The organism is Streptomyces sp. Rer75, assembly GCF_013414305.1.
In the GTDB taxonomy this organism is placed as follows: Bacteria; Actinomycetota; Actinomycetes; order Streptomycetales; family Streptomycetaceae; genus Streptomyces; species Streptomyces himastatinicus.
Map to the genome: position 1 here is coordinate 9,969,891 of NZ_CP058693.1, position 114,616 is coordinate 10,084,506.

Annotated in this window: 95 protein-coding genes and 1 pseudogene (2 of these 96 only partly in view); 32 read left to right on the top strand and 64 right to left on the bottom strand. The window is 71.8% G+C overall.

Annotated elements, in window-relative coordinates:
• The 3 genes from HYQ63_RS42045 to HYQ63_RS42055 all read left to right on the top strand — a co-directional run.
• Positions 1-334, top strand: partial view of an SDR family NAD(P)-dependent oxidoreductase gene (locus tag HYQ63_RS42045; protein WP_257232507.1) — the end only. The gene continues 434 nt to the left of window position 1, outside the view; only the last 334 of its 768 coding nucleotides appear in the window; its start codon lies off the left edge, out of view; its stop codon occupies positions 332-334.
• Between the two features lie 239 nt (positions 335-573).
• On the top strand, positions 574-822 hold the full coding sequence (locus HYQ63_RS45430; protein WP_257232508.1) for a hypothetical protein: 249 nt from the start codon (positions 574-576) through the stop codon (positions 820-822).
• A 198-nt stretch (positions 823-1,020) separates the two neighbouring features.
• Entirely contained in the window at positions 1,021-3,531 is a 2,511-nt protein-coding gene (locus HYQ63_RS42055) for a SpoIIE family protein phosphatase (protein WP_179939290.1), read from the top strand.
• On the opposite strand, the gene HYQ63_RS42060 is transcribed toward HYQ63_RS42055, so the two are convergent.
• The 9 genes from HYQ63_RS42060 to HYQ63_RS42100 form a co-directional block, all read right to left on the bottom strand.
• Positions 3,524-6,196, bottom strand: a complete 2,673-nt coding sequence (locus tag HYQ63_RS42060) for a hypothetical protein (RefSeq protein WP_179939291.1) — start codon at positions 6,194-6,196, stop codon at positions 3,524-3,526. The two genes, HYQ63_RS42055 and HYQ63_RS42060, sit on opposite strands and share 8 nt — an antisense overlap.
• A 70-nt stretch (positions 6,197-6,266) precedes the next feature.
• The gene (locus tag HYQ63_RS42065) at positions 6,267-8,027 is read right to left on the bottom strand and encodes an ATP-binding protein (protein ID WP_373689242.1); all 1,761 of its coding nucleotides are present in this window, start codon (positions 8,025-8,027) and stop codon (positions 6,267-6,269) included.
• 261 nt (positions 8,028-8,288) lie between these two features.
• The gene (locus HYQ63_RS42070; protein WP_179941090.1) at positions 8,289-9,713 is read right to left on the bottom strand and encodes a hypothetical protein; all 1,425 of its coding nucleotides are present in this window, start codon (positions 9,711-9,713) and stop codon (positions 8,289-8,291) included.
• 165 nt (positions 9,714-9,878) lie between these two features.
• Positions 9,879-10,859 (bottom strand): MBL fold metallo-hydrolase, encoded by a 981-nt coding sequence (locus HYQ63_RS42075; protein WP_179939293.1) that lies wholly within the window; start codon positions 10,857-10,859, stop codon positions 9,879-9,881.
• A gap of 58 nt (positions 10,860-10,917) precedes the next feature.
• Positions 10,918-12,432 (bottom strand): glutamate synthase subunit beta, encoded by a 1,515-nt coding sequence (locus tag HYQ63_RS42080; RefSeq protein ID WP_179939294.1) that lies wholly within the window; start codon positions 12,430-12,432, stop codon positions 10,918-10,920.
• A 37-nt stretch (positions 12,433-12,469) separates the two neighbouring features.
• Positions 12,470-13,528, bottom strand: coding sequence for a nitronate monooxygenase family protein (locus tag HYQ63_RS42085; RefSeq protein WP_179941096.1), 1,059 nt, complete (start codon positions 13,526-13,528; stop codon positions 12,470-12,472).
• A 14-nt stretch (positions 13,529-13,542) separates the two neighbouring features.
• Positions 13,543-14,277: a CoA-transferase subunit beta gene (locus HYQ63_RS42090; RefSeq protein ID WP_179939295.1), complete on the bottom strand. Its 735-nt coding sequence runs from the start codon at positions 14,275-14,277 to the stop codon at positions 13,543-13,545.
• Complete coding sequence (locus HYQ63_RS42095; RefSeq protein WP_257232510.1) at positions 14,274-15,140, bottom strand: CoA transferase subunit A; 867 nt, start codon at positions 15,138-15,140, stop codon at positions 14,274-14,276. The genes HYQ63_RS42090 and HYQ63_RS42095 overlap by 4 nt, the downstream gene beginning before the upstream one ends.
• Positions 15,137-15,907, bottom strand: a complete 771-nt coding sequence (locus HYQ63_RS42100; protein ID WP_179939296.1) for an enoyl-CoA hydratase family protein — start codon at positions 15,905-15,907, stop codon at positions 15,137-15,139. Before HYQ63_RS42100 ends, HYQ63_RS42095 begins: the two co-directional genes overlap by 4 nt.
• 86 nt (positions 15,908-15,993) lie before the next feature.
• Between HYQ63_RS42100 and HYQ63_RS42105 the strand changes: the two genes are divergently transcribed.
• Together HYQ63_RS42105 and HYQ63_RS42110 are read left to right on the top strand one after the other, a co-directional pair.
• Positions 15,994-16,830: an SDR family oxidoreductase gene (locus HYQ63_RS42105; protein ID WP_179939297.1), complete on the top strand. Its 837-nt coding sequence runs from the start codon at positions 15,994-15,996 to the stop codon at positions 16,828-16,830.
• A complete protein-coding gene (locus tag HYQ63_RS42110; protein WP_179939298.1) occupies positions 16,827-17,741 on the top strand; it encodes an SDR family oxidoreductase in 915 nt (304 codons plus the stop codon). The genes HYQ63_RS42105 and HYQ63_RS42110 overlap by 4 nt, the downstream gene beginning before the upstream one ends.
• 66 nt (positions 17,742-17,807) lie before the next feature.
• Here HYQ63_RS42110 and HYQ63_RS42115 read toward each other — a convergent pair whose 3' ends face one another.
• From HYQ63_RS42115 to egtA, 6 genes are all read right to left on the bottom strand, one after another.
• Entirely contained in the window at positions 17,808-18,872 is a 1,065-nt protein-coding gene (locus HYQ63_RS42115) for a GDSL-type esterase/lipase family protein (RefSeq protein WP_257232511.1), read from the bottom strand.
• A 40-nt stretch (positions 18,873-18,912) separates the two neighbouring features.
• Complete coding sequence (locus HYQ63_RS42120) at positions 18,913-20,169, bottom strand: transglycosylase family protein (protein WP_179939300.1); 1,257 nt, start codon at positions 20,167-20,169, stop codon at positions 18,913-18,915.
• Between the two features lie 241 nt (positions 20,170-20,410).
• The gene (egtD, locus tag HYQ63_RS42125) at positions 20,411-21,376 is read right to left on the bottom strand and encodes an L-histidine N(alpha)-methyltransferase (protein ID WP_179939301.1); all 966 of its coding nucleotides are present in this window, start codon (positions 21,374-21,376) and stop codon (positions 20,411-20,413) included.
• A complete protein-coding gene (egtC, locus tag HYQ63_RS42130) occupies positions 21,373-22,128 on the bottom strand; it encodes an ergothioneine biosynthesis protein EgtC (RefSeq protein ID WP_179939302.1) in 756 nt (251 codons plus the stop codon). The genes egtD and egtC overlap by 4 nt, the downstream gene beginning before the upstream one ends.
• A 48-nt stretch (positions 22,129-22,176) precedes the next feature.
• Positions 22,177-23,511 carry an ergothioneine biosynthesis protein EgtB gene (gene egtB, locus HYQ63_RS42135; RefSeq protein ID WP_179939303.1) on the bottom strand — a complete coding sequence of 445 codons (1,335 nt, stop codon included), beginning with the start codon at positions 23,509-23,511 and terminating at the stop codon, positions 22,177-22,179.
• Positions 23,508-24,773: an ergothioneine biosynthesis glutamate--cysteine ligase EgtA gene (gene egtA / locus HYQ63_RS42140; RefSeq protein ID WP_257232512.1), complete on the bottom strand. Its 1,266-nt coding sequence runs from the start codon at positions 24,771-24,773 to the stop codon at positions 23,508-23,510. The genes egtB and egtA overlap by 4 nt, the downstream gene beginning before the upstream one ends.
• A gap of 247 nt (positions 24,774-25,020) precedes the next feature.
• Here egtA and HYQ63_RS42145 point away from each other — a divergent pair, with 247 nt between their 5' ends.
• From HYQ63_RS42145 to HYQ63_RS42160, 4 genes are all read left to right on the top strand, one after another.
• The gene (locus HYQ63_RS42145) at positions 25,021-26,025 is read left to right on the top strand and encodes an NADPH:quinone oxidoreductase family protein (protein ID WP_179939304.1); all 1,005 of its coding nucleotides are present in this window, start codon (positions 25,021-25,023) and stop codon (positions 26,023-26,025) included.
• The gene (locus HYQ63_RS42150) at positions 26,022-27,236 is read left to right on the top strand and encodes an acyl-CoA dehydrogenase family protein (RefSeq protein WP_179939305.1); all 1,215 of its coding nucleotides are present in this window, start codon (positions 26,022-26,024) and stop codon (positions 27,234-27,236) included. The genes HYQ63_RS42145 and HYQ63_RS42150 overlap by 4 nt, the downstream gene beginning before the upstream one ends.
• Complete coding sequence (locus HYQ63_RS42155; RefSeq protein ID WP_179939306.1) at positions 27,233-28,369, top strand: acyl-CoA dehydrogenase family protein; 1,137 nt, start codon at positions 27,233-27,235, stop codon at positions 28,367-28,369. The genes HYQ63_RS42150 and HYQ63_RS42155 overlap by 4 nt, the downstream gene beginning before the upstream one ends.
• A gap of 207 nt (positions 28,370-28,576) precedes the next feature.
• Positions 28,577-28,771 (top strand): hypothetical protein, encoded by a 195-nt coding sequence (locus HYQ63_RS42160; RefSeq protein WP_009720740.1) that lies wholly within the window; start codon positions 28,577-28,579, stop codon positions 28,769-28,771.
• Between the two features lie 31 nt (positions 28,772-28,802).
• On the opposite strand, the gene HYQ63_RS42165 is transcribed toward HYQ63_RS42160, so the two are convergent.
• The 3 genes from HYQ63_RS42165 to HYQ63_RS42175 form a co-directional block, all read right to left on the bottom strand.
• Positions 28,803-30,191 (bottom strand): family 2B encapsulin nanocompartment shell protein, encoded by a 1,389-nt coding sequence (locus HYQ63_RS42165; RefSeq protein ID WP_179939307.1) that lies wholly within the window; start codon positions 30,189-30,191, stop codon positions 28,803-28,805.
• Positions 30,192-30,270: 79 nt separating this feature from the next.
• Entirely contained in the window at positions 30,271-31,683 is a 1,413-nt protein-coding gene (locus HYQ63_RS42170) for a family 2B encapsulin nanocompartment shell protein (RefSeq protein WP_179939308.1), read from the bottom strand.
• A gap of 125 nt (positions 31,684-31,808) precedes the next feature.
• A complete protein-coding gene (locus tag HYQ63_RS42175; protein ID WP_179939309.1) occupies positions 31,809-33,056 on the bottom strand; it encodes a phosphodiester glycosidase family protein in 1,248 nt (415 codons plus the stop codon).
• Positions 33,057-33,265: 209 nt separating this feature from the next.
• On the opposite strand from HYQ63_RS42175, the gene HYQ63_RS42180 reads away from it, so the two are divergent.
• Positions 33,266-34,126 (top strand): phosphatidylinositol-specific phospholipase C/glycerophosphodiester phosphodiesterase family protein, encoded by an 861-nt coding sequence (locus tag HYQ63_RS42180; protein WP_179939310.1) that lies wholly within the window; start codon positions 33,266-33,268, stop codon positions 34,124-34,126.
• A gap of 136 nt (positions 34,127-34,262) precedes the next feature.
• On the top strand, positions 34,263-34,751 hold the full coding sequence (locus tag HYQ63_RS42185) for a GNAT family N-acetyltransferase (protein WP_257232513.1): 489 nt from the start codon (positions 34,263-34,265) through the stop codon (positions 34,749-34,751).
• On the opposite strand, the gene HYQ63_RS42190 is transcribed toward HYQ63_RS42185, so the two are convergent.
• Together HYQ63_RS42190 and xylB are read right to left on the bottom strand one after the other, a co-directional pair.
• On the bottom strand, positions 34,732-35,979 hold the full coding sequence (locus HYQ63_RS42190; RefSeq protein WP_179939312.1) for an ROK family transcriptional regulator: 1,248 nt from the start codon (positions 35,977-35,979) through the stop codon (positions 34,732-34,734). The two genes, HYQ63_RS42185 and HYQ63_RS42190, sit on opposite strands and share 20 nt — an antisense overlap.
• Before the next feature lie 132 nt (positions 35,980-36,111).
• Positions 36,112-37,554: a xylulokinase gene (xylB, locus tag HYQ63_RS42195; protein WP_179941102.1), complete on the bottom strand. Its 1,443-nt coding sequence runs from the start codon at positions 37,552-37,554 to the stop codon at positions 36,112-36,114.
• Positions 37,555-37,701: 147 nt separating this feature from the next.
• On the opposite strand from xylB, the gene xylA reads away from it, so the two are divergent.
• Positions 37,702-38,874 carry a xylose isomerase gene (xylA, locus tag HYQ63_RS42200; protein ID WP_179939313.1) on the top strand — a complete coding sequence of 391 codons (1,173 nt, stop codon included), beginning with the start codon at positions 37,702-37,704 and terminating at the stop codon, positions 38,872-38,874.
• A gap of 113 nt (positions 38,875-38,987) precedes the next feature.
• Here the strand turns inward: xylA and HYQ63_RS42205 are convergent, their stop codons facing one another.
• From HYQ63_RS42205 to HYQ63_RS42215, 3 genes are all read right to left on the bottom strand, one after another.
• On the bottom strand, positions 38,988-40,085 hold the full coding sequence (locus HYQ63_RS42205) for a pectinesterase family protein (protein ID WP_179939314.1): 1,098 nt from the start codon (positions 40,083-40,085) through the stop codon (positions 38,988-38,990).
• A 137-nt stretch (positions 40,086-40,222) separates the two neighbouring features.
• Positions 40,223-41,572, bottom strand: coding sequence for an SWF or SNF family helicase (locus HYQ63_RS42210; protein ID WP_179939315.1), 1,350 nt, complete (start codon positions 41,570-41,572; stop codon positions 40,223-40,225).
• Positions 41,569-44,478, bottom strand: a complete 2,910-nt coding sequence (locus tag HYQ63_RS42215; RefSeq protein WP_179939316.1) for a DEAD/DEAH box helicase — start codon at positions 44,476-44,478, stop codon at positions 41,569-41,571. The genes HYQ63_RS42210 and HYQ63_RS42215 overlap by 4 nt, the downstream gene beginning before the upstream one ends.
• A 143-nt stretch (positions 44,479-44,621) precedes the next feature.
• Between HYQ63_RS42215 and HYQ63_RS42220 the strand changes: the two genes are divergently transcribed.
• Complete coding sequence (locus HYQ63_RS42220; RefSeq protein ID WP_123105310.1) at positions 44,622-44,804, top strand: hypothetical protein; 183 nt, start codon at positions 44,622-44,624, stop codon at positions 44,802-44,804.
• 248 nt (positions 44,805-45,052) lie between these two features.
• On the opposite strand, the gene HYQ63_RS42225 is transcribed toward HYQ63_RS42220, so the two are convergent.
• Positions 45,053-45,847 carry a hypothetical protein gene (locus tag HYQ63_RS42225; RefSeq protein WP_179939317.1) on the bottom strand — a complete coding sequence of 265 codons (795 nt, stop codon included), beginning with the start codon at positions 45,845-45,847 and terminating at the stop codon, positions 45,053-45,055.
• Between the two features lie 84 nt (positions 45,848-45,931).
• Positions 45,932-46,468, bottom strand: coding sequence for a PadR family transcriptional regulator (locus tag HYQ63_RS42230; protein WP_179939318.1), 537 nt, complete (start codon positions 46,466-46,468; stop codon positions 45,932-45,934).
• Between the two features lie 113 nt (positions 46,469-46,581).
• Between HYQ63_RS42230 and HYQ63_RS42235 the strand changes: the two genes are divergently transcribed.
• On the top strand, positions 46,582-47,403 hold the full coding sequence (locus tag HYQ63_RS42235; RefSeq protein ID WP_179939319.1) for an alpha/beta fold hydrolase: 822 nt from the start codon (positions 46,582-46,584) through the stop codon (positions 47,401-47,403).
• On the opposite strand, the gene HYQ63_RS42240 is transcribed toward HYQ63_RS42235, so the two are convergent.
• Positions 47,394-48,020 carry a class I SAM-dependent methyltransferase gene (locus tag HYQ63_RS42240; RefSeq protein WP_179939320.1) on the bottom strand — a complete coding sequence of 209 codons (627 nt, stop codon included), beginning with the start codon at positions 48,018-48,020 and terminating at the stop codon, positions 47,394-47,396. The genes HYQ63_RS42235 and HYQ63_RS42240 overlap by 10 nt on opposite strands.
• A gap of 206 nt (positions 48,021-48,226) precedes the next feature.
• Here HYQ63_RS42240 and HYQ63_RS42245 point away from each other — a divergent pair, with 206 nt between their 5' ends.
• Together HYQ63_RS42245 and HYQ63_RS42250 are read left to right on the top strand one after the other, a co-directional pair.
• Positions 48,227-48,664 carry a roadblock/LC7 domain-containing protein gene (locus HYQ63_RS42245; protein ID WP_179939321.1) on the top strand — a complete coding sequence of 146 codons (438 nt, stop codon included), beginning with the start codon at positions 48,227-48,229 and terminating at the stop codon, positions 48,662-48,664.
• 99 nt (positions 48,665-48,763) lie between these two features.
• Complete coding sequence (locus HYQ63_RS42250) at positions 48,764-49,954, top strand: alcohol dehydrogenase catalytic domain-containing protein (RefSeq protein WP_179941104.1); 1,191 nt, start codon at positions 48,764-48,766, stop codon at positions 49,952-49,954.
• A 55-nt stretch (positions 49,955-50,009) separates the two neighbouring features.
• Here the strand turns inward: HYQ63_RS42250 and HYQ63_RS42255 are convergent, their stop codons facing one another.
• The gene (locus tag HYQ63_RS42255) at positions 50,010-50,438 is read right to left on the bottom strand and encodes a PPOX class F420-dependent oxidoreductase (RefSeq protein WP_179939322.1); all 429 of its coding nucleotides are present in this window, start codon (positions 50,436-50,438) and stop codon (positions 50,010-50,012) included.
• 119 nt (positions 50,439-50,557) lie between these two features.
• Between HYQ63_RS42255 and HYQ63_RS42260 the strand changes: the two genes are divergently transcribed.
• Positions 50,558-50,962, top strand: coding sequence for a roadblock/LC7 domain-containing protein (locus tag HYQ63_RS42260; RefSeq protein WP_179939323.1), 405 nt, complete (start codon positions 50,558-50,560; stop codon positions 50,960-50,962).
• A gap of 137 nt (positions 50,963-51,099) precedes the next feature.
• A complete protein-coding gene (locus HYQ63_RS42265) occupies positions 51,100-52,047 on the top strand; it encodes a DUF6397 family protein (protein ID WP_179939324.1) in 948 nt (315 codons plus the stop codon).
• Between the two features lie 34 nt (positions 52,048-52,081).
• On the opposite strand, the gene HYQ63_RS42270 is transcribed toward HYQ63_RS42265, so the two are convergent.
• Complete coding sequence (locus HYQ63_RS42270; protein ID WP_179939325.1) at positions 52,082-52,972, bottom strand: acyl-CoA thioesterase II; 891 nt, start codon at positions 52,970-52,972, stop codon at positions 52,082-52,084.
• Between the two features lie 52 nt (positions 52,973-53,024).
• Positions 53,025-55,538 carry an RNA helicase gene (locus HYQ63_RS42275; protein WP_179939326.1) on the bottom strand — a complete coding sequence of 838 codons (2,514 nt, stop codon included), beginning with the start codon at positions 55,536-55,538 and terminating at the stop codon, positions 53,025-53,027.
• A 136-nt stretch (positions 55,539-55,674) separates the two neighbouring features.
• Here HYQ63_RS42275 and HYQ63_RS42280 point away from each other — a divergent pair, with 136 nt between their 5' ends.
• The gene (locus HYQ63_RS42280) at positions 55,675-56,466 is read left to right on the top strand and encodes a metal-dependent hydrolase (RefSeq protein ID WP_179939327.1); all 792 of its coding nucleotides are present in this window, start codon (positions 55,675-55,677) and stop codon (positions 56,464-56,466) included.
• 74 nt (positions 56,467-56,540) lie between these two features.
• Here HYQ63_RS42280 and HYQ63_RS42285 read toward each other — a convergent pair whose 3' ends face one another.
• Positions 56,541-58,322 carry an ABC transporter ATP-binding protein gene (locus tag HYQ63_RS42285; RefSeq protein ID WP_179939328.1) on the bottom strand — a complete coding sequence of 594 codons (1,782 nt, stop codon included), beginning with the start codon at positions 58,320-58,322 and terminating at the stop codon, positions 56,541-56,543.
• Positions 58,319-60,238: an ABC transporter ATP-binding protein gene (locus HYQ63_RS42290; RefSeq protein WP_179939329.1), complete on the bottom strand. Its 1,920-nt coding sequence runs from the start codon at positions 60,236-60,238 to the stop codon at positions 58,319-58,321. The genes HYQ63_RS42285 and HYQ63_RS42290 overlap by 4 nt, the downstream gene beginning before the upstream one ends.
• Before the next feature lie 155 nt (positions 60,239-60,393).
• Here HYQ63_RS42290 and HYQ63_RS42295 point away from each other — a divergent pair, with 155 nt between their 5' ends.
• Positions 60,394-61,131 carry a L,D-transpeptidase family protein gene (locus tag HYQ63_RS42295; RefSeq protein WP_257232514.1) on the top strand — a complete coding sequence of 246 codons (738 nt, stop codon included), beginning with the start codon at positions 60,394-60,396 and terminating at the stop codon, positions 61,129-61,131.
• Between the two features lie 154 nt (positions 61,132-61,285).
• A complete protein-coding gene (locus tag HYQ63_RS42300) occupies positions 61,286-62,701 on the top strand; it encodes a cation:dicarboxylate symporter family transporter (protein ID WP_373689186.1) in 1,416 nt (471 codons plus the stop codon).
• A gap of 25 nt (positions 62,702-62,726) precedes the next feature.
• On the opposite strand, the gene HYQ63_RS42305 is transcribed toward HYQ63_RS42300, so the two are convergent.
• Complete coding sequence (locus HYQ63_RS42305) at positions 62,727-63,167, bottom strand: MarR family winged helix-turn-helix transcriptional regulator (RefSeq protein WP_179939331.1); 441 nt, start codon at positions 63,165-63,167, stop codon at positions 62,727-62,729.
• Between the two features lie 92 nt (positions 63,168-63,259).
• Between HYQ63_RS42305 and HYQ63_RS42310 the strand changes: the two genes are divergently transcribed.
• Positions 63,260-65,080 (top strand): ABC transporter ATP-binding protein, encoded by a 1,821-nt coding sequence (locus tag HYQ63_RS42310; RefSeq protein ID WP_179939332.1) that lies wholly within the window; start codon positions 63,260-63,262, stop codon positions 65,078-65,080.
• A 23-nt stretch (positions 65,081-65,103) separates the two neighbouring features.
• Here the strand turns inward: HYQ63_RS42310 and HYQ63_RS42315 are convergent, their stop codons facing one another.
• The 10 genes from HYQ63_RS42315 to HYQ63_RS42360 form a co-directional block, all read right to left on the bottom strand.
• Positions 65,104-66,243 carry a CaiB/BaiF CoA-transferase family protein gene (locus HYQ63_RS42315; RefSeq protein WP_179939333.1) on the bottom strand — a complete coding sequence of 380 codons (1,140 nt, stop codon included), beginning with the start codon at positions 66,241-66,243 and terminating at the stop codon, positions 65,104-65,106.
• Between the two features lie 97 nt (positions 66,244-66,340).
• Positions 66,341-67,309 (bottom strand): alpha/beta fold hydrolase, encoded by a 969-nt coding sequence (locus HYQ63_RS42320; protein WP_179939334.1) that lies wholly within the window; start codon positions 67,307-67,309, stop codon positions 66,341-66,343.
• A gap of 111 nt (positions 67,310-67,420) precedes the next feature.
• Positions 67,421-68,464, bottom strand: a complete 1,044-nt coding sequence (locus tag HYQ63_RS42325; protein ID WP_179939335.1) for a LacI family DNA-binding transcriptional regulator — start codon at positions 68,462-68,464, stop codon at positions 67,421-67,423.
• Positions 68,465-68,592: 128 nt separating this feature from the next.
• Positions 68,593-69,450: a hypothetical protein gene (locus HYQ63_RS42330; RefSeq protein ID WP_179939336.1), complete on the bottom strand. Its 858-nt coding sequence runs from the start codon at positions 69,448-69,450 to the stop codon at positions 68,593-68,595.
• Positions 69,451-69,615: 165 nt separating this feature from the next.
• Entirely contained in the window at positions 69,616-70,395 is a 780-nt protein-coding gene (locus tag HYQ63_RS42335) for an amino acid ABC transporter ATP-binding protein (protein WP_179939337.1), read from the bottom strand.
• A gap of 7 nt (positions 70,396-70,402) precedes the next feature.
• The gene (locus HYQ63_RS42340) at positions 70,403-71,188 is read right to left on the bottom strand and encodes an amino acid ABC transporter permease (protein ID WP_179939338.1); all 786 of its coding nucleotides are present in this window, start codon (positions 71,186-71,188) and stop codon (positions 70,403-70,405) included.
• A 15-nt stretch (positions 71,189-71,203) separates the two neighbouring features.
• Positions 71,204-71,998 (bottom strand): ABC transporter substrate-binding protein, encoded by a 795-nt coding sequence (locus HYQ63_RS42345; RefSeq protein ID WP_179939339.1) that lies wholly within the window; start codon positions 71,996-71,998, stop codon positions 71,204-71,206.
• Positions 71,999-72,160: 162 nt separating this feature from the next.
• Entirely contained in the window at positions 72,161-72,391 is a 231-nt protein-coding gene (locus HYQ63_RS42350; RefSeq protein WP_179939340.1) for a hypothetical protein, read from the bottom strand.
• A 118-nt stretch (positions 72,392-72,509) separates the two neighbouring features.
• A complete protein-coding gene (locus HYQ63_RS42355; protein WP_179939341.1) occupies positions 72,510-74,447 on the bottom strand; it encodes a glycoside hydrolase family 127 protein in 1,938 nt (645 codons plus the stop codon).
• A gap of 146 nt (positions 74,448-74,593) precedes the next feature.
• Positions 74,594-75,706 (bottom strand): MerR family transcriptional regulator, encoded by a 1,113-nt coding sequence (locus HYQ63_RS42360; protein WP_179939342.1) that lies wholly within the window; start codon positions 75,704-75,706, stop codon positions 74,594-74,596.
• Positions 75,707-75,962: 256 nt separating this feature from the next.
• Here HYQ63_RS42360 and HYQ63_RS42365 point away from each other — a divergent pair, with 256 nt between their 5' ends.
• From HYQ63_RS42365 to HYQ63_RS42385, 5 genes are all read left to right on the top strand, one after another.
• The gene (locus tag HYQ63_RS42365) at positions 75,963-76,994 is read left to right on the top strand and encodes a hypothetical protein (RefSeq protein WP_179939343.1); all 1,032 of its coding nucleotides are present in this window, start codon (positions 75,963-75,965) and stop codon (positions 76,992-76,994) included.
• A gap of 260 nt (positions 76,995-77,254) precedes the next feature.
• Positions 77,255-79,138 carry a family 43 glycosylhydrolase gene (locus HYQ63_RS42370; protein WP_179939344.1) on the top strand — a complete coding sequence of 628 codons (1,884 nt, stop codon included), beginning with the start codon at positions 77,255-77,257 and terminating at the stop codon, positions 79,136-79,138.
• On the top strand, positions 79,138-80,568 hold the full coding sequence (locus tag HYQ63_RS42375) for an RICIN domain-containing protein (RefSeq protein ID WP_179939345.1): 1,431 nt from the start codon (positions 79,138-79,140) through the stop codon (positions 80,566-80,568). Before HYQ63_RS42370 ends, HYQ63_RS42375 begins: the two co-directional genes overlap by 1 nt.
• Before the next feature lie 106 nt (positions 80,569-80,674).
• Positions 80,675-83,224: a beta-L-arabinofuranosidase domain-containing protein gene (locus HYQ63_RS42380; protein ID WP_179939346.1), complete on the top strand. Its 2,550-nt coding sequence runs from the start codon at positions 80,675-80,677 to the stop codon at positions 83,222-83,224.
• Positions 83,225-83,292: 68 nt separating this feature from the next.
• Positions 83,293-84,300: an aldo/keto reductase gene (locus tag HYQ63_RS42385; protein ID WP_179939347.1), complete on the top strand. Its 1,008-nt coding sequence runs from the start codon at positions 83,293-83,295 to the stop codon at positions 84,298-84,300.
• Positions 84,301-84,360: 60 nt separating this feature from the next.
• Here HYQ63_RS42385 and HYQ63_RS42390 read toward each other — a convergent pair whose 3' ends face one another.
• Genes HYQ63_RS42390 through HYQ63_RS42400 form a run of 3 tightly spaced genes read right to left on the bottom strand, consistent with a single transcriptional unit; the run spans position 84,361 to position 88,110 of the window.
• Complete coding sequence (locus HYQ63_RS42390) at positions 84,361-85,128, bottom strand: enoyl-CoA hydratase-related protein (RefSeq protein WP_179939348.1); 768 nt, start codon at positions 85,126-85,128, stop codon at positions 84,361-84,363.
• Between the two features lie 25 nt (positions 85,129-85,153).
• Positions 85,154-86,491, bottom strand: a complete 1,338-nt coding sequence (locus HYQ63_RS42395; RefSeq protein ID WP_257232515.1) for a hypothetical protein — start codon at positions 86,489-86,491, stop codon at positions 85,154-85,156.
• Complete coding sequence (locus HYQ63_RS42400; RefSeq protein ID WP_218929631.1) at positions 86,488-88,110, bottom strand: amino acid adenylation domain-containing protein; 1,623 nt, start codon at positions 88,108-88,110, stop codon at positions 86,488-86,490. Before HYQ63_RS42400 ends, HYQ63_RS42395 begins: the two co-directional genes overlap by 4 nt.
• A gap of 461 nt (positions 88,111-88,571) precedes the next feature.
• On the opposite strand from HYQ63_RS42400, the gene HYQ63_RS42405 reads away from it, so the two are divergent.
• Positions 88,572-89,621, top strand: a complete 1,050-nt coding sequence (locus HYQ63_RS42405; RefSeq protein WP_179939349.1) for a GTP-binding protein — start codon at positions 88,572-88,574, stop codon at positions 89,619-89,621.
• Positions 89,622-89,627: 6 nt separating this feature from the next.
• Here HYQ63_RS42405 and HYQ63_RS42410 read toward each other — a convergent pair whose 3' ends face one another.
• Positions 89,628-90,062, bottom strand: coding sequence for a VOC family protein (locus tag HYQ63_RS42410; RefSeq protein ID WP_179939350.1), 435 nt, complete (start codon positions 90,060-90,062; stop codon positions 89,628-89,630).
• Between the two features lie 184 nt (positions 90,063-90,246).
• Here HYQ63_RS42410 and HYQ63_RS42415 point away from each other — a divergent pair, with 184 nt between their 5' ends.
• Positions 90,247-90,960, top strand: coding sequence for an SDR family NAD(P)-dependent oxidoreductase (locus HYQ63_RS42415; RefSeq protein WP_306664875.1), 714 nt, complete (start codon positions 90,247-90,249; stop codon positions 90,958-90,960).
• A gap of 113 nt (positions 90,961-91,073) precedes the next feature.
• Here HYQ63_RS42415 and HYQ63_RS42420 read toward each other — a convergent pair whose 3' ends face one another.
• The 5 genes and pseudogenes from HYQ63_RS42420 to HYQ63_RS42440 all read right to left on the bottom strand — a co-directional run bounded on the left by HYQ63_RS42420 (position 91,074) and on the right by HYQ63_RS42440 (position 95,522).
• Positions 91,074-91,841 carry a glucose 1-dehydrogenase gene (locus HYQ63_RS42420; RefSeq protein ID WP_179939352.1) on the bottom strand — a complete coding sequence of 256 codons (768 nt, stop codon included), beginning with the start codon at positions 91,839-91,841 and terminating at the stop codon, positions 91,074-91,076.
• A gap of 26 nt (positions 91,842-91,867) precedes the next feature.
• Positions 91,868-93,117: pseudogene (locus HYQ63_RS42425) on the bottom strand (MFS transporter).
• 94 nt (positions 93,118-93,211) lie between these two features.
• Positions 93,212-93,562 carry a cyclophilin-like fold protein gene (locus tag HYQ63_RS45440; protein WP_257232518.1) on the bottom strand — a complete coding sequence of 117 codons (351 nt, stop codon included), beginning with the start codon at positions 93,560-93,562 and terminating at the stop codon, positions 93,212-93,214.
• A gap of 207 nt (positions 93,563-93,769) precedes the next feature.
• Complete coding sequence (locus HYQ63_RS42435) at positions 93,770-94,435, bottom strand: SDR family NAD(P)-dependent oxidoreductase (protein WP_179939354.1); 666 nt, start codon at positions 94,433-94,435, stop codon at positions 93,770-93,772.
• Positions 94,436-94,505: 70 nt separating this feature from the next.
• Positions 94,506-95,522, bottom strand: a complete 1,017-nt coding sequence (locus HYQ63_RS42440) for a zinc-dependent alcohol dehydrogenase family protein (protein WP_179939355.1) — start codon at positions 95,520-95,522, stop codon at positions 94,506-94,508.
• A gap of 176 nt (positions 95,523-95,698) precedes the next feature.
• Here HYQ63_RS42440 and HYQ63_RS42445 point away from each other — a divergent pair, with 176 nt between their 5' ends.
• On the top strand, positions 95,699-96,574 hold the full coding sequence (locus tag HYQ63_RS42445; protein WP_179939356.1) for a helix-turn-helix transcriptional regulator: 876 nt from the start codon (positions 95,699-95,701) through the stop codon (positions 96,572-96,574).
• A 61-nt stretch (positions 96,575-96,635) separates the two neighbouring features.
• Here HYQ63_RS42445 and HYQ63_RS42450 read toward each other — a convergent pair whose 3' ends face one another.
• The 5 genes from HYQ63_RS42450 to HYQ63_RS42470 all read right to left on the bottom strand — a co-directional run bounded on the left by HYQ63_RS42450 (position 96,636) and on the right by HYQ63_RS42470 (position 101,440).
• Positions 96,636-98,831, bottom strand: a complete 2,196-nt coding sequence (locus HYQ63_RS42450; RefSeq protein WP_179939357.1) for a xanthine dehydrogenase family protein molybdopterin-binding subunit — start codon at positions 98,829-98,831, stop codon at positions 96,636-96,638.
• On the bottom strand, positions 98,828-99,808 hold the full coding sequence (locus HYQ63_RS42455; protein ID WP_179939358.1) for a xanthine dehydrogenase family protein subunit M: 981 nt from the start codon (positions 99,806-99,808) through the stop codon (positions 98,828-98,830). Before HYQ63_RS42455 ends, HYQ63_RS42450 begins: the two co-directional genes overlap by 4 nt.
• Before the next feature lie 12 nt (positions 99,809-99,820).
• On the bottom strand, positions 99,821-100,471 hold the full coding sequence (locus HYQ63_RS42460) for a (2Fe-2S)-binding protein (RefSeq protein WP_179939359.1): 651 nt from the start codon (positions 100,469-100,471) through the stop codon (positions 99,821-99,823).
• A gap of 175 nt (positions 100,472-100,646) precedes the next feature.
• Complete coding sequence (locus HYQ63_RS42465) at positions 100,647-101,060, bottom strand: cupin domain-containing protein (protein WP_179939360.1); 414 nt, start codon at positions 101,058-101,060, stop codon at positions 100,647-100,649.
• 59 nt (positions 101,061-101,119) lie between these two features.
• Entirely contained in the window at positions 101,120-101,440 is a 321-nt protein-coding gene (locus tag HYQ63_RS42470) for a carboxymuconolactone decarboxylase family protein (protein ID WP_179939361.1), read from the bottom strand.
• A gap of 223 nt (positions 101,441-101,663) precedes the next feature.
• Between HYQ63_RS42470 and HYQ63_RS42475 the strand changes: the two genes are divergently transcribed.
• Positions 101,664-102,560, top strand: a complete 897-nt coding sequence (locus HYQ63_RS42475) for a helix-turn-helix transcriptional regulator (RefSeq protein ID WP_179939362.1) — start codon at positions 101,664-101,666, stop codon at positions 102,558-102,560.
• Positions 102,561-102,637: 77 nt separating this feature from the next.
• Here the strand turns inward: HYQ63_RS42475 and HYQ63_RS42480 are convergent, their stop codons facing one another.
• From HYQ63_RS42480 to HYQ63_RS45445, 7 genes are all read right to left on the bottom strand, one after another.
• Positions 102,638-103,927, bottom strand: a complete 1,290-nt coding sequence (locus HYQ63_RS42480; protein WP_179939363.1) for a DUF4380 domain-containing protein — start codon at positions 103,925-103,927, stop codon at positions 102,638-102,640.
• A complete protein-coding gene (locus HYQ63_RS42485) occupies positions 103,920-105,008 on the bottom strand; it encodes a zinc-binding dehydrogenase (protein ID WP_179939364.1) in 1,089 nt (362 codons plus the stop codon). Before HYQ63_RS42485 ends, HYQ63_RS42480 begins: the two co-directional genes overlap by 8 nt.
• Before the next feature lie 55 nt (positions 105,009-105,063).
• Positions 105,064-106,077, bottom strand: coding sequence for an ABC transporter permease (locus HYQ63_RS42490; RefSeq protein ID WP_179939365.1), 1,014 nt, complete (start codon positions 106,075-106,077; stop codon positions 105,064-105,066).
• Positions 106,078-106,084: 7 nt separating this feature from the next.
• Entirely contained in the window at positions 106,085-107,620 is a 1,536-nt protein-coding gene (locus HYQ63_RS42495; protein WP_179939366.1) for a sugar ABC transporter ATP-binding protein, read from the bottom strand.
• 78 nt (positions 107,621-107,698) lie between these two features.
• Entirely contained in the window at positions 107,699-108,697 is a 999-nt protein-coding gene (locus HYQ63_RS42500; protein ID WP_179939367.1) for a substrate-binding domain-containing protein, read from the bottom strand.
• A 197-nt stretch (positions 108,698-108,894) separates the two neighbouring features.
• Positions 108,895-109,932: a LacI family DNA-binding transcriptional regulator gene (locus tag HYQ63_RS42505; RefSeq protein WP_179939368.1), complete on the bottom strand. Its 1,038-nt coding sequence runs from the start codon at positions 109,930-109,932 to the stop codon at positions 108,895-108,897.
• A gap of 195 nt (positions 109,933-110,127) precedes the next feature.
• Positions 110,128-110,346, bottom strand: coding sequence for a hypothetical protein (locus HYQ63_RS45445; RefSeq protein ID WP_257232720.1), 219 nt, complete (start codon positions 110,344-110,346; stop codon positions 110,128-110,130).
• Here HYQ63_RS45445 and HYQ63_RS42510 point away from each other — a divergent pair.
• Complete coding sequence (locus HYQ63_RS42510; RefSeq protein WP_257232710.1) at positions 110,311-113,382, top strand: alpha-L-rhamnosidase; 3,072 nt, start codon at positions 110,311-110,313, stop codon at positions 113,380-113,382. The genes HYQ63_RS45445 and HYQ63_RS42510 overlap by 36 nt on opposite strands.
• A gap of 27 nt (positions 113,383-113,409) precedes the next feature.
• Here HYQ63_RS42510 and HYQ63_RS42515 read toward each other — a convergent pair whose 3' ends face one another.
• A protein-coding gene (locus HYQ63_RS42515) for a cellulase-like family protein (RefSeq protein WP_179939370.1) crosses the window boundary here: on the bottom strand, positions 113,410-114,616 show its 3' portion. The gene runs 77 nt beyond the window's last position; only the last 1,207 of its 1,284 coding nucleotides appear in the window; its start codon lies beyond the right edge, outside the window; its stop codon occupies positions 113,410-113,412.

The window sequence follows — 114,616 nt, forward strand, 5'->3', positions numbered from 1 at the left end:
CTCGATCCTCGGCACGGTGGGCGGCATGGGGAACAGCGCGGCCTACCACGCGGCAAAGGGGGCCGTTCGCACGCTCACCAAGAACGCGGCGCTGCATTGGGCGGACTCCGGAGTTCGCGTCAACTCCCTGCACCCCGGATTCATCGGGACCCGGCAGTTGCTCGAGAGGTACGAGGGAACGGCCCGCCACGAAGCCATGCTGGACGGCACCCCGATCGGAAGGCTGGGCCGCGGGGAGGAGATCGCAGCCGTCGTCGCATTCCTGGTCAGCGACGATTCCACCTTTATGACCGGCTCGGAGGTCTACGCGGACGGTGGATACACCGCGCGGTGAGGAGGATGCCGGTGGCGCCCAGGCGACATAGCCGGTGGCACCGGGGGGAGACGATCGCGTCGAAGAGCAGGACGGAGGCGAATGCGCCGAGCGCGGCGAGCGAGGAGGCGTGCAGGGCGTGCACTGTCCGAGGAACCGGGCTTCTTGGACCGCCATCACCCGCGTGCTGCGCCACATGGACGACGTGAACGCCTTCGACGTAGTCCTGATGCTCAACTCGATCCCGCCACGCCTGACCCATGGCACGGTCCGTCGAGCCGAGGATCAGTCGGGCGTACGGACTGGATTGCGACCCTGACGCGCTGTCCCCGGCAGAGGCCGCAAGGCTCGGACACCCGCCGCAAGCGAAGGAACCAGCATGCCCTCGTTCCGTACACCCCAACCGGGCCTACGACACCGGCGACGGGATCCACGCCAACATCGCGGGCCAGCAGGCGCTCGCCGACTTCGTCTCGCTGCCGATGCTCAGCTCCTCGGCCGCACGCTGAAACACGATCCACCGGGCCGACCGCGCAGGTCCATGACGTGCAGGGAGGACGTCCCGGCGGAACAGCGGACATCGAGATGCGTAAGGCGATGAAAGCGCGCCGCCCGCCAAGGGGCACCACGTGATCCGGCGACCGTCACCCCCAAACCGCTGCTACCAGGTGTGACGTATGGGTATATGTTAGAAACACCCTGTGAAGGTGCGTTCTGCCCTGGGCTTGCGCAGCGTCGCCGGGCAGGTGTGCGCCCTGATGCTGGTGATCGTGACGTTGCTGGTGCTCGCCACAGGGACCACGCTGGTCCTTCAGGCCCGCAGCGGCCATGAGTCCCAGGCCCGGGGGCGCGCCCTCACCGTCGCGGAGACCTTCGCGGCCGCCCCCGGCGTCCGGCGGGCGCTGGAGTCCCGCGATCCCTCCGCGGTCCTCCAGCCCTACGCGACGAGGCTCCGGCGTGAGTCCGGTGTCGGCTACATCGTGGTGACCAGCCCCCGGGGCGTCCGTTACGCCCACCCCGACCCGAAGCTCATCGGCACCCGCGCCGCCCTTCCCCTCCATCCGGCCACGGCCGGCCGGGCCTTCACGGACGAGATCCCGGCCGCCGTCCTCTCCGGCCCCTCGATCCGCGCGGCCGTCCCGGTCGCCGGGGCCGGGGGCCGGGTCGTCGGCATCGTCAACGTGGGGGTCGCCCTTCCCGAGGTGTCCGCTTCGGTGAGCCGTCAACTGCCGGTGCTCTACGGATCCACTGCGCTCGCCCTCGTTCTCGGCGGCGTGGGCGCGGCGCTGGTCGGCAGACGGCTGCGGCGCCTGACCCACCGGCTGGACCCCGCCGAGCTCACCAGGATGTACGAACACCACGACGCCGTGCTGCGCGCCGTACGGGAAGGCGTGCTCATCCTCGACGCCCAGGGCCGGCTGGTGCTCGCCAACGACGAGGCCCGGCGGCTGCTCGGACTGCCGCCGGAGGTGCGCGGCGGGCGGATCACCGAGGCCGGACTGGCCCCGGAGACCGCCGGACTGCTCGCCTCGGGCCGCACCGTCACCGACGAGGTGATCCAGGTCGGGGACCGGCTGCTGGCCGTCAACCAGTGCCCCGCCTCGCGCCGCGGACAGCTCTGGGGCAGCGTCGCCACCCTGCGCGACACCACCGAACTCCAGGCGCTGACCGACAAGGCCGACGCGGCATGGGCACGCCTGGAACTGCTGTACGACGCGAGCGTCCGCGTGGGCACCAGTCTCGACATGACGCGCACCGCCGAGGAACTGGCCGGCGTCGCGGTCCCACGCTTCGCCGACATCGCCACCGTCGACCTGCTGGAGTCCGTGCTGCGCGGCGAGGAGCCGGTCGACGCGCGGTCCCGCATGCGCCGCGTCGCGGTCAGCGCCGTACGGGAGGAGCGGCCCCGGCCGCCCTCCGGCCACACCCTGCTGGCCGTGCCGCTCAGCGCCCGGGGGGTGCTGCTGGGGCAGGTCGAGTTCCGGCGCCTGGAGGGGGCCGCCCCCTTCGACGACGAGGACCGGTCCTTCGCCGACGAACTCGTCGGCCAGGCGGCCGTCGCCATCGACAACGCCCGGCGGTACGCACGCGAACACGCCACCGCGCTGGCCCTCCAGCAGAGCCTGCTGCCCCGCGGGCGGCCCGAACAGCACGCCGTCGAAGCCGCCTACCGCTATCTGCCCGCCCACGCCGGTGTGGGCGGCGACTGGTTCGACATCATCCCGCTGTCCGGCGCGCGGGTCGCCCTCGTCGTCGGCGACGTCGTCGGCCACGGGCTGCACGCCGCCGCCACCATGGGCCGGTTGCGCACCGCGGTCCACAACTTCTCCGTCGTCGACCTGCCGCCCGATGAACTCCTCACCCAGCTCGACGACGTGGTGGCCCAGCTCGACCAGGAGGAGGCCGCCAGGAACGGCGGCATCGGCGCGGTCGGGGCCAGCTGTCTGTACGCCGTCTACGACCCCGTCGCGCAGCGCTGCACCCTGGCGCGCGCCGGTCATCCGCCGCCCGCCGTGGTCGACCCGGGCGGCACCGTGACCATTCCGGACCTGCCCGCCGGGCCGCCGCTGGGGCTCGGCGGGCGGCTCTTCGAGGTGTCCGCGATCCCGCTGCCCGCGGGCAGCCGGCTGGTCCTCTACACCAACGGACTCGTCCAGGACCGCGAACGGGACATCGACACCGGGCTCGACCTGCTGCGCCAGGCCCTCGCCCCCGCCGACCCCGACCCGGGGCACACCTGCGACGCCGTGATGCGCGCCCTGCTGCCGCCGCGTCCCACCGACGACGTGGTCCTGCTCGTCGCCCGCACCAGCGCCCTGGACGAGCGGCACGTCGCCTCCTGGGACCTGCCCTCGGACCCCGCCGTGGTCGCCGGAATGCGGGCCGCCGTCGCCCGCACGCTGGCCGACTGGAACCTGGACGAGGCGGTCTTCACCACCGAACTGGTGGTCAGCGAACTCCTCGGCAACGCCATCCGGCACGCCGACGGCCCGATCCGCCTGCGGCTGCTGCGCAACCGCACGCTGATCTGTGAGGTCGCCGACGGCAGCAGCACCTCCCCGCATCTACGCCGCGCCGCCATCACCGACGAGGGCGGCCGGGGCCTGTTCCTGGTCGCCCAGATGGTCCAGCGCTGGGGCACCCGCTACACCAGCGAAGGAAAGATCATCTGGGCGGAGCAGGACCTGCCGCAGGATCTGCCGTCGGCGCTCAACTGACGATGGCGGCCGCCGTGGTCAGCAACTCGGGGAGAGTGCCGGTGAAGTCGGGCAGCAGCCGCAGCGCCAGCGCCCACGCCTCCGGATCCTCGCCCAGATGGGCGGTGGCCAGCTCCAGGGCCGCGCGGCCGACCGCGAGCGCCGCCGGGTCCGGCGGGCCCTGCCGCGTGCGGTCGTGGTGGTACATCAGGTAGGCGGCCGCATGCCCGGCCGGCCTCGCCTCGTACAGGACGTCCAGCGGGGTCAGCATGCCGAGGCGGGCCGCCCTGTCCAGCCACTCGTTCCGGCGGTGGCGCCGCGGCAGCGGATAGTGGCGAACCAGGTCCAGGGGGCTTGGCCGGGGCCCGGTGGGCTTGTGCGTATGCATGTCGTGATCGAGCCGCAGCGACGCCACACCGCAGTCGGCGCGCAACTCCTCCGGGCAGTCGTCCTCATGGGCGAGCACCACCAGCAGGGCGTCGGGGAGCGGATCCCGCTCATGCTCCCGGACCAGCTCCGCCCAGGGCAGCCCCGGCCCGGTCTCCTCGGCCATCCGCTCCAGCGCCGGTGTGGCGAGGTCGACGGTGCCGCATTGGGAGCGCAGGAACTCCACCTGACCCGCCGGCCCACGGGAGCGCGCCAGCTCCGTACGCAGCACCGACAGACCGTCAGCCGCCTCCAGCGCGCCCCGGACGATCTCATGGGTGGCCTTCGGCAGCGGATGCTTGCGGCTGCGGCGCTCGGGGAACTCGGTCTCCTCCAGCAGCCCCCGCACCTCCTCGGCACCGTGCCGCTCCCACACCTTGACCAGCAGATGCAACTGCCCGGCGAGCGTATGCAGCTTGATCTTGCCGAGCAGGATGCGGGCCAGCCGCGGATCGCCCGATTCGCAGATCGGCAGCAGCCAGTGCCGCCGCCCGCTGACTCGTATCTCCTCGATCAGCTCATCGGTGATCGGCAGCGGCTCCGGATCCTCCGCGGCTGCCGTTGCCGGGCGGGGGCCGAACCGGCGGCCCGCGAGGATGCCCCGGCGCTGCTCGTCGCTGAGCGGCGTGTAGACGTACAGCTTGGTGTTGATCTCGGGGTCGTCAAGGACCACCAGCTCCCCGATCTTCTCCGCGGGCAGCTCCCAGTCGGAGGCGACGGAGGCCAGCACCGATGTGCCGTGGAGGCTGACGAACAGGTCGCGCAGGGCGGGCGAGGGCTGGTGGAAGACCAGCAGATGCTGGACGCAACGCCGGTCCAGATGGGGCGCCAGCGCCATCCGCACCTCCTCGGTGGCCTGCTGGAACAGTTGGAGGAACACCGCGCGGGCGCCCTCCGGACGCTTCACCGGATACTCGGCTTCCAGCGGCCTCGGCCAGCTCTTGCCACGGTGCTTGGCCTGCTGCTCGACGGCGGCGGCGACCAGCTCCGCACTCGTCCCCGTGAACCGGGGGAGCAGCGAATACAGCGCGCGCCAGGCCGCGAAGTCGTCGCCCAGCGGCTCCAGCAGCCCGGCCATCGCCGGGCCGAGCGGCTCCTTGCCGTAAGGCAGCGAGGCCAGGACCCGGGAGGCGGGCCGCACTTCGGCCAGGACGCGGTCCACCGGGTACGCGCCTTCCCGGATGCCGCGCCGTAGCAGATGCGCCAGGCGGTCGTGGTGGTAGCCGTCCTTCCAGTCGGTCTCGGTGAGCAACCGCCAGGGCAGTGGGGAGGTGTCCGGGAGGCGCGAGGACCTCCGGAACGCGGCCAGCACCAGCTCGTCCGGGCAGTCCGGGCGGGATGCCAGCAGTTTGAGCGGGAGCCACGGGAAGGGCTCGCGCTTGTGCTCGGCCAGCAGCAGTTCCCAGTCCACGGCGCCCAGCGGGAACTTCCCGTACCCTTGGGTGAGTTCACGGAGACGGCGCACCAGCTCATCGCCGGTCGGCGGCGGTGCGTCCTCCTCGGCTTCCCGGGTCGCCGCCTCGTCGTGGGACGCCTTCTCACCGCTGGACGCCGTCTCTCCGACGGATGCTGCCTCGTCCTCGGAAGCCGCCTCGGCGGCCACCCGCTGGGCCCTCTCCAGCACGGCAGCCGGGTCCTGGGCCGCTGCCGCCAGGCGCACCACATCCGTCACCGCCGAGTGCAGGAAGGGCACTTCGGCCAGGGCGGCCAGCTCGGCCACTCCGCCGTGGGTGAGCGTCGCGTGGCAGGCCTTCAGCTGCTGGGGAATGTCCAGTGTGGTGCCGATCTTCTCGATCACATGCCGCACCACCTCTGGGAACGGCGCGTCCAGCGCCGGGAGCAGGTCGTCCGACGCGGTGGCGGACAACAGGAAGTCCACCAGGCCGCCCGGGGCGCGCCAGCCGGGGTCGGCCGGACGCGCGGCCGCCGCGCCGAGCACCGCGCCCCGTAGGTCCTGCCGCCAGGAGCCGGGCAGCGGCCCCTCGTAGAGCATCCGGGCGAGGCCGGGGTCGGCCAGCTCGGCGAGCCGGAGCATGACGGCCTGCCGCTCGGCGCCGACCCGCGCCCCGGCCAGGGCCTCCAGCAGCTCCCGGTCGCCGGAGGCGAACACCTCGTCCACCAGATGTGCGGGCAACCGCAGCCGGGACCGGAGCAGGGTCAGGGTCTCCTGGCGGAGCCGGGGCATCAGCGCCGGGGTGAGGGAGGGGCCGGCGAGCTGGAAGGTGGTGGACACCAGGGTGTCCCGTTCGTAGGTCACCACGCGGGGTGCGCTCCGTTCATCGTTCGGTACCGCCGTGAGAGCGGGGAGGGGCGAGGAAGGTGAGGAGACGTCATCCGGTGCCGGACAGCTCCGTCATCCGGGCCAGCGCGCCGATCCAGAACCGCTGCCGCTCCGGCGACTGGCCCACCATGTGGGCGGCGCGCAGCTTGGGCGGCAAATGGCGCAGCAGCCGGGCGACCACCTCGGCGTTCCGCTTGAGCTGGGACACCTCGGCGTTGGCGAGCACCTGGTGCACCAGATCGGTGTCATTGGTCCCCTCGTCCGACGTTTCGGACGCGGCCGCCAGCCGGGCCTCCCAGCGGTCGATGTCGCGCGCTATCTCCCGCAGCCCGATCACCCGCTGCTCGGCCCGCTCGGCGAGCCGCGCCTCCAGCTTGGACAGCGGCACCGGGGCGTACTCGCCCTCACCCAGATAGATCAGCCCCGTCTCCAGCGGCTGCCCGGCCTGGTGCAGCTTGATCAGCCGCTCCAGGGTGCGCTTGGTGATCCAGTCCCGGCCCTCGTCGTCGATGTCGTTCTTCCACCACTCCAGAACCGTCTCGGCCACCTCGCCATAGGTGGCGATCAGCCACTCGTTGGCCGGGATGTCCTGCGGGCTCACCTCGTAACTCACCGTGAAGCGGCTGGCCTGGGCCACGTTGTTGCTGCTGACCATCAGCTTGCGGCCGAGGTGGTACGGCGGGTTCTGCAACGCGACCTGGGCGCGCAGCCCCGGGATGGGCCGACCGGCCAGCGACCACTCCTGGGTGATCTCCATCAGCTTGGCGAAGGTGGCCTTGTCCTTGGGACGGTTGTACTCGTCCCAGACGATCACCTTGGGGTCCGGACCCACCAGCGCGCGGCTGAACAGGGTGTCCAGCGTGCCGTCCGGAGTGGGGATCGGCACGCACAGATCCTCCACGTTGGTCACCGGCAGCGAGAAGTACACCGGATCGCTTCCGCTCTCCTCGCGGACCACCGCCTTGGTGATCTCCGTCTTGCCGCAGCCGGGCGGCCCCTGGAGCAGCACCGCCCAGTTCTCCCGGACCGCGGTGCGCAGAATGCTCCGCACCGGGTCGGGGACGGTGGCGGGGTTGGGGAGACCCAGGGCCCCGGCGATGGCGTCGAGAAGCTCGGTGGTGCGGTCCGGTCCCGGCGTGCCGTCGGCCTTGCGGTCGTGCAGCCGCAGCCGCACCCCGCCCACCAGCGGCAGCCCCCAGGACAGCGGGAACCCGGCGCGGGCGCAGTCCAGGACGTGCTGGAGGGTGCGCGGGGAGAGCAGCGAGCGCAGGTACGGGGTGAGCCCGGCCCAGATCTGGAACACCCCGGTCAGGTCCCAGTCCTCGTACCGCTCGGCCAGCGTGGACCGCCAGGCGGTGTCATTGGCCGTGATCCGCAGGGTGACCATGCGGTCCAGGACGGCCAGATCGCTGCGCCGGGCGCTGGTCTCGGCCAGCGACTCGTTGTCCGCGAGGAAGACTCCGACGCAGCCGAGCGCACGCAGATCGTGTTCGCCCAGCGTCCAGTTGCAGGCGATCTGCATCAGCTGGGACTGGATGGTCTCCCCGGCCTGGAGCGAGTCGTCGATGAGCAGCACGAACGGCACACCCGGGGTGAGCTGGCGCATGATCAGCTGAGTGAGCACCAGCTCCCCGGTGCGGTCGTCCCGCACCGGTGCGTTCACCAGCAGGTCGTCGGGGGTGAGGTTGGCCGCCGGGACCAGGATCACTTCGGTGCCCGGATGGGCGTGCGGGATGTAGGACAGGAACGTCGACGTCTTGCCGATCCCGTGCTCGCCGAAGACCTGGCCGGTCTGCCGCATCGCGATCATGGCGCTGATGAACTGCTCCAGCCGGGCCCCGGTCCGTCCCGGCGGCTCGGGGTAGGTGGCGGTGGCCCGCCGCCCGCCGCTTCCCTCGGCCGCCCGCTCCTGCCGCCCGGCGGCCGTGTCCCTCGCGGGCGGCGCCGTCGTGTCCACACTGCTCACGGTGACTGAATCCCCCGTTGTTCCGTGTCGTTCGTCCATACGTGTCCGCACCCCTCCCGGCGGCGGGGACGGTTTCCCGGTTTCCGGGTTGCCCGGTTCCTCGGCTCAGCTGTCGCCGGTGACCACCCGGTGGCAGGCCATCGGCGGGTCGTGCCGCTCCGGCCAGTCGTCGCCGCCATCCGTGATCAGCCAGATCCACCGGTCGGGCTGGGCCGGGGTCACCTTCCGGGCATGGCCGTCGGTGACCATGATCACCGCGTCGGCGCGCTCCTCGAACCGCCGCCCGTCCACCGCCCGCCGCCCCTCCACGTAGTCCACGACCTGCTGGAAGTCGGTGCCCCCGCCGCCGCGCACCCGCTCTCCGGGGACGAACGGCATCAGCGCGCCGTCGAAGCTCAGCCAGTGGCTCTCGACTCCCTCGGTGCGGCCCACCAGCGTGGTGATCCAGTCGATCACCGGCTGGGGCATCGACCCCGAGGTGTCCAGCGCGATGACCACGACCTTGGTGCGCTCCGCGCCCCGCCGCGCCAGCATCGGGTCGTGCCCGAGCGCCAGCAGCACCGCCCCCTGCTTCTTCGGGTAGATCAGCCGCTCACCCTCGCGGAGCTTGGAGGCGAGGGTGTCGGCCAGCCACCGCCGCCACCACTCCACCCGCCGCGTCCGCTGCGTCTCTCCCCGCAGCGCGCCCAGCCCCATCCGCCCCCACATCTTCTCCAGCCGCTTGCCGCCGCCGGTGGTGCGGTCCGCGAGGGCCAGCAACTCGTCCCGGGCGAGCCCTTCGCCGCGCAGCGCGCCGCGCATCACCTCGGCAAGCGTCTCCTCGACCGCCGAGGTCACCGCCTCCGCGTCCATCGGCAGCCGCTGCTTCGCCCCGGTCCCCTCGCCGTCCCCGCCGGGGCCCATATGGATGCACAGGACCGGCGGCACGGGAGGGGTGCGCATCCGCTTCAGCTCCCCGTAGATCCTCAGGTCGGTCTCGGTGAAGTCCCGGTAGGTCAGCGGCTCGAAGCCCTGCTCGCGCAGATCGGCCACGTACTGCCGGTGCACCTCGTGCGGATCGACGCCCACCGGCTCCCGGTGGGTGCCGCCCGCGCCGTCCGGCACCTCACGCGTCGGCAGACCGCCCTGTGCCAGCCGGAGCAACGCCACGTGGTTGATGGCGACTTCGGCCGCCAGGTCGAAGACCGGGTCGGCGCGCAGCTCCTCGTCCACGTACAGATGGCGGTGGATCAGGTGCCGCGCCTCGTGGAACAGGACGAAGCGCACCCCGCTCGGCCCGATCGCGACGAAGAACTCCGGGTTGTACAGCAGCAGACAGGTGCCGTCCCCCGTGGCCACCACCGCCGCCGTGTCCACCGCCGTGGTGGGGATCTGGTAGTGGCACTTGGCATACAGCCACGAGGACACCACGCTGTCCTTGACCCCGAAGTCCAGCAGCGCCGCCTCCTTGAGCCTGCGGCCCTCCTCGGCCACCGCCGGATCGTCCGGTTGGCAGGCCAGCAACGCCCGGCGGTCGGCCAGGTCGATCACCCCCCGGCCCGGCGCGTGCCGGCTTTCCCCCGCTACCTGTGCCACTGCCTTCCCTCCGCTCCGACCTGCACGGGAGCGTAACCCCTCGCCGTGGGCGGCCTTCTGCCGCCCACACCGAAAACGTTATCCGCCGGGTACGACAACGCGGCGGGTGAGTGCGCGCGGTCAGCCCTGGCGCAGGTCCCAGGCCACCTGGGCCACATCGGCGATCATGGCGACGATGTCCGGCCGGTCCTCGCCGCCGTTCAGATGCCGGTACTCGGTGCCCACCGTGATCACCATGCGCTCGGGCAGGCCCGGCAGCGGGAACGCGTTCTCGGCGATGAGCTTGCGGGCCGCCTCCAGGGCGGGGACCCCGGCCGTGTGCAACTGCCGTGCCCGGTCCCGGATGTGCTCCAGATAGCCGATGTGGCCGCGGACCCCCTCCCGGTCCAGCACCGGCCCATGACCGGGGACGATGGTCTGCGCCCCGGTGTCCAGCACCCGCTCACATGCGGCGATCACGCTGTCCAGCGGACCGGCCCAGTGCACCGCGTGGTCGCCTGGGTCATCGGGGCTGGAGGCGAAGATGACATCGCCGGTGAACGCCACCTTCTGCTGCGGCAGATACGCGATGAGGTCGCCGGTGGTGTGCGCGGCGGGCAGCGCGGTCAGCTGCACCGGCACCTGCCCGATGCGCAGGTCCAGCTCGCCCGTGAAGGTCGTCGTGGGCTCGACGACCTCGGTGTCGGCCCAGTTGAACCGTCCGAAGTGGCTTTGGAGATACCACCCGAGCGGCGTCTCCGGGTCGCTGCCGCGCACCATGGCGTGCAGCTGCTGCGGAGCCGGTTCGTACTCGATGTGGCCGAGCGCCTCGCGAGTGGCCACGACGTCGGCACCGCGCACGACCTCCGCGCCCCACAAGTGGTCACCGTTCGCATGGGTGACGATCACTCGCCCGATCCGGCCCCCCTCGGGCAGCAGCGACCGGCTGCGGTCCAGGAAGTCCTGGGCCATGCGCCGGTCGTAGGGGGTGTCGATCCAGGCGGCGGCGCCATCGGGGGAGACGATCAGCCCACAGTTGGCGAGTCCCCATCCGGCGCTGGGCGTGGGAGTCCACAGGTGCACACCGTCGGCGAGGCGGATGAGCGGTGATGGCGAGTTCATGGTCGCACAGTACTCAGCGGCGGCCGGACGTTCACTCGAACCCGCCCGTGGCTCCGGCTCAGGCCGTCATGGGCCGGTCCGCCGGTCCGACCGGGGCCGGGAGGGCGGTGTCACCGGCCAGATAGCGGTCCACCGCGGCCGCCGCCGAGCGGCCCTCGGCGATCGCCCACACGATCAGCGACTGCCCGCGGCCCGCGTCACCGGCCACGAAGACCCCCTCGCGGCCGGTTCCGAAGTCGGCGTCACGGGCGATGTTGCCGCGCGCGTCCAGCTCCAGGCCGAGCTGGCCGAACAGTCCGCCGTCCCGCTCCGGACCGCGGAAGCCGAGCGCGAGCAGCACCAGATCGGCCCGCAGCACTCGTTCGCCGCGTCCGTCCCCGGGCTCCTCGGCCCGGCCCTCCGGACCCGTCCCGACGAGGCGCAGCGCCCGGACCCTGCCGTGCGGCCGCCCCGGGCCCGGTGCGTCCCCCTCGAAGCGCACGGTGGTGGCCGAGAACACCCGGGCGTCCACGTCCGCCTCCGGGGAGGCCGCCAGTTCCCGCGCCTCCTCGTGTGCGGCGGACATCCGGTAGATCTTGGGGTATGTGGGCCAGGGCTCGCCCTCCGCCCGCTCGTCCCCGGGCAGGGGGTGGATGTCCAGCTGGGTCACGGAGGCGGCGCCCTGCCGCAGCACCGTGCCCAGGCAGTCCGCGCCGGTGTCCCCGCCGCCGACGATGACCACGTGCTTGCCCTCGGCGGTGATCGGCGGCCGGTCGTAGTCGCCCTCCTGGACCCGGTTGGCCAGCGGCAGGTACTCCATCGCCTGGTGGATCCCCGCCAGCTCCCGGCCCGGCACCGGCAGTTCGCGCCAGGCCCGCGCGCCCACCGCTATCACCAGCGCGTCATAGCGCGCCCGCAGCTCGGCGGCGTCCACATCGGTGCCCACGCCCACGCCGGTACGGAACTTGGTGCCTTCCGCGCGCATCTGCCACAGCCGCCGGTCCAGATGGTGCTTCTCCATCTTGAACGAGGGGATGCCGTACCGCAGCAGCCCGCCCACCCGGTCGTCCTGCTCGTACACCGCCACCGTGTGCCCCGCGCGGGTGAGCTGCTGGGCGGCGGCCAGCCCCGCGGGGCCCGAGCCGATCACGGCCACGGTCCGCCCCGACAGCCGCTCCGGCGGCTTCGGGGCCGCGTACCCGCTCTCCCAGGCCCGGTCGGCGATGGCGACCTCGACGTTCTTGATGGTCACCGCGGGCTGGTTGATCGCCAGCACGCACGCACTCTCGCAGGGCGCCGGGCACAGCCGCCCGGTGAACTCCGGGAAGTTGTTGGTCGCGTGCAGCCGCTCACTCGCCCGTCGCCAGTCGTCGCGGGACACCAGGTCGTTCCAGTCCGGAATGAGATTCCCCAGCGGGCAGCCGTCATGGCAGAACGGGATCCCGCAGTCCATGCAGCGATCCGCCTGCGCGGAGATGATCGGCAGCAGTCCGCCGGGGACGTACACCTCGTCCCAGTCGCGCACCCGCTCCTCCACCGGGCGGCGCGGCGGAAGGCGGCGTGGTGTGGTGAGAAAGCCCTTGGGATCGGCCATGACCTCCTCCAGTGCGCATGTCCTGGTCTGGCCGCTTTCACCCCACTGTACGGCCGCCGGGCATCCGGTCCAGGGCCTCGGCGGCCTCGGCCATGATCCGCTCCACCAGCTCCGCGCACGACGGCAGATCGTCGATCACCCCCGCCACCTGCCCGGAGGCCATCACGCCGGTGTCGGTGCGGCCGTCCACCATCGACGCCTTCAGCAGCATCGGGGTGTTGGCGGCCAGCAGCACCTGGCTCCAGGAGAGCCCCTTGCCGCGCCGCATCGCCCGGCCGTCGCGCACCATGCGCGCCCAGCTCAGCCCGGACAGCCGCCGGAAGGCCGCGGCGTGGCGCACGGCGCGGACGAGGGCGGCGGCGCGCCCGGAGCGTTCCAGGGAGGCGACCAGCTCGCTGCGGAGCATCCTGTGGGGGAGCCCGTCCACCGCGGTGGTGACCGTGACGTCCGAGGCCGCCGCCGCCAGATAGCGGGCCTTCACCGCGGCCGGGACGGTGCTGTCGGAGGTCAGCAGGAAGCGGGTGCCCATGGCGATCCCGGCCGCCCCGTACGCGAGCGCCGCCACCAGGCCGCGCCCGTCGTGGAAGCCGCCCGCGGCCACCACCGGGATGTCCACCGCGTCCACGACCTGGGGGAGCAGCACCGTGGTCGCCACCTCGCCGGTGTGGCCGCCGCCCTCGCCGCCCTGCACCACCACCGCGTCCGCGCCCCAGCCCGCCACCTTCTCGGCGTGCCGCCGGGCGCCCACGGACGGGATGACCACCACGCCCGCGTCCTTCAGCCGGGAGATCAGCTCACGCTTCGGAGCCAGCGCGAAGGACGCCACCCGCACGCCCTCCTCGATGATGATCCGCACCCGTTCCGCGGCGTCCTCCGCGTCGGCCCGCAGATTGACGCCGAAGGGTGCCTCGGTGCGGGACGCCACCTCCCGCACCGCCGACCGCAGCCGCTCCGGGGACATGGTGGCGGAGGCGAGGATGCCCAGTGCTCCGGCGTTGGCGGTCGCCGAGACCAGCCGGGGGCCCGCCACCCACCCCATGCCCGTCTGGACGATCGGATGCCGCACGCCGACGAGCCGGGTCAGCGCCGTGTCCATCGGCGCCGTGTCCATCAGGGCCTTACCTCATGCTCGCGCAGCCCCGCCGGATCGATGGCCTCCCGGATCAGCCGCAGCTCCTCGGCGGTCGGCTCCCGGGTGGCGGGAACGCCGTCGGCGATGGTGAGCGGGAAGCCGGTCGCCTCCCGTACCCGCTCGGCGGACACCCCTGGGTGCAGGGAGCGCACCCGCAGGGTGCGGTCCGGTGTGTCGAAGTCGAGCACCGCGAGGTCGGTCACCACGCGGGGGATGCGGTGGAAGCGCGTCGCGGAGGGACCGGCGGCAGCGGCCCGGTCGTAGCCGACGCCGCACACCATGTCGACGCGTTCGACGAAGACGCGCGGGGAATGCCGGGGCACCCAGTAACTCGTCGGATTGTTGAGGGTGTTGACGGGCGCTCCGCGCACGCCCAGCAGCTGCCGCCGGGGCTGCTTCCAGTCGCCGATGCAGGAGATGTTCTGGTTGCCGTGGGCGTCGAGCTGGCTCGCGCCCATCATCACATGGCGCTTGCCGCCCATGACCAGCGCGAGGTGGCGGCGGTACGGCAGCCAGCCCTCCACGGTCGCGTCATCGGCGCCGACCAGCAGCGCCTCGCCGTCGGTGAGCAGCAGATCGGGCGCGAAGGTGAGCCGCGCCAGCCGGGCGCCGAGCCGCGGTATGAGGCCCATCGGGGCGGCCAGCACCTCCCCGTCGCCCCGCCAGGCCTCGGCACAGGCCAGCACGCAGTACTCGGCCCGGGTGACGGTCATTCCGCGCCCTCCTTCGCGTACGCCGCGACCGCGGCCTGGTACGTGTCCTCGTCCCCCGCCAGGAACCGCCGGGTGAACGCCTGCCAGGCCGCCGGGTCGGCGGCGGCCTTCGCGTACGCGCGCTGGAAATCCTCGTCCCGTCCGTAGTCGGGGGCGCAGGACGTGAAGTGCGCGCCGTGCGGAGTCTCGATCACGCCGGTCACCGCATGGCGCCCCACCAGCAGGGACTGCGGACCGGCCGTTTCCAGGAACTCCGTGGCGGGGACGACGCGTTCGCAGGAGAGATACGCCTGCTCCGCCGCCTCGCAGAACAGGTCGTCGAAGTACGGGTCGGGGCCCAGGTACTGGCCGTTGCCCTGGGCGTCGGCCCGGTTGAGGTGGACGAGCGCCACGTCCAGCCGCAGCGCGGGGACCGCCACCAGCTCCTCGCCGTCCTCGTACGGCGAGACCACCGTCCGCAATCCCGGGTTGACCGTCATCACGTCCGACCCGAGGCCCGCCCGGATCGGCAGGAAGGGAAGCCGGTGCACGGCCGCGGTCAGGCCCCACAGGAACATCGCCTCGTCCAGCTCCGCCAGTTCGAAGTCTGCGCGCTCCCGCGCCGCCCGGAAGTGCGGCTCCAGCGGGATCGAATCGAGCGTGGCGAAGGCCGTGACCAGCTTGCGGACCTTCCCGGCGGCGGCCAGCAGCCCGACGTCCGGCCCGCCGTACGAGACCACGGTCAGATCGCGGACGTCCGTACGCAGCAGCGCGCGCACCAGCGCCATCGGCTTGCGCCGGGAGCCCCAGCCGCCGATGCCCACCGTCATGCCGCTCTCGATCCGGCCGACGGCCTCCTCCGCGCTCATGCGCTTGTCGCTCACCGCCGCTCACCGCCCCCGTGGCCGGACCCGTCCGAGACGAACGCGTCCCGGTGCTTGTCGGAGATCCCCGCGAGATTCGCCTCGAAGGTGAAGCCCTGCTCGAAGCGGTAGCTGCGGTGGACGTCGACCGGGTCGATGCCGTTGATCGCCGCCTTGGCGAGCCGCAGCAGCGCACCGTCCTTGGCGGCGATCTCCCGGGCCAGCTCCAGCGCGGCGCTCCGTAACGCGGCACGGGGCACCACCCGCCACACCGAGCCGTGCCGGTGCAGCTCCCCGGCGGTCGCGGTGCGCGAGGTGTAGTACAGCGCGCGCATCAGGTGCTGGGGGACGAGCCGGGCCAGATGGGTGGCCGCGCCCAGCGCTCCCCGGTCCAGCTCCGGCAGTCCGAACGTCGCGTCCTCGGCCGCCACGATCGCGTCCGCGTTGCCCGCCAGGCCGATGCCGCCGCCGAGACAGAAGCCCTGCACCGCGGCGACGACCGGGACCGGGCAGTCGTAGACGGCCGCGAACGCCGCGTGGCAGCCGTGGTTGGCGCCGATGAGCGCCTGGTGCCCCTCGGTGCGCTGCATCTCCTTGATGTCCACCCCCGCGTTGAACCCCCGGCCCTCGGCGGCCAGGACCACGCAGCGCACCGCGGCATCGGCGCCCGCGGTGCGCAGCGCGTCGGCCAGCTCGTACCAGCCGTGCACGGGAAGGGCGTTGACGGGTGGGAAGTCCACGGTGACGACGGCGACGCCCGCTTCGGGGGCGGAGGTGGAGACACCCATGAGCAGATCCGCTACCTTTCCACCAAACGTTTGTTAGGCGTGAAGGTAGCAGTGCCCGGCGCACAACGGGAGGGTGAGAAGGGGCCATGGCCGTCTCCATCGACCTGTCCGGACGCGTCGCCGTCGTCACCGGCGGCACCCGCGGCGTCGGCGCGGGCATCGCCCGCGCCCTGCTCGCGGCGGGCGCCGACGTGGTGGTCTGCGCCCGCCGCCCGCCGGACCACCCGGTCGCGGCGGCCGGGCGCACGGCCCGCTTCCGGGCGCTCGACGTCCGGGACGCGGCCGCCGTCGCGGACTTCTTCGCCTGGGTGCGCGATACCCACGGCCGACTGGACGTCCTGGTCAACAACGCCGGAGGCAGCCCGTACGGGCTGCTCGCCGAGTCCGGCCCGCGCCGCGCCGCGCGGGTCGTCGAACTGAACCTGATCGCCCCGATGACCGTCGCCCTCGGCGCCTACGAGGTGATGCGCGATCAGGAGGGCGGCGGCTCGATCGTGATGATCGGCAGCGTCAGCGGCACCCGCCCCTCGCCGGGCACGGCCGCCTACGGAGCCGCCAAGGCGGGCCTGGACAACCTCGCCCGCACCCTCGCCGTGGAATGGGCCCCCGCGATCCGGGTCAACACCCTGGTCCTCGGCATGGTCCACACCGAACTCGCGCATCTGCACTACGGCGACGCCACCGGCGTGGCCGCCGTGTCCCGCACCGTGCCGCTGGGCCGCCTCGCCGACCCGGCGGAGGCGGGCGACGCTTGCGTCTTCCTCGCCTCCCCGATGGCCGCGTACATCACCGGCGCGAGCCTGGCCGTCCACGGCGGCGGAGAGCGCCCGGCGTTCCTGGCGGCGGCGCGGTCCCAGGCGGACGCAACGCCCTCAGCAGGCCCAGGAGCAGGACCAGGCCCAGGAACAGGAGGAGCAGGATGACAGGCATCTGCACCGGACGCGTCGCCGTCGTCACCGGCGCCGGACGCGGCCTCGGCCGGGCGCACGCGCTCGCCTTCGCCGCCGAGGGCGCGCGGGTCGTCGTGAACGACCTCGGCGTGGGCCCGGACGGCGCCGGGGAGTCGACGAGCCCCGCGCAGGAGGTGGCCGAGGAGATACGCGCCCTTGGCGGCGAGGCCGTGGCGCATGCCGGTGACATCGCCACCGCCGACGGCGCGGCCTCCCTCGTCGCCGCCGCCCTCGACACCTACGGCCGGCTCGACACCCTCGTCAACAACGCCGGATTCCTGCGCGACCGCATGCTCGTCAACCTCGGCGAGGACGACTGGGACGCCGTGATCCGCGTCCACCTCAAGGGCCACTTCCTGCCGCTCAAACACGCCGCCGCACACTGGCGCGCCGAGGCGAAGGCGGGTCGGACGCCCACCGCACGCGTGGTCAACACCGGCTCCGGTGCCGGACTGCTGGGCAGCGTCGGGCAGGGCAACTACGCGGCCGCCAAGGCCGGGATCGTCGGCCTCACCCTGGTGGCCGCGGCCGAGCTGGGCCGCTACGGGATCCAGGTCAACGCGATCGCCCCGGCGGCCCGCACCCGCATGACGGAGTCGACGTTCGCCGACACCATGGCGGCGCCCGACGAGCCCGGCGCGTTCGACGCGATGGCCCCCGGCAATGTCTCACCGCTCGTCGTCTGGCTCGGCTCCGCCGCCTGCGCCGGGGTCACCGGACGGGTCTTCGAGGCCGAAGCCGGGCGCATCACCGTCATGGACGGCTGGCGGCCCGGGCCGACCGCCGACAAGGGCGCCCGCTGGACCCCGGCCGAGGCCGGTGAGGCCGCGGCGAAGCTGCTCGCCGCCGCCGAGCCGCCGGGACCGGTGTACGGGGCGTCCTGACGACGAGCCGATTCGACGCACCCGGGCACGCATGCGGCGACCCGGACCCGGTCAGGGCACGCACCCTCACGGCACGCATCCGGCGCGCCGCAGCACCGTCATGAACCGGGAGGCGAAGACCGGGTGGCCGTCGGCCGAGGGGTGCAGCCGGTCCAGGCCCTCCGGCTCCAGCAGCAGCCGCGAACAGCCGGGCCCGAACACCTCCGGACCGTGGACGTAGTGCAGGTGTTTGTCGCCGTGGTCGCGCAGCAGCGCCACGGCCCGCCGTATGTGCGCCCGGCACTCGCGCATCGTCATCCCCGAGGGCCCGGGCACTTCCTCCCGCTCGGGCGCGGTGATGGTCGACATCACGGCGAACGGGGTGTCCGGATGCCCCTCCCGGACGGTGCGCACGAAGCCGACGAGCGCCGAGGCGAGCGCGTCGCGGTTGTGGCTCCCGAGCGCCTGGATGTTGATGCCGACGCAGACGGTGAGCAGCTCGGCCGGGAGGTCCCGCATCAGCCGCGCCGTCATCGGCTGGAGGCAGCAGGCCGCCCCGAGGGCCAGCGAGGTCAGGTCCCACCCGGCGCGGCGCGCCACCAGCGCGGCCCAGGTCCGGCTGGGCGACGCGGCCCCGCGCCCCTGCGAGATGGAGCTGCCGAAGTGGACCCAGCGCGGCCGCTGTTCGGCGCTGTCGCGCTCGACGGCGGAGCCCGCGTCCAGCGTCAGCCCCCGCAGCCGGAACTGGTGGTAGTACGGCAGCCACAGCTCGACCGTCGTCATGCGCCCCGGCAGCCCGTCGACCCGGACCTCCGCGTCCCCGCCGTGCGCCTCCAGGTCGGCGGTGGCCGTCCGCCGCCCGTCGCACACCACGTCGAGCCGGGCCCGTTCCGCGGGGCCGTTCAGCCTCGGCGGGGGATCGGCCTGGTAGCGGCAGACGAGCGAGGGGCTGTCGGTGCGCAGGGTGACCCGCACTCCGGACGGCATCGCGGCCCGCCCCAGCCCGCCCTCGGGGAGGTACAGCGCGGCGTCCCCGTACGGCAGCCGCCAGGGAGCGGTCCATCCGGGGCCGCGCTGAAGCGACACCGCGCCCCGGTAGGTCAGGCGCGGATCGTCGTCACCGATGTCGAGCGGGGCGAGCCGATCGTGCATGACAGGGAGTCTGGCACGCCCCACCGACAGTGAACGCGCCTCAGATGCTGATGCCGCGGGCGCGCAGATAGCTCAGCGGGTTGATGTCCGAGCCGTAGGCGGGCCCGGTGCGCACCTCGAAGTGCAGATGCGGACCGGTGGTGTTGCCGGTCGAGCCCGAACGGCCGATCTGCTGGCCCACGTTGACGCCCTGCCCGGCGCGCACCGACAGCTGGGACAGGTGCGCGTACTGGCTGTACTTGCCGTCCGCGTGCCGGATGACCACCTCGTAGCCGTACGCGTCCGCCCAGCCCGCCGAGACCACCTGGCCCCCGGCGACGGCCTTCACCGAGGTGCCGACCCCCACCGGGAAGTCGATGCCGGTGTGATGGCCGCTCGACCAGCTGGACCCGGACGCGCGGTAGGCGGTGGTCGGGCTGACGCCGCTCACGGGCGCGGTGAAGCCGGTGGCGGCGGCGGGCTTGGCGGCGGGCTTGCTCGCGCGCCGCTCGGTCTGCTGCGGCTTGGCCTTCGCCTCGGGCTGCGCCTTGGCCTTCGCCTTGGGCTGGGCTCTGTGCTTGGCCTGGGGCTTCGCCGCGGGCTTGGGCTTGGCCTTCGCCTTCGCCTCGGGCTCGGCTTCCGGCGTGGCCTTGCCCCCGCTCAGGGAGAGCTTCTGGCCGGGGTAGATCAGGTCGGGGTCGGAACCCACCGTCGCGCGGTTGGTCGCGTAGAGCGCGTGCCAGCCGCCGCGCACCTCCTGCGCGTCGGCGATCCGGGACAGCGTGTCGCCGCTGACGACCACGTAGGGGCCGGATTTCGTGGTCGCGTTGCCCGGCAGGCTGGTGGGCGTCGGCTTGCTCTGCCGCATTTGCTCGGCGGTGTTCGCGCGCTCCTTGGCGACGGTCTTGACGACCTTCGGCGCGGTCTGCGGCGCGGCGGTGTCCTGCGCCAGTCCGGCCTTCCCCGAGCACACCGGCCATGCCCCCGGCCCCTGCCCGTCGAGCACCTTCTCGGCGACGGCGATCTGCTGGGCCTTGGTGGCCAGATCGGCCCGCGCCGCGTAGGCGGTGCCCCCGTACGCCTCCCAGGTGCTCTGGGTGAACTGGAGTCCGCCGTAGAAGCCGTTCCCGCTGTTGATGTCCCAATTGTTGGTGGACTCGCACTGGGCGACCTTGTCCCAGGTCTCGCTGGAGGCGGCGTTCGCGCCCGCGGCGGCGACGAGGGGGAGTGCGATGCCGGCGCCGCCCGCCGTGACGCTCAGCGAGGCACGGGAGATGCGGTTGGGCTTGTAACGGCGGTGGCGTCCCCGTAAGGGCATGGACGGCTCCTTCTCCTGCTGCCTGTGAAGTGCTGCCCGTGGGCGGGCTGCCAAAGCGGGCCAAACATAAGGGGCCCGATTTCGCCACAACAAGAGGGAGTTCACACCGAAAAAGGGCCACAGCGCGCTGTGCTGCGGCCCTCTTCCGGTAATGTGATGTGCATCACATGGATTCGGTCGGTGGTTCAAGCGGGACACAGGGTGACGATCATGCGCTCCCGCATCCCACCACCCCCACACGTCACATCCGTACCGCCAGCGACAGTGCGAAGCGGCCCGCGGCGTCGGTCCACCAGTGCCGCGACTCCAGCCCCGCGGCCGCCAGTTCGGCCCGCACCTTCTCCTCCCGGAACTTCGCGGACACCTCGGTACGGACCTCCTCCCCGGCCGCGAAGGTCACCGCGAGATCCAGCGCGGGGATCTTCGCGGTGAGGTCCTTGCGTGCGCGCAGCCGCATCTCGATCCACTCCCGCTCGGCGTCCCACACCGCCACGTGGTCGAAGTCCGCGGGGTCGATGTCGGCGCCCAGTTCCCGGCCGAGGACCCGGAGCACGTTCTTGTTGAACTCCGCGGTGACGCCCTGCGCGTCGTCGTACGCGGCGACGAGCGTGGCCTCGTCCTTGACCAGGTCGGTTCCGAGCAGCAGCGCGTCACCCGGCGACAGCAGGGCGCTCACCGAGGCCAGGAACTCCGCCCGCTCCGGCGGCAGCAGATTGCCGATCGTGCCGCCGAGGAACGCCAGCAGACGCGGCCCCGGAAGGTCGTCGGGCAGCGCGAGCCCGCCGAGGAAGTCGGCGACCAGCGCGTGCACCGTCAGCCCCGGGTGGTCGGCGAGCAGCGCGTGCCCCGCCAGCTCCAGGGCGCTCTCGCTGACATCCACCGGGACGTAGGCGTGCAGATCCGGCAGGGCCTCGATCAGATGCCGGGTCTTCTCGGAGGACCCGGAGCCCAGCTCGATCAGCGTGCGGGCGCCGGTGGCGTCCGCGATCTCCGCCGCGCGTGCGATCAGGATCTCCCGCTCCGCGCGCGTCGGGTAGTACTCGGGCAGCCGGGTGATCTCCTCGAAGAGCTCGCTGCCCCGGGCGTCGTAGAACCACTTCGGCGGCAGCTGCTTGGGGGTGCGGGTCAGCCCCTCGGCGACATCGGCGCGCAGGGCCGCGGCCGTGGCGTCGGCGGGCAGGGTGCGGGTGACGGTGAAGGGGCTCACGCGGAACCCTCCTTGAGTGCGGTGAGGAGTACATCGGAGCGGGTGGCGGTGAGCAGCGTGCGGTCGGGGACCTCGGTCCACCGCGGATCGTCGTCGTACGGCTCGGAGGCGACCACGACCGCGCGGTCCGGGCCGGTCAGGTACCAGAGCGTGTCGCCCCAGGCGGTGGCGGCGATCGTCTCCCCGTCCATGAGCAGCAGGTTGAGCCGCGAACCGGGTGCGGCGGCCGCCACCTCCTCCGTGGTCCGGCCCAGCGCCTCGGCCGGGTCGTGGCCCAGCCGCAGCGCGTGCAGCGTCAGCGCCCAGACGAGCGCCGAGTCGCAGCGCGCCTCGAGACCGAGCAGATCGGCGGGCGGCAGGGACGCGGCGAGCCCCGCGAGGGTGTGCGGCCAGCCGCTGATGGCCCCGTTGTGGCTGAACAGCCAGGCGCCGGAGGCGAAGGGCGAGGCGCCCGCCTCGCCGTCGGCGCTCGCCACGGTGGCGTCCCGCACCGCGCCCATCAGCGCCCCGGTCCGTACCACCCGGGCCAGATCGGCGAACGACAGGTCGCCCCAGATGGGCCCGGCGCGCCGGTAGCGCGCGGGCACCGGGTCGCCCGGCGCGTACCAGCCGACGCCGAACCCGTCGGCGTTGACGGTGCCGTGCGCCTGCCGCCGCGGCGCCCACGACTGCGTGAACAGGCTGTGCTCCGGTGCGATGACGACCTCGCCGATGGGCCGCTCGGGCCCCAGGTACGCCAGATGCCTACACACCGGCGCCCCCGGTGAACCCCCGCGCGCCCGCTGCCCGCTGTCGCGCCCTCATGAGACCTCTGCCGGGGACGCGTCGCGGGCGGTGCGGAAGCCCGAGAAGATCTGGCGGCGGATCGGCAGGTCCCAGTTGCGGAACGTGCCGCGGCAGGCGACCGCGTCCACGGCGAAGGAGCCGCCGCGCAGCACCTTGTACGCGGGCCCGAAGAAGACCTGTGAGTACTCGGGGTACGGGAAGACGGTGAACCCCGGGTAGGGCAGGAAGTCGCTCGACGTCCACTCCCACACGTCCCCGATCAGCTGCCGTACGCCCAACCCCGAGGCGCCCTGCGGATAGCTGCCGGCCGGTGCGGGCCGCAGATGGCGCTGGCCGAGGTTGGCGTGGTCGGGGGTGGGGTCCGCGTCGCCCCACGGATAGCGCCGGGACCGGCCGCTCTCCGGGTCGTGGCGGGCGGCCTTCTCCCACTCCTCCTCGGTGGGCAGCCGCCGCCCGGCCCAGCGGGCGTAGGCATCCGCCTCGTACCAGCTCACATGGATCACCGGCTCCTCGGGCGGCACCGGCTCGGTCACCCCGAAGCGCCGGCGCAGCCACTGGCCGCCCTCGCGCCGCCAGAACAGCGGGGCGCTCAGGCCGTGCTCCTGGATGTGCGCCCAGCCCTCGGCGGACCACCAGCGCCGCTCGGTGTAACCGCCGTCGGCGATGAAGTGCGCGTACGCGCCGTTGGTCACCGGGGTGGTGTCGATGAAGAAGGGCGGCACCAGCCGGTGGTGGGCGGGCCGCTCGTTGTCCAGCGCCCAGGGCTCGGACGAGGTGCCCATGGTGAACGGGCCGCCCGGGACCAGCACCTCGTCCGGCAGGGCGCCGCCGGAGGTGTCGGGCGGCGGCGGGGCGGTGAGGGCGGCGGGGCCGCGGCGCAGCTGATGGGTGATGAGCATCGTCTCGTCGTGCTGCTGCTCATGCTGCGCGATCATGCCGAACGCGAAGGCCGCGTCGACCAGCGGGGCGCCGCGCAGCTCGGTCCGCTCCAGGACGTCGAGCACCCGGTTGCGTACGTCCGCCACATAGCCGCGGGCCTCGGCGGGCGCCAGCAGCGGCAGCGTGGGGCGCTTCGCGCGCGGATGCTCGAACGCGTCGTACACCGAGTCGATCTCGGGGCGCAGGGCGTCCTGTCCGCCCACGGCGCGCAGCAGCCACTGCTCCTCCTGGTTGCCGATGTGCGCCAGGTCCCAGACCAGCGGCGACATCAGGGGGGAGTGCTGGGCGGTGAGGTCGTGTTCGTCCACGCAGGTGGTGAGGGTGTGGGTACGGTCGCGCGCGGTGCGCAGAACCGTTTCGGCACGCTGGCGCAGCGCCTCGGGGTCGAGTGCGGGGCCGGAAGCGGTCATGACCGTTCCTCCTTCCCGGGAAGGGGGGCGAGCAGATCGTCGGCCGGACATCGGCCGCGGGCGACATAGCGGTCCGCGAAGTCGGCGACGGCGGATACGACGGCGGGGGAGGCCCCGATCCGGGGCAGCGCCTCCAGCGCCGTGGCGAAGCAGGCCACGGCGGCGTTGCGCAGCTCGGGGTCGGTCAGGGCGTCACGGGTCGCCGTCATCCACAGCGGATTGCAGGGCGCGGGCCGGGCGCCCGCCGTCTCGGCGAGCGGTTTCACCACGCGGTAGACGGTCTCCGCGGCCTCCGGGTCGTCGAAGAGCGCCACGGTCACGGCGAGGGGCACGATCCACCCGTCGTCGCCGCTCTGCGCGTCGATCATGCGCAGTTCGAGGTGGCCGCGCGGGCGGACGGGCGGGAAGAGGGTCGAGACATGGAAGTCGAGGTCGTCCTGGGTGGGCGGCCGCGGCAGCCCGGTGCGGGCCCACTGCCGGAAGGTGAGTCCGTCCGGCACCGCCCAGCGCGTGCCGTCGTCCCGGATGGCCATCACGGGCGCGTCCAGCACGTACCCGGTCCAGGCAGTGCGCGGATCCCTGTCGTCGGGCGGGGCCAGCGTGCGCCCGGGGTCCATCGCCGCCCACAGCGCCTGCCGGGTGGAGCGGAAGCCGGTCGGGCGGCCCTCGCGCAGCGGAGAGTTGGCGAACGCGGCGGTCAGCACGGCGCCCAGCAGGTGGGCCAGGCGCCAGCGCCGGCCGAGGCCCAGCGGACCGGGCTCCTCCTGTCCGGCGTCCACACAGACCTGTACGGAGGCGGTGTTGCACATCATGGAGCGCCCCGCCGGTCCCCGGCGGTCGAAATAGGTCTCCATGGAGTCGTAGCGGGGTGTGGTGAGGATCCTGCGCGGTGGGCGCCAGGGGTCGTGTCCGTGACCGGCGATGCCGAGGCCCAGCTCGGCGAGGAGCGCGCGGACGAGGACCAGATCGGCGGCGGCGGACTCCACGCATGCGGTGAGGGAGTCGGCCGGGAGGGAGCTGAGCTCCAGCTGGCCGCCGGGTTCGAAGGTGAGCGCGGACGCGAGGCCCAGTCCGCGCAGGGCGGTGACCGCGGCTTCCAGCCGCGCCGCCTCGACGGGTTGTGCGGGGTCGTGCGGGTCGTACATGAGCCATTCGAGCTCGACGCCGATGCGTCGCGGAGGACCGGTCTTGAAGCAGATGCCGTGGAGTCTGGCCTCCATCTCGGCCTCGTCGATCGCCTTGCTGTCGGGCACAGTCGTCATCTCCCGTCCCGTTCCGGCCGTCGGATCGCTGCGATAGGAACCGATATGTCGCCGCCTACTCTTATCCGTCGAGGGTCCGGGCTCAAGGGTGCCTCCAGAGTTGCACAAGAGTTCACCGAGCGCCGGGCGGGAAAGGCAGGATGGCTGATGCCTCCGTACGAGCCGGTTCCCCTGCTCGTACCGACTGGTTAGTATGTGCGCCCCGACGGGTTTCGCGCCCCTACCGAAAGCTTCTGGAGGCCACCGGATGCAGGCATGGCGAGTGCACGACAATGGCGAGCCCCGTGAGGTGATGCGCCTCGACGACGTGCCCGATCCGGTGGCCGGGCCCGGGGAACTGCTCCTGCGGGTCCGCGCCGTCAACGTCAACTTCCCGGACGCCCTGCTGTGCCGCGGCCACTACCAGGTGCGGCCGCCCATGCCGTTCACCCCGGGCGTCGAGCTGTGCGGCGAGATCGTCGCCCTCGGCGAGGGGGCGCAGGGCGAGGTGGGCGCGCGCGTCCTGGCCACCCCCACGCTCCCCGCGGGCGGCTTCGCGGAGTACGTGACCGTCGACGCGGCCACCGTGCTGCCGGCGCCCGACGCACTGGACGACGCCCAGGCCGCGGCCCTGCACATCGGCTATCAGACGGGCTGGTTCGGCCTGCACCGCCGGGCCGGGCTGCGGGCCGGGGACACGCTGCTGGTGCACGCCGCCGCGGGCGGCGTCGGCAGCGCCGCCGTCCAGCTCGGCAAGGCGGCCGGGGCGCGGGTGATCGGTGTCGTCGGCGGCGAGGACAAGGCCCGGGTCGCCCGCGAACTGGGCTGCGACGTGGTGCTCGACCGGCGCGGCGACGACATCGTGGCCGCGGTCAAGGAGGCCACCGGCGGACGCGGCGCCGACGTCGTCTACGACCCGGTCGGCGGCGACGCCTTCGCCCAGTCCGTCAAATGCATCGCCTTCGAGGGCCGGATCGTGGTGGTCGGCTTCGCCAGCGGCGTCGTCCCGCAGGCCGCCCTCAACCACGCCCTGGTCAAGAACTACGCCATCCTCGGCCTCCACTGGGGCCTCTACAACACCTACGACCCCGCCGCGATCCGCGCCTGCCACGACGAGCTGACCAAGCTCGCCGCCCAGGGCACCGTCAAACCGCTGGTCAGCGAGCGGGTGCCGATGAGCGGGGCCGCGGACGCCGTCCAGCGCGTCGCCGACGGCGTGACCACCGGCCGCGTCGTGGTCGTCCCCGGACAGCCCGAGGGAGGCGCCCGATGAGCACGCCCGAGACCGCCCAGGACACCACCGCCGTGGACGCCGACGGACTGCGGCGCCGCACCCGCGCGCTCCTCGACGCCCACCCCCCGGCCACCACCGACCGCCTGGACTTCCTGCGCGCCCGCTTCGACGCCGGACTCGCCTGGGTGCACTACCCGGTGGGGCTGGGCGGCCTGGACGCCCCCCGCTCGCTCCAGGCCGTCGTGGACGCCGAACTCGAGGCCGCCGGCGCCCCCGACAACGACCCCCGCCGCATCGGCATCGGCCTCGGCATGGCCGCTCCCACCATCCTCGGCTTCGGCTCCGAGGAGCAGCGGCAGCGGCTGCTGCGCCCGCTGTGGACCGGCGAGGAGGTGTGGTGCCAGCTGTTCAGCGAGCCCGGCGCGGGATCCGACCTCGCCGCACTCGCCACCCGGGCGGTGCGCGACGGCGACGACTGGGTGGTCGACGGCCAGAAGGTCTGGACGTCCAGCGCACACCTCGCCCGCTGGGCCATCCTCATCGCCCGCACCGACCCCGACCTGCCCAAGCACCGCGGCATCACGTACTTCGTCTGCGACATGACCGACCCCGGTGTCGAGGTCCGGCCCCTGCGCCAGATCACCGGCGAGGCCGAGTTCAACGAGGTCTTCCTGACCGGCGTGCGCATCCCCGACAACCGCCGCCTCGGCGAGATCGGCGAGGGCTGGCGGGTCGCCCAGACGACCCTGATGAACGAGCGTGTCGCCATCGGCGGCGGCCGCGTCCCCCGCGAAGGCGGCATGATCGGCCTGGTCTCCGAAACCTGGCGCGACCGCCCCGAACTGCGCACCCACGATCTGCACCAGCGGCTGCTGCGGCTGTGGGTGGACGCCGAGGCCGCCCGGCTCGCGGGCGAGCGGCTGGGCCAGCAGCTCGCCGTCGGACAGCCCGGACCCGAGGGCTCGGCCATGAAGCTCGCCTTCGCCCGGCTCAACCAGGAGATCAGCGCCCTGGAGGTCGAACTGCTGGGGGAGGAGGGCCTGCTCTACGACGACTGGACGCTGCGCCGCCCCGAACTGGTCGACTTCACCGGACGCGAGGCCGGGTACCGCTATCTGCGCGCCAAGGGCAACTCCATCGAGGGCGGCACCTCCGAGGTCCTGCTCAACATCATCGCCGAACGCGTCCTGGGCCTGCCGCCCGAGCCGCGGACCGACAAGGACGTCCCGTGGAAGGATCTGCCCCGATGAGCACCCCGGACCTGCTCTACACCGAGGCCGAGGACGATCTGCGCGCCGCCGTGCGGTCGCTGCTCACCGACCGCTGCCCGCCCGCCGCCGTGCTCTCCGAGGCCGAGAGCGGCCGGGCGCACGACCCCGCACTGTGGCGCTCACTGGGCACCGAGATGGGCACGGCGGGGCTGCTCGTGCCCGACAAGCTCGGCGGACAGGGCGCTACCGCGCGCGAGGCGGCGGTCGTGATGGAGGAACTGGGCCGGGCCGTCGCCCCCGTGCCGTACCTCACCAGCGCCGTCGTCGCGGTCGGCGCCGTGCTGGGCTGCGACACCGGCGAGGCCGCCGTCGCGCGGCTGCTCGGCGCCCTGGCCGAAGGCCGTACGGTCGGCGCGCTGGCGGTTCCGGCGGCCACCACGCCCGGCGCCGCCGCCCCGGCCGTGACCGTACGGGTGGACGGCGACGGGACGCTCAGCGGCCGGATCCCCCATGTCGCGGGTGCGGCGGGCGCCGATGTGCTGCTCGTCCCCGCCGACGGGCCGGACGGATACGGCCTGTACGCCGTGGAGACCACGGAAGCCAGCGTCTCCGTGGAGCCCCTCACCTCGCTCGACCTCACCCGGCCCCTCGCCGCGGTGACCCTCACCGGCGCCCCCGCGCGTCGGCTGGCCGAGGCCGACCGCGCGCAGGACGCCGTCGTACGGGCGCTGCTGACCGGCGGCGGACTGCTCGCCTCCGAGCAGCTGGGCGTGGCCGAATGGTGTCTGACCGAGACCGTCCGCCACACCAAGGAGCGCCATCAGTTCGGCCGCCCCGTCGGCTCGTTCCAGGCGCTCAAGCACCGCATGGCGGCGCTCTGGCTGGAGCTGGTCTCGGCCCGCGCCACCGCCCGGCACGCCGCCGACGCGCTGGCCGCCGACAGCCCGGACGTCCCGGTCGCGGTGGCCGTCGCGCAGGCGTACTGCGGGCAGGTGGCGGTACACGCGGCCGAGGAGTGCGTGCAACTGCACGGCGGCATCGGCATGACCTGGGAGCACCCGGCGCACCTGTACCTCAAGCGGGCCAAGAGCGCCGAGACCCTGCTCGGCACCCCGGGCCGCCACCGCCGGGCGCTCGCCGACCTGGTGGACCTCTCCGCCCCCACGGGCTGACCGGGCCCACGGGCTGACGGTCCCACGGGCTGATGCCCGGTGAATCCGCCCCGCTGCCGGGCGGATTCACCGGGCGATGTCGGCACGCGGAGGTCGAACGGGAGATCGGCACTCGTGTGGAGCACCCGTTACGAGTGGATTCAGGGCGATTCTGGGCCACACTGACGGCCGGATCCCGATCCCCTGAAGCGGCCCAGGAGGCTCCCCATGGCCATTTCGATCTCCGTGGTCCTGCTCCTGCTGATCCTCGCGGTGGTCTTCCTGCGCAGCGGCGGGCTGCGCGTCTCGCATGCCCTGGTCTGCGTCACGCTGGGCTTCTACCTGGCGAGCAGCAGCATCGCGCCGACCATCTCCGAGGGCCTGTCCGCGACCGCGGACGTGGTCAGCAGCGTCCGCCCCTGACCGGCGCCCGCGGCCGCGGTGCGGCCACCGCTCAGCGGCCGATCTCGACGTCCTCCAGCACACCCAGGGCGTCGGGCACCAGAACCGCGGCCGAGTAGTAGGCGCTCACCAGATACGACGTGACCGCCTGCTCATTGATGCCCATGAACCGCACGTTCAGGCTGGGCTCGTACTCATCCGGAATGCCCGTCTGATGCAGGCCGATCACGCCCTGGCTCTCCTCCCCGGTGCGCAGCGCGAGGATCGAGCTGGTGCCGGACTCGCTCACCGGGATCTTGTTGCAGGGCAGCAGCGGCACCCCGCGCCAGGCGCGCACCGCGACCCCTGCCACCTCGGCGCCCTGCGGATACAGCCCCCGGCTGCTGCACTCGCGGCCGAAGGCGGCGATGGTGCGCGGATGCGCCAGCAGATACTGCGTCTTGCGGCGGCGGGCCAGCAGCTCGTCCAGATCGTCCGGGGTGGGCGGGCCGCTGCGGGTGTGGATGCGCTGGGAGAGGTCGGCGTTGTGCAGGAGACCGAACTCCCGGTTGTTGACCAGTTCGTGCTCCTGGCGCTCGCGCAGCGCCTGGATGGTCAGCTTGAGCTGCTCCTCGACCTGGTTCATCGGCTCGTTGTAGAGGTCGGCGACGCGAGTGTGGACGCGCAGGATCGTCTGGGCGACGCTCAGCTCGTACTCACGCGGCTTCAGCTCGTACTCCGCGAACGTCCCCGGCAGCGTCGGCTCCCCCGTATGGCCGGAGGCGACCGCGATATCGGCCTCCCCCTTCCGGTTCTGCGCGGGCGCGGTCCGCCCGGACGCCTCCTGGAGGTGGCTGCGCAGCGCCCCGGACCGGTCGGCGGCCTCCTGGAAGACCCGGCGGGGGAGGGTGAGCACCGTGGTCCGGGTGACGGCCCGTGCGGTGAACTCCCAGGTGCGCTCCGGCCCGGTGAGCACCTCGTCCCCGAAGTACTCCCCGTCGGCCAGCAGCCCCAGCGCCGTGCCCTCGTCGTACGCCCCGGGCGCGATCTGCCGGACCTTGCCGTGGGCGATGAGGTACACCTGATCGGCCGGGCGCCCCGCCTCGACCAGCACATCGCCCGGCGCGTACTCCCGCTGTACGCAGCCGTCCGCCAGCGCCTCCAGCACCGCGGCGTCACCGAAGCCGCGCAGCGTCGGCAGCTCACCCAGCTCCGGCGGAATCACCCGTACCTCGGAACCGGTGCTGATGAACTCGATCCGTCCGTCCCCGACCGTGTAGCTGAGCCGCCGGTTCACCCGGTACGTACCGGCCGACACCTGGACCCAGGGCAGCACGCGCAGCAGCCACCGGGAGGAGATGGCCTGCATCTGCGGCACGGACTTGGTCGTGGTCGCCAGATTCCGGGCGGCGGCCGTACCCAGGCTCAGCGGCTGCTCACCGGACTCCACGGAGGTGGTCATCTGTGTTCATCACCCATTTCGGTAGAGGGGGCGTTGCGGGAAGGTCATCCGGGCGGCCGAGGGCGCGGCCGCCGGGCCATCAGAGTCCGATTTCCACGTTCTCCAGGATTCCGAGCGCGTCCGGGACGAGGACGGCCGCGGAATAGTAGGCGCTGACGAGGTACGAGATGATGGCCTGGTCGTTGATTCCCATGAACCGGACGGAAAGACTCGGCTGGTATTCATCCGGAATTCCGGTCCGGTGGAGGCCGATCACGCCCTGGTTCTCCTCGCCGGTGCGCAGCGCGAGGATCGAACTGACGCCGCTGCGGGTCACCGGAATCTTGTTGCACGGGAAGATGGGCACCCCGCGCCAGGCCGGCACCGCGTGCCCGTTCACCTCCGCGTGCTGCGGCACGATGCCCCGGCTGTTGAACTCCCGGCCGATGGCCGCGATGGCCCGCGGGTGGGCCAGGATCAGCCCCGGGTCCTTCCAGACGGTGGCCAGCAGCGCGTCGAGGTCGTCGGGGGTGGGCGGGCCGCTGCGGGTGTGGATGCGCTGGGAGAGGTCGGCGTTGTGCAGCAGGCCGATGTCCGGGTTGTTGACCAGCTCGTGTTCCTGGCGCTCGCGCAGTGCCTCGATGGTCAGCCGGAGCTGCTGCTCGACCTGGTTCATCGGCTCGTTGTAGAGGTCGGCGACGCGGGTGTGGACGCGCAGGATCGTCTGGGCGACGCTCAGCTCGTACTCACGGGGCTTCAGCTCGTACTCCGCGAACACCCCGGGCAGGAGCGGCTCGCCCGTGTGCCCCGAGGCCAGCTCGATGGAGGCCTCACCGTGCTCGTTCTGCGGGGCCACCGGCGCCGAGCGCACCGCCTCCACATGCGCCCGCAGCTCCCGGGACCGGTCCAGCTGCTCTTCGAACTCCTGCCGGGACAGGGTGAGCGCCGTGCAGGAGGTGACCGCCTTGGCCGTGATGCCCCAGGTGCCGGGCTCGGCGGCGGCCAGCTCCCGCTCGCCGAAGTGGTCGCCGCCGGCGGCCGAGCCGACCACCGAGGGCTCGTCGAACGCCCCCTCGGTCAGCTTGTCGACCTTGCCGTGGGCGAGCAGGACCAGCTCGTCCGCCGGGTGCCCGGCCTCCACCAGCAGCTCCCCGGGTGCGAACTCGCGCTGGGTGAAGCGGTCCGCCAGCGCTTCCAGCACCTCGGTGTCCTCGAAGGCGCGCAACAGCGGCAGCTCGCGCAGCTCGACGGGGATGACCCGCACCGTCGACCCGGTGGTGGTGAACTCCACCCGCCCGTCGCCGAGCGTGTGCGACGCCCGGCGGTTCACCCGGTACGAACCGCCCGGAACCTGCACCCACGGCAGCATGCGCAGCAGCCACCGCGAGGTGATGCCCTGCATCTGCGGCACGGACTTTGTCGTCGTCGCCAGATTCCGTGCCGCCTCCGTGCCCAGGCTCGTGGGCGGCTGCGGATTGCCGATACCGGAACCTGATTCAACGGACGTCGTCATCGTGAATGCTCACCCATCCCTGGACGGACTTGAAGAGATATCCCCGCTCGAGCAACTGCCAAGCTATCAGCGGATTTTGGGCCATGCATTCACTCAAAAGAGTGCGCCACCAGGGGTTTGCGGAATTAGTGCCGGGTGAATACTCCGATCCCATTCGGAACCGGTCGCTCGGCGCCGCCCGAGGGGTGGTTGCGCACCGTCGTCCGTGCGCCGTCCGGCTCGCGCGCGACGAGCGTGGACGAGCCGCCGCCGTCCAGATCGACCGCGTCCTCGGCGCCGGTGTCGAGCATGAGGTCCGCGAGTTCACCGATGGTCAGTCCCTTGCGGTAGTCCGGGCCGCCGTCCAGGGCCAGCAGATAGAGCCGGTGCCCGCCGTCGGCGATGCCCGCCGAGGTGCGTACGGCCGCGTCGACCGTGTCCAGCCCCGCGAGCGGGCGGTCGTCCCGGACGATCGGAAAGCCGCCGACCGCGAACGTGAACCGCGCCCGCTCCGCGCCCTCCAGCCGGTATCCGACGCGCACCCGGTCGCCGACCCGCAGCGCGCGCAGGTCCCGCGCGCCCGCCTCGCGCCCCACCAGGACGACCGTGTCCGGTGCGATCGCGCCCTCGCCCGGGGCGGCCGCCACCCGGGTGACCACGCCCCGGCGCACCGTCACCTCATAGGTCTCCTGGCCGCAGGGCGCCGCCCGGTCGGTGTCCGTCCCGCAGACCGCGCGGGCGCGGGAGGCCGTCCCCCAGTCGGAGGTGTACGCGCCGACGCCGCCCTCCGCCACCGCGTACTGGTTGACCCCGCGCAGCGGCAGCCTGCCCTGCCGGGCCTCCACGGTGCCCCGCAGCGTCAGCCGGCCGAGCCGGGCCACATGGTCCGCGCCCAGGCCGACCACGTCCTCCGTGGTGGTGCCGGGAGGCAGCACCGGGCCGAAGCGCTGGCCGTCCGGCACCGCCGACTTGAGCGCCGCCCCGCCGGCCACCGCGGGGCCGACCGGGGCGCCCGTGGCCGGCACTCCGGGGTGCTGGGTCTCGGAGATGTTGAAGAAGTCACCGTTCACGGCGGCGACCGCGCCGCGCTCGTCGGCCATGGCGGAGACCGGCTTGCGGGCGGCGACCGCGCCCGCGGTCAACAGATCGAGCGAGATGCCCGGTTCGCGCAGATCCACCGAGAGCAGATGGCCGTATGCCGTGCCGTGCGAGGCGGCCACGGTGAACGTCCGGTATTCGACGCCCGGCGCGATGACGGCGCTTGAGCCGAAGCGCGGCGCGCGGGCGTCGGCGTGCGCCGGTGCCGCCCCGGCCGCGTCCGTGCCCACCAGCGCGGCCCACGCCAGGACCACCGCCGCCACCCGCACCCGCGTTCCGTGTCCACGTCCCGTCATGGCTCTGTGCCGCCCTTCCGTCAGCCGATCCCGTCGCCACCGGACTTCGCCGCCCGCCGCCGGGGCCGCGGGAACGGCGTGGAAATGGCCGGGGACCACCTGCGGAACTCTTCGCACGCCCCTGCCCACGGGGACCGCGGCCCCCCGATACTCACTGGCGTCCGACGCGTACATCCGGCACCACGCCGGGACGAGAGCCGGGAGGCCCCATGGTCCGCCGTACACGCCGTGCCTTTGTCGTCACCCTCGGAGCCGCACTCGCGGGCGGCACCGCCGCCCCGGCGTTCGCGGACTCAACCGGCCCCAGGCCCAAGCCGCCGCTGCCCAGAGCCCATGCGCACAACGACTACGAGCACCCGCGCCCGCTCACCGACGCCCTGTCCCACGGCTTCGGCAGCGTCGAGGCCGACATCTGGCTGGTGGACGGAGAGTTGCTGGTCGCCCACGACGCGACCGACCTCGACCCCACCCGCACCCTGGAGTCCCTCTACCTCGACCCGCTGTTCCAGCGCGTCACGGCGAACCGCGGCCGGGTCTACCGCGGCTACGACCTGTCGCTGCAACTGCTGATCGACATCAAGACCCCCGGCGAGGCCACCTACCTCGAACTCGCCAAGCGGCTGCGCCGCTACAGCCGGATGTTCAGCACCGCCTACGGCGGGGTCGGCGGCCGGGTGCGGCGCGGCGCGGTGACCGCCGTCATATCGGGCGACCGCGGAGCCCGGGCACCGATGGAGGCCGAGAAGGTGCGCCACGCCTTCTACGACGGACGGCTGGAGGACATGGGAACCGGCGTGCCCGCCTCCTTCATCCCGCTCATCAGCGCCGACTGGACGAAGACCTTCACCTGGCAGGGCACCGGCCCGATGCCGCAGGAGGAGCGGGAGAAGCTGTACCAGATCACCGTCGCCGCCCGCGCGGCCCGGCAGAAGGTGCGCTTCTGGGCCACGCCCGACCTCGCGGGCCCGGCTCGCGAGGCCGTGTGGCGCGAGCTGCTGGCCGCGCACGTCGACTACCTGAACACCGATGACCTGGCGGGGCTGGAGGACTTCCTGCGCGGTGCCCACTGACACGGCAGCCCACTGACGCGGCAGCTCACTGACGCCGCACGCTCGCTGACGCGGCACGGGGATCCCGGCGGGCGGGCCCGGCGGACTCGCGAAATCGATTCGCGGGACGCCGGTCCGTTCCGCCATGCTGGCCGCCATGCTCATCAGGACCGCCACCCCCGAGGACTGGCCCGCGATCTGGCCCTTCCTGCACCGCATCGTCGCCGCGGGCGAGACGTACACCTACCCCCGGGACCTGGACGAGGACCGGGCCCGTGACATCTGGATGCTGAAGCCCCCGGGCCGGACCGTCGTCGCCACCGACGCCGACGGCACGGTGCTCGGCTCGGCCAAGATGAACCCCAATCAGATGGGACCCGGCGCGCACGTGGCCGGTGCCAGCTTCATGGTGGCGCCCGAGAGCGGCGGGCGGGGCGTCGGCCGCGGCTTGGGCGAACACGTCCTGGAGTGGGCGCGCGCCGAGGGCTACCAGGCGATGCAGTTCAACGCCGTGGTGGAGGCCAACACCCGGGCGGTCGCGCTGTGGCGCTCACTCGGCTTCGAGGTCGTGGGCACCGTACCCAAGGCGTTCCACCATCCGGCGGAGGGCTACGTCGGGCTGCACATCATGCACCGCTTCCTGTGACCGCGGCCGCCTCCCTGAGTCCCGCCGGATCGTCGAGGACGGCCTGCACCACCGAGTGCGCCGCGCCGAGCAGCGGGCCGTCGGAGCCCAGCCGTGAGACCGTCACCGCGCCCTGACCGGAGCGCGCCGGGTCCGCGACCCGCAGCGCCAACTCCCGCTCCAGGGCGGGCAGCAGCCAGGGCGCCAGCGGGGTGAGCGCGCCCCCGAGCACCACCGTGCGCGGGTCGAGGAGGTTCACGGCACCGGCCAGCGCGATGCCGAGTGCCTCGCCCGCGTCGCCCAGCGCGTGCCGCACCCGGCGGTCGCCGTCCGCAGCCCGCTCGGCCAGCAGGGCGATCCGGCCGCCGGGCCCGGGGTGCTGGGCGGCGGCCTGTTCGGGGGACAGCCCGCTCGCCCGCAGCACCGCTTCCTCGCCCGCGTACTGCTCCAGACAGCCGCGCCCGCCGCACGCGCACGCGGGCCCTTCGGGCCGCACCGGCACATGGCCCAGCTCGCCCGCGAAGCCGTGGGTGCCGCGCAGCAGCCGCCCGTCGAGCACGACCGCGGCGCCGATGCCGATTTCGGCCGAGACATGGACGAAGTCGCGCGGCGCCGGGTCATGACCGCCGCGCCACAGCTCGGCGAGCGCCCCGAGGTTGGCCTCGTTGTCGACGGTCAGCGGCAGCCCGGGCAGCGCGGCGCGCAGCGCGGGGCCGATGTCCACGCCCTCCCAGCCGAGGTTGGGGGCGCGCACCACCAGCGACGACTCGCGCGCCACCAGACCGGGCACCGCCACCGCGAGCCCGGCGGGGCGCAGCCCCTCGCGTACCGCCTCCGCCGCCACCTGCCGGACCAGCTCGGCGAGCCGGTCGAGCGCCGGGCCCACGGCGCGGTCCCGGTTGTCCGACGCCACCTCCGTACGCGCCCGCACCCGGCCGCCCAGGTCCACCGCGCAGACGGCCAGATGGTCCACGCCTATCTCCGCGCCGATCCCGGCCGGGCCGCGCTCGTTGAGCTGGAGCGCGCTGCCGGGGCGGCCGACGGTGCCGGGCCGGGAGGGCCCCAGCTCGACCAGCAGCCCGTCCCGGATCAGCTCGTCCACCAGCGTGGAGACGGCGGCCCGGGTCAGCCCGACCCGGGTCGCGACGGACGCGCGGGAGAGCGGTCCGTGCGCGGCCACGGCGTGCAGCACGAGGGAGAGATTGCGGCGGCGCATCGCCTGCTGGGTGTTGGGCAGTGGCGCTGCCACCGTCGTGGTCTCCTCTCCTGCGGTCCGTCTCGTGCGGCCCGTCTTGTGCGGCCCGTCTTGTGCGGTCCGTCTTGTGCGGCCCGTCTCGTGCGGTCGTCTTGTGCGGTCCGTCTCGTATGGTCCCGGTGCGGTTCAGGCCCGGCGCAGCAGCCCGTCCGCGTCGGTCAGCACCCGTGCGATGCGCTCCCGCGTCTCCTCGTCGCGTTCCACCGCCTCGTACGACGGCCCCTCCGCGGTCGCCCAGCGGCGTGCCACCGCCGCCGGGTCCTCGCCCAGCGCCAGCCCCGCGGCCTGGGCGGCGGCGCCGAGGGCGACCAGCTCCTGCGCCCGCGGCACCTGGACGGGGCGGCCGCTCAGCCGCCGCACCGTCTCGCGCCAGGCCGTGCCCTTGGCGCCGCCGCCGATGAGTAGCAGCGGCGTGTCGGGGGCCGCGTCCGCGTCCAGCACCTGGTCGAGCGCGGTCAGCAGGGTGAAGACGGCGCCGTCGTAGGCGGCCTGGAGGAGCCGGCCCGGTGTGGTGTCATGGCGCAGCCCGTGCAGCAGCCCGGAGGCATGGGGCAGGTTCGGGGTGCGCTCACCGTCCAGGAACGGCAGCAGTACGGCCGAGCCGCCCGGCTCCACCGCCTCCCGGTCCCGGCCCAGCAGCGCGGCGACCTTGTCGACGGCGAGCGTGCAGTTGAGGGTGCAGGCCAGCGGAAGCCAGGCGTCGCGGGTGTCGGCGAACCCGGCGACCATCCCCGTGGGGTCCGCGGGCCGGTGTTCCGAGACCGCGTACACGGTGCCGGAGGTGCCGAGGCTGAGCACGGGCTGCCCAGGCCGCAGCCCGAGCCCGAGGGCCGCGGCCATGTTGTCGCCGGTTCCGGTGGCCACCAGGGCGCCGGTGGGCAGCGGCAGGTCCGGCAGGTCCCGTACCGTCCCGGCCGCCTCGCCGTGCCGCAGCACGCGCGGCAGCAGGGCGGGGGAGAGCCCGATCCGGCCGAGGATCTCCTCGTCGTACGCCTCGGTGCCGGACGCCCACCAACCGGTGCCCGAGGCGTCGCCGCGGTCGGTGGTGCCGTAGCCGGTGAGCCGTTCGGTGAGGTAGTCGTGGGGGAGCCGGACGGCCGCGGTGGCGCGGGCCGCCTCCGGCTCGTTCTCCATGAGCCAGGCCCACTTGGTGACGGTGAACGACGTCGCGGGCACGCTGCCGATCCGCTCCGCCCACGCCTTGGGCCCGCCCAGCTCCTCGACCAGCCGGTCGCGCTGTGGCGCCGAGCGCACGTCGTTCCACAGCAGCGCGGGGCGCACGGGACGGCCGGAGGAGTCCAACGTCACCAGCCCGTGCTGCTGGCCGCCGATCGAGACCGCGGCCGCCTGCCTGGCGTGCGGACCGCACTGGCGCAGCGCCTCGGCCAGCGCCTCCCACCACTGCTCGGGATCGCTCTCCTTGCCCTCGCCGTCGGCGCCGCCGCCGACGGTGTGCGGCCCCTGGCCGCGTGCGATGACCCGGCCGGTCGCGGCGTCGACGACCAGCGCCTTGGTCGACTGCGTGGAGCTGTCCACGCCGACGACGAGCGGTCCTTCCGGCACGGGCACGGCTGCTGCTGCCATCTCGCGCTCTCCCTTGCGTCCCTGTGTGCTGCGACGAGTCTCCGCGGCTGAGCGGGGCTTCCCCGGAATGCTCGCGCATACTAATTTGTAAAGCGCCCTGACGAAATAGGCGAGAGAGGCGAGGGAGTCGCGATGAGCTACAGCCCCACCCCCGAGGACCGGTTCACCTTCGGCCTGTGGACGGTCGGCTGGCAGGGCCGGGACCCGTTCGGGGACGCCACCCGCCCGGCGCTCGACCCGGTCGAGTCCGTCACCCGGCTCGCCGAACTCGGCGCGTACGGCGTCACTTTCCACGACGACGACCTGATCCCCTTCGGCGCCTCGGAGACCGAGCGCGAGTCGCACATCAAGCGCTTCCGGCAGGCCCTGGACGCCACCGGCATGACCGTGCCCATGGCCACCACCAACCTGTTCACCCATCCGGTCTTCAAGGACGGCGCCTTCACCGCCAACGACCGGGACGTCCGCCGCTACGCCCTCCGCAAGACCATGCGCAACATCGACCTCGCGGTCGAGCTGGGCGCGAAGACCTATGTGGCCTGGGGCGGCCGCGAGGGCGCGGAGTCCGGCGGCGCCAAGGACGTGCGTGCCGCCCTCGACCGGATGAAGGAGGCCTTCGACCTGCTCGGCGCGTACGTCACCGAGCAGGGCTACGATCTGCGCTTCGCCATCGAGCCCAAGCCCAACGAGCCGCGCGGCGACATCCTGCTGCCCACCGTCGGCCACGCCCTCGCCTTCATCGAGCGGCTGGAGCGGCCCGAGCTGTACGGGGTGAACCCCGAGGTCGGCCACGAGCAGATGGCCGGGCTGAACTTCCCGCACGGCATCGCCCAGGCGCTGTGGGCGGGCAAGCTCTTCCACATCGACCTCAACGGCCAGTCCGGCATCAAGTACGACCAGGACCTGCGGTTCGGGGCGGGCGATCTGCGGGCCGCCTTCTGGCTCGTCGACCTGCTGGAGACGGCCGGTTATGAGGGCCCGCGCCACTTCGACTTCAAGCCGCCGCGCACCGAGGACATCGCGGGCGTCTGGGCGTCGGCCGCCGGGTGCATGCGCAACTACCTCATCCTCAAGGAGCGGGCGGCGGCCTTCCGCGCCGACCCGGAGGTCCAGGAGGCGCTGCGCGCCTCGCGCCTGGACGAGCTGGCCCGGCCCACCCTGGACGAGGGCGAGACCCCGGCCGCGCTGCTCGCCGACCGCACCGCCTTCGAGGCGTTCGACGTCGAGGCCGCCGCCGGGCGCGGCATGGCCTTCGAGCGCCTGGACCAGCTCGCCATGGACCATCTGCTGGCCGCGCGCGGCTGACCGCGACAGCGACCGCGACCGGCCGCCGGTCCCGCCCCCCGACGGGACCGGCGGCCGATGGGTCGGCGGGTCCGGCGGGTCGGGAGTTCACCGGACCCGCCGGCCCTGCCGGATCAGGAGGGCTGCCAGCCGGCGAGCCAGTCCGCGATCTCGTAGTCGGCGGCCTGCGCATCGGTCAGCTGCGGCCGGTCGCCGCTCGCCGCACCGGAACCGGCGCCCGTGTTCTTGTACTCCGCGAAGCGGTCGTCCTTCCAGGAGAAGCCGCTCATGTCCGTCCACGGCGTGGTCTTGACCGCTGCCGACAGGTTCGTATTGCGGACGACCGTCTGCGGATCGAGGCTCGCGTCCCCGCCCGCGTGCCAGGGGCGGCCGAGGTAGAACGACCGGTTGGTGACGTCACCGCTGACGGTGCTGTTGATGAACAGGAAGCCCTTCTTCCCGGCCGCGGTCGAGGGCGCGGCGACATAGCCGCCGGAGCTGCCGTCGTAGCGCTTGACGAGCCGGATCGTCGACTTGTTGATGACGGCGGAGGCGCGGCCGAAGACGAAGTCGACATTTCCCTGGACCACGGAGTTGTTGACGTACACCCGGCCGACCGTGGTCTTGCTCGCGGAGTCGAGCAGCAGGGTGTCCTGGTCGCCGACCGCACCGATGTTGTCCAGCACGATCTTGTCCGCCGCGGTGCGCAGCGCGACCGCCTGCTTGTCGGTGATGCTCGTGTTGGCCTCGTTGAAGTCGTTCACGAACTGGAGGTGGCGCGCCTGGAAGTCGTCCGCCTCGACGGCGACGGTCGCGCTGCCGCTGGTGCCGTAGGTCCCGCCGCCCGGCTTGGGGGTGCCGGAGGCGTTGTTGTAGACGATGGTCACGTCACTCTTGTTGCCGGTGCTGCCCACCAGCCGGATGTGCGGCTTGTTGGAGGGGATCTTGACGGTCTCCCGGTACGTCCCGGGCTTGACGGAGATGGTGACCGCGGAGGAGTTGTTCGCCGGGACCGCGTTGACCGCCGCCTGGACGGTCGTGTACTGACCGCTGCCGTCCTTGGCCACGACGAGGGTCGCCGCGGCGGCGGAACCGGCCGCGTGGGCCCGGCCGCTGTCGCCGAGCCAACCGGTGGCCGGAACGGCGATCAGCGTGGCGCCGGTGGCGAAGGCCAGGGTGCCGACGAGCGGACCGGGGCGGCGGCGCCGGGAGCGCGGACGCGATGGGGGCATGGAGGATCTCCGTCCCGTGGAGGCATGTGCAGGGGGTGTTCTGACGCCCTACGGTTGCCACGCCCCCGCGAAAGGTTGCCGCCCCTCCCCGGGGCCCGCTCCTCCACTTCCCGGCGCCGCCGGAATCCGCTGCCGCGTCAGTCCGAGGCGAGCATCGCCAGGGCCGCCTCCGGATCCTGGGCCGGGGGACCGGCGGGCCACCATTGGCCCCGGTCCTTGCGGTACGGCCACCAGCGCCCGTCGCGTCCGTAGCGCACCTGGGCGTCGGTGCCCACCGTCGTCCAGCGGTTGCCCGTGGCGCGCAGCCGGGGCGCCCGCTCGCCTTCCTCCCAGGCGGTGGCGAGCTGTGCGCGGGCGCGGGCCAGGGCCTCGGCGTCCGGTGTCCACTCCTCCTCCAGCACGGTGAGCGCGGCGGCCCCGCCGTGCTCCCAGGCCCGTACGGCGCGGGCCAGGTCCGTGCTGTCGCGCCCGCAGCCTGCCGCGAGCCGGGCGGCGACCGCCGCCGGGGGACCGGCGGCGGTCAGCCGCACCGTGTCCTGCCACTCCGTCAGCACGGCCGGGACGGGGGACGCGGCATGGCCGGGAGCCAGCGCCTCGGCCAGCAGCCGCTGGGCGCGTACGGCGGCGTCGGCCGCGAGGAACTCCAGCGCGGCGACGTCCAGCCCGGGCGCCGGGTCCGTACCGCCGGCGAGAGCCGGGGGCCGGCCGGGCGCGGCGACGGCCGTTGGGGGAGCGGGCAGCACGGCCGGACCGGGCGCGGTGAACGCCTCCCGGGCCGGTACGCCCGCCGTGGCCGCGGAGGGCGCGTCTTCCGCGGCCGTTTCCCCGGCCGGTGCGGCGTGCCGGGCGGCGTGCGCCACGCTGCGCACCTGCAACTCGTCCAGCAGCTGCCGCTCCCCGCGCCCGCGCATGAGCAGCAGCAGATACGGGTCCTCGTCCAGCAGCCGGGCGACCTGGTAGCACAGCGCGGCGGTGTGCGGGCAGTGGTCCCACGCCTCGCACGCGCACTCCGGCTCCAGGTCGCCTATCCCCGGCAGCAGGTCGACGCCCACGGCGGCCGCGTCCTCGACGAGCTGTGGCGGCATGTCGCGGTCGAGCAGCGCGGCGATGTGTCCCGAGCGCTCCGCGACCACCCCCAGCAGCCGGTCCCACTCGCCGTCGTCCAGCTCCTGTAGCAGCACGTCGGAGCGGTACGGGGTGCGGTCCCGGTCCCGTACCACCGCGGTGATCCGCCCCGGCCGTACGCACACCGCGCCGACCGCACCCTCGCGCGCGTGCTTGCGGCCGCGCTGTAGCTGCCCGCCGTCCAGCGCGGTGTCCTCCAGGGCCTTCAGCCAGGCCCGGCCCCACCAGGTGCGGGCGAAGCCGCGGCCGTGGGCGGGCGGCAGGGCGGCGAGGGTGCGCTCGGGCCGCCCGTCGGGCGCGTCCTCGGCGTACCCGTTCTCCTGGGCGTACCCGTTCTCGTCGGTGTTCCCGGTACGGCTCATCGCTCGGTCCCCCTCAGCTCCACCAGCTCCGCGAGTTCGGTGTCGGTCAGTTCGGTCAGCGCGGCCTCGCCGGAGCCCAGCACCGCGTCGGCCAGCTCCCGTTTGCGTTCCAGCATCGCGGCGATGCGGTCCTCCACGGTGCCCTCCGTGATGAGGCGGTGGACCTGCACCGGCTGGGTCTGGCCGATGCGGTACGCGCGATCGGTGGCCTGCGCCTCGACGGCCGGGTTCCACCACCGGTCGTAGTGCACGACATGGCCCGCGCGGGTGAGGTTCAGCCCGGTGCCCGCCGCCTTCAGCGACAGCAGGAACACCGGCGCCTCACCGTCCTGGAAGCGCCGCACCATTTCCTCGCGGCGCGCCACCGGCGTACCGCCGTGGAGCAGCTGGAGCGGTACTCCACGCGCGGTCAGGTGGGCCTCGAGGATCCGGGCCATCTGTACGTACTGGGTGAAGACGAGGACGCTCGCGCCCTCGGCGAGGATGGTGTCCAGCAGCTCGTCGAGCAGCTCCAGCTTCCCGGACCGGCCGGGGACCACGGGCCGGTCCTCCTTCAGATACTGCGCCGGATGGTTGCAGATCTGCTTCAGCCCGGTCAGCAGCTTGACGATGAGTCCGCGCCGCTCCAGCCCGCCGGTGCCACCGATCTCCGCGAGGATCTCCCGCACCACCGCCTCGTACAGCCCCGCCTGCTCCTTGGTGAGCGCGACGGCCCGGTCCGTCTCGGTCTTGGGGGGAAGCTCGGGCGCGATGCCCGGGTCGGACTTGCGGCGCCGCAGCAGGAAGGGGCGGACCAGCTTCGACAGCCGCTCCGCGGCGGCCGGGTCGCTGCCGCTCTCCACCGCCTGGGCGAAGCGCCTGCGGAACGCGTCATGGGTGCCCAGCATCCCGGGCGTGGTCCAGTCGAGGATCGCCCACAGCTCGGAGAGGTTGTTCTCGATGGGCGTGCCGGAGAGCGCGACGCGCGCCTTGGCCCCGATGGTGCGCAAGCGCTTGGCGGTCGCCGAGAACGGGTTCTTGACGTGCTGCGCCTCGTCGGCGACGACCATGCCCCAGGGGCCCGCCTCGGCCAGCCGTTGCGCGTCGAGCCGCATCGTGCCGTACGTGGTCAGGACGAACTCCCCGTCCGCGAGGTCGTCCAGGCTGCGCGCCGTGCCGTGGTAGCGGCGCACCGGCGTGCCCGGCGCGAACCGCTCGATCTCGCGCCGCCAGTTGCCCATCAGCGAGGTGGGGCAGACCACCAGGGTGGGCCCGGCGGCCTCGGGCACGTCCTGCCGGTGCAGATGCAGCGCGATCAGGGTGATGGTCTTGCCGAGCCCCATGTCGTCGGCGAGACAGCCGCCGAGGCCGAGCGACGTCATCCGGACCAGCCAGTCCAGACCGCGCAGCTGGTAGTCGCGCAGGGTGGCGGCGAGGGCCGCGGGCTGGGCGACGGGCGGCTCGCCGCCGTTCTCCCCGGGGCGGTTCTCCCCGGGGCGGGCGAGGCGGTCGCGCAGTGCGGCCAGCCAGCCGGTGGCCCGCACCTCGACCTCGGCGCCGTCGGCCTCCGCGCGGCCGGTGAGGACGGCGCCGAGCGCGTCGACGGGGGTGAGCTTGCGGTCCTGGCGGTCGCGTGCGCGCCGCGCCGCCTCGGGGTCCAGGACCACCCACTGGTCGCGCAGCCGCACCAGCGGGCGGCCCGCCTCGGCGAGCCGGTCCAGCTCCTCCCTGGTCAGCTCCTGGTCGCCGACGGCGAACCGCCAGCTGAAGCGGAGCAGCGCGTCGGCGGAGAGGAAGGAGGGCATTCCGGACCCCTGGCCGTTCCCGGGGCCGTCCTCCTCGTCCGGGCCGACGACGGCGCGCGCGGTGAGCCCGCGCACCAGCTCCTTGGGCCAGTGCACCTTCACCCCGGCCGCGTCCAGCGCCCCGGTCGCCGGGCCCAGCAGCTCGGTGACCTCCTCGTCGGCGAGGTCGACCGCCTCGGGGACGGCGGCGGACAGCAGCGGGGTGAGCGGCGCCCAGGCGCGGGCCGCGCGCCGCAGCGTGAGCAGGGCGTCCATCCGGGCCCGGGGGCCGAGCGCCGCACCGGCGGGCGCGGTGCCCGCCCACACGTCGGCGGCGTCCGCGACGAGGGACGGGTCGGTGAGGCTGTGCAGTTGGAGGACGGCGCGGAAGCCGGGTACGGTGCCGCTGCCGTGGAGGAGTTCGATACGGAGCGACAGCCGTACGCCCGCGTCGTGCCCGGCGGCGACGTCGGCCGCCCAGGCGCGCTGTTCGGGCAGCCGCCGCGGTGCGGTGGCGGCGAAGGCGGGGCCGCCCGCGGCCACGGACGCGGCGGGCGAGCGCGGCAGCCCGTCCGCGACCGCGTCGAGGAAGGCGCGCAGGTGCCGTTCGGGGTCGGGCAGCAGCAGGGGGTCGGTGCCGGGCAGCACCACCGCGTGGGCGGCGGCGGGCATGGCGGCGGCCAGCTCCCGTACCCGCTCCAGGTCGCCGCCGTCGAGCGGGCCGACGCGCCAGGCGTCGTGGTCGGTGGCGGTGAGACCGGGCAGCAGGCGGCCACGGGCCGCGAGTTGCAGGGCGAGGACGGCGGCGGCACCCCAGAAGGCCGTCGCGGGGTCGGCCCCTCCCCGGTCCGACGGCTCACCACCCGGCTGGGCGGCGGCCCGCGCCCGGGCCCGGGTGAGCACGGGCAGCGCCTCGGACAGGGGCAGCATCAGCGCGCGTACGGTGCGGGTGCGGACACCGGAGCCGTCCGGGACGGCAACGGTCAGTTCCTCGGTGGAGCCGGACGGCCCGCCGGGCGGCGGGCCGTCCGGCCGCCAGAACGCGACGCGCCCGGCGCGCGAGGGGTCGCCCGGCAGGAAGACGGCGGTGGAGCGGCAGAGTTCGGCGATCTCGGAGGGGGTGGTCGCGGAGGGTGGGGTCACAGCTCTGACGCATTCCTCAAATTTGACTACCGGAGTGGGCGGCCGAGGGTACAGGACGGCGGGCCGGATGTGGAACCGGCGGCCGCCGGTGTCCGTTGTGAGGAGTGAATACGGCTATGGGCCGGGTTAAGGAGGCGGGTGCGATGTCCACGCGCGCGAAGGTCGCCGCCGGAGGTGTGGTGGCGGGTGTGATCCTGCTGTGGCTGCTGCCCTTCTGGGCCGCGCTGCTGGTGATGGTCGGCGTGCCGGTGGGCGCCTACCTGCTGCTGGACCCGTCGCAGCGGCGCAGGCTGCGCGGGGTCTCCCGCAAGCAGCTGGGGCGCTGACCCAGACGCCCGGGCCTCGGCCCCCGGGCGAGGCATCGGGCCACCGGCCGGGCTCGGAGCGGGGGCGGCGCGTGCCTGGGAGTGACCGCGCAATACCGATCGCGGATCGTCCCGGCTCCCTGCCCCGGCCGGTCACAGGCGCACTGCCGCGCCGTCGGCGGCCGGGCGGAGGCGCGTTTACGGGGCGTGGGCAGTGCCCTGCGGGCCGTTCGCAGCGCCCCGGCGGTCCGGGAGGCCGTCTCCCCCGCTCAGTGCGGTCGTACGGCCAGCTCGTCCAGCGCCGTCAGCAGTCCCGGGAGCTCCGGACCGCGGCCGACCGGCAGTACCTCGCCCGGCTCCTCGTCCAGCAGTACGAACGCGATGTCGTCGGTCCGCGCCACCATGCTCCAGCCCGGCCCGTCCGCCCGCAGCGTCCGCGCGTCACCCGCAGCGAACGCGGACCGGATCCGGCCCAGCGGCGGAGGCGCGTCCAGGTAGCCGCGCACCTCCTCCAGCACGCGCCGCACACCCCCGTGCGGCTTCTCGCCCGGGGACACGAACGTCACGTCGCTGTCGACCTGTTCGCGCCAGATCGCCCACTGGAGCGCGATCTCGTCCGCGCCGAGCCGCCGCTGCGCCGGACCCCACTGCCCGGAGTCCGGCGGTGCGAGCGGCGGCCTGGCCGCGCCCCCGGGCTGAGCGTCGGGCGCGGGGTCGTGCGGCGCCGGTACGCCCGGAGCGGCCACCGCCACCGCGAGCGGCCAGCCGGGCAGGGAGGCGATCACGGTCCGGTCGTCGAGCGACAGTGCGTACTCCATGCCGCAGTCCCACGTCGCGATGGCGCACGCCACGAGCGACACGTCGTCGGTGACCACCGTCCAGCGGGCGCCCTTGCCGTCCTGCCCCAGCACCAGTCCGTAGCCCGGCTCGTACGGCTCCAGCCCGAGCGCGGCGCACGCCTCGGGGTAGTCGTCGCCGAGCACGCTCGGGAACTGTGCGGGCGTCAGCAGCACGGCGGTCAGCACATACAGGGCTTCCTCGCCCGACTCCTCCGTGGCGGACACGGCGGCCTCCTCTTGCTGTTCTTCGTCCGGCGCACCCTAACCAGCCGGTAGGCGCGGCGTCGAGACTCCGGACCGCGGCCGCCGTCAGCTCCCGTCCCCGGCCCGCAGTGCGTCCAGGGTGCGCCGCAGCCAGGACAGTTCGGCCTGGCTGGTGGCGCGCGCGATGGTGAGGACACCTCGCCGGAAGGGGTCCTCCACCTCCTCCGCCCGCAGCGGCCGGTCGCCCTCGTAGAAGAAGCTGGAGGGGCGTCGCAGAAAGGCCAGGCGGCGTTCGAGCACGGCTGCCTGCCCCGCCGGGTCGTCCAGGTGCCGCAGGAACGACAGCAGGGTGAACCAGCGATTCTCGTCCGTGATGTCGCCCTCGGCCGGATCCGCGAGACGGCGGCGCAGTTCGGCGCGCCCCTCGGCGGTCAAGGTCAGGACATGCCGGGGCGCCGCTCCCGCGCCGGGCCGGGTCTCGCGGGCCAGCAGCCCCGCCTTTTCCAGCCGCTTGATGGCCGGGTAGAGCGTGCTCTCGGCCACCGGTTTGACGTGCCCGGTCAGCGCGGTGATGCGCTTGCGCAGCTCGTAGCCGTGCAGCGGAGCGTCATGGAGGAAGCCGAGGATGGCGAGTTCGAGCATGCCCGCATTGTGGCGCACTCCGCTGTACCTCGAAGGCGCAATACCTCTGTAACGATGTATTGTCCGAGAGCACTCAGAAGCTTCGGAAGCATCGAGCGACGGGAGGGAAGGCCATGCACGAAGCCCCATTCGGCCCGGAGGGGGCCCGGATCCGCTGGACCGAGGCCGGTGGAGACGGTGAGGGCAGCGCGCCCCGGGTCTACGTTCATGGCCTCGGCGCGGTTTCGGCCGTCTACCACGCGCACATCGCCGCCGATCCGGCCCTCGCCGGGCGGCGTTCGCTCTTCGTCGACCTGCCCGGTCACGGCATCAGCGATCGCCCGGCCGACTTCGCGTACACCTTGGAGGACCATGCCGACGCGCTCGCGTCCGCCCTCGACGCGGCCGGGGCGCGGGGCGCCGAGATCGTCGGGCACAGCATGGGCGGGGCGGTCGCCATCGTGCTCGCGGTGCGCCGCCCCGACCTGGTCTCCCGCCTGGTGCTCACCGAGGCCAACCTCGATCCCGCCCCGCCGCGCACCGCGGGCAGCAGCGGGATCAGCGCGTATCCGGAGGACGCGTTCGTGAACGGCGGTGGCTTCGGGGAAACCCTGGAGCGGGTGGGGCCGGTGTGGCGGGCCACGATGCGGCTCGCGGATCCGACGGCCCTGCATCGCAGTGCGTGCGGGCTGGTGCGCGGTACGGAGCCGACCATGCGCCGGATGCTGATCGGTCTGGACATCCCGCGCACCTACCTCGTCGGCGAGCAGGGCGATGCCCTCACCGGGCGCGATGAACTGGTGGCCGCGGGAGTGGTGGTGACGACCGTTCCCGGGGCGGGGCACAACATGATGTTCGACGACCCGTCGGCGTTCACCGCGGCGATCGCGGAGAACGCGACGATCGCGACCAGTGCGGTGCCGGGCGGTCGGCGCGGTCCGGCCGCTCAGCCCTGACGGACCGCGAGGGCCAGGAAGCGGGTGTCCTCGTCCGTGTACGCGTCCAGCCGCCAGCCGCAACGGGCCAGCAGCGGCCGCAGGTTGGGCTCGGCCCGCAGATCATCGGGGGTGATCTGTCGGCCGTGGCGGGCGGCGAGGGCTGCGCGCCCGACCGGGTGGAACAGCGCGAACGCCCCTCCGGGGCGCACCACCCGGGCCAGCTCGCACAGCCCGGCCCCGGGATCGGTGAGATGCGAGATCAGCCCGGCGGCGAAGACCGCGTCGAGACAGCCGTCGCGCAGCGGCAGCCGGGCGACATCGGCGAGGGCGAGCGTCCCGTCCCGGTCGCGACCGGCTTGTCGGGCCGCCGCCAGCATGGCGGGCGTGAGGTCGAAGCCCAGCACGGACCCGCGGGGGCCGACCGCGGCGCGCAGCGCGGGCAGGGCGCGGCCCGTGCCGCAGCCCGCGTCGAGCACCGCGTCCCCGGGGCGCAGGCCCAGGTCGGCGACGGCGGCGGCATAGGCCGGGCCGTCGTCGGGGAAGCGGCTGTCCCAGTCGGCCGCCCGGGGCGTGAAGAAGTCCCTCACGTCGGCCGCGCTGTCTCGGTGGCTTCCCTGGGCGCGGTCCTGGCGCATGTGGGGCTCCTTCGTCCGGGGAACGGTTCCGTCCTGAGAACAGGTTCGGGCATCGAGCGGTCATTCAAGAATCTGACTCTGTCAAATTCCAACAGGTTCGTAATGCGCCCCTCAATGCGCCCCCTTGCGGGCTAGCGTCGCTGGCCCATGGGGGGACCCCGAGCGCGTCGCCCGCTCGCGGCGCGTGCCGACCGAGGGAGACCGTCATGATCAAGCGCCGCGCAGCCGCCGCCCGCTCTTCGGCCGGTCTCGACCGGAGCCTGCTCGATCCGGGCCTGCTCGACGGGATCCTGGACGACGGAGCGGCCCGCGCCGGGGCCGTCCGCCATGCCGTGCTGCTCTCGCAGGACGGGACCGTCCTGGTCGCGTCCCGCGGGCTCTCCCGCCGGGGCGCGGAACACCTGGCCGAGATCGCCTCCGGATTCCACGGCCTGGCCGGGAGCGCGGGGCGCCGTGCGCGCCCCGCCCCGGTGCGGCGGACGATGATCGAGCTGGAGAGCGGCACCCTCTTCGTCGCGGCGGCGGGCGCCGGGACCTGCCTGGTCGTGCTGAGCGCCGCGGGCACCGACCCGGCCACGGCCGCCGCCGAGACGGCCCGGCTCGTGGAGCGGGTCGGCGAGCAGCTGCGCCGCGCCCTCGGCTGACCGCGGAATGCGAGGTTCCGCCGCTGCTTCGGTCGTTCCTCATCGGGTACCCGGGGCACCTTGCCGAGACTGCCGATGACCACGCGAAAGGACACGGCGATGCGAGCGGTGACCTGGCAGGGCAGACGCGATGTGCGTGTGGAGACGGTGCCCGACCCCATCCTCAAGGAACCGACGGACGCGATCGTACGGATCACCACCACCGGACTGTGCGGGTCCGATCTCCATCTGTACGAGGTGCTCACGCCCTTCATGACCCCCGGCGATATCCTCGGCCACGAGCCGATGGGGATCGTCGAGGAGACCGGTCCGGGGGTGACCGGTCTCCGGCCCGGCGACCGGGTGGTCGTCCCGTTCCAGATCGCCTGCGGATCCTGCTGGATGTGCGACTCCGGCCTGCCGACCCAGTGCGAGACCACGCAGGTGATCGAGTACGGGATGGGCGCGGAGATCTTCGGTTACAGCAAGCTGTACGGCGCGGTGCCGGGCGGCCAGGCGGAGTATCTGCGGGTGCCGCAGGCCCACTACGGTCCGATCAAGGTGCCCGAGGGGCCGCCGGACGACCGCTTCGTCTATCTCTCCGACGTCCTGCCCACGGCCTGGCAGGCGGTCGAGTACGCGGATGTCCCGCGGGAGGGCGCGGTGTGCGTGCTGGGGCTCGGCCCCATCGGCGCCATGGCCTGCCGGGTCGCCAGGCACCGGGGAGCCGGGAGGGTGATCGGCGTGGACCTGGTGCCCGAGCGGCTGCGGCGGTCCCGCGCCGACGGCGTCGAGACGTTCGACCTGAACGACTTCGACGGCCAGGACGACCTGGTCGACGCCGTGCTCTCGGCGGGCGGAGGCCGCGGCCCGGACTCGGTCATCGACGCGGTGGGGACGGAGGCTCACGGCAGCCCGGTCGGCCGGACCGCACAGCGCGCCGCCGGGATACTGCCGCGGGACTGGGGCGCGAAGCTCACGGCCCGGGCCGGTGTCGACCGGCTGGCGGCACTCCGGCTGGCCATCGCGCTGGTGCGGCGCGGTGGCACGGTCTCCCTGAGCGGTATCTACGGTGGGATGACCGACCCGTTGCCGCTGATGACCATGTTCGACAAGCAGATCCAGCTGCGGATGGGGCAGGCGAACGTCCGCCGCTGGGCCGATGACATCCTGCCGCTGCTGACGGACGAGGATCCGCTGGGCGTCGACGGCTTCGCCACCCACCGCCTGCCACTGGCGGAGGCACCCCGCGCCTACGAGATGTTCCAGCAGAAGCAGGACGGTGCGGTGAAGGTCGTGATGCGACCGTGAGCGATTGATTTCGGTCGAATCAGCACACTCTCGGCCCACTCAGTGCACTCTTCGACTAGTCGGCGATATCGGCGAGGCCGATGACCTTCTCGATGCGGACCCGCACCAGCAGCTCGCCGGGGACGCCGTTGCGGGCCCCGAACTGTTCGGCGAGGTCATCGCCCACATAGCGGGCGGCAATTCGGGTGGCCCACTCCCGTACCTCTCCCAGGTCGTCGCTGAGTTCGGCCCGGCCCCGCACCGTGACGAAGGAGAACGGGGGCCGCTCGTCGTCCACGCAGAGGCTGACCCGCGGATCCCGCGCCAGGTTGCGCCCCTTGACCGTGTCCTGCCCCGTGTTGAAGACCAGGTCGTCCCCGTCGAGCAGGAACCAGACGGGCGCGAGATGCGGGCTTCCGTCGGCCCGTACGGTCGCCAGTTTGCCGGTGCGGGTGCCCTCGGAGAGGAACTTCTGCCACTGATCCCTCGACATGTTCTGTGCCATGTCCCCATCTTGCGTCAATGAGCGCAGAACAGCCGGAGGGACGGGTAGGGCGGGTTGCCCAGACGGCGGGGGTGAGAAAGGCTGGCACGCAGCTGAAGGGGAATCGGGGAGGAACGCCAATGGCACTCAGCAAGGGGCTCGACTGGTTACTGGACGACCTGACCAACCGGATCGCGCAGGTGCGGCATGTGCTGGTGCTGTCGAACGACGGGCTGGTGACGGGGGCGAGCGCGACGCTGGAACGTCAGGACGCTGAGCACCTGGCGGCGGTCGCATCCGGGCTGCACAGCCTCGCCAAGGGGTCGGGGAACCACTTCCGGACCGGCCGGGTGCGGCAGACCATGGTCGAGTTCGAGGAGGGCGTCCTCTTCGTGACGGCCGCGGGTGACGGCAGCTGTCTCTGCGTCCTCAGCGGCCCGGACGCCGATGTCGGGCAGGTCGCCTACGAGATGACGCTGCTGGTGAACAGGGTGGGGGAGCACCTGGGAGTCGAGGCCCGGCAGGAGAGCGGCGCCCCGAGCTGACGGCCGGGAGGCTGGAGAGGGCCGGGGAGCCCGGGAGGTTATCCACAGGCGGTTGTCCACAGGCCTGACGGACCGTCGTGCCGCGGCGCTATCGTCGTCACTGTCAGTGATTGATCGATCGCGGGGGAGGCTTCGTCATGGCAGTGGAACGAGTGGAGCAGCAGGCTCGGGAGACGGGGGAGACACGGCAGACGAGGGAGGCGCCGGAGCGCCGTAAGCCGTCGGCCCCGGCGGGACCGGGGCAGCCGACGGGCGTCGCGTTCCGCACCGCGGCCCGCATGCTGGGCCTCATGCAGCGCGAGTTCGAGCTGGCCGAGCAGCTGGGGGAGGTGCGCACCGTCACCACCCCCGCGGGGCGGCGGGTGGCGCGGGAGGAGCTGGCGCGGCTGACCGGCGCCGAGGGGTTCCCGGAAGCGCTGCGCGCCCGGCTGCGGGTGGTCGGCACGGCGGAGGGGGCCCAGCTGCTCGGCATCACCCCGGGCAGGCTCACCCGCTTGGCGCGCGGCGGCTTCTTCGCCCCGGCCCGGTTCTATGTCAACCGGTACCGGCGCGTGGTGTGGCTCTATCTGGCGACCGATCTGGAGGAGTTCGCCGCCCGGGAGCCGGATCTGCTGACCGGCCGTACGCCACCGGGGCTGAGCGCGTCGCTGGCCGCCGGGGAGGACGCGCGGGCCGAGGGGTGGCGGGCGCGGCGGATCGACCAGTTGCTCTCCCGGACCCGGGACCCCTGGGAGCGTGCCGGGGTGCTGGCCGCGGTGCTGGGCCCCGATGAGCTGGCGGTAGCCGTCGGCGATCCGCACGACCGGGATCATGTGCGGGAGCTCCGTCCCGCGCTCGTCCCGGTGCGCCCCGTCGCGGCCGCGGCGCGCAAGGTGATCGACAAGGTGCAGACGGCGGAGGGTCCCCAGGAGATCCTGCGGTATCGCGTGGCGCTCGCCGACGCCGTGCGGGAGGCGCGCCGGGTCCGCCCTGCACCGCGCCCCGACGCCGCGGTGGCACCGCTTCCCACCTGCCGCACCCGGCCCCCGGGCCGGACCGCGGGCCGCCCGCGCGGCCTGTGGCGCAGGCTGGTGGGCAAGCGCTGAACCACGGCAGGGTGCGCCGCCCTGAGGCGGAGTCTCAGCCGCTCTCCGTGGGCTTCGGCGCCGGAGCCAGCGGGCGGAACAACCCCTCCTGCACCACGGACACAAGGAGGCGGCCCGCGCGGTCGTAGATCCGGCCGCGCGCCAGGCCCCGGCCACCGGTCGCCACGGGCGACTCCTGGTCGTAGAGGAACCACTCATCGGTACGGAAGGGCCGGTGGAACCACATGGCGTGATCCAGCGAGGCCATGTCGAAGCCCCGTGGGCCCCACAGCGGCTCGACGGGCACCCGCACCGCGTCCAGCAGCATCATGTCGCTCGCGTAGGTGAGCGCGCAGGTGTGGACGAGCGGGTCGTCCCCGAGCGGTCCGACCGCGCGCATCCACACCGCGCTGCGCGGTTCCGCTTCCCTCAGTTCCTCATCGGTCCAGCGCAGCCGCTCGACGTACCGGATGTCGAAGGGCTGGCGGCGCTCCATCCGCGCAAGCGACTCGGGGAGGGCCCCCAAGTGCTCGCGGATCTCGTCGGAGAGCTTCGGAAGGCTCTCCGGCTCAGGTACCTCGGGCATCGGCAGCTGCTGTTCGATGCCCGGCTCCGGACGGTGGAAGGAGGCCGTCAAATTGAAGATCGTCCGACCCTGCTGGACGGCGACGACCCGGCGGGTGGTGAAGGAGCGTCCGTCCCGGACCCGCTCCACCTGGTACACGATGGGCACACCCGGCCGCCCCGGGCGCAGGAAGTACGCGTGCAGCGAGTGCACCGGGCGCTCCCCGTCGGTGGTGCGCCCGGCGGCCACCAGGGCCTGCCCCGCCACCTGCCCGCCGAACACCCTCTGGAGCGACTCGTCGGGGCTCAGCCCACGGAAGATGTCCACCTCGATCCGTTCCAGGTCGAGCAGATCGACCAGACGTTCGGCGGGATTGGTCATCGGAGGTGCTCCTTCGCTGAGGGCGTTCGGGGGCCGGGCGGCGGCCGGGAGGCTACAGCTGGCCCACGTCGGTGACCCGGACCACGGCCCGGCCCTCCTCGTCCGAGGCGGCCAGGTCCACCTCGGCCGAGATGCCCCAGTCATGGTCGCCGTTCGGATCGTCGAAGGTCTGCCGCACCCGCCACAGCCCGTGCTCGGGCTGCTCCTCGATCTGGAGCAGCTTCGGACCGCGGGCCTGCGGACCGGTGCCCAGCTCGTCGTACTCCTCCCAGTACGCGTCCAGCGCGTCTCCCCAGGCGTCCTCGTCCCAGCCGGACTCGGCGTCCATCTCGCCCAGCTCCGCCGCCTTGTCGAGCGCGGCCAGCTCGACCCGTCGGAACATCGCGTTGCGCACCAGCACCCGGAAGGCGCGGGCGTTCGCGGTGACCGGCCGCACCTGGTCGGCACGCTCCTGCGCCTCCTCCGCGGACTCCTCCTCCGGATTGGCGAGCTGTTCCCATTCGTCCAGGAGGCTGGAGTCGACCTGCCGCACCATCTCGCCGAGCCAGGCGATGATGTCCTCGAAGTCGTCCGACTTCAGGTCGTCCGGCACGGTGTGGTCCAGCGCCTTGTAGGCGCTGGCCAGGTAGCGCAGCACGATGCCCTCGGTCCGCGCCAGGTCGTAGAGCGAGGTGAACTCGGTGAAGGTCATCGCCCGCTCGTACATGTCGCGGATGACCGACTTCGGCGACAGCGGGTGGTCGCCGACCCAGGGGTGGCTCTTGCGGTAGAGCCCGTAGGCGTGGAAGAGCAGCTCCTCCAACGGTTTGGGGTAGGAGACGTCCTGGAGCCGCTCCATGCGCTCCTCGTACTCGACCCCGTCCGCCTTCATCGCGGCGATCGCCTCGCCGCGCGCCTTGTTCTGCTGGGCCGCCAGGATCTGACGCGGGTCGTCCAGCGTCGATTCCACCACCGAGACCATGTCCAGGGCGTAGGACGGCGACTCGGGGTCCAGCAGTTCGAACGCGGCGAGGGCGAAGGTGGACAGCGGCTGGTTGAGCGCGAAGTCCTGCTGGAGGTCCACCGTCAGCCGGATGTGCCGCCCCTCCGCGTCGGGAGCCTCCAGCTGCTCGACGATCCCGCCGTCCAGCAGCGAGCGGTAGATCGCGATCGCCCGGCGGATGTGCCGCAGCTGGTTCTTGCGCGGCTCGTGGTTGTCCTCGAGGAGGAGGCGCATCGCGCGGAACGCGTTGCCGGGGCGCGCGATGACCGACAGCAGCATCGTGTGGGTGACCCGGAACCGGGAGGTGAGCGGCTCGGGATCGGACGCGATGAGCTTTTCGAAGGTGTTCTGGCCCCAGTTGACGAAGCCCTCGGGGGCCTTCTTGCGGACCACCTTGCGACGCTTCTTGGGGTCGTCGCCCGCCTTCGCGAGCGCCTTCTCGTTCTCGACGACGTGCTCGGGCGCCTGCGCCACCACGAAGCCGGCGGTGTCGAACCCGGCCCGCCCGGCCCGGCCCGCGATCTGGTGGAACTCCCGCGCCCGCAGCGTCCGCACCCGCTGGCCGTCGTACTTCGTCAGCGCGGTGAACAGTACGGTCCGGATCGGTACGTTGACGCCCACCCCGAGCGTGTCCGTGCCGCAGATGACCTTCAGCAGCCCAGCCTGGGCCAGCTTCTCCACCAGCCGCCGGTACTTCGGCAGCATCCCCGCGTGATGCACCCCGATGCCGTGCCGGACATAACGGGACAGATTCCGGCCGAACTTGGTGGTGAAGCGGAAATTGCCGATCAGAGAGGCGATCTCATCCTTCTCCGCCCGCGTGCACATGTTGATGCTCATCAGCGCCTGCGCCCGTTCGACCGCCGCGGCCTGGGTGAAGTGCACGATGTAGACGGGTGCTTGCCGGGTCTCCAGCAGCTCGGTGAGCGTCTCGGTGAGCGGCGTCGTGCGGTATTCGTAGCTCAGCGGCACCGGCCGGGTCGCCGACCGCACCACCGCGGTGGACCGCCCGGTGCGCCGGTTCAGGTCCTCCTCGAACCGCGTCACATCGCCGAGCGTCGCCGACATCAGGATGAACTGCGCCTGCGGCAGCTCCAGCAGCGGGATCTGCCACGCCCAGCCCCGGTCCGGCTCCGCATAGAAGTGGAACTCGTCCATCACCACCTGGCCGATGTCGGCGTCCTTGCCGTCCCGCAGGGCGATGGACGCCAGCACCTCGGCCGTACAGCAGATGACGGGCGCGTCCGCGTTGACCGATGCGTCCCCGGTGAGCATTCCGACGTTCTCGGTGCCGAAGATCTTGCACAGCTCGAAGAACTTCTCCGAGACCAGGGCCTTGATCGGCGCGGTGTAGAAGGTGACCTCGTCACGGGCCAGCGCGGCGAAGTGGGCGCCCGCGGCCACCAGGCTCTTTCCCGATCCGGTGGGCGTCGACAGAATGACGTTCGCCCCGGACACCACTTCGATCAGCGCCTCCTCCTGGGCGGGATAGAGCGAGATGCCCCGCTCCTCGACCCAGGTCGAGAACCTCTCGAAGAGAGTGTCGGGGTCGGCTTCGCTCGGCAGCTGATCGATAAGAGTCACGGACCTATACTGCCTGGTTTCCCCGGCGGGGCGGGAACCGGCTATGCGGACGAAGATCGTCCGTGGCTAGGGTGTGGTGAGCCGATGCAACCAACTCCCGCACTGAAGCGGGCAAGAACAGGGGCGGGGTACGACCATGATGGGACCGGCGCATTCGCTGTCCGGAGCGGCAGCCTGGCTGGGAGTGGGCGCGGCGGCCGCCGCAGCCGGCCACGAGATGCCCTGGCCGGTGCTCGTCGTCGGCGCGCTGATCTGCGCCGGAGCGGCACTCGCCCCCGACCTCGACCACAAGGCTGCGACGATATCCCGCGCCTTCGGCCCGATCTCCCGGGTGCTGTGCGAAGTGATCGACAAGCTGTCGTACGCGGTCTACAAGTCGACCAGGAAACCGGGCGACCCCCGTCGCTCGGGTGGCCACCGCACCCTGACCCACACCTGGGTCTGGGCCGTCTTCATCGGCGCCGGATCCTCGGCACTCGCCGTGGTCGGCGGCCGCTGGGCGGTGCTCGGCATCCTCTTCGTCCACATGGTGCTGGCGGTCGAGGGGCTGCTGTGGCGGGCGGCGCGGGTCTCCAGCGACGTCCTGGTGTGGCTGCTCGGCGCCACCAGCGCCTGGATGCTCGCCGACATCCTGAACAAGCCGGGCAACGGCGCGGACTGGCTGTTCACCGCGCCGGGCCAGGAATACCTGTGGCTGGGGCTGCCGATCATCCTCGGTGCCCTCGTCCACGACATCGGCGACGCGCTCACCGTCTCCGGCTGCCCGATCCTGTGGCCCATACCGATCGGCCGCAAGCGCTGGTACCCGATCGGTCCGCCGGAGGCCATGCGCTTCCGGGCGGGCAGCTGGGTCGAGCTGAAGGTGTTGATGCCCGTCTTCATGGTGCTCGGCGGAATCGGCGGGCTGGGTGCCCTCGGCTTCATCTGAGCCCCCGCCCCACGGCGGTCCCGGTCCGGGCGATGCCGGTGCCGGGACCGCCGGGGCGCAGGCGCCCCGGGGGGTCACTGGTGCCAGGAGCGCCACAGTGCCGCGTAGGCGCCGTCGGCCGCCACCAGTTCGTCGTGGCTGCCCAGCTCGCTGATCCGGCCCGCCTCGACCACGGCGATCACATCCGCGTCATGAGCGGTGTGCAGCCGGTGCGCGATGGCGACCACCGTCCGGCCGTTCAGCACCTGGGCCAGCGACCGTTCCAGATGGCGGGCCGCCCGCGGGTCCAGCAGCGACGTGGCCTCGTCCAGCACCAGGGTGTGCGGATCGGCGAGCACCAGCCGGGCCAGCGCGATCTGCTGCGCCTGCGCCGGGGTCAGCGCCAGCCCGCCCGAGCCGACCTCGGTGTCCAGGCCCTCCTTCAGCGCCCGCGCCCAGCCGTCCGCGTCCACCGCGGCGAGCGCGGCCCACAGCTCGGCATCCTGCGCGGAGGTCCGGGCCAGCAGCAGATTGTCGCGCAGCGAGCCCACGAACACATGGTGCTCCTGGTTGACCAGGGCGACATGGGTGCGCACCTGCTCGGCGGGCATCCGCGCCAGCTCCGCGTCGCCCAGGGTCACCCGGCCGGTCCGCGGGCCGTAGATCCCGGCCAGCAGCCGGCCCAGCGTGGACTTGCCCGCGCCGGACGGGCCCACCAGCGCCAGCCGCGTCCCCGGCGGCACCGTCATGGACACCTCGTGCAGCACATCGCTGCCCTCCCGGTAGCCGAACCGCACCTCGTCCGCCCGCACCTCACGGCCGACGGGCGCCACCCCGGCGTCGGCCGGGCCCGGCTCGATCTCCCGCACCCCCACCAGCCGGGCCAGCGACACCTGCGCGACCTGGAGCTCGTCGTACCAGCGCAGGATCAGCCCGATCGGCTCGACCAGCATCTGCGACAGCAGCGCCCCCGTCGTCAGCTCGCCGATCGACATCCAGCCCTGCATGACACAGACGCCGCCGATCATCAGCACCGAGCCGGTGATCAGCGTGTAGCTCACGTTGATCACGGGGAAGAGCACCGAGCGCAGCCAGAGCGTGTATCGCTCCCACGCGGTCCATTGCCTGATCCGCAGCTCGGACTGGGCGATCCGCCGGTCGCCGAGCCGGTGGGCCTCGATGGTCCGGCCGGCGTCCACGCTCTCGGTCAGGGACGCGGACACCGCCGCGTACCCGGCCGCCTCCGAGCGATAGGCACTGGGCGCCCGCTTGAAGTACCAGCGGCAGCCGATCACCAGCACCGGGAGCGCCACCAGCACCGCGAGACCCAGCGGCGGGGCCGTCACGGTCAGCGCACCCAGCAGCAGGCCCGTCCAGACCACGCCGATGGAGAGCTGCGGGACCGCCTCGCGCATCGCGTTCGCCAGCCGGTCGATGTCGGTGGTGATCCGGGACAGCAGATCACCGGTCCCGGCCCGCTCCAGCACGCCCGGCGGCAGTCCCACCGACCGCACGAGGAAGTCCTCGCGCAGATCGGCCAGCATCTGTTCACCCAGCACCGCACCGCGCAGCCGCACCATCCGCACGAACACGGTCTGCACCACGAGCGCCACCGCGAACAGCGCGACGGTGCGCTCGATATGGAGGTCGTCCTTGCCCTGCGACAGGTCCTCGACCACCCCGCCCAGCAGCTGAGGGCCGACCATCGAGGCGAGCACGGCGGTGGCGTTCACCGCCATCAGCACGCTGAAGGCCCTCCGGTGCCGCCGCAGCAGCTCACGCACATAGTCCCGCACGGTGGCGGCCGTGCCGACCGGCAGTGTCGTCGCCGACTCCGGTGCGGCCGGGTCGTAGACGGGTGGCGCCACGCCGATCATGCCGACTCCTCGATCTGTTCCTCGATGCGTTCCAGTTCCGTGCGCCCGCCGCGGCCGTCGTCCCGCTCCCGGCCGTCATCCGGCTCCCGGGTGACCACCGCGCGATACGCGGAATCGGTGCCCAGCAGCTCGCGGTGGCTTCCCACCCCCGCAGCCACGCCGTCGTGCACGAACACCACCCGGTCGGCCTGGTCCAGCAGCAGGGGGCTGGAGGTGAACACGACCGTGGTCCGGTCCGTCCGGAGCCGCTTCAGCCCTTCCCCGATGCGTGCCTCGGTGTGCGAGTCCACGGCCGACGTCGGTTCGTCCAGCACCAGCACCTCCGGGTCGGTCACCAGCGAGCGGGCCAGCGCCAGCCGCTGCCGCTGGCCGCCCGACAGCGATCGGCCGCGTTCGGTGATCCGGGCGCCCATCGGGTCGCCGTCGCCCGAGTCGGCCACCGAGGCCTGCTCCAGCGCCTCCAGCACATCACCGCACTGCGCCGCGTCCAGCGCCTCCTTCGGTGGCACCGCGCCCGACCGCGGCACGTCCAGCAGCTCGGTGAGCGTTCCCGACAGCAGCACCGGGTCCTTGTCCTGGACGAGCACCGCGGCGCGCGCGATGGCCAGTGGCACCTCGTCCAGCGCGACCCCGCCCAACAGCGCCGAGGGCGCCCCGCCGCCGTCCCCGGATTCGGCGTCGTCCTCGGCGGGGTGACCGCCGAGCCGGTCCGCCATCCGCCCCGCCGCATCCGGATCGCCGCACACCACCGCGGTCAGCTGCCCGCTCGGTGCCAGCATCCCGGTGGCCGGGTCGTACAGATCACCGGTCGGCGGCTTCGCGTCGATCCCGGCGTCGATCCCGGCGTCGATCCCAGCGTCGATCCCGGCGTCGGGCCCGGAGCCGGAACCGGCCGCCCGCGCGTCCTCGAGCGCGGCCGAGGGGCGCCGCAGCGCCAGCACCCGGGCCGCGCGCCGCGCCGAGGGCCGGGAGAAGGAGTAGGCCATCGCGATCTCCTCGAAGTGCCGCAGAGGAAACAGCAGAAACGTCACCGCGCTGTACACGGTGACCAGCTCGCCCACCGTGATCCGCCCGTTCCCGGCCAGCACCGCCCCGTACCAGACGACCCCGATCAGCAGCATCCCCGGCAGCGCGACCTGCACCGCCGCGATCAGCGACCACATGCGCGCGCTGCGCACCGCCGCGGTCCGCACCTCCTGGGAGGCCCGCCGGTAGCGGCTCAGGAACAGGTCCTCGCCGCCGATACCGCGCAGCACGCGCAGTCCGGCCACGGTGTCCGATGCCAGCTCGGTCGCCCGGCCCGCCTTCTCCCGCTGCTCATCGGCCCGCCGCGCGGCCCGCGGCAGCAGGGGCAGCACCGCCAGCGCCAGCGCGGGCACGCCGAGCGCCACCACCACGCCGAGCGCGGGCTGGTAGAAGACCAGCGCCACACACAGCCCGACGGTCGTGATGGCCGCCGCGGTGAAGCGGGACAGCGCCTCCACGAACCAGCCGATCTTCTCGACGTCACCCGTGGACACGGCGACGACCTCACCGGCCGCCACGCGCCGGGTCAGCGTCGAACCCAGCTCGACCGCCTTACGGGCCAGCAGCTGCTGCACCCGGGCCGCCGCCGTGATCCAGTTGGTGACCGCCGCCCGGTGCAGCATGGCGTCGCCGAGCGCGATGAGCACGGTGAGCCCCACCATGAGCGCCCCGGCCAGGGCGAGCCGCGACCCGGAACGGTCGACGACCGCCTGCACACCGATGCCGATCGCTACGGGGAAGCACACCAGGGCACCCATGTGCAGCAGCCCCCACAGGGCGGCCTTGATCTGCCCGCCCAGCTGGTTCCGGCCCAGCCAGACGAGGAACCGGGTACCTGACCGTACGTCGGGTAGACCGGGGTCGGAGTACGGAAGATCGCGAATGCGCATGACGTTCCTGGGTGAGTGGCGGCGGCCGCGAAGGCAAAGAGACGTGAAAGGTTGGCCCTTCACGGGTGCGAATTTCAACTGGTTTTCCCGCAGTGGGACGGAACGCGCCAATCCCGTGCGCGCCGGGCCCACGCCGGAGTGGGACGATGGGGCACATGCGAATTTCCGGCACGATGTCCATGCGTACGGCGGTCGCGACCGTCGCTTCCCTCGCCCTTCTCACCGCCTGCGGCGGAGGCGGGGACGGCGGTGGGGACAAGGGCGGTGGCCAGGGGAAACACGCGATGCGCAGCAAGGCCCCGGCGTCGGACCCCACGCGCATCCCGGAGGTGGGGAACGCCCTCCAGGCCAAAATCCCCGGAAATTCACGGCAGGTTGTCGCGGTCTACGGCAAAGGGGTGAACTCCGCCGAAGCGACCGTGGTGCTGTACACCAAGGAAGGCAAGGACTGGAAGCGCACCCGTAGTTGGTCCGGTCACAACGGCAAGCGCGGCTGGACGACGCGTCATCACGAGGGCGACAAGCGCAGTCCGGTCGGTGTCTACACGCTCACCGACGCGGGCGGAGTGCTCCCGGACCCCGGCGCCCGGTTGCCGTACACCGAAACGGCCGCCTTCGCCGCTCCCCACTCCTGGCCCAAGTCGCACTGGACGGACTTCAACTACGTCATCGCCATCGACTACAACCGCGTCAAGGGCACCTCGCCCCTCGACCCGACCCGGCCCGAGGGACAGCGCAAGGGCGGGAGCATCTGGCTGCACATGGACCACGGCAGTGGGACGTCGGCCTGTGTGAGTCTGCCCAAGTCCGGCATGGAGTATCTGCTGCGGAACCTCGTTCCCGAGCGGCACCCGGTGGTGGTGATGGGGGACAAGGCGCATCTGGCCGCCTGAGCCCCGGCGGGGCGCCGCCCGAGCCCCCGGCGAGGCACAGACGTAACACAACGACCCCAGGGTTTTCGCGGCTGTTACATGGAACTCATCGGCGGAAACGTGTGCTCGGCAATAGTGGCGCGGAATTAGTTTTCCGCATCTCAGAAGTCCTTGGATGTCCCCGGGCTTCCCTGCCGAGGAGTCTCTCGTGCCGCACCCCTCACCATCCGTCGTCCGGCGCGCAGGCCGAGTGCTGCGCACCTCGCTGTTCACGCAGGTCGCCTGCGCGCTCGTCCTCGGAGTCACGGTCGGGAAGCTGTGGCCGGACGTGGGCACGGCCGTGCAGCCCCTCGGCGACGGCTTCGTACGCCTGATCAAGGCGGTCATCTCGCCGCTCGTCTTCTGCGTGGTCGTCGCGGGCATCGCGAAGGCCGGGGATCTGAAGGCGTTCGGACGGATCGGGCTGAAGGCGCTGATCTGGTTCGAGGTGGCCACCACGGCGGCGCTGATCATCGGCCTGCTCGCCGCCAATCTGGTCGGGCCCGGCACCGGTATGCACGTCGACCCCGCTTCCCTGGACGGCTCGGCCGTGGACGACCAGACCGCGGGCGGCCATCTGCCGTCGGCGTCCCAGTTCGTGCTGGACGCGCTGCCGGACAGCGCGGTCGGCGCCTTCGCCGAGAACTCCCTGCTCCAAGTCCTGGTGCTGGCCTGCCTGGTGGGTGCGGCCGTGCTGCACCTCGGCAAGACCAAGGTGCCCGCGATCCTCTCGGCCGTCGACCAGGCGCAGCAGGTCGTCTTCGCCGTCGTCGGCTTCCTCATGAGGCTCGCGCCGCTCGCGGTCTTCGGCGCCATGGCCCATCTGGTCGGGCAGTACGGACTGGGCGCCCTGTCGACGTACGGCAAGCTGATCGCACTGTGCTACGGCGTCGCGCTGCTCTTCCTCGTCCTGCTCGCCGTGGCGCTCAAGCTGGTCACCGGGCTGAGCCTCTGGAAGTTCGTCAGGTACTCCCGCGAGGAGATGCTGCTCGCGCTCGGCACCGCCTCCAGCGAGAGCGTGCTGCCGCGCATGATGCAGAAGCTGCGCGCGGCCGGGTGCCGCGAGGACGCGGTCGGGCTGGTACTGCCCACCGGCTACTCCTTCAACCTGGACGGCGCGTCGATCTACCTGTCCATCGGCACGCTGTTCATCGCCCAGGCGGTCGGCGTGGACCTGAGCCTCGGCCAGCAGATCACCGTCATCCTCGTGCTGATGCTCACCAGCAAGGGCATGGCGGGCGTGCCCGGATCGGCCTTCCTCGCCCTGTCGGCGACGGCCTCGGCCCTCGGGGTGATCCCGGCCGCCGCCGTCGCGCTGCTGCTCGGGGTGGACCGGATCATGGACTCGATGCGGGTGGCCACCAACCTGCTCGGCAACTGTGTGGCGGTCTTCGCCGTCGCGCGGTGGGAGGGCGCGCTGGACACCGAACGGGCCAAGCGGGTCCTCGCCGGTGAGGAGGTCGTGGCCCGCACCGGTGACGAGGCCGCCTCCCCGGCGTCGGACCCCGTGGCCCCGGCCGAGTCCGTCACCGCTCCGGCCCCGCGCGGCTGACCGCTCGCAAGCCCCGCCCCCCGCGTCAGCAGCGGCTGCCGGGGGGCCCGGAGAGGTCGTCGAGCAGATCGCCCAGGGCGTCGCGCTGCTGATCGTTCAGCGGTGCCAACACGTCCTCGGCGGCTGCTCGGCGCGCGTCGCGCAGGGCGCGCAGCGTCGACCGGCCGCTGTCGGTCAGCTCGATCCGTACCACCCGGCGGTTGGACGGATCCGGCGCACGGCGTACCGAGCCGTGCGCCTCCAGCGCGTCCACCAGCGAGGTCACCGCCCGCGGCACCACCTCCAGGCGCTCTGCGAGGTCCGCCATCCGCGGTGGCCCGTCGTGGTGTGCCACGGTGCGCAGCAGCCGGGCCTGGGCCGGGGTGATGCCCAGCGGCTCCATGTGGCGCTTCTGGGCGCGCTGAAGTCGGCGGGTCAGGCGCAGCAGCTGCTCCGCGAGGCGGCCGGATGTCTCGGGGGTGGGCATGATCGCAGTCTATCGGACCCCGTTCATTGTGAGCATAGGTAACAGTGAGCTATGCTCGGAAAGTCCGTGCCGTCTGCCATCAGAAGGAGCCCATGCGTCACGACACACCGCCGTGGACCCCAGCCACCCCCGATCCGGAGCGGCCCGCACAAGTGCGGCGCATCCTCCGGCTCTTCCGCCCCTACCGCGGCCGCCTCGCCCTGGTCGGCCTGCTGGTCGCCGCCTCCGCGCTGGTCTCGGTCGCCTCGCCGTTCCTGCTCCGCGAGATCCTCGACGACGCCATCCCCGGGCGGCGCACCGGTCTGCTGACCCTGCTCGCCCTCGGCATGATCGCGGCCGCCGTCGTCAACAGCGTCTTCGGCGTCCTCCAGACCCTCATCTCCACCACCGTCGGCCAGCGCGTCATGCACGACCTGCGCGCCGCCGTCTACGACCGGCTCCAGCGCATGCCGCTCGCGTTCTTCACCCGCACCCGCACCGGCGAGGTGCAGTCCCGGATCGCCAATGACATCGGCGGCATGCAGGCCACGGTCACCTCCACCGCGACCTCGCTGGTCTCCAACCTCACCAGCGTCGTGGCCACGGTCGTCGCCATGCTCGCGCTCGACTGGCGGCTGACCGTCGTCTCGCTGCTCCTGCTGCCGCTGTTCGTCTGGATCAGCCGCCGGGTCGGCAACGAGCGCAAGAAGATCACCTCGCAGCGCCAGAAGCAGATGGCGGCCATGTCCGCGATGGTCACCGAGTCCCTGTCGGTGAGCGGCATCCTGCTCGGCCGCACCATGGGCCGTTCCGACTCGCTCACCCAGGAGTTCACCCGGGAGTCCGAGCGCCTGGTCGGCCTCGAGGTGCGGTCCAGCATGGCGGGCCGCTGGCGGATGTCCACCATCGGCGTCGTGATGGCCGCCATGCCCGCCGTCATCTACTGGGCCGCCGGAATGGCCCTCCAGGCCGGGGGCCCGGCCGTCTCCATCGGCACCCTGGTCGCCTTCGTCTCGTTGCAGCAGGGGCTGTTCCGGCCCACCGTCAGCCTGCTGTCCACCGGGGTGGACATGCAGACCTCCCTCGCCCTCTTCGCCCGCATCTTCGAGTACCTCGACCTGCCGATCGACATCACCGAACCCGCCCGGCCGGTGCGGCTGGAGACGGTGCGCGGCGAAGTCCGCTTCGACGGCGTGGACTTCGACTACGACGCCAAGGACCCCGCCTCGCCGCAGGGGACCCTGCGCGAGATCGACCTGACCATCCCGGCGGGCGGCAGCCTGGCCGTCGTCGGATCGACCGGCTCCGGCAAGACGACCCTCAGCTATCTGGTGCCCCGGCTGTACGACGTGACCGGCGGCCGGGTGCTGATCGACGGGGTCGACGTGCGGGACCTGGACTTCGACAGCCTCGCCCGCGCGGTCGGCGTCGTCTCCCAGGAGACCTATCTCTTCCACGCCTCGATCGCCGACAACCTGCGCTTCGCCAAGCCTGACGCGAACGACGCGGAGATCGTCGCGGCGGCTGAGGCCGCCCAGATCCACGACCACATCGCCGCCCTCCCCGAGGGCTACGACACCCTGGTGGGGGAGCGGGGGTACCGCTTCTCCGGCGGTGAGAAGCAGCGGCTGGCCATAGCCAGGACGATTCTGCGCGACCCGCCCGTCCTCATCCTCGACGAGGCCACCAGCGCCCTCGACACCCGCACCGAGCAGGCCGTGCAGAAGGCCATCGACGGCCTCACGGCCGGCCGCACCACGATCACCATCGCCCACCGGCTCTCCACCGTGCGCGACGCCGACCGGATCGTCGTCCTCGACGGCGGCCGGATCGCCGAGCAGGGCACCCATGAGGAACTGCTCGCCCTCGACGGCCGTTACGCCGCCCTGGTGCGGCGCGACGCCCAGCTGTCGCCCGTCGTCCCCGCCGCGTAAGCCGCGGCCGCGGTCGTGGGGCGTCAGGAGAACTCGGCACGCACCGCATCCGTGTGCTCGCCCAGCGCGGGCACCGGCCGCAGCGCCGCCTGACGCCCCGCCACCTCGACCGGCGGCAGCAGGCCGCGCAGCGGCCCGACGGGCGAGCCGAACTCGCCCCAGCGCTCCCGGGCGGCCAACTGCGGATGCCCGGCCAGCCCCGCGACATTCCGCAGCCGGGCATTGGCGATGCCCGCCCCGTCCAGCAGCGCCACCAGACCGTCGGCCGTGTGGTCCGCGAAGGCCCGCTCCAGCTCGGCCGTCAGCTCCTCGTCGTGGGTGCGGCGCAGCGGATTGTCGGCGAAGCGCGGATCGCGGATCAGCTCCGGGCGACCCACGACGCGTTCGCACAGGATGATCCACTCGCGGTCGTTCTGCACGCTCAGAAACACCTGGGTACCGTCGCCGCAGCGATAGGCGCCGTACGGGGAGATCGACGGATGGCGGGCCCCGCTGCGCACCACCCCGCCTCCGCCGTAGGCCTGTGCGAAGTACGGATGGCCCATCCACTCGCCCAGTGCGTCGAGGAGGCTGACGCTCAGGTCCGTCCCCGCGCCGGTGCGCTCCCGCTCGTACAGCGCGGTGAGGATGCCGGTGTACGCGTACATCCCGCCCGCGATGTCGGCGATCGAGATGCCGGGGCGGGCAGGCTCCTCGGGGCTCCCGGTGATCGACAGCAGCCCCGCCTCGCACTGGACGAGCAGGTCGTACGCCTTCTTGTCCCGGTACGGCCCGCGGTCCCCGTAGCCGGTGATCGCGCAGTTGATCAGGCGTGGATGCCCGGCCCGCAGCACGTCCGCCGAGAGCCCGAGCCGGTCCACCGCGCCGGGCGCCAGGTTGTGCACGAACACATCGGCGCGGGACAGGAGCGCGTCGAGCAGGGTCCGGTCCGCGGCGTCCTTCACGTCGAGGACGACGCTCTCCTTGCCGCGGTTGACCCAGACGAAGTACGCCGACATGCCCTTGACCTCGCGGTCGTACTCCCGGGCGAAGTCGCCCCGCCCCGGCCGCTCCACCTTGATGACCCGCGCGCCGAGGTCGGCGAGCTGTCGGGTGGCGTACGGGGCGGCGACGGCCTGTTCGAGGGCGACGACGGTGATCCCGTCCAGGGGCTGTGCGGGCATGGGCGACTCCTTCGGTACGGGTAGCCCCTGTCTTCCCCGCGGTGAGCGGCCGCCGAACGCCGCTCACCGCGCCGGGTTCACCGGAAAGGCTTCCGGCTCAGCCGAGCAGCTTCCGCAGGTAGGCGATCTGCTCGGCCTGCTGGTGGGGGCCGCCGCCCTCGTGGCCGTTGAAGGACCACACCTTCAGCTCCTTCTCGCCCGCGTAGTGGTGGTACGCGGCGAAGCCGCACGAGGTCGGGGTGATCTCGTCGCGCAGGGCGGTCGAGAAGAGCGCGGGCGCGGTGGCCCGGGCCGCGAAGTTGAGGCCGTCGAAGTGGTCGAGGGTCGCGAAGACCTGCTCGGTGAGATCGCGCTGACCGGCGCAGAAGCGGGCCAGTTCGCCGTAGGGATCGGCGTCGGTGATCTCGACGGCCCGCCGGATGTGCGTCATGAACGGCACGTCCACCAGCGCCGCGGTCAGGTCCGGCACCAGCCCGGCCGCCGCCAGGGCCATGCCACCGCCCTGGCTGCCGCCGCTGACGACGATCCGGCCCGAGTCGACCAGCGGATGCGCGCGGGCGGCCTCCACCGCGCGCACGGCGTCGGTGTACAGCCGCCGGTAGTAGTAGTCGTCCGGGGAGAGGATCCCCTGGGTCATCTTGCCCGGCGCCTCGGGGCCGGTGCCGCCGGCCGGATCGGGGGTGGCGCCGGGGGAGTGCTGGGCCCAGCCCTGGCCCCGGGTGTCCATGACGAAGACCGCGTAGCCCACCGACGGCCACAGCAGCCAGTTGTGCGGCAGGCCCCGGCCGCCGTTGTAGCCGATGTACTGCACCACGCACGGCAGCGGGCCCGCGGCCTCGCGCGGCGCCAGCAGCCAGCCGCGTATCCGGTGCCCGCCGAACCCGGAGAACTCGACGTCGTAGGTGTGCAGCCGGGTCAGGCCCGTGTCGGTCTCGGTGAAGACCGCGTTCAGGTCCGCGGTGCGGGCCTCGGCGAGGGTGCGCTCCCAGAACGCGTCGAAGCCGTCCGGCTCGGGCAGCGGGGGCCGGTACGTGCGCAGCTGGTCCAGGGGCAGATCGACGAACACGGGGCGAAGACCTCCGGAAAATCGGTACGGCGACGGCCAGGGGCAACGTGGAGGAGCGATGTGCGGACGCTGTGGATCGTTCGGATATCCGATCAGTGTTCGACTTCTCGGTCAAGAGGACATACGGGCCGGGGGAGCGGTGCTGGAGCGCACGATCAGCCGGGTGGACAGCTCGGTCCGCATCCCCTCCGGAACCTCACCCGCCCTCAGCCGCAGCAGGGTGCGCAGCGCCGTCGCCGCCATCTCGGACAGCGGCTGACGGACCGTAGTGAGCGCTGGCGTGGTCCAGCGGGCCTGCGGCAGATCGTCGAACCCCACCACGCTGACGTCCTCGGGCACCCGCAACCCCCGCTCCCGCAGCGCCCGGTACGCGCCGAGCGCCATCGGGTCGGAGCACACGAACACCGCCGTCGGCGGCTCGGGCAGCTCCAGGAGCTCCGTCATCCGCTGGTACGCCCCGGTCTCCCGGAAGTCGCCGTAGCGTACGTACGAGAGCGGCACCCGCAGCCCGGCCGCGGCCATCGCCGAGCGGAACCCGGCCACCCGCGCCCCGCTGCACACCTTCCGCCGGTAGCCGCCGATCACCGCGATCCGCCGGTGCCCGAGGCCGAGTAGATGCTCGGTCGCGCTCACACCGCCCTGCCAGTCGGCGGCACCCACGGACGGCACCCCCGGCGGCGGCACCGGCCCGGGATCGATCAGCACGAACGGGACCCGGTGCTCATCGAGCCAGGCGTACTGCGTGGGCGTCAGCTCCGCGAGATGGAACAGCACCCCGGAACTGCCCCGGGCGCACAGCTTGTCCAGCCATCCCCGCTCGGGCCGCCCGTCGCGGAGGCGCGGCAGCCCGGCCGACACCACCACCTCGAGCCCCGCGTCGTGCGCTGCCGCCTCCACGCCGTGCAGCACCGCGCCCGACCACGCGCCGTCCAGGGACTGCACCACCAGATCGACCAGGGCGGGCGGCCGGGGCGTCTCGGGGCGCGGTTTGCGGACGTACCCCAGGCGGTCCAGGACCTCGCTGACCCGGCGGCGGGTGTCGGGCGCCACGTCCTCGCGGCCGTTGACCACCTTCGAAGCGGTCGGCACCGAAACCCCTGCCTCGCGGGCGATGACCGCCAGCGTCGGACCCGTCGACCCCGGGGAACGCGCCATCGAGATACCCCTTCCCGAACCCGCCCAAGCGCGACACCGACCGGGCAGAAACCGGTTACTACAGTAAGGCCGCCGCAACTCCGGCGGGAAGACCCGGGAGTTGAGGCGACCCCCTTCGGTCCGTGACGTCACAGGCCGTAGCGGTTCTTCAGATGGCGCCAGAAGTCCCGGTACATCCACTTGTCGAATTCGGTGATGCGGTCGGCGGAACCCGCCTTCATGAGGAAGCCGCCCACCCCGGTCGGGGACCAGTCGTAGAAGTCGTCCAGACCGTAGGTGTGCCCGATCTCGTGCAGCAGGATGTGGATGTTGTCCTGGTTCACCGCGCCCAGCATGTACTCACTGCCGATGCGCTGCCCCCAGTCGCCCCCCGCGCCGCCGCCGAAGCCCTTGGTCAGCCACAGCGACTGGTCGTAGTGGCGGGCCGCGCCACCGGGGCACTTGGAGTAGTTGCCGTCCTGGTGGAAGAAGCGGCCGCAGTCCGGGGCGCACTGCGGAGCGCCGCCGCCGTCCAGGATTCCGGTGTAGATGTCGACCGAGTTGTCACTCCACTGGAGCGTGGAGCGGTTCTTGACCGCCCAGCCGACGATCTTGACCGGGACCTCCTTGTACGGGAAGTTCTCGAATCCCGCGACCTGGTCGATCCACTTCTTCGACTGGCGCTTGAGCGCGGTGTGGATCTGGTCGCGCACCTGCGCCGTGACCGGCTGGTCGGATTCCCAGCGGACGCAGTAGTTCAGGCTGCCCTTGTTGGCCATCACCTGATCCCAGCCGTAGTTCTTGAAGCCGTACAGGTCGGGATAGGTGGACTCGACGTGCCTCCAGACCTCGTTCAGCGGCTGGACGAGGTTGCTCGGCGGGTTCCAGGTGTCCGACGCGCCCGTCCCGGCGGCGTCGGCGGGTGCGGTGAATCCGATGAGGGACAGCGCCCCGGCCGCGGTGGCGGTCAGGAGGGCACGTAATCCGCGAAGTCTTCGTGCGGGCATGGCGGCTCGCTTCCGTGTGGGGAACGGGAGCGGGCGACGCACCCCCCGGGGAGTGGCCGAACGGGGACGCCGCCCGCACCCTCCAGTGGCCCCCGCGCCCCGGAAAGTTGCCGCCGCCTTCCCGGATGCGCACGGACTGACAAACCGCCGTGCGCTCAGCGGCCGTTACGGGCGTTCCGCGGGCCGTCCCCCGTCAGCCTCACCCACCCGGGCCGCGGCCGGGTCCAGCACCCGGGTGAGGAACGCCCGGGTCCGCGGATGCCGCGGCGCGGCCACGACCTGCTCCGGGCCGCCCTCCTCCACGATCACCCCGTCGTCCATGAACACCACCCGGTCGGCGACCTCCCGCGCGAAGCTCATCTCATGCGTGACGACCAGCATCGTCATCCCCTCGTCGGCCAGCGCGCGCATGACGGCGAGCACATCCCCGACCAGCTCGGGGTCGAGGGCCGAGGTCGGCTCGTCGAACAGCATCAGCTCCGGATCCATCGCCAGCGCCCGCGCGATCGCCACCCGCTGCTGCTGCCCGCCCGACAGCTGCGCCGGATAGGCGGTCTCCTTGTCCGTCAGGCCCACCCGGCGCAGGGTGTCCCGCCCGATCCGTACCGCCTCGGCCTTGTCGCGGCGCAGCACCCGCCGCTGCGCGATGGTCAGGTTCTCCAGCGCCGTCAGGTGCGGGAAGAGGTTGAACGCCTGGAACACCATGCCGATCCGCCGCCGCACCCAGTCGATGTCCACATCCGGGTCGGTGACCTCGGCGCCGCCCACGGTCACCGAGCCCGACGTCGGCTCCTCCAGCAGGTTCACACAGCGCAGCAGCGTCGACTTGCCGGAGCCCGACGGCCCGATGACGCAGACCACCTCACCTCGCTCCACCGCGAGGTCGATGCCCTTCAGCACCTCCAGCCCGCCGAAGGACTTGTGCAGCCCCCGGATCCGGATCACGGTCCGATCACCTCGCCTTCGCCGTACGGGCCTCCAGCCACCGGACCAGCTGGCCCAGCGGAACGGTGATCAGCAGGTAGCACAGCCCGGCGACCAGGATCGGGGTGAGACTGCGGTGCTGATTGAGCGCGTCCCGGCCGAACTTGGACAGTTCGTACTGGTCCAGGGAGAGCCCGAGCAGATACACCAGGGACGAGTCCTTGGTCAGCAGGATCAGTTCGTTGGTCAGCGGCGGCAGCACGATCCGGAACGCCTGCGGAATGATGATCGAGACCATCGCCCGGCCGTGGGACATGCCGAGCGAACGCGCCGCTTCCATCTGCCCCTTGGGCACGGCCCGGATGCCCGCGCGGATCGTCTCCGCCATGTACGCGGCCCCGACCAGGCCGAGCGCCAGCATGACCGTGACATAGCGGTCCAGCGCCACCTGGAAGGCGAGCGGCACCCCGAAGCCGAGCGCGATGAACACCAGCAGCGCCGGAACGCCGCGGAAGAACTCGATGTACGCCACCGACAGCCAGCGGTACGGCGGCACCTGCGAGAGCCGCATCAGCGCCAGCACGAGCCCGGCCAGGAGCCCGAACCCGAAGCCGAGCAGGGTGTAGACGACGGTGTTGACCAGGGCGGTGGTGAGGATGTCGGGTAACAGGGACCGGGCGACGCCCGCGTCGAAGAACGCGCGGCGCAGTTCACCCCAGTCCGCGGCCAGGGCGACGACGAGCAACACGGCGGCGAGCACGGCGTACTGCACCGTCCGTACCGCCCGGGCCCGCCGCCGACGGGTCATTGCCATCACGGTGTGGACTCCTCAGCTCCTTGGCGCGGTGCCGAACCACTTCCGGTAGATCGTGTCGTAGCGGCCGTCCTTCTTCGCGTCGGCCAGCACTTGGTTGATCTTCTTGCGCAGGGCGTCGTTGCCGGTGCGTACGGCGATGCCGTACTTCTCCCCGGTGCTGAACTCGGCCGTCACCTCGGTGTCCGGGTTGTCCTTGACGAAGTCGTACAGCACCCCGTTGTCGTTGATGCCCGCCGCGACCTGTCCGGTCTTGACCGCGGACACCAGCAGCCCGAGGTCCTCGAATTGCACCAGCGTGGCGCCCACGGCCCGCTTCTGGGCGTACGTCTCCCCGGTGGTCCCCTGCTGGACCGCCAGCCGCTTGCCCTTGAGGTCGGCGAGGGTCCGGTACGGCTTGCCCTTCCGGGTGAGCAGCGCCTGGGTGGCTTCGAAGTAGGGGCGGGAGAAGTCCAGGTTCTTCTCGCGGACGGCAGTGATCGTCATCCCGGCCGCGGCGACGTCGCAGGTGCTGGTGTTGAGGTCCTCACCGGACTGGATGCCCTCGAAGGGCGTGTCCACGATCTCCTGCTTCACCTTCAGCTCCGAGGCGACGAGATCGACCAGATCCACGTCGAAGCCGACGATCTTCTTGCCCTGCCGGGACTGGAAGGGCGGATAGGGCAGATGGGTGCAGGTGGTCAGCTTGCCGGACTTCACCAGGCTGATGTCCGGGCCGCCGGAGGCCGACGGTTCGGTGCTGGTACAGCCGATGAGCAGGGCGGCAGCTGCGGCAGTGGCTATGGCGGGCAGCGCGGAGCGAGCGGACACGGCACCTCCGGGACGTGGTCGGTGAACGACCCCACGGGACACGTGATCAGTGCGTCGGCCCGCATCCTGCCACTCTCCGTGCCGCCTTGACCCCGCCGTGTGCGTTGCGAGCGCATAACGGCCGCGGGGCCCTCGATACGGATGACCCCACGGATGACCCCGCTAGCGCCGCCGTCGCCGCCTGCGGCGCTTGCTCCAGAACCAGCCGGCCGGCGGCTCGTCCGCCCGCCAGGGCTGGGGCTCGGGCGCGCCGCGCCGCCGCCAGCGCGCGGTCAGCATGCGCGTGCGCGCGGCGGGCTCGGTGACCTCGGCACCCCGGACGAAGTCCTCGTCGAGAACGAGGTCGTCCCAGTCGTCCGCGTCGTCCCCGGGGTCTGTGGATCCGGTGCTCAAGGGGCACCTCCCGTCCGCCGGTGTGCCGCTCGGGCATGAAAGCGTGTTCCTGGAGCGAGAAACGTGCGGGACGCCCGCCGAGTTCCGGCGGCTCACAAGGCTCACGAGGCCACAAGGCTCACGAGGGGATCCAGACGCGCATCGGTCCGGCCTCCCGGTTCGCCCAGGCGTAATAGGGGATCGCGGTGACACGCACCGGGTCGCCCACGCCACCGATGTCGCCCCCGGCGCCCGGGTACGGCCACCAGCCGCCGTCCGGGGCCGCCCGGCGCAGCGCCCGGGCCATGATCACGGTCACTCCGCCCAGCAGCTGCGGCCGGTGCTCGGCGACCAGCTCGGTGCCCGTGTCGAGCGTGATGCCGTCCAGCCGCAGCCCGGCGGGCTGATCCGGCTGCTCCAGGCAGTACACCAGCGGTCCGTGCTCGATCGCGGTGCAGCCGCGCACCGCGTCCACCCGTGGATCGGGGCGGGTCAGCCGGGGCGCCAGCGGCAGGGTGAGGACCACGGTCTCGCCCGGCCGCCAGCGGCGCCGCAGCCGCAGCCAGCCCCGCTGCGCGCGCTCCGTCACCGCCTCGCCGCCAACCGTCGCCTCGTACCGGTCGGCCCAGTGCGGGATGCGCAGCGACAGCGTCCAGTCCGCCTCCGCGGGAGCCTCGTCCACGACCACCGCGATCCGGCCTTCCCACGGGTAGCCGGTGCCCACCCGCACCGTTCCGCCGCCCGCCGCGTACACCCCCGACGCGTACTGGTGCAGCTGAAGGCCCTCGCCGTCACCGCTCGCCATGTAGTGCGGCAGCGACGCCAGCAGCCGCATCACGTTGGGCGGGCAGCAGGCGCAGCGGAACCAGGGCGTCCGCCGCGCCTCCTGGTCGCCGTGGGACTCCGTACGGCCCTCCGTACGGCTGTCGCGGACCTGGAGCGGATTCACGTACAGCCAGCGCTCGCCGTCCAGGGAGACGCCGGACGCGAAGCCGTTGAACAGGGTGCGTTCGATCAGGTCGCTGTAGCGGGCATCCCCCGTGAGCAGCGCCATCCGCCAGCTGAACTGGATGGAGGCGATGGCCGCGCAGGTCTCCGCGTACGCCCGGTCCGGCGGGAGTTCGTAGGGGTCGCCGAAGGACTCCAGATCGTGCCGGGAGCCCACGCCGCCCGTGAGGTAGGTCTTGGTGGCGACCATGTCCTCCCACAGCCGCACCAGTGCGTCCCGCAGCTCCCGGTCGCCGGTCTCGGCCGCCAGGTCCGCGGCCCCGGCCAGCAGATACAGCTGGCGCACCGCATGCCCGGCGACCGCCCTCGCGTCCCGCACCGGGACGTGGTCCTGCCAGTAGGGCGCCCCGGGGCGCGGGCCGCCGTCCGTCCCGCCGTCTCCCAGGGTGCCCTGTCCGCGCCGTTCCACGAAGTACCCGGCCAGATCGAGATAGCGCCGCTCGCCGGTCTCCCGGTACAGCTCGACCAGTGCCGTCTCGATCTCCGGATGCCCGCACACCGCGTCCACGGCCTTGTCCGGGCCGAAGACCGCGTCGATGTGATCGGCGAACCGCACCGCCACGTCGAGCAGCCCGTCCTCACCGGTGGACCGCCGGTGCGCGACGGCGGCCTGGAGGAGATGACCCGCGCAGTACAGCTCGTGTCCCCAGTGCAGCTCCGACCACCGCCGGGCGCCTGGTCGGACCTGGTAGTACGTCTGCACATAGCCGTCCGCGTCCTGAGCGTCCGACACCAGGGCCGCCAGCCACGCCACTTGCCCGGCCAGCTTCTCGGCGGCCGGTCCGCCGGGCTCCTCGGCGAGCTGCCAGGACGCGGCCTCCAGCCACTTGTGCACATCGGAGTCCTGGAACGGGAAGTCGCCGGTGAACCCCTCCTCCGCCGTTCCCGCGGCGGCCCGCAGATTGGCGAGATTGCCCGCCTCCTCCAGTCTCCCCGGCCCCTGCGGAACGCTGACCTCGGCGTTGACGCGCCGCTTCGCGGCCCAGAACCCTCCGGTGATCCTGGCCATGACGGGCGGCCGGAGAGCGGTGTGCGCATCCTGCGAGAGCCGGATCGGTCCTACGGACATCTGCCTACCCCTTACCCCGTACGTTCCGTGGCGGCCATGCCTTCCACGGCCTGGCGAGCCGCACGCGCCATGTGGGCCATTCCACTGCACTTCGGCGCCGGAGTCAGGAGGGGCGACCGTGGTTCGTGTCAGGAGGCGACGGGACGTCAGGCGGCGGGCAGCTCCGCCCCGTCCACCACATGGGCCACGCCGCACGTGACGTTGTCGGGCCCGCCCGCGCGGTTGGCGAGGGCGATGAGTTCGAGCGCCGCCTCCCCGGGATCGGCCACCGAGCCCAGTACGCGCCGGATCTCCTCCGCGGACACCACACCGCTGAGCCCGTCCGAGCACAGCAGATACCGGTCACCCGCCAGGGCGTCCCGCAGCGCCAGATCGGGCTCGAACGCCGCACCACCGCCCACGGCCCGCAGCAGCAGTGCCCTTTGGGGATGGGACACGGCCTCCGCCGCCGTGATGCGCCCCTCGTCGAGCAGCGACCGCACCACGGTGTGGTCGTGGGTGATCTGGAACAGCTCGCCGTCGCGCAGCAGATACGCCCGCGAATCGCCGATGTGCACCAGCCCCAGCCGGGACCCCGACCACACCAGCGCGGTCAGCGTCGTCCCGACCCCGCGCAGCGCGGGGTCGGACGCGGCCAGCTCGCACACCGAGGCGTGCGCCCGGTGCGCCGCGTCCTCCAGGGCGCTCAGCAGCTCGGCCCCCGGGACCTCGGACTCCAGCGGCTTGAGCGCCTCGATGGCCGCCTCGCTCGCATGACGGCTGCCGCCGAAGCCGTCGGCGACGGCGAGCAGATGCGGACCGGCGTACCCGGAGTCCTCGTTGCTCTCGCGGACCGAGCCCCGGTCGGAGAGCACCGCGTAGCGAACTCCCTGGGTGCCGTGGGAAGAAGACATGGCGTTGTCCTTTCCGGACAGCTGTGACAGCTGCGACAACTGTGACAGCTGGTCGACGAGGAAGGCGGCCAGGTCGCGCCGGGCCGCCGTATCGGCCTCGACCTGCGCCCAGTACGCGCGGACCTCCCGCGCCGCCGCGCCCGGGTCCAGCTCGCACACGGTACGGATCCGGGCCAGCGGCATCCCCAGGCGGCGCAGCCAGGCCACCAGCCGGGCCCGCTCCAGCTGCGCCGGGTCGTAGAGGCGGTAGCCGGAGTGCGGGTCGACGCGGGCGGGCGGCAGCAGCCCGAGTTCGTCGTACAGGCGCAGCGCCTTGGGGGACAGCCTCGATGCCCTCGCGAACGCGCCGATCGTCAGCAGTCCCATGCTCGCCCTCCTCGCGCCGGGCACCTCGCCCGGCCACCACGATGCTGGAGCTTCCCCCTCGGAGAAGGTCAACCGAGGTCAACCTAGGCCAACGAAGACCAATCAGAGATCACATTCACACTCATATATCGCGCCTATTTATATTTATCAGTCATATACTTTCATTTAGCCTTCTTCAGGCATTCGTTGTGATTAGCGCGGGAACTGACGGGACATCCGCACAGACTCGTGGCAGCCACGAGGTGAGGGAGGACCCATGTCCGTTTCCACCACGCCCGGAACCGTGTGGGGCACCTGGATCAACCTGGAAGGCGGCATCCACTCCGAGCCCGCGCCGGTGGCCCAGGCCGATGACCGGATCCAAGTCTTCATCCGGGGCGGGTTGAACGTCCTCTGGAGCAGACTCGAGACCCGCAGCGGCGGGTGGGGGCCCTGGCAGCAGTACCCGGGCCTGGCAGTCGACGGCATCCCCGCACCGATCCGCGGGAAGGACGGCAAGGTGCGGGTCTTCTACCGCACCCCGGGCAACAACCTGGAGGTCATCACCCAGACCTCCATCAACTCCGGGTACGGAGCGCCCCAGATCCTGGCCACCGGCATCGGGGACGATCCGGCCGCGGCGCTCGGCGCCGACGGCCGCATCTATGTGTTCTTCCCCGGCACCGACAACGCCCTGTGGTTCCTGCGCAACCAGGATCTCCAGTACGAGACGTACACCGCCGCGACGTCGCTGGGTAACGCCATCTTCGCCACGCCGTCGCCCATCCTCGACGGGGGAGGGCGGATCGTGGTGGCGGTCAAGGGCAGCGGCGAAACGCTCTACACCATCCAGCAAACGACCGCGAACTCCCCCACCTGGGAGTCCTACTTCCTCAGCGCCACCAACGTGACCAGCCGCCCCTCGGTGTGCCTGGACGCGGCAGGCAGGGTGCAGATCTTCTTCCGGGGCGTCGACGGCTCCGTCCGGCGCGTCGGGCAGAACGACGACTACGACACGTTCGGCACCGCCGTGAGTCTGGGCGCCCAGATCGTGTGGCGCCCCACCTGCGGCCTGGGCCAGGACGGCCGGGTCAACGTGTTCATCAAGGCCACCGACAACGCCCTGTGGGTCGCCGTCCAGACCACGGAGAACGGCAACACCTACACCGGCTTCCAGTCCCTCGGCGGCGTCATCGGCTCCGCCGGTATCAGCGTCCCCATTGCCAACGAGGAGAACCTGCTCTACGTGTTCCTCCAGGGCAACGGGCCCGCCAGGGACCTCTGGCTCCAGCGCCAGACGTTCGTCTGAGCCGCACTCCGGGGGCTCCACGGTTTTCGAAACTTTCGCACCTGCCTCAGGGGCTGTTGAAAGTCATCAGAACCCTTAATCTCCGAACAAATTCGATCAACAAACACGGTTGATCAATGGAGAGCGCAGGAGCCCCTGATGCCCCCGCATGCCCATGGACGCCTCAGCGCGCCGGCAGTGCTGCCCGCACTGCCGGCCGCTGGTGTCTCGGCGGCTCCGCTCACCCGGACCAGCCCGCCCGAGACAGCAGGAGAGCGACGATGAGCCGCAGCGACGGACAGCCCAGCCGCAGACGGGTCCTGATGGGTGCCCTGGCCCTGGGAGCGGTCGCAGGAACCCCCGGCCTCGCCGAGGCCGCCACCCCTTCCGCGCGGGAGACGGCCGCCAGGGCCGCCCGGTACGTCAATCCGCTGGTCCGCAACCGCGCCGATCCGCACATCTTCAAGCACACCGACGGCTACTACTACTTCACCGCCACCGCCCCCGAGTACGACCGCATCATCCTGCGCCGCTCCAGAACCCTGCGGGGCCTGGCCACCGCGTCCGAGTCGGTGATCTGGAAGAAGCACACCAGCGGTGACATGGGCGCCCACATCTGGGCTCCGGAAATCCACTTCATCGACGGCAAGTGGTACGTCTACTTCGCGTCCGCGCCCGCGGGCGACGTCTGGAAGATCCGGATGTGGGTGCTGGAGAACGCGAGCGCCAATCCCTTCGCCGGGACCTGGACCGAGAAGGGCCGCATCGCCACCCCGATCGACTCGTTCTCGCTGGACGCCTCCACCTTCGTCCACCGCGGCACCCGCTATCTCACCTGGGCCCAGAGCAACCCGGACGTCGGCAACAACTCCAGCATCTACATCGCCAAGATGGCCAACCCCTGGACCATCACCGGGCCGCAGGTGGAGATCTCCCGTCCGACCTACGACTGGGAGACCCGCGGCTACAAGGTCAACGAGGGCCCGTCCGTCCTGGAGAAGAACGGCAGGCTGTTCCTCACCTACTCCGCCAGCGCCACCGACGCCAACTACTGCATGGGGCTGCTCACCGCCTCCGCGGACAGCGACCCGCTGGTCGCCGCCTCCTGGAAGAAGAGCCCCCAGCCGGTTTTCACCAGCAACGACACCACCAAGCAGTACGGCCCGGGCCACAACTCCTTCACCGTCGCCGAGGACGGCCGCACCGATGTCCTCGTCTACCACGCCCGCCAGTACAAGGACATCACCGGCGACCCGCTGAACGACCCCAACCGGCACACCCGCATCCAGACCCTCGGCTGGAAGGCCGACGGCACCCCGGACTTCGGCGTCCCCGTGGCCGACGGGCCCGCTCCGGACACCACGGCCGCCACCCGCTACACCATGACCGCCTTCACCAACAGCAGCGAATCCAACATGTACGTGTACGAGTCGCCGGACGCGCTCACCTACACGCTGCTCAAGGGACCGGCGTTCACCCCGCCTGCGGAACTGATCCGCGACCCCAGCATCATCAAGCACACCGACGGCTACTACTACATCGTCTACACCACCAACTGGACCGGGAACACGATCGGTTTCGCGCGCAGCCGGGACCGGGCCAACTGGACCTTCGTCCGCAACCACACGCTGCCGCTCGCCGGGGTCGAGCGCACCTGGGCGCCCGAGTTCTTCGTCGACGCAGGCGGCAGCGTCAACATCATCGTGTCGCTCGACACCACCGCCACACCGGATTACATCTTCCGGCCGCATCTGCTCACCGCCACCAGCGCCTCGCTCTCGTCCTGGACCACCCCGAAGCCGCTCACCGGCCTGGACAAGGCGAACTACATCGACACCTTTGTGGTCCGCCACGGCGGGCAGTACCACGCCTTCACCAAGCAGGAGACGACGAAGTACATCGAGTACGCGACCGCCACCAGCCTCGGCGGCCCCTACACCCTTCGCGGCACCGGCGACTGGGCGGGCTGGGGCAGTTGGCGCGAGGGGCCGGCGCTGGTGCCGCTGGCAGGCGGCGGCTGGCGGATCTACTTCGACGGCTACGCCGAGAAGAAGTACTACTACAGCGACAGCCTCGACGGTTTCCGGACCTGGACCCCCATCCGGCAGTTGCCGGGACTCTCCGGCTTCGCCCGCCACTTCACCGTCCTGAAGGAGAGCGTGTGATGCGGGGACGTCTGTGGGCCCTCGCCGTGGCCGCCGTCCTCGGGCTGCTGGCCCCGCTGACGGCCGCCGGTACGGCGCAGGCGGCCCCCGCCACCATCGTCAACGCGACGCAGTTCACCACCACATCGGGAGAGGCGGTGCACGCGCACGGCGGCGGAGTGCTCAAAGTCGGCGCGTACTACTACTGGTTCGGCGAGAACCGCAACGCGGACAACACCTTCCGCTATGTGTCCGCCTATCGCTCCACGGACCTCAAGAGCTGGGAGTTCCGCCGCCACGTCCTCACCGAGGCCACGGATCCCGAGCTGGCCACCGCCAACATCGAGCGGCCCAAGGTCATCTACAACGAGCGCACCAAGCAGTTCGTGATGTGGATGCACAAGGAGAACGGCAGCGACTACAGCGAGGCGCGCGCGGCCGTCGCCACCTCCGCCACCGTCGACGGCGACTACACCTGGCGGGGCAGTTTCCGTCCGCTGGACCAGCACATGTCGCGCGACATCACCGTGTTCAAGGACAGCGACGGCACCGGCTACATGATCTCGGCCGCCCGGGAGAACTACGACCTGCACATCTACCGGCTGACCGACGACTACACCGCGGTGGCGAGCCTGGTGGCCAATCCCTGGCCCGGCGGCCACCGCGAGGCCCCGGCCCTCTTCAAGCGCGGCAACGTGTACTTCATGCTGACCTCCGGCGCCACCGGCTGGAACCCCAACCAGCAGCAGTACGCCACCGCCACCAGCCTGGCCGGTCCCTGGAGCGCGATGCGCAACGTGGGCGACGCCACCGCCTACGGCTCGCAGACCGCGTACGTCCTGCCGGTGCAGGGCACCCAGGCGACCTCGTACCTGTACCTGGGCGACCGCTGGGGCAACTCCTTCGGCGGCAAGGTCAACGACTCGCGCTATGTGTGGCTGCCGCTGAACTTCCCCACCGCGACCACCATGACCATGGACTGGTATCCGCAGCTGACCATCGACACCGCGGCGGGCACCGTGACCGGCTCCGGCGGCCCGTACGCCCCGCTGAAGGCCCGGCACAGCGGCAAGTGCGCCGACATCCTCTCCGCAGCGCAGACCGACGGCACGGCGACCGTGCAGTACACCTGCAACGGCGGCGGCAACCAGCTGTTCTGGTCCAGAAGCACGGGTGACGGATACGTCCAGCTGATCGCACGGCACAGCTCCCAGTGCCTCACCGTGGCCGGCGGCTCCACCGCCGACGGCGCGGCGGTCGTCCAGTCGGCCTGCGGCACGGGCGCGAACCAGCAGTGGAAGGTCACGGACGCGGGCAGCGGCTACGTCCGGCTCACCGCCCGCTCCAGCGGCAAGTGCCTGGACGTGGCCGACTCCTCCACGGCCGACAAGGCCGCCGTCATCCAGTGGAGCTGCACGGGCGGCGCCAACCAGCAGTGGCTGCGCGGCTGAACCTTCGGTCGGCGCGGCGCTGTTGACATCCCCGGAGGCGCCGGTAGCTTCACGTGCGCACGATGTCGGACATTGTTCGTAATTTCGAACCTCCGTGAGGAGAGTCATGAACGAACCAGTCGACAGACGGCACTTCATCGCCACCACTGCCTCCGGGGCCGCGGCCGTGGTGCTCACCGCGGCCGCCGGTGGCACCGCGGCGGCGGCCACGCCCGGCGCCGCCCCGGCCGCGGCCCCGCGGAAGCCCCGGGCGCTGACGAGCGTCCGGCCCTTCCCACTCACCGCCGTGACCCTGCTCCCCGGCGCCTTCAAGGACAACCAGTCCCGCAACACCGCCTATCTGCGCTTCGTCGACATCGACCGGCTGCTGCACACCTTCCGCCTCAACGTCGGCATCGCCAGCAGCGCCAAGCCCTGCGGCGGCTGGGAGAGCCCGACCACCGAACTGCGCGGCCACAGCACCGGCCACCTCCTCTCCGGCCTCGCCCTGACCTACGCCAACACCGGCGACACGGCGCTCCTCGACAAGAGCCGCAAGCTGGTCTCCGCGCTCGCCGCCTGCCAGGCGAAATCCCCGGCGGCCGGCTACCGGGCGGGCTATCTGTCGGCGTTCCCCGAGAACTTCTTCGACCGGCTGGAGGCCGGTACCGGGGTATGGGCGCCGTACTACACCATCCACAAGATCATGGCCGGACTGGTCGACCAGTACCGGCTCGCGGGCAACGCCGAGGCCCTGGAGACCGTGCTGCGCCAGGCCGCCTGGGTCGACACCCGCACGGCGAGGCTCAGCTACGACCAGATGCAGCGCGTCCTGGAGACCGAGTACGGCGGCATGAACGACGTCCTCGCCGACCTGCACGCGATCACCGGCGACAGCCGGTGGCTGAGGGTCGCCGAGCGCTTCACCCACGCCCGCGTCTTCGACCCGCTCAGCCGGAACGAGGACCGGCTCGCCGGACTCCACGCCAACACCCAGATTCCCAAGATGGTCGGCGCCCTGCGGCTGTGGGAAGAGGGTCTTGACAGCCGCTACCGCACCATCGGCGAGAACTTCTGGAAGATCGTCACCGACCACCACACGTACGTCATCGGCGGCAACAGCAACGGCGAGGCCTTCCACGAACCCGACGCCATCGCCGCCCAGCTCAGCGGCAGTTGCTGCGAGAACTGTAATTCGTACAACATGCTCAAGCTCGCCCGGCTGATCCACTTCCACGCGCCCGAGCGCACCGACCTGCTCGACTACTACGAGCGCACTCTCTTCAACCAGATGCTCGGCGAGCAGGACCCCGACTCGGCCCACGGCTTCAACATCTACTACACGGGTCTCGCCCCCGGCTCCTTCAAACAGCAGCCGTCCTTCATGGGCCCCGACCCGAACCAGTACTCCACCGACTACGACAACTTCTCCTGCGACCACGGCAGCGGCATGGAGACCCACGCCAAGTTCGCCGACACCATCTACACCCGCGGCGACCGCAGCCTCCTGGTGAACCTCTTCATCCCCTCCGAGCTGCGCTGGCAGGAGAAGGGCATCACCTGGCGCCAGACCACCGGCTTCCCCGACCAGCAGACCACCACCCTCACCGTCAGCTCCGGCGCGGCCTCCCTGGAACTGCGCGTCCGGATCCCCTCGTGGGCCTCCGGGACCCGCGCCACCCTCAACGGCACCACCCTCCCCGACCAGCCGAAACCCGGCAGCTGGCTGATCATCGACCGTCAGTGGAAGACCGGCGACCGGGTCGAGGTGACCCTGCCGATGAAGCTGCGGCTCGACCCCACCCCCGACGACCCCGACATCCAGGCCGTGCTGTACGGGCCCGTCGTGCTGGCCGGGGCGTACGGCGACCGCACCGGCATGACCATGCCGCGCCTCAAGCAGGACTCCGTGGTCCAGCAGGCCCCCAGCCCGATGCGCTTCACCGCCACCGCGGACGGGCAGAGCGTCACCCTGCTGCCCATCGCCCGCATCCACCACCAGCGCTACAACGTGTACTGGCTGACCGGGCAGCCACCCACCCCGCCGCCCGCCTTCGCCGCCTGGTACCGCTTCGACGAGACCTCCGGCACCGCCGCCGCCGACGCCACCGGCCGCGGCAAGACCGCCCGGCTCACCGGCGGCGCCACCTGGACCACGGGCAGGAGCGGCGGTGCCGTCGCGCTGAACGGCACCAACGGGTACGTGACCCTCGCCGACGACCTCCTCGCGGGCGCCACCGCGTACACGGTCGCCACCTGGGTCCGGCTGGATGGCACCCCCGCCCAGTGGACCCGGATCTTCGACATCGGCACCGGCGTCACCGCCAACATGTTCCTCACCCCGATCGCCGACTCCGGGAAGCTGCGCTTCGCCATCACCGCGGGCGGAGGCGGCGCCGAGCAGCGCATCGAGGCCGCGCCGCTGCCCACCGGTCAGTGGACCCACGTCGCCGTCGCCTACGGCAGCGGCACCGCCGTCCTCTACGTCGGCGGGCGCGAGGTCGGCCGCAACACCCGCGTCACCGTCGAGCCGGTCCACTTCGGCAACCACATCCGCGCCGCGTACCTCGGCAAGTCGCAGTACCCGGACCCGTACCTCAGGGCCGCGTTCGACGACTTCCGCGTGTACGGCCGGACACTCAGCGCGAATGAGGTCGCCACCCTGGCAGAAAGCTGACAAGCTCGGGCGGGCGGGCCACGGCCCGCCCGCCCCCGAACCGATCGGCATGGACAAGGACGACGTACATGGCCCACCTCGCGGCGGAGAACCGCTACGACTCCATGCAGTACCAGCGCTGCGGGCGCAGCGGTGTGCTGCTGCCGAAGGTCTCGCTCGGCCTGTGGCACAACTTCGGCGACACCCATCCGCTCGAGACCCAGCGCGCCGTGCTGCGCCGCGCCTTCGACCTCGGCGTCACCCACATCGACCTGGCCAACAACTACGGGCCACCGCCCGGCAGCGCCGAGAGCAACTTCGGCACGGTCTTCGCCCAGGACTTCCGCCCCTACCGCGACGAGCTGTTCATCGCGAGCAAGGCCGGATACCTGATGTGGCCCGGGCCGTACGGCGAGTGGGGCTCGCGCAAGTACATGCTGTCCAGCCTCGACCAGTCGCTGACCCGCATGGGCCTGGACTACGTCGACGTGTTCTACTCCCACCGCTTCGACCCGGACACCCCGCTCGAAGAGACGATGGGCGCGCTCGACAGCGCCGTACGGCAGGGCAAGGCCCTCTACGCCGGGCTGTCGAACTACCCGCCGGAGGCCATCGCGGAGGCGGCCGCGATCCTGAAGGACCTGCGCACCCCGTACCTGATCAACCAGCATCCGTACTCGATGCTCCAGCGCGGGGTCGAGGGCGGGGTGCTGGAGGCCTCCGCCGCGGCCGGTGCCGGCGTCATCGCCTTCTCGCCGCTCGCGCAGGGCCAGCTCACCGACCGCTATCTCAACGGTGTGCCCGCGGACTCCCGCATGGCGCTCGGCCACTTCCTCAAGCGCGACGCGCTCACCGAGGAGCGCCTGACGCTGCTGCACGCCCTCAACAAGATCGCCGGGGAGCGCGGCCAGACCCTCGCCCAGCTGGCGCTCGCCTGGGTGCTGCGGGATCCGCGGGTGGTCTCCGTGCTGATCGGCGCGAGCAGCGTCGCCCAGCTGGAGCAGAACATCGCGGTCCTGGACTCGCCCGGCTTCAGCGACGCCGAGCTGGCCGAGATCGACCGCCTGTCCGCCGAGGCGGGCGTCGAGATTCCCTGACCGGGTGCTTCCCGTCCCCGCTCCCGGGCTTCCTGCACCGGGAGCGGGGACGGGCGAGCCTCAGCGGCCGGTGAAACGCGGAGCGCGCTTCTCACGGAACGCGGCCATCCCCTCGGACTGGTCCTCGGTGGCGAACAGCGCGTGGAAGGAGCGCCGTTCGAACAGCAGCCCCTCGCGCAGCCCCACCTCCAGCGCCCGTTCCACCGCCTCGCGCGCCGCCATGGCGGCCGGTTTGCCGTAGGAGGCGACGGTCGCGGCCATGGCCGCCGCCTCCGCCGTCAGCCGCTCGTCGGGGACCACCCGGGAGACCAGCCCGGCGCGCTCCGCCTCCTGCGCGCCCATGGTGCGCCCGGTCAGGATCAGGTCCATCGCCTTGGCCTTTCCGACCAGTTTCGTCAGCCGCTGGGTGCCGCCGATGCCCGGGATCACGCCCAGTTTGATCTCCGGCTGACCGAACGTGGCCGATTCTCCGGCCAGGATGATGTCGCACATCATCGCCAGCTCGCAGCCGCCGCCCAGGGCGTAGCCGGACACCGCAGCGATCTTGGGGGTGCGCAACGCGGCGAAGGCGTCCCAGCCCGCGAAGTAGTCCTCGGCGAACATCTCGACGGACGTCTTGGGCTCCATCTCCTTGATGTCGGCGCCCGCCGCGAACGCCCGCTCCGAGCCGGTGATCACGAAGCAGCCGGTCCCGGGGTCGCGGTCCAGCGGCCGCAGCACCTCGACCAGTTCGGCCAGCAGACCGCTGCTGAGCGCGTTGAGCACCTCGGGGCGGTGCAGCGTCACGGTGACGACGCGCTCATCTCGCTCGATCTTGATGAAGTTCACGGTGTCTCCCTTTCCGGGGGTCGGTCTACGAGTCCCAGATGGCGCCGTACGCGGGGATCCCGCGGCACTCCAGGCCGTGGACCACCTGCCAGGTGAGCTTCTTGTTGGAGATGCAGATGACGGCCTCGGCCCCGAAGTCCGCGTACGCGGCGTGGGCGAGCCGGACCATGTCGGGCTTGCCGTGTTCGGAGGTGTCCCAGATGACCGCGTCGGGCTGGACGGCCAGGATCTCGTCCACCAGGGCGTCGCCGTAGGTCGTCCGGGGGTTCCGGGTCGCCCACACCAGCCGCGCCGGGACCTCCTGGGCCAGCAGGTGGGGGAGGCAGGGACCGATACCGCTGCCGGTGGCCACGTAGACCACCTTGCGGAACAGGGTCTCGATGTTGGCCACGCCCGCGGTGGTGATGCCCTTCAGCCACACCCGGGACGGTGCGTCGTCGATGAACTTCCCGGTCCAGTCCCCGGCCCGGGAGATGGTGAGCCGGAACCCCGACTCGCCCGGCGCGGGCACATTGGCGAACGAGTGCCACTCCCGCAGCGGGCTGCGGCTGATCGCCGTCGAGGACCCGGCGAAGGGCGTCACCCCGTGGTTGAAACGGGCGAGCGCCACATGGGCGGAGGGGCGTTCGACGGCCACCGGCACCCGGCGCAGCCGCAGCCACGGCAGCGCGACACTGAAGGTGATCACGGCCAGCACCCAGACGCCCGGCGCCGCCAGCAGCCGCCCGGCGGCGGCCCCCTCGCCGGGCGCGTCGAGCGTGGTCAGCACGGTCTGCGCCCAGAAGAGCGCGAGCGCCGCCCAGCCGCCGAAGCGGTGCGTCTTCTCGAAGTGGTCGTGGAACCGCGCCCGGAAGGGCGGCAGCGCCGTGGCCGTGATCCCGATCAGCAGGACGACCAGGGCGTACGAGACGGCGAGCGTCGCGGCCGGGGCGGCGTGCCGGGTCAGCGAGGCCACCAGGGCGAGGAACCAGAGCGTGCCCGCGAGGGCGCCGCCGACGTGCATCCCGCCGAAGTGGTAGACCTTCGCCAGCGTCCACCGGATCCTCAGCGGCCAACTGGTGGGCGCCGCGGTGGCGATGCGGAAGAGCAGATTGATGACGTACTGCTGGCGGATGACGATGGCGACCGCGAAGTTGACGAGCGCCGCGTCGGAGAGCGTACGAGGCGTCAGGCCATCGCCCGAACGGGACAGCAGGAACGCCAGGTTGACCGCGAGGACCAGGGCGATGAGGCGGTTGTAGTGCATCAGGCGCGGATGCTTCAGCAGCCCGCGCACCCCCGGTGTCCGGGGCGGCAGCGGCAGGTCCGCGGTGCGCTGCGGCGCTTCGGCGCGGGGTGTGGTCACGACGCGGGGTGTGGTCACGACGCCACCTCACCGGCCGTGCGGCGCTCGGCGGCCAGCCGCAGCAGGGCCGACTTGTCGACCTTTCCGCGGCTGGTGAGCGGCAGCGCGGGGAGGGTGTGGACGGCCACCGGCACGCAGTAGTAGGGGAGGGCCCGGGCCACGGCCTGTCGCGCCGTCTCGGGGTCGACCCGCAGCGGGGCGGCGAAGGACACCAGACTGCGGTCGTCCAGCTTGAGCGTCACCGCGCGGACGCAGCCGGGTACCGCTTCGAGGACGGCCGATACGGAGTCCAGTTCGACCCGGAAGCCCCGCACCTTGACCTGGTCGTCCGTGCGGCCCAGATGCTCCAGCTCGCCGTCGGGCGTCCAGCGGCCCAGGTCGCGGGTGCGGAACATCAGCCGCCCGCCGCCGAGGAACGGGTCGGGCGCGTACCGTTCCGCGGTGAGCCGCGGATTGTGCAGATAACCCGCCGACACGCAGTCGCCACCGGCCCACATTTCGCCGGTCTCGCCGATGGCACACGGGCGCCGCTCGGCGTCCAGGACGTACACGGTGTTGTTGGGGGTCGGCCGTCCGATGGTCAGCCGCAGTGCCGCCGGGTCATGGCGCTGCATGGTGTTGACGATGGTGGTCTCGGTCGGCCCGCACGCGTTGTAGAAGGTGCAGACCCGGGCCCAGCGGTCGGCGAGCCCGCGCGGACACGGCTCGCCGGCGACGGCCGCGACCTTGATCTGCCCGCACAGCTCCGGGTCGACCGTGCTGAGCACGGTGGGGGTCGCGATGACCACGTCCACCCGGCGCACGGTCTCGGCGATGTCGGCGCCGCGGATGACGAGGGTGGCGCCGTGGCTCAGACAGCCGAGGATCTCCCACGCGGCCATGTCGAAGGCCACGTTGAGGATCTGGGACACCCGCAGCCCGGGCCGCATTCCCAGGTCACCCGGCCCGGTGAGCAGGAGGTTGCACACATTGCGATGGGTGACGGTGACCCCGTTGGGCGCTCCCGTGGTGCCGGAGGTGAACAGCACATAGCAGCCGTCGTCCGGTGTCACGGGCCGGGCGGGGGCGAAGGGGCGTCCGGTCCTCTCGCCGTCGCAGGAGTCGAAGGAGTCGTAGGAGTCGGCCATCGCGGTGTCGATCGGGACGACGGTGTGGCCGGGCGGCGCCGGTATGCGGTCCGCGTAGCCGGACGTCGTCAGGATCACCCGAATCGACGCCGTACGGATGACGTGGCCGAGCTGGGCCGGGGGCGCCAGACCCGCGTCCTGCGGCACATAGGCCGCGCCCGCCTTCAGGGTCGCCAGCAGACCGACGAGCATGGGGATGGAGCGCCGGACGAACAGCGCGACATGGTCACCGGGGCGTACGCCCAGCCGGGCGAGCCGGGCCGCCAGCCGTCCGGCCTGCCGGTCCAGCTCCCCGTAGGTGATCGTCTCGCCGAGGTGCTCGGCCGCGACGGCGAGCGGGGACGCGATGGCGTGCCGCTCGATGGCCTGGTGGATCAGGGAGCAGGGCGGGGCGGCCACCGGCCCCTGGCCGAACCGCTGGAACAGCCGCCGGTCCGTGCCGGAGAGGTGCCGGAGGGGATCGGCGGGCCACTCCGGTCGTGCGTCCTGATACAGGGTGTGTATCCGCATATGTCGCCCACTCTCGTTCGACAAGTCGGTCATCGTTCGGCTGATGGAGCCGGGTGCGGGCGCAAAAGGCCCAGGTGCGGAGGTGAGGGTGAAAAGTGATGAGCCGTATGAGGTGCGGAGGTGGCGCTTCGGTGAGGAGCTCAGGCCGCCGCCGACCAGGTCACATGCGCATCGTGTGGCACGTGGCCATCAGCCGTCTCGCTTGCTTGAGAGCTTAAGGACCTGCGTGGCGCGTACGGAAGACGGACGATGGGCGCAAGTTGGCCAGGATCCCACTAGAGTGCGCCCGCGCGGAATGATATGCCTTGTGGCCTTGATGCCGACCTGGTAGCGGCAGATGCGGGGCGGCGCCACCGAAACTGACGATATGTCATCCCGTTCGCCGATGGCCGAGATCCACCCCGGGCCGTCGTCCGGATAGCATGAACGGCCCGCCCGCACCGCCGCACGGAGACAGAGCCTTGGCCACACAACGGATCCCGGTCATTCTCATCACCGGTTTCCTGGGTTCCGGAAAAACCACGATGCTCAACCACCTGATGCGCGACAGCGTGGACACCCGGGTCGGGGTCATCGTCAACGACTTCGGCAGCATCAACATCGACGCCATGGCCGTCGCCGGGCAGGTCGACTCGATGATCCCCATCGAGAACGGCTGTCTGTGCTGCGCCGCGGACGCCTCCGAAATGGACGAGATGCTCGACCGGCTCACCGATCCGGAGCTGCGCATCGACGTGGTCGTGATCGAGGCGAGCGGTCTGGCCGAGCCGCAGAGCATGATCCGTACGCTGCTGTCCAGCGGCAATGAGCGCATCCGCTACGGCGGCCTGGTGGAGGTCGTGGACGCCGCCGAGTTCCCGAGCACCCGCGACCGCCATCCCGAGCTGGACCGCCATGTGCGCGACGCCGACCTGATCGTGCTCAACAAGACCGACCGGGTGGGGGAGGAGGAGCGGCAGCGTGTCCTGGACACCGTCGCCGAGATCGCCCCGGGGCTGCCCGTCCTCACCGCCGAGCACGGCCGCGTCGACCCCGGCATTCTCTTCGACCACGAGCCCCGGAACACCCCCGAAGAACGCTTCCGGCAGCTGTCGTTCGCCGACGTGTGTGCCGATGAGCACGACCACAGCCGCCATCTCCACGCCGCGTACGAGAGCGTCGAATTCACCTCGGCCGAGCCGCTGGACCCGCGCCGGTTCATGGAGTTCCTCGACGCCCGGCCCGCGGGCCTCTACCGCCTCAAGGGCTTCGTCCACTTCGCGGGCGCCGAACCGCAGCGGAAGTACGGACTGCACGCCGTCGGCGCGTACCTCCGGTTCCAGCCGGTGCCCTGGGAGCGCGGGGAGCCCCGCACCGCCCAGCTGGTGATGATCGGCACCGGCATCGACGCCGACACACTCACCAAGCGGCTGACCGAGTGCGTCGCGACCGGTCCGGAGGAGGCCGACGAGCGGCACATGATGGGAGTGCTGCGCTACGTGGACCAGGAAGACGAGGGCGACCGCATGTGAGCCCGGCTACCGGCTCCCGAAGTCGGGAAGGGTGACCGAGCCGTCCTCGGCGAGCGGGAACGCGGGGTTGTACGCGACCTCCCAGGCGTGGCCGTCCGGGTCGGTGAAGGCGCTGGAGTAGAAGCCGATGGCGTTGACGGCCGCGGGCTTGGTGATCGTCCCACCGGCCCGCTCCGCCGCAGCCAGCAGGGCGTCGACCTCCGCCTCGGAGCGGACGTTGTGCGCCAGGGCGATCCCGCCGAATCCGGCCGCGGGCCCGGGCTCCAGCCCGCAGTCCCGCGCCAGCTTGTCGCGGCTCCACAGGACCAGTCCCAGGCCGCCCGCCTGGAAGAACACGGTCTCCTCGACTTCCTGCCCCCGCCAGCCCAGGGCCTCGTAGAAGGCCTTGGCCCGGGCGAGGTCGGACACGCCCAGCGTGACCAACGTGATGCGCTGTTCCATGCGATCACGGTACGGCCCGGAGCATCTGCGAGCACAGCGCCCCGACGAAGATCCGAGCAAGTTGTCGCGGCGGCTGAGACGGACGCCGCGGGGCGTGGCCCGCGTGGGGCAATGTGCGTACGGTCTCCCTGTGCGGCGGGCATTCCCGGCCGGTTCACCGCCCCACAGATAGGAGATGACTGACATGGCACTGGTCCTGGTAACCGGGGCGTCCAGCGGGCTCGGGCGCAACACGGCGAAGGCGTTGGCCGGGGACGGGCACGACGTGGTCATCCATGTCCGCAACCCGGCCAGTCTCACCGACGCGGATGACACCGGTTGGTGGAAAGGCGTCGTCACCGGGGACCTCGCCGAGCTGGACGACATCCATGGCGTTGCCCGGCAAGCGGCCGAGTTCGGCCGCTTCGACGCCGTCATCCACAACGCGGGCGTCATGCACCGGCCAGAAGCGGTCACCGTCAACACCGTGGCGCCCTACCTGCTGACGGCGCTGATGGACAAACCGGCCAGGCTCATCTACCTCAGCAGCTCCATGCACCGCACCGGCTCCACCGACCTGCGACGTCTGGCCGCAGGCCCCGCCTCGTACGACGACACCAAGCTGTGGGTCACCACCCTCGCGCTCGCCCTCGCGTCCCGCTGGGAAGGAACCACCAGCCACGCGGTCGACCCCGGCTGGGTGCCCACCCGCATGGGCGGTCGCGGCGCACCGGACGACCTCACCGCCGGACACCAGACACAAGCGTGGCTCGCCACCCACCACGGCGTAACCCCGGCCACCGGCGGCTACTGGTACCACCAGCAGACGCAGACACCACACCCCGCCGCGCAGGACGAAGAGTTCCAGGCTCGCGTCATCCAAACCTTGGAAAACCACACGGGGGTCGCGCTCGGCTGACCTCGCCGCGGATCGCGCGCACGACTCCTCGGCAAAGCCCGCTGGCCGCGGGTCGGGCTACGGTCCCGCCAAGACCTCGTGTCCCTGACGTGTCCTTCGTGCGTTGGCGGTCGCTACCGGGCGACGTAGCCGCCATCGACGGGGAGGGCGACGCCGAGGACGAAGCCGGCCCCGGGGCTGCACAGCCACAGAACGGCCTGGGCGATGTCGTCTGCGGTGCCGAGCCGGTTGATGGGCTGGTTGGCTTCGGCCTCGGCGCGGTCCAGCTCTCCCTTGGCGATCATGTCGCTGACCATGGGGGTGTCGATGGTGCCGGGACAGACCGCGTTGATACGGATGCCGCGCGGGGCGTATTCGAGGGCGGCGCTGGTGGTCAGGCCGATGACTCCGTGCTTGGAGGCGTGGTAGGAGGCGCGGCCGGGGATGCCGACGAGACCGCCGAGGGAGGAGCAGTTGACGATGGCGCCGCTGCCTTGGGCACGCATGTGGCGCAGTTCGTGCTTCATGCTGGCCCACACACCGCGGAGGTTGATGGCGTTGACGCGGTCGAACCGCTCGGCGGGTTCGTCGGCGGCGTCGCTGGGCGGGATCTGGATTCCGGCGTTGTTGTAGGCCATGTCGAGGCGGCCGAAGGTCTCGACGGTGCGGTCGACCGCGGCGGCGACCTGCTCCTCGTCGCTGACGTCGCAGGTGAGGGCCAGGACTTGGTGACCTTCGTCGGTGAGTCCCCTCGCGGCTGCGTTCAGAGTGGCTTCGTCGATGTCGGTGAGGGCGACGGCGGCGCCCGCTTCGGCGAAGGCGCGGGCGGTGGCCAGGCCCATGCCGGAGCCGGCTCCGGTGACGAGGGCGACCTGGCCGCTGAAGTCATAGGTGGGGTTCATGCTGTGTTCTCCCATCGAGAGCGGAGTCAGTGCTGCGCCGGAGCCTGTGCGTGTTCGTCGTCTTGTGCGTGGGCCCGGGTGGTGTGCCGGGCGACGATCCGTGCCGTGCGGGGTGTGCCGCTGAAGGCGAGGGCGAGCAGCGGAAGGAGGGTGAGCGCCGCGCTGACGGTGCCGACCAGGGGTGGTCCGGTCAGGCCGAGGGACGAGTCCATGGTCATGCCGGCGACAGCGGATCCGGCGGCGATGCCGGTGTTGTAGGCGGAGGTGGTCAGCGCCGAGGTCAGGGTGGGTGCGTTGCCGGCGAAGCGGACGGCGAGCGAGGTCACAACCGGATTGACGGTGAATCCGGCCAGGACCATGAGGAACACCAGGGCGGTGGCCGTAACGGGACTGGCCGACAGCGTGATCAGCAGGGCCAGGGTCAGGGCGGTGGCGGCCGCGGCGGTGATGGTGGTGGCCATCGGACGGCGGTCGCCCAGGCGGCCGCCGATGGCGGTGCCGCCCAGAGCCCCGGCCCCGAAAGTGATCAGGACGAGCGGTACGGCGCCTTCCGGGATGCCGGCGCGGTCGGTCAGCAGCGGGGTGATGTAGGTGTAAGTGGCCAGGACGCCACCCATGATCAGCACCGCGGCGGAGAGCGCCAGCCACAGCCGGACCTGCCGCAACGCACCGACCTCCGCCCGCACGGACACCTCGGCGCGCTGCCCGGTTGCGGGGATGAAGCGGCCGATGAACGCCGCGGCGAGGGCGGAGAGGGCGGCCAATGCCCAGAAGGGGCCGCGCCAGCCGGTGAACTGGCCGGCGAAGGAGCCGATCGGCACGCCGATGACGTTGGCCAGGGTCAGGCCACCCATCATGACGCCGACCGCGCGGGTGGAGTCGCGGGGCCTGCGGCGGCGGTGGCGACGACGAATCCGACGGCCCAGAACGCGCCGGTGGCCAGGGCGGTGACGACGCGGGCGATGAGAACGATCGTGAAAGAGGTGCTGACGGCCGCGACCACGTGGCCGAGGCTGAAGACGGCCAGGGCCAGGATCAGGGTCTGGCGCTGTGGCAGGCGCAGCGTGGCCAGGGCCATGGTCGGCCCACCGATGATCATGCCGATGGCGAAGGCGGTGATCAGCAGGCCGGCGTGGGAGACGCTGACTCCGAGATCGCTGGCCATCTCCGGCAGCAGGCCGGCGATGACGAACTCGGTGGTTCCCATCAGGAACGTGCCGACGGCGAGCACCCAGACGACGAAGGGCAGCTTGCCGGGGGTGGTCCCGGAAGGCATAGATGCGGTCTTTCCATTGAGTGAAGTGGGGGCTGCTGCGCCGACGCAGGCAGCGGCCACCTCTTTGGCGGGCGGCGGGCGGCGGTCGGCCGGGTCAGGAAATGGCTTCGATGGTGACGTGGTCGGCGGTGGCGAGCCTTTCGGTGTCGCGGTCGGCGACGTGGCCGAGGATGACCAGGCCGGTGGAGGGCGAGTCGCCGTCGCGGTAGAAGAGCGCCAGGTTGCCCCAGGGCGCGTAGTAGGCCAGGTCACCGGCCTGAGGCTCGGCTGCCTCAGGCGCTCCGGAGGTGTCCAGCTTGCGGGCCAGGTAAGCGATCCGCTCCGTTTGGTGGAAGTCGTCCAGACCAAGGCTGAGCGGGAGCAGGGTGGCGAAGTCGCGGGCGGCGGCGCTGTCGTTCAGGGCGGCGTCGACCGGGTGGCCGTCGATGGTGAGCCGGATGTTCATGGCGGTGTCCCTGCTGGACGGTGCGGTGGGTGCCTGGGCTGTCGGCGTCTGCTGGGGCCCGGAGGGGGATGACGGGGAGGACGCGGAAGAAGGGACAGCCGCCGGCGAGTCTCCGGTGCACGCGGTTACCGTCAGCAGCATTGCGGCGGCTGGTACCGCGCGGGTGAGGACGCGAAGGGCGGACGGAAGCATGATGTCGTCCTGGGGTCAGTCGGACAGTGGCTCGGCGTAGTGCCGGAAGCTGGTCCGGTCCGTGTGCATGTCGTACAGGCGCTGGGCGAGGACGTCGGGGCTGCTGTGCTCGGCGTCGGGCCGGATGGCGCCGGGGATGATCAGCTGGGCGGCGTGGATGTTCTCCGGGGCGAGGGTGTCGTGCAGCATGCGGGCGTAGGCGCTCTCGGCGGCGAAGGCGATCGAGGTGCCGGCCCGCTCGGGGTGCGGGCGTACGGCGCTGCCGCCGTTGACGAACAGCAGGGTGCCGCGGCCGAGAGCGCGCATGCCGGGCAGGACGGCGTTCACACAGGTGACCGGGCCCTTGACGGAGAAGGCCAGCGGCGCGTCGAGGTCGGACGCGTGGGTGTCGAGGACCGGCTTCATGAAGTCGCGCCGGGGCACGGGGCTGTACTGGAGTACCTCGACGGGCCCGAGAGTGTCGGCGGCCGTCTCCAGGGCCGCGATGAGGGAGGCGGGATCCAGGACGTCGGCGGTGAAGCCGCGGGCCTGAATGCCGTCGCGGCCCAGCTCGGCCGCCAGGCCGTCGAGGTGCTCGGCGCCGCGGGAGATGAGGGCCACGCTGTGGCCGGCGACGCCGAAGCGGCGGGCGGTGGCGAGGCCCAGGCCCGGGCCGGCGCCGACGATGGCAACGGTGGTCACGAGGGATCCTTCAGTAGGGGGAGCCGGAGGCCGGGCGGCAGGTGCCCGGCCCCGCCGGTGGGCGTGTGGATCAGGGCTTGAGAAGGGTCTTGATGGCGCGGCGCTCGTCCATCGCCTGGTAGCCCTCGGCGACCTGCTCCAGGGGGAGGGTGAGGTCGAAGACCTTCCCGGGGTTGATCCGGCCGGAGAGGACCAGATCGATCAACTCTGGCAGGTAACGCCGCACGGGAGCGGGACCGCCGCGCAGGCCGACGTGGGAGAAGAACAGCTCCTGCCCGTCGACCGCCACCTCGTGGGGGACGCCGACGAAGCCGACGTTGCCGCCGGGCCGGGCGGTGTGCAGGGCCTGCTGCATGGCTTCGGGGGTGCCGACGCACTCCAGGACCGAGTCCGCGCCGAGGCCTCCGGTGAGGTCCTTGACACGGGCGACACCTTCGTCGCCGCGTTCGGTGACGATGTCGGTGGCGCCGAATTCGAGGGCGAGCTTCTGCCGCGAGGCGTGGCGGCTCATGGCGATGATCCGCTCGGCGCCGAGTTCCTTGGCGGCGATGACACCGCACAGGCCGACCGCTCCGTCGCCGACCACGACGGCGGTGGAGCCGGGCTTGACCTCGGCGGCGAGGGCGGCGTACCAGCCGGTGCCCATCACGTCGGAGACGGCGAGCAGGCCGGGCACGAACTCGCCGTCCGGGTGGCCGTCGGTGGCGACGAGGGTGCCGTGGGCGTTGGGGATGCGGACGTAGTCGGCCTGGCAGGTGCTCATGAACTCCCGGTGCAGGCAGTTGGACTGCCAGCCGCTGCGGCAGTTCGCGCAGGTGTTGTCGGAGGTGGCGAACGAACCGACGACGAACTGGCCCGGCTTGACGGAGGTGACCCCGCTGCCGACCTCCTCGACGATCCCGACGTACTCGTGCCCCATCGGGTGAGGGTCGCTGATCGGCTCCAGACCGCGGTAGGGCCACAGGTCCGAACCGCACACGCAGGTGGCGACCGTGCGGATGACCGCGTCGGTCGGGTGGGCGATCTTCGGGTCGTCCAGGGTTTCGAAACGCACGTCGCCGGGGGCGTGGATGACTGCTCCGCGCATGAGGGTGCTTCTTTCGGTGCTGGGGTTGGTGTGCGCAGCAGCCGGTACGAGGACGAACGGCTGCTCACGGTCGAGCCTCACAGGCGAGGGCAGGTGTGAAAAGGGGAGAAAACCATCCCGGGAGGGAAACATCCTAGGAGTAAATTCTCCCCCCTTTTCGGGGTGGGATCGGTGTCATGCTGGAAAGCATGACCGGCAACGTTCCCCTCAATGAGCTGGGAGAATTCCTCAAGAAGCGCCGCTCCGAGCTGAGCCCGCGCACGGTAGGCCTGCCCGAGAGCGGCCGCCCCCGACGGGTGGCAGGGCTGCGCCGTGAGGAAGTCGCCCAGCTCGCCAGTATCAGCACCGACTACTACACCCGTCTCGAACAGGGCCGCATGCAGGCATCGGGGCCGGTCCTGGACGTCCTGGCCCGGGTACTGCACCTGGACGACGACGAGCGGGGCTACCTCTTCCAGCTCGCGGGCAAGCCCACCACGCGCACCCGGCGCCGTGGCAGGCAGAAGGTCCAGCCGCAGTTGCAGCGGGTCCTGGACGACCTCACCGCCACCCCGGCCATCGTGCAGGGCCGGCGCGGCGACATCCTCGCCTGGAACGCGTTGGCCGCCGCCCTGGTCACCGACTTCTCCCGCATCCCGGAAAAGCACCGCAACTACCCGCGGATCATCTTCACCGATCCGGCGATGCGCACCCTGTACGCCGACTGGGAGGCCTCCGCCCACATCGCCGTGACCCAGCTGCGGATGGAGGCAGCGCAGTATCCCGAAGACCCCCGGTTGATCGAGCTGGTCGGTGAACTGTCCATGCGGGACAAGCAGTTCGCCCAGTGGTGGGGCGATCACCGTGTCGCCGCCCGCACGGTGGGCACGAAGACACTGAACCATCCGGTCGTGGGCGAGCTCGTGCTGGACTGGGACACGCTGACCGCCAACACCGACCCCGATCAGCATCTGACCGTGTGGACGGCCCCGCCCGGTTCCCCCACCCACGAGCGGCTGCGCATCCTCGCTTCCTGGGCCGCCGACCAGGATCTGCCGGCCTCCGCGTCCTGACCCGGGACCTGTGCACGCGCAGCCGCCGGAGAGGCTACGCGGCTCCGGAAGATCCGGCAGGTCAGAGCAGTGCCTCGGCGGTGATGGGAAGTTGGCGGATGCGGCGCCCGGTGGCGTTGTGGACCGCGTTGGCGATGGCGGGTGCCACGCCGACGTGGACGACCTCGCCGAGCCCCTTGACGCCGAGGGGGTCGGCCTCGCGGTCCTCGCCGTCCAGGTAGATCGCCCGGACCTCGGGGACGTCGGCGTTGACGGGGACGAGGTAGTCGGCCAGGTTGGCGTTCACGATGCGGCCGTCGCGGTGGTCGGTGACGGTGTGTTCCAGCAGGGCCGTGCCGATGCCGCCCACGATGCCGCCGATCGCCTGGCTCTCGGCGAGCTTGGGGCTGATGATGCGGCCCGCGTCGTACACACCCAGCATCCGCCTCACCCGTACCAGCCCCAATGTCACATCGACCGCCACTTCGGCGAAGGTCGCGTTGTAGGCGTAGAAGGAGTGCCGCTGCGATCCTGACGGTCCGGTGAAGGAGCCGAGGGATTCGAGGTGGGTGCGGTTGTTGCGGGCCAGCAGTGTCCGGTAGGTCTCGCCGCGCGTGGGGTTGTTCTTCACGTGCAGCCGGCCGCCACGGACCACGATGTCGTCCGCTTCCGCCCCGTACAGCGGCGACTCACGGTCCTCGATGGCCAGCGTGATGGCCTGGCGTCGCACCTTGTCGCAGCCGTCGAGGACGGCGGAGCCGACGCTCGCCATGGTCTGGGAGCCGCCGTGCGGCGGGGTCGGCGGGTACAGGGAGTCCCCGAGCCGGAAGGTGACGGTGCGCATGGTCAGGCCGAGGGCGTCGGCGGCGACCTGGGTCTGGGAGGTGTAGGTGCCCGGCCCCATGTCGCTGGAGGCGGCCTCGACCACGGCGGTGCCGTCCGCGTCCAGGCGGACCCGGGCCTTGGCGGTGTTGCGTGCGGTGTCGTAGACGCCCGCGGCCATGCCCAGGCCGATCAGCCAGTCGCCCTCACGGCGGGAACGCGGCCTCGGGCTGCGGCGGTGCCAGCCGAACTCCCGGGCGCCGACGGTGTAGCACTCGCGCAGCCGGCGGGTGGAGAACGGCAGCCCGGACGACTCGTCCTCCGCCGGTTCGTTGCGGCGGCGCAGTTCGATCGGGTCGATGCCGAGCTTGTGTGCGAGTTCGTCCATGGCCGACTCGATGACGAACGATGCCGTGGCGAAGCCGGGGCCGCGCATCCAGATCGGGGTGTTCACGTCCAGCGGCACCGTTCGGTACGCCTGGCTCACGTTGGGCATGCTGTAGAGCATCTGCCCCGCGGGCAGGACCGCCTCGGTGAACGCCTCGTAAGAGGAGGTCTCGGCGTCGATGTCGTGGACCGCGGCGGACAGCCGGCCACGCCGGTCGCTGCCCAGCCGCAGCCGGTACTCGTAGGAGGGCCGGAAGCCGGTCCCGAAGTACATCTGCCTGCGGCTCAACACCAGCTTGACCGGACGGCCCGTCTCCCGGGCGGCCAGCGCGGCGACGACCACGTGGGGCCAGCAGCGCAGCCCACTGCCGAAGGCACCTCCGACGAAGGGGGAGATGACGCGGACGGAGTCCATGGGCAGGTCGAACACCGTGGAGAGTTCGGTCTGCGTGCCCACCACCCACTGGGTCTTGTCCCACACGGTGAGCTTGCGGCCGTCCCAGCGGGCGATGGTGGCGTGCGGCTCCATCGGGTTGTGGTGGTTGCGGGCGAGCTTGTACGTCAGGTCCAGCCGTACTGCGGAGGAGCGCAGGCCCGCCTCGGCGTCGCCGCGCGCGTAGTTCGTCGGATCGCCCGGCTCGGCCTCGGTGAAGTCGGTCGAGGGCTGCTCGGCCTCGTAGCTGACCTCGACCAGGCTCGCGCCGTGCTGTGCGGCCTCCAGGGTGGTGGCGACCACGACGGCGACCGGCTGACCGTGGAAGAGCACCCGGTCGTCCTGGAAGACGCGCAGCCGTCGGCCGGGCGGGTTGTTGGAGCCGGAGTTGTCGCGGTACGGCAGCTTCGGGGCGTTGCGGTGGTGGAGCACGCGCAGTACGCCCGGGTGGGCCTCAGCATCACGGGTGTCGATCGAGGTGATGCGGCCGCGTCCGACGGAGGCGTCGACGATGACGGCGTGCACGGCACCGTCGACCTCGTGCTCTGCGGCGTACAGCGCCTTCCCGGTGACCTTCAGCCGGCCTTCCACCCGGGACAGCGGCGCGCCCACGGCTGCCTGTGGCTGGGGGCTCACTTCGTACCTCCTACGATGCGCAGCTGGCGTTCGACGGTCCGCTTCAGCAGCTCGATCTTGAACCGGTTGTGTTCCAGCGGACGGGCTCCGACTGCCGCGCGCTCGGCGGCCGCCGCCCACAGTGGCGCGGAGGGGCGTTCACCGACGAGGTGACGCTCGACCGCGGGCAGCTTCCACGGCACGGTCCCCACCCCACCGGCGGCGACCTTCGCCTCACGGATCACCCCACCCCGGATGTGCAGGGCGATCGCCGCCGAGGTCAAGGCGAACTCATAGGACTGCCGGTCACGCACCTTCAGGTAGCCCGACGTGAGCGGACGCGGATGCGCTGCGATCTCGACCGCCGTGATCAATTCACCCTTTCGCAGGGATTGTTCGTTTCGAGGGGTGTTGCCGGGCCGCAGCAGGAAATCGGCGAAGGGGACCTGACGCTCCCCGTCCGGCCCCGTCAGATGCACCCGCGCGTCCAGCGCCGCGAACGCCACGGCGACGTCGGAGGGATGGGTGGCCACGCAGTGGTCGGAGGTGCCGAGGATCGCGTGAGTGCGGTTGAAGCCCTCCCGGGCGGCACAACCCGAGCCGGGCTCACGCTTGTTGCAGTCGGCGGTCACGTCCCGGAAGTACGTACACCGGGTGCGCTGCATGATGTTGCCGCCGATGGTGGCCATGTTCCGCAGCTGGGCCGACGCGCTCAGCTCCAGCGCCTCGGACACGACCGGGTACAACGTCCGCACCTTGGGATGCGTGGCGGCCTCGGCCATGGTGACCAAGGCACCGATACGGAGCCCGCCGCGCTCGGTGACGGTGACCTCGTCCAGTGGCAGACCGCTGATGTCGACGAGCGCCTCAGGGCGTTCGACGGTCTCGCGCATCAGGTCGACCAGGGTGGTGCCCCCGGCGATGTAACGCCCGCCGCGGTGAACGGCGTTGAGGGCTTCCCCGGTGTCGGAGACGCGGGTGTAGGAGAAGGGATGCATGACGGCCCGGCCTCACTTCCGGCCCGCGGTCTGCTGGACCGCGCGCACGATCTTCACGTAGCAGCCGCAGCGGCAGATGTTGCCGCTCATCCACTCCCGGATCTCCTCCGGCGATCCGGTGTGCCCCTCCTGGATGCAACCGACACCGGAGACGATCTGACCGGGGGTGCAGTAACCGCACTGGAAGGCGTCCTGGTCGATGAACGCCTGCTGCAAGGGATGCAGCTGGTCGCCGTCGGCCAGGCCCTCGATCGTGGTGACCTCGGCGCCCTCCAGACGCACGGCCAATGTCAGGCAGGAGTTGACCCGGCGCCCGTCGACCAGGACCGTGCACGCCCCACAGGCACCGGCGTTGCAGCCCTTCTTCGACCCGGTCAGGCCGAAGTGTTCGCGCAGCAGATCCAGCAGCGACGTGCGGTTGTCCACCGTTACGGTCCGGGGCTGGCCGTTGACCGTCAGGGAGACACGGCTGGAGGGCGCCGGACCCGCGGCGGCCGCATCTCCGGAGCCGACGAGGAACGACCCTCCGATCACGCCACCCGCCACGACGGCACCACCGACCGCCGTACTGGTGGCGACGAAGGTACGCCGGGTGGGCGCGGAGGAGGATCCGCTGTGTTCGGTGGGGAGTCCACCAGCAGATTCAGGGGATTCGGTTGACATACCTAAGCCTTCGCATCACGGACGGATCGGCCCGTACAGAGCGGCACGGCAGGGACCGTCGTCGCCGCAGACCGTGGAGGCCGCGCAGCTCACTGCCGCGGCCGTCCATGTGGGAAGTCTGGCATCACGAGTAATGCCTGTGGCAGGGAGAGTTTTGTCCCCCCTTGGTTTGGGGTCAGCGGCCGACGGTGGAGAGGGCTGCCGTGTACTGCTCGTCGGTGACCGGCTCCAGCCATGTGGTGCCGTCGCCGCTTTCGTCGCCGACGACGATGGCGATGTGGGCCAGCAGGGTGGTGTCGGTGGCGCCGTGCCAGTGCTCTTCACCCGCCGGGCACTTCACCGTCTCGCCCGCGCTCACGCGCGCCACGTGGCCGTCGCGGGTGCCGACCAGGCCGACTCCGTCGGTGATGTACAGGACCTGGCCCTTGGCGTGGGAGTGCCAGTTGGTGCGGGCCCCGGGGGTGAAACGCACCAGGGCGGAGGCCAGGCGGGCCGGGTCGGAGGGCGACTCGATCGGGTTGAGGTAGACGTCGCCGGTGAAGCGCTCGGCCGGGGCCTTGACGGTGGGGGTCTCAGTGATGTGTTCCACGACAGCTTTCCTTGATCGGATCAGGAGGGGAAGGTTCGGTACCGGTGTGCGCCGGGCGGTCAGGCGCTGCGCTCGTCGGCGATCTTCTTCAGTTGGGTGATCGCCGTCATGGCGTTGGGCCAGCCCGCGTAGAAGGCCAGGTGCGTGATCGCCTCGGACAGCTCCTGGACACTCAGGCCGTTATCGAGAGCGACGCCCAGGTGGTAGCCGAGCTGCTCACCGCGGTAGAGGGCGGCCAGCACGCTCACCGTCACCAGACTCCGGTCGCGCGGCGACAGTCCGGGCCGTTCCCAGACGTCACCGAAGAGGACCTCATTGGTGAGCTCGACGAGCTTCGGCGCGATCTCGGCCAGCTCCGGGGGTGCAGACTGCATCGGCATGAGGGGCGACTCCTTGATCGAAACGAGGGGGACCGGCACGACCCGCTGTGAGGCGGGGGCGGCCTTCCGGCAGCCGCCGCACCCTGTGGCCGGGCCGCACCAGGCAGCGTCATCGGCTGCCGTTATCGAGGAAACCGCAGCTCATAGTGGTGGGGAAGGGTCTGCCGTTACAGGTACTGACAGAGCCCCCCACATGGGGACCGCCCGGCCTAGCCTGGAAGGCGTGAGTACTGAGAGCGACATCCGCGAGTTCCTGGCCTCTCGCCGCGCCAAGATCACCCCGCAGCAGGCCGGGCTGCCCGCCTTCGGCGGCAACCGGCGCGTGCCCGGCCTGCGGCGCGAAGAGGTCGCCCTGCTCGCCGGGGTCAGCATCGACTACTACGTCCGCCTGGAGCGCGGCCACATCGCCGGTGCCTCCGAGGAAGTCCTCGACGCCGTCGCAGGCGCCCTCCAATTGGACGACGCCGAACGCGCCCACCTCTTCGACCTGGCCCGCGCCGCCGCCAAGCGTCCCCCGCGCCGCACCCGGCGCGCCCGCGGTCCGCTCCCGGACAGCGTCCTGCGCGTGCTGCACTCGATGACCGACTCGCCGGCCTTCATCCGCAACGGCCGCCTGGACATCCTCGCCACCAACACCCTCGGCCGCGCCCTGTACGCACCCCTCTTCCCTGACCCGAGTGCGCAGACGGCCAACATCGCCCGCTCCCAGTTCCTCCTGCCAGGGGGCCGGGACTTCTTCCCCCAGTGGGAGGAGTCCGTGAACACCACCGTCGCCCTGCTGCGCACCGAGGCCGGACGCGCCCCGCACGACAGTGAGCTGACCGGCCTGATCGGCGAACTCGTCACCCGCAGCGAGGAGTTCCGCACCGCATGGGCCAAGCACAACGTCCGCCTTCACCACACCGGCCGCAAGTCGTTCCGCCACCCCGCCATCGGCGTGATCACCCTCGACTTCGACGCCATGGAACTACCCGCCCAGCCCGGCCTGACCCTCACCGCCTACAGCGCCGCCCCCGGCACACCCGATCACGACACCCTGCGGCTCCTGGCCGCCTGGGCCGCCACCGAAGCCGACCAGCCCACCGGACGGCCGGCGTCCCGCGGCCAACAGGACGGATGAGCGTCGCAGCACCAGGGGCGGGTCAGGGCTTGAGCAACGTCTTGATGGCGCGGAGCTCGTCCATGGCCTTGTAGTCCTCACCCGCGCCGTGCCTCGAGGAAGCCGACCGTTGTCGCATCCGAGCCGTCCGGCGCCGAGGCGACGACCACCGCGTCCGCCCCGGCCGCCGCAAGTCCGTCCGGCCGGACGTCGAACGCACAAGCTTCCCCCGCGACCAGCGTGCCGCACCGGACCGGCTCGCCGCCGCCCCGGGACGGACGTGCCGTCAGGGACCCGTCGCGGAACGGCACGAACACCCCGACCAGCCGCCCGTCCTCCAGCCGGGGGAGCCGTGACCAAAAGCCCCGGGAGGTCACCGCCTCGACCGGGCCTGCGCCGGCGCCCACACCGATCTCCAAAGTCAGCCGCGTCGACTGCCCGGGGGCAAGCTCCTGAAGGGGGCCCAACGCCTCGCACTCCACGACCCGGTCCAAAGGATGCAAGCCCCCCAAGTGCTCCAGGGGCGCGTGCAGCGGATGCTCCAGCCACACTTCGACCCGCGAGTCGCCGTCGGGGTAACGGGCGGCAGGGGAAACTTCGAACCGCTGGGTCAGCGTGCCTTGCGGAGCGACGTGCGCCAGCCACCCGGCAGCGTCAGGGAAGCCCACCTTGCCGACCACGTCCTGGTGGGGGACGTGCAGCACGCCACGGCCGAGGCGGTGCACCTGCGGGCGGCCGGTGCCCGCGATCAGGCCGACCGTCTCCGGACGCCCCGAACCCGCGGTTCCCACGTAGACACCGCCCGCGGGGCAGGACCCCGGAGCCGTGCCGGCCAGCTGGGTCACATTCCACACCGCCCACCGGCGGGGCCGATCAGACTCGTTGGTCAGGGTGTTCTCCAGCGTGAAGGCCGTGCGTCCCGCGGTGACCGTGACGCGGCGCTCGATGCGCAGACCCGTCCGTGGCTCGACGCCGCTGGTCATGACCGCCTGGGCGGTTCGCCCCCGGACCGTGAGCCGCAGGCCGTACGGTCCCGAGTCCAGGACCGGGTCCGGTGGGCCCGCCCACTGCCCGGGCCCGTCCCAGCCCTGCGGTGCGGGCCAGGTCTTGTCGCCGCCCCAGTTCAGCCAGGCCGACATCGGACCGTCCTGCGGGACCGGCCGGACGCCGGGGCGCGGGCGCAGGCCGCCGTCCAGCAACCGCTCGTTGCGGTACAGGAATTCCCGGCCGTGCAGCGTCAACGACAGGAGCCGGCCGCCGAGCGCCGGCACGGCGGTGACCTGTACCGCTCCCGCGTCGAGGCGGACCAGTTCGTAGGGGCCGACCGGGCTGCGGACCACCTCTACCCCGTCGCCGCGCAGCGCCTCGCCGTTCGTCCGCTCAGTCATCGAGATCCGGCACCAGGACGACCTTGCCGCGGCCGGCCCCGGCCGCGAGCCGGAACGCCGTGTCCGCGTCGGCGAGGGCGAACCGGTCGCTCACCACGCTCTCCGGTCGCATTCCCCAACGCACCAGGCTGCGGGCCAGCTCCGACATGGCGGGCAGAGAGGTCACCCAGGACGCGTAGATCGTCACCTGCTTGTGCAGCAGCGGGTCCGACACCTCGGTCTCCAGCGTGCCGCCTTCTCCTACGAGCGACAGCCGGCCCCACTCGGCGATGTGCTCGATGGCGGTGGAACGCCCCCCTCGGCTGCCCGAGCAGTCGATCGCGGTACTCGTGCCCCGGCCGCCTGTCAGCTCCGCGACGACCGGGCCGGTCTCCTCGGGCGGTACGGTGGCGTCGAACACTCCGAGCCTGTCGGCCCACGCACGTCGTTCCTCAGACAGCTCCACCCCGATGACGCGCCGGGCGCCGCGGCCGCGGCCGATCATGCCGGCGGCCAGCCCGACCGGCCCCAGGCCCACGACCAGCAGGTCGTCGTCGCCGCTGACGTCTACCCGGCGGATCCCCTCGTAGGCGGTGCCGAAGCCGCAGGCGATCAGCGCGCCGTCGACGAAGCTCAGCTCATCGGGCAGCGGGATCAGCGTCGACTCGTCGGCGACGAGGTAGTCGGCGGCGGCGCCGTCACGCTGCCAGCCGTAGGCGGCCCGCTCCGGGGAGGCGCAGTTGATGTAGTAGCCGCGGCGGCAGGCGTCGCACCGGCCGCAGCCGGCGATGTGGTACACGACCACCCGGTCGCCGACACCGAACGTGCGCACTCCGGGTCCGGCGGCCACCACGGTGCCCGACGGTTCATGACTGGCGATGACACCGCGGTAGGCGGGGCCTTCGATCCCTCGGTGTGTCTTGTGCTCCCGGTAGATGTAGCCGATGTCGCTGCCGCAGATGCCGGCCGCGCCGACCCGTAGCAGGACCTGACCCGGACCGGGCTCCGGCACCGCGACGGAGCGCACCGAGGCGGTGCTGTCCCCGGGAAGGTAGACGCCGCGCATCGTGGCGGGCAGGGAGGGTGAGGCGGTGGTACTCATGACGGTCCCTGAAGGTGTGTCGGAAGTACGGAAGTTCGGGAGAACGGAAGGGTGTTCATGACACGCGCGTGACGTTCCCCCGCCTGCCGATGATCACGTTGGCGAGGACGGCGGCGACGATGATCACGCCGCGTACGACGTTCTGGAGGAAGGGGTTGACGCCCAGCAGCACCAGGCCGTTGGCGATCACGCTGATGAAGATGACGCCGAGCATCGTCCCGATCAGGCTCCCCCGCCCGCCGGCCAGGGCCGTGCCGCCGATGACCACTGCGGCGATCACGTCGAACTCCAGCCCGGCGGCGGCGCCGCCGTTGCCCGACCCCAGCCGGGCGGCCAGAAGGACGCCGGTCAGCGCGGCCAGCACGCCGGTCGTGGCGAACAGCATGACCCGGATGCGCCGGATCGGGATGCCGGCCAGCTGAGCCGCCGCGGCGTTGCCGCCGGTGGCGTAAACGGAACGACCGTAGGCGGTGCGGCGGGCTATGTACCAGAAGACGAAGAAGAGCACGATGAAGACGACTGCCGGAGTGGGCACTCCCAGGAACTTGCCACCGAGGCTGTCGACGAAGGAGGAGGCGGGCAGCGGGACGGGCAGCGCGTCCGTCGCATACAGGGCGAGGCCGCCGAGCGCGCTCCACAACCCGAGCGTGGCGATGAAGGAGGGGACCGCGAACCGGGCCCGCAGCCACCCGGCGAAGGCCCCCCACAAGAGGCCCGCCACCAGGGTGAGCACCAAGGCTCCGGCGATGCCCAGATCCCAGTCCGACGCTCCCTTGGCAAAGATGACCGAGGCGAAGGCCACGGCCGGGCCGATGCTGATGTCGATCTCCCCGGCGATGATCACCAGGGTCACTCCGAGCGCGGGAATGCCCACGCTCGCGGCATCGCGGAGGATACCCAGCTGGTTTTCGGTGTCGAGGAACCCTCCGGCACTGGCGCTCAACGCGATGTACAGCACGACGATGGCGGCGAGCAGCCCCAGCTCGTTGAGATGGAGCAGGTGCCGGGAGGTCGCGGTGCGTTTGGCGGAGGACCCACCGGGCTTGTGAGTCAGGATCGTCGAAGACATGGGTGCCTCACACTTCCACTGCCATGGTGGCGGCCATGATGTTGTCCAGGGTGATGTCGGGGGCGGTGAACTCGCGGTTTATCCGGCCCTGCTGAAGCGTCACGACCCGGTCGCACACCAGGGGCAGCTCTTCCAGCTCGCCGGAGACGAACACCACGGCTGCCCCGTTGCCGGCCAGTTCGCGGACCAACCGATAGATCTGCTGCTTCGCTTCGACGTCTACGCCGCGGGTCGGCTCGTCGAGCAGGAGGATGCGGCTGCGGGCATGCAGCCACCGGCCGATGACGGCTTTCTGCTGGTTGCCGCCACTGAGGTTGACGATCGGCGTGGAGAGCCGGGGTGTCTTCACCGACAGCCGCTCCACCAGGTCATATCCGGCGCGCTCGGCCAGGGCGGGTGAGATGCTGCCACGCCGGCTGACACCGCCGAACCACGACATCGTCATGTTCTCGCCCACGCCCAGCATCGGGACGATGCCCGCGCCCTTGCGGTCCTCCGGGGTCATGCCCAGGCCGAGTTTCTTCATCGCCGCTGCCGTGGGCCGGGCGACTCGGACCCCGTCCACCTCGATCACCCGCTCCGCCCGGGGCTCGAATCCGGCAATGGCGCGCAGCAGCTCGCTGCGCCCGGAGCCGAGGAGGCCGCCGATGCCGAGTACCTCGCCGGCGTAGAGGTCGAAGTCGACCCCGTGCAGTTTCGGCGGCAGTGTCAGCCCGCGCACGGACAGCAGCGGGGTACGGGCCCGGTCCACCGTCCGGGGTTCCAGCGCCGCGGCCTCCTGGGCGGTGGTGCCCAGCATCAGGGCGACGATCTGTGCCGTCGTCGCGTCTCGCACGTCGACGGTGTCGATGACCTGCCCGTCGCGCACAACGGTGACACTCCCGGCGACCTGGCGGATCTCGTCCAGCCGGTGGCTGACGTAGATGACTGCCACACCCGAGTCGGCGATCCTGCGCACGGCCGACAGCACCGTGTGTGCCTCCTCGGCCGCCAGCGCACTGGTGGGTTCGTCGAGGATGAGCAGCCGGGGGCGGCGGCGCACCGCCCGGGCGATCTCGATCAGTTGTTGCTCCGCCAGCGGCAGCGTGCCCACCAGCGCGTCGGGATCGACGGGGACCTCCAACTCGCCGAGCACCTCGGCAGCCTCGCGCCGCATGCGCGGATAGTCGATCCCGGCGGCGCCGCGCCTGGGCCATGCGTTGAGGAAGAGGTTCTCGGCCACGGTCATCTCGGGCACCATGCTGAGTTCCTGGTACACCGTGGCCACGCCGAGTTCGGCTGCGCGGCGTACTCCGCCGTCGTCCAGTGGCTCTCCGCCGATGACCACCTCACCCGCGTCGGGCGTCTCGACGCCGGACAGCAGGCGGATGAGGGTGGACTTGCCTGCGCCGTTACGGCCGAGCAGGGCCCGGACCTCGCCACTGTGGATGGTGAAGTCGACGGAGTCGAGGGCGCGGACGCCGGGGTATTGCTTGCACAGCCCGGTCGCCGTCGCCACCGGGGGGCCGGCCGGGCGGCCCGGCGCGGGGTCAGCTGATGTCATGGAGTCTCCACGGGTGCGGTGGGGGAAGGCGGATTCGGCCCTGGTCCGGCGCGCTGCCGACCACGGCCTCCGCGCCGGTTACGGCAGGCCGTCGGGGTGCGTGGCGAGCCACTTCCGTGCCTGGTGGGGGGTGGAGTACAGCTCGACCGGCGCCGCGACGATCTGAGAGCCGCGTTTCTCGCCACTGATCACCTGTGCCGTCGTGCGGGCGGCCAGCTTGCCCACGACCCGCCCGGAGATGTCGACGTCGGCCTTGAGGATCCGGTTGTCGATCAGTTCGCGGGCCAGGTCGGTGGTCATGTCGCTGCCGAAGACCACGGTCTTTCCGATGAGGCCGTGCTGACGGACGGCTTTGACGGCCCCCATCGTCGCGCCGCCGGACTCGCCGTAGAAGGCGTCGAGGCCACGGTGCGCGGTCAGCACCCGCTCGGCGACCTGGACCGCGGAGTCGATGGTCGTGCCCTGCTGGTTGGCGACGATGCGGGCCTTGGGGAGCCGGGCGAACAGCGCCTCCTCGAAGCCGGCCCGGCGCTGGCGGCAGACCTCGACCGTTTCGCAGTTGATGACGCCGATCCGCGGGGCGGTGATGTTTCGAGAGACGAAGTACTCTGCGGCCTTCGCCCCGGCCAGCTCCCCGAACTTGACCGGGTCGCCCAGGATCCAAGCGCTGACGTACTTGCGGGTTGCCTCATCGGTGAGGCAGGTGTTGTAGCAGATCACCTTGACGCCGCTGTTGTGGGCGAGCTTGACCGCGGGGATCGAGGCGGTGGTGGAAACCGGTGACATGACCAGCGCCTTCACACCCGCCGAGCTCACCGTGTCGACGAACCTGCTCTCCTTCGAGGCATCGCCCTGGGCGTTGATTTCGAGGACCTGCACGTCCTCGCCCAGCTTCCCGGAGGAGGCCAGCATGCCTTTGCGTACGCCGGCGTAGTAGCCCTGGGCGTCCATGTAGACCAGCCCCACCCGCCCGCCCTCACCCACGCGGCCACCGCATGCGGTCGCGGTGAGTCCTGTCAGGACCAGGGCGAGGACCCCGATGACGGCGTTGCGCACCCGATGTCCGGCCAACCTCATAGCAACACTCCAGATCGAAGAGTAAGCACCATAAAGAGTGCAGATCAGGACACTGCGGTGTGTGCTCCGAGTATGAGCAGCGGTTTTCAGCCACGTCAAGATTAAATAATAATTAATGCCCAGCGTTGGCCCGTCGAGGTGGCCGGCGTGGCCCGTTAGGTCGGTGGGAGCCAGGTGGACAGGGAGCTGAGTCGGCTCTACGCAGGCGGATGGGCGGTGGTCCGGCGGGGCACCAGGGTGGGGGACAGCCTGACCTGGCTCGAGGGCTTGTGGCGGTCGGCGATCCGGTCCAGAAGGAGGCGGGCGGCAGTTCTGCCCATTTCTTGGCCCGCCTGGTCGACGCTGGTCAGCGAGATCGGACCGAGCGCGGCGAACGTGGTGTTGTCGTATCCGGCCACAGAGATGTCGTCGGGAACGGAAAGCCCGGCTTCGGCAACCGCTTCCAGCGCCCCCATGGCGACGATGTCCGCTCCGGCGAAGACGGCGGTGGGAAGGCGTGGGCGGGCGAGCAGTTCATTCATGCCCCGGTAGCCGCCTTCGCGGGTGTAGCTCGTGGAGACGACATCGATGCACTCCGCGAGCCCATGCTCCCGCATGGCCTGCCGGTATCCGTCGGCGCGCTGGGCGTTGGGCATTTCCGCCAGGCGCGTGGGGTCGGTTTCGAGGTGCTCGATATGGGCGATCCGGCGATGGCCGAGACGGGCAAGGTGGCCGACGATCAAGGACGCGCCCTCGATGTCGTCGTCCGCCACCGTGTCGTACACCGCAGAGGTTCCATGGCGCCCGACGATGACGGTGGGTACGGCGGAGGCAACCTGTTCAAGGTGGGAGCGCGGTGATACGGGCGCGATCAGGATGATGCCGTCCATGCCGCGGTCGATCAGTGCCTCGGTGACACGGGATTCGGCCTTTTCCCCGTTGCCTCCCGGTCCCAAGAGCACTTGGTACTCGGAGTCCTCCAGCGAGCCGGTGATGCCGTCGAGGAGGTCGGGGAAGAAGGGGTTGCGGATGTCGGGCAGCATGACGCCGATGGTGTACGTCCGGCCGCGCAGACCTCTTGCGGCCGCGTACGGCCGGTAGCCCAGCTCGTCGATCGCACGGCGCACCTTCGTGCGCATCTCGGGGCTGGCGCCGTAGGCGTTGCGCAGCACCTTGGACACGGTGGTCGTGGACACCTGGGCGTGCCGCGCCACGTCGACGATGGTGACACGGCGACGCGGTGCCGACTGTTGCATCCTGTCCCCTCGGGCGCTGCGGGAAACGGTTCCCCTGAGTGTACGGACGGATCCGCTGCTCACGAAGTGCCTTTGTGTCGCGGCATCTTGACGGCATGTGGACCTCTCTCTAGGGTCTGGCCCCACCTTTGGAAAACGTTCCCCACGCCTGACTCCTGCGCCTCCTGAGTCCGGTCCGACGAGCATTTGAATCGTTTAAATCGCATGGCCCACCGAAGGGATGACGGTATGAGCGAGACGGCGCACCACGCAGACGGTGCGGCACACCACGCCGACAGTGCCGACCGTGGAGCCGAGCACAGTGACCGTCCGCCAGGCCACGGGGCGGGAGTCCGCCGCCGAACCGTGCTCGCGGCCACAGCGGGCGTTGTCCCCGCGGTGGCCGGTGGCGTGGGCGCTGGAAGTACCGCGCACGCGGTATCTCCCCGCCGTACGGGCGGTGCCGCGGTGTCCGGGCTGACCGTGGAACACCGCACGGACCCGCTCGGTGTGGATGCCGCCCGGCCGCGCTTCGGATGGCGCATGCGGTCCGCGGCCCGCGGACTGAGCCAAGGCTCGTATCAGGTCCTTGTGGCCAGTTCTCCGGGCAAGTTGACCGCTGCCCGTGCGGATGTCTGGAACAGCGGCCGTGTGCGGTCCTCCGGCTCGGTGGCCGTCCGCTACGCGGGCAGGCCGCTTCGGGCCTCGACCCGCTACCACTGGACCGTCACCGTCTGGGACGCCGAGGGCCGTTCGGCCGGTACGGCAGCCCCCGCCTCCTTCGAGACCGGCCTCATGAGCAGCGACGGCGTCGCCGGATGGGACGGTGCGCAGTGGATCGGGATGAAGGGGAAGACACCCCGTTCCCCCGGGGCGCCGATGCTGCGCACAGAGTCAGCCCTCAAGACCGCGGGCCCGGCGAAGCACCGGGCCCGGGTCCGCACGGCGCGGCTGTACGTCTCCGCCCTCGGGGTCTATGACGCGTATGTCAACGGCCGCCACGTGACCGTTCCGCAGGACGGCGGAACCACCATCGAGCTGCTGCCTCCGGGCTGGACGAACTACGACGCGCGCGTGAACTACATGACCTACGACGTCACGGACCTCGTGCGGCGAGAGCCGGTCGTCACCTTGGGCGTCGTCCTGGGCAACGGCTGGTACAACGGCCGTATATCCGACGGCAGCACCTACTACCCGAAGGACGGCAACGCTCTGGCGGTCAAGGCCAGGTTGCTGATCCAGTACGCCGACGGGAGCTCGCAGTCCGTCGTCACGGACCCCCGGGGCGGCTGGAAGGCCACGGATACGGGGCCATATCGAGCCGACGACATCTACGACGGCCAGACCTACGACGCCCGGAGGGAGCGGCCGGGCTGGACATCACACGGATTCGACGACACCACCTGGTTGGACGTGGAACGTGTCGGCTTCGAGGACAGGTACCCGGACTCCCGGCTGCTCGCCTATCCCGGCGAGACCGCGCGGCTGATGCCCCGCTGGGACCGCCGACCGCGGTCGATCACCGTCGCCACCGGGGTGACCGGACAGGACAGCAGCTCGAATGGCCGCGGGCGCACCGTGGTGGACCCCGCCCGGACGGTGACCGACCCCGCCGCGGCGGCCTCCGCTCCGGTCACGATCGGTCCCGGCGACACCGCCGTCTTCGACCTCGGCCAGAACATGGTCGGAGTGCTTCGGTACGGCCTGCGTGGCCCGGCCGGAGCCAAGGTCGAGTTCACGTTCGGCGAGATGCTCAACGACAGCAGCGCGGGCGCGGACGGGCCCGAGGGCTCCGTCTACCGCGCCAACCTCCGCACCGCCAAGGCCACCAGCACCTACATCCTCAAGGGCGACCCACAGGGCGAGGCCCATCAGGATTCCCTCACCTTCTACGGCTTCCGCTATGTGTCCGTCACCGCGTCGGACACCGTCACGATCACCGGGCTGACCGGGAAGGTCGCCACGTCCGCGATCCGCGACATCGGCACCGTCACCACGAACGATCCCCGCGTCAACGAGCTGATCAGCAACATCCGGTGGGGCCAGCGCGGCAACTATCTCTGGGTGCCCACCGACTGCCCGCAGCGCGACGAACGCCTCGGCTGGACGGGTGACACACAGGTCTTCTCCGCAACCGGGCTGTACAACGCCGACGTCGCCCCCTTCCTCAGCCACTTCCAGGACACCGTCGTCGACTCCCAGACCCTCTACGGCACGGACAAGGCGCAGTTCACCGGCGTCACTCCCGGTGGGCGGTTCAACTTCTCCGAAGGAGGCAGCGGTTGGGCGGACTGCGGGGTCATCCTGCCGTGGACGGTGTGGCAGATGACCGGCGACGCGGACATCGTCGAGCGCAGCTGGCCCGCCATGACCCGCTACCTGGACTGGATCCAGCAGAAGACCGGCGACACCTATGCCGGTCAGGGATCCCTCACCGGCGACTGGCTGGCACCGCAGAAGACCAGCGCCCAGCTCATGAGTGACATCTATTACGGCTATGTCGCGCGGCTGATGGCGCAGATGGCCCGCGCGACCAACAGGCCGACGGAGGCCAGGGCGTACGAGCGGCTCTTCGGCCGCATCAAGCGGGCGTTCATCGCCAAGTACCTGAGCACTGCGGGCGGCCGGCTCACGGTGAAGTCCAGCCTCGGGGAGGCTTCACCCATCGAACCGGGCGCCGACCCCAACCAGAAGACCGAGGACGACAGCCAGACAGCGCTGCTGTGGGTACTCAAGCTCGGCTTCTACGCCACCGAAGCGCAGCGTCGCACCCTCGTCGGGCTCCTGGCGGACAACATCGGCAATGACGCGGCCTACAAGGCGGCGCACCCGAACAGCAGCCGGGTGAAGTACGACGAGAACACCCTGTCCGTGGGGTTCCTCGGCGTGAACGTCCTCGCCCCGGTCCTCACCGAGGAGGGCCGCGCGGACCTGGCGTACAAGCTGCTGCACCAGGACGCGCTGCCGTCCTGGCTCTTCTCCGTGAAGAACGGTGCCACCACCGTCTGGGAGCGCTGGAACTCCTACTCCACAGACGATGGCTTCGGCCCGGTCAGCATGAACTCCTTCAACCACTACGCCTACGGCGCCATCATGGAGTGGCTGTACGCGTACATGGCCGGTATCGCCCGCGACCCGGACAGCCCCGGCTTCAAGCGCTTCCTCCTGCAACCGCACATCGACCCCACGGGGAGGATCACGCACGTGTCGGGCTCCTACGAGTCGGCCTACGGCGAGATCAGAAGCGCGTGGACGGTCGAGGACGGAGGCAGGACCCTTGCGTACGAGGCGGTCGTGCCCGCCAACAGCGAGGCGACACTCCGCCTCCCCGCCGTCTCGGCGGACTCCGTCCGCGAAGGACGCACCCCGCTGGCGCGAGCGGACGGGGCGCGCTTCCTCGACCACACGGGCGGTGTGGCCTCGTACCGATTGCCGCCCGGCCAGTACCTTCTGACCGCCCGGCTCGGCTGATCAGCGGTCGCCAAAAGGCACGGGTGTTCAGCCGGTGGTGACGCGCGCGTTGATCCGGCGCATCCAGTCCCGGTCGGTGTTCCACATGGGATGGTGAGGGGCTGCGTTGGAGGTCAGGACGACGCCCTGGAAGCCCGCCGTGAGACATCGGTCGACGACGAATTCCGCGATGTCCTTGCCGACGGCGTCCTCCTCGAAGCGCGTCAGGAGAGGGGTGTACCCCACCACGCCTTCGCCGAGGACGGCGGGGATGCCGCGGCGGCGGGCGAAGGCGGCGACGGAATCGACCCACAGGGCCAGGGTCTGCCGCATGGCCTCGCGGTGCGGGAGGTAGTTCTCGTAGAGCCACAGGTCCCAGCGGTCGGGGTCGGCCCAGTCGTGCGCGTAGAACAGTTCGCGCGGGATACCGGTGGCCGCCAGCCGCCAGGGCTCGTCGGGGTGGTAGTCGGCGAAGGCGGGGGCGTCGGGACGCAGTATGCGGGCCAGTTCGGGGGTGGGCCAGGTGGCTGTTTGCGGCGCTTGCTCGGTGCCATGGCCCAGTCCCACGGCCTGGTACAGCGCGCCGAGGACGCCGTAGACGTAGAAGTGGAAGTGGGCGATCTGCGCCTGTTCCGGCAGGTCGTCCAGCTCCAGGGGCCAGGGCTCGCCCAGCGAGTATGTGACGGGGATGCCGGGGTGGCGCTCCCGCAGCAGGTCCACGGCGCGACCCAGGGGGCCGCGCAGCCGGGAGTAGTGGGTGCCGTCGTCGCTCGGCACCAGGGAGCAGTTGTCGACCTCGTTGTGCACCTCGACGTAGGCGACGCGGTCGGCGAGCCCGCGCTCGGTGAGGAAGTCCAGCAGCCCGCCGAGGGCTTCGGCCATCACCTCGGCGCGTTCCGGCCCGGGGATCGCGGCCAGGGCGCGGTGCCAGACGTCGGTGTCGGCGAAGCAGGGGGACTGCTGGTACTCCCACGAGGACACGATCACCCGGCAGTTGTGCCGGGCGGCCGCCTCGAACAGCTCGACAAGCCGCCGGCAGCCGTCCAGTGCGTAGCCGCCGGACACGTTGTACCAGCGGGTGCGCTGTCCGAACCGCTGGCCCAGACCGCGGACGCGGAGGGATTCCGGATCGCGGACGCGGCCGGAGAACAGCAGGAAGGGCATGGCGCAGATCCGCACGGTGTTGAAGCCGCGGTCCACCGCCTCGGCGAAGGCGCGGTCGAGGTCGGCGAAGGGCTCCCCGGGCCCGGCCTGG

Coding starts and splice junctions, on each gene's coding strand:
- HYQ63_RS45430 (WP_257232508.1), top strand. CDS start 574: ATGGCACGGTCCGTCGAGCCGAGGATCAGTCGGGCGTACGGACTGGAT.
- HYQ63_RS42065 (WP_373689242.1), bottom strand. CDS start 8,027: ATGATCGCGATGCGGCAGACCGGCCAGGTCTTCGGCGAGCACGGGATC.
- HYQ63_RS42075 (WP_179939293.1), bottom strand. CDS start 10,859: ATGAACTCGCCATCACCGCTCATCCGCCTCGCCGACGGTGTGCACCTG.
- HYQ63_RS42080 (WP_179939294.1), bottom strand. CDS start 12,432: ATGGCCGATCCCAAGGGCTTTCTCACCACACCACGCCGCCTTCCGCCG.
- HYQ63_RS42085 (WP_179941096.1), bottom strand. CDS start 13,528: ATGGACACGGCGCTGACCCGGCTCGTCGGCGTGCGGCATCCGATCGTC.
- HYQ63_RS42090 (WP_179939295.1), bottom strand. CDS start 14,277: ATGACCGTCACCCGGGCCGAGTACTGCGTGCTGGCCTGTGCCGAGGCC.
- HYQ63_RS42100 (WP_179939296.1), bottom strand. CDS start 15,907: ATGGGTGTCTCCACCTCCGCCCCCGAAGCGGGCGTCGCCGTCGTCACC.
- HYQ63_RS42105 (WP_179939297.1), top strand. CDS start 15,994: ATGGCCGTCTCCATCGACCTGTCCGGACGCGTCGCCGTCGTCACCGGC.
- HYQ63_RS42110 (WP_179939298.1), top strand. CDS start 16,827: ATGACAGGCATCTGCACCGGACGCGTCGCCGTCGTCACCGGCGCCGGA.
- HYQ63_RS42115 (WP_257232511.1), bottom strand. CDS start 18,872: ATGCACGATCGGCTCGCCCCGCTCGACATCGGTGACGACGATCCGCGC.
- HYQ63_RS42120 (WP_179939300.1), bottom strand. CDS start 20,169: ATGCCCTTACGGGGACGCCACCGCCGTTACAAGCCCAACCGCATCTCC.
- egtB (WP_179939303.1), bottom strand. CDS start 23,511: ATGACCGCTTCCGGCCCCGCACTCGACCCCGAGGCGCTGCGCCAGCGT.
- egtA (WP_257232512.1), bottom strand. CDS start 24,773: ATGACGACTGTGCCCGACAGCAAGGCGATCGACGAGGCCGAGATGGAG.
- HYQ63_RS42145 (WP_179939304.1), top strand. CDS start 25,021: ATGCAGGCATGGCGAGTGCACGACAATGGCGAGCCCCGTGAGGTGATG.
- HYQ63_RS42150 (WP_179939305.1), top strand. CDS start 26,022: ATGAGCACGCCCGAGACCGCCCAGGACACCACCGCCGTGGACGCCGAC.
- HYQ63_RS42155 (WP_179939306.1), top strand. CDS start 27,233: ATGAGCACCCCGGACCTGCTCTACACCGAGGCCGAGGACGATCTGCGC.
- HYQ63_RS42160 (WP_009720740.1), top strand. CDS start 28,577: ATGGCCATTTCGATCTCCGTGGTCCTGCTCCTGCTGATCCTCGCGGTG.
- HYQ63_RS42165 (WP_179939307.1), bottom strand. CDS start 30,191: ATGACCACCTCCGTGGAGTCCGGTGAGCAGCCGCTGAGCCTGGGTACG.
- HYQ63_RS42170 (WP_179939308.1), bottom strand. CDS start 31,683: ATGACGACGTCCGTTGAATCAGGTTCCGGTATCGGCAATCCGCAGCCG.
- HYQ63_RS42175 (WP_179939309.1), bottom strand. CDS start 33,056: ATGACGGGACGTGGACACGGAACGCGGGTGCGGGTGGCGGCGGTGGTC.
- HYQ63_RS42180 (WP_179939310.1), top strand. CDS start 33,266: ATGGTCCGCCGTACACGCCGTGCCTTTGTCGTCACCCTCGGAGCCGCA.
- HYQ63_RS42185 (WP_257232513.1), top strand. CDS start 34,263: ATGCTCATCAGGACCGCCACCCCCGAGGACTGGCCCGCGATCTGGCCC.
- xylA (WP_179939313.1), top strand. CDS start 37,702: ATGAGCTACAGCCCCACCCCCGAGGACCGGTTCACCTTCGGCCTGTGG.
- HYQ63_RS42205 (WP_179939314.1), bottom strand. CDS start 40,085: ATGCCCCCATCGCGTCCGCGCTCCCGGCGCCGCCGCCCCGGTCCGCTC.
- HYQ63_RS42210 (WP_179939315.1), bottom strand. CDS start 41,572: ATGAGCCGTACCGGGAACACCGACGAGAACGGGTACGCCCAGGAGAAC.
- HYQ63_RS42220 (WP_123105310.1), top strand. CDS start 44,622: ATGTCCACGCGCGCGAAGGTCGCCGCCGGAGGTGTGGTGGCGGGTGTG.
- HYQ63_RS42230 (WP_179939318.1), bottom strand. CDS start 46,468: ATGCTCGAACTCGCCATCCTCGGCTTCCTCCATGACGCTCCGCTGCAC.
- HYQ63_RS42235 (WP_179939319.1), top strand. CDS start 46,582: ATGCACGAAGCCCCATTCGGCCCGGAGGGGGCCCGGATCCGCTGGACC.
- HYQ63_RS42240 (WP_179939320.1), bottom strand. CDS start 48,020: ATGCGCCAGGACCGCGCCCAGGGAAGCCACCGAGACAGCGCGGCCGAC.
- HYQ63_RS42245 (WP_179939321.1), top strand. CDS start 48,227: ATGATCAAGCGCCGCGCAGCCGCCGCCCGCTCTTCGGCCGGTCTCGAC.
- HYQ63_RS42250 (WP_179941104.1), top strand. CDS start 48,764: ATGCGAGCGGTGACCTGGCAGGGCAGACGCGATGTGCGTGTGGAGACG.
- HYQ63_RS42255 (WP_179939322.1), bottom strand. CDS start 50,438: ATGGCACAGAACATGTCGAGGGATCAGTGGCAGAAGTTCCTCTCCGAG.
- HYQ63_RS42260 (WP_179939323.1), top strand. CDS start 50,558: ATGGCACTCAGCAAGGGGCTCGACTGGTTACTGGACGACCTGACCAAC.
- HYQ63_RS42265 (WP_179939324.1), top strand. CDS start 51,100: ATGGCAGTGGAACGAGTGGAGCAGCAGGCTCGGGAGACGGGGGAGACA.
- HYQ63_RS42270 (WP_179939325.1), bottom strand. CDS start 52,972: ATGACCAATCCCGCCGAACGTCTGGTCGATCTGCTCGACCTGGAACGG.
- HYQ63_RS42280 (WP_179939327.1), top strand. CDS start 55,675: ATGATGGGACCGGCGCATTCGCTGTCCGGAGCGGCAGCCTGGCTGGGA.
- HYQ63_RS42285 (WP_179939328.1), bottom strand. CDS start 58,322: ATGATCGGCGTGGCGCCACCCGTCTACGACCCGGCCGCACCGGAGTCG.
- HYQ63_RS42290 (WP_179939329.1), bottom strand. CDS start 60,238: ATGCGCATTCGCGATCTTCCGTACTCCGACCCCGGTCTACCCGACGTA.
- HYQ63_RS42295 (WP_257232514.1), top strand. CDS start 60,394: ATGCGAATTTCCGGCACGATGTCCATGCGTACGGCGGTCGCGACCGTC.
- HYQ63_RS42300 (WP_373689186.1), top strand. CDS start 61,286: ATGTCCCCGGGCTTCCCTGCCGAGGAGTCTCTCGTGCCGCACCCCTCA.
- HYQ63_RS42305 (WP_179939331.1), bottom strand. CDS start 63,167: ATGCCCACCCCCGAGACATCCGGCCGCCTCGCGGAGCAGCTGCTGCGC.
- HYQ63_RS42310 (WP_179939332.1), top strand. CDS start 63,260: ATGCGTCACGACACACCGCCGTGGACCCCAGCCACCCCCGATCCGGAG.
- HYQ63_RS42315 (WP_179939333.1), bottom strand. CDS start 66,243: ATGCCCGCACAGCCCCTGGACGGGATCACCGTCGTCGCCCTCGAACAG.
- HYQ63_RS42325 (WP_179939335.1), bottom strand. CDS start 68,464: ATGGCGCGTTCCCCGGGGTCGACGGGTCCGACGCTGGCGGTCATCGCC.
- HYQ63_RS42330 (WP_179939336.1), bottom strand. CDS start 69,450: ATGCCCGCACGAAGACTTCGCGGATTACGTGCCCTCCTGACCGCCACC.
- HYQ63_RS42340 (WP_179939338.1), bottom strand. CDS start 71,188: ATGGCAATGACCCGTCGGCGGCGGGCCCGGGCGGTACGGACGGTGCAG.
- HYQ63_RS42355 (WP_179939341.1), bottom strand. CDS start 74,447: ATGTCCGTAGGACCGATCCGGCTCTCGCAGGATGCGCACACCGCTCTC.
- HYQ63_RS42360 (WP_179939342.1), bottom strand. CDS start 75,706: ATGGGACTGCTGACGATCGGCGCGTTCGCGAGGGCATCGAGGCTGTCC.
- HYQ63_RS42365 (WP_179939343.1), top strand. CDS start 75,963: ATGTCCGTTTCCACCACGCCCGGAACCGTGTGGGGCACCTGGATCAAC.
- HYQ63_RS42370 (WP_179939344.1), top strand. CDS start 77,255: ATGAGCCGCAGCGACGGACAGCCCAGCCGCAGACGGGTCCTGATGGGT.
- HYQ63_RS42375 (WP_179939345.1), top strand. CDS start 79,138: ATGCGGGGACGTCTGTGGGCCCTCGCCGTGGCCGCCGTCCTCGGGCTG.
- HYQ63_RS42380 (WP_179939346.1), top strand. CDS start 80,675: ATGAACGAACCAGTCGACAGACGGCACTTCATCGCCACCACTGCCTCC.
- HYQ63_RS42385 (WP_179939347.1), top strand. CDS start 83,293: ATGGCCCACCTCGCGGCGGAGAACCGCTACGACTCCATGCAGTACCAG.
- HYQ63_RS42400 (WP_218929631.1), bottom strand. CDS start 88,110: ATGCGGATACACACCCTGTATCAGGACGCACGACCGGAGTGGCCCGCC.
- HYQ63_RS42410 (WP_179939350.1), bottom strand. CDS start 90,062: ATGGAACAGCGCATCACGTTGGTCACGCTGGGCGTGTCCGACCTCGCC.
- HYQ63_RS42415 (WP_306664875.1), top strand. CDS start 90,247: ATGGCACTGGTCCTGGTAACCGGGGCGTCCAGCGGGCTCGGGCGCAAC.
- HYQ63_RS42420 (WP_179939352.1), bottom strand. CDS start 91,841: ATGAACCCCACCTATGACTTCAGCGGCCAGGTCGCCCTCGTCACCGGA.
- HYQ63_RS45440 (WP_257232518.1), bottom strand. CDS start 93,562: ATGAACATCCGGCTCACCATCGACGGCCACCCGGTCGACGCCGCCCTG.
- HYQ63_RS42440 (WP_179939355.1), bottom strand. CDS start 95,522: ATGCGCGGAGCAGTCATCCACGCCCCCGGCGACGTGCGTTTCGAAACC.
- HYQ63_RS42445 (WP_179939356.1), top strand. CDS start 95,699: ATGCTGGAAAGCATGACCGGCAACGTTCCCCTCAATGAGCTGGGAGAA.
- HYQ63_RS42455 (WP_179939358.1), bottom strand. CDS start 99,808: ATGCATCCCTTCTCCTACACCCGCGTCTCCGACACCGGGGAAGCCCTC.
- HYQ63_RS42460 (WP_179939359.1), bottom strand. CDS start 100,471: ATGTCAACCGAATCCCCTGAATCTGCTGGTGGACTCCCCACCGAACAC.
- HYQ63_RS42470 (WP_179939361.1), bottom strand. CDS start 101,440: ATGCCGATGCAGTCTGCACCCCCGGAGCTGGCCGAGATCGCGCCGAAG.
- HYQ63_RS42480 (WP_179939363.1), bottom strand. CDS start 103,927: ATGACTGAGCGGACGAACGGCGAGGCGCTGCGCGGCGACGGGGTAGAG.
- HYQ63_RS42485 (WP_179939364.1), bottom strand. CDS start 105,008: ATGAGTACCACCGCCTCACCCTCCCTGCCCGCCACGATGCGCGGCGTC.
- HYQ63_RS42490 (WP_179939365.1), bottom strand. CDS start 106,077: ATGTCTTCGACGATCCTGACTCACAAGCCCGGTGGGTCCTCCGCCAAA.
- HYQ63_RS42495 (WP_179939366.1), bottom strand. CDS start 107,620: ATGACATCAGCTGACCCCGCGCCGGGCCGCCCGGCCGGCCCCCCGGTG.
- HYQ63_RS42500 (WP_179939367.1), bottom strand. CDS start 108,697: ATGAGGTTGGCCGGACATCGGGTGCGCAACGCCGTCATCGGGGTCCTC.
- HYQ63_RS42505 (WP_179939368.1), bottom strand. CDS start 109,932: ATGCAACAGTCGGCACCGCGTCGCCGTGTCACCATCGTCGACGTGGCG.